The sequence below is a fragment of the Mesorhizobium sp. B2-3-7 genome (assembly GCF_006442695.1).
Taxonomy (GTDB): Bacteria; Pseudomonadota; Alphaproteobacteria; order Rhizobiales; family Rhizobiaceae; genus Mesorhizobium.
This window is the reverse complement of sequence record NZ_VFVV01000003.1, coordinates 386,026-496,815: the sequence shown is the minus strand read 5'-3', so window position 1 is coordinate 496,815 and position 110,790 is coordinate 386,026. Positions and strand designations below refer to the sequence as shown.

General features: G+C 63.2%; 111 protein-coding genes, 1 pseudogene and 1 riboswitch (1 of these 113 only partly in view). Of the genes and pseudogenes, 60 read left to right on the top strand and 52 right to left on the bottom strand.

Annotation, left to right across the window (positions count from 1 at the left end):
* Positions 1-93: 93 nt before the first annotated feature.
* The gene (locus FJ940_RS09280) at positions 94-1,278 is read right to left on the bottom strand and encodes a cystathionine beta-lyase (RefSeq protein WP_140656242.1); all 1,185 of its coding nucleotides are present in this window, start codon (positions 1,276-1,278) and stop codon (positions 94-96) included.
* Between the two features lie 591 nt (positions 1,279-1,869).
* Between FJ940_RS09280 and FJ940_RS09275 the strand changes: the two genes are divergently transcribed.
* The 5 genes from FJ940_RS09275 (at position 1,870) to FJ940_RS09255 (ending at position 6,911) form a co-directional block, all read left to right on the top strand.
* A complete protein-coding gene (locus tag FJ940_RS09275) occupies positions 1,870-2,898 on the top strand; it encodes an amino acid ABC transporter substrate-binding protein (RefSeq protein WP_140494320.1) in 1,029 nt (342 codons plus the stop codon).
* Between the two features lie 63 nt (positions 2,899-2,961).
* The gene (locus FJ940_RS09270; RefSeq protein ID WP_140656239.1) at positions 2,962-4,149 is read left to right on the top strand and encodes an amino acid ABC transporter permease; all 1,188 of its coding nucleotides are present in this window, start codon (positions 2,962-2,964) and stop codon (positions 4,147-4,149) included.
* Between the two features lie 4 nt (positions 4,150-4,153).
* Positions 4,154-5,311, top strand: a complete 1,158-nt coding sequence (locus FJ940_RS09265) for an amino acid ABC transporter permease (protein WP_140565096.1) — start codon at positions 4,154-4,156, stop codon at positions 5,309-5,311.
* 15 nt (positions 5,312-5,326) lie between these two features.
* A complete protein-coding gene (locus FJ940_RS09260; RefSeq protein WP_140494315.1) occupies positions 5,327-6,130 on the top strand; it encodes an amino acid ABC transporter ATP-binding protein in 804 nt (267 codons plus the stop codon).
* Between the two features lie 115 nt (positions 6,131-6,245).
* The gene (locus FJ940_RS09255) at positions 6,246-6,911 is read left to right on the top strand and encodes a TIGR02117 family protein (protein WP_140584477.1); all 666 of its coding nucleotides are present in this window, start codon (positions 6,246-6,248) and stop codon (positions 6,909-6,911) included.
* Between the two features lie 30 nt (positions 6,912-6,941).
* Here the strand turns inward: FJ940_RS09255 and FJ940_RS09250 are convergent, their stop codons facing one another.
* Both FJ940_RS09250 and FJ940_RS09245 read right to left on the bottom strand, forming a co-directional pair.
* Positions 6,942-8,165: an FAD-dependent monooxygenase gene (locus tag FJ940_RS09250; protein ID WP_140656237.1), complete on the bottom strand. Its 1,224-nt coding sequence runs from the start codon at positions 8,163-8,165 to the stop codon at positions 6,942-6,944.
* Positions 8,166-8,184: 19 nt separating this feature from the next.
* The gene (locus FJ940_RS09245) at positions 8,185-8,430 is read right to left on the bottom strand and encodes a zinc-finger domain-containing protein (protein ID WP_140494310.1); all 246 of its coding nucleotides are present in this window, start codon (positions 8,428-8,430) and stop codon (positions 8,185-8,187) included.
* Between the two features lie 202 nt (positions 8,431-8,632).
* Between FJ940_RS09245 and FJ940_RS09240 the strand changes: the two genes are divergently transcribed.
* Both FJ940_RS09240 and ppx read left to right on the top strand, forming a co-directional pair.
* On the top strand, positions 8,633-10,825 hold the full coding sequence (locus FJ940_RS09240; RefSeq protein WP_140494308.1) for an RNA degradosome polyphosphate kinase: 2,193 nt from the start codon (positions 8,633-8,635) through the stop codon (positions 10,823-10,825).
* Entirely contained in the window at positions 10,825-12,360 is a 1,536-nt protein-coding gene (gene ppx / locus FJ940_RS09235; RefSeq protein WP_140515513.1) for an exopolyphosphatase, read from the top strand. Before FJ940_RS09240 ends, ppx begins: the two co-directional genes overlap by 1 nt.
* A 280-nt stretch (positions 12,361-12,640) precedes the next feature.
* Here the strand turns inward: ppx and FJ940_RS09225 are convergent, their stop codons facing one another.
* The 5 genes and pseudogenes from FJ940_RS09225 to FJ940_RS09205 form a co-directional block, all read right to left on the bottom strand.
* Complete coding sequence (locus FJ940_RS09225; protein ID WP_140494304.1) at positions 12,641-13,045, bottom strand: DoxX family protein; 405 nt, start codon at positions 13,043-13,045, stop codon at positions 12,641-12,643.
* Positions 13,046-13,216: 171 nt separating this feature from the next.
* Positions 13,217-13,639 carry a DoxX family protein gene (locus tag FJ940_RS09220; RefSeq protein ID WP_140494302.1) on the bottom strand — a complete coding sequence of 141 codons (423 nt, stop codon included), beginning with the start codon at positions 13,637-13,639 and terminating at the stop codon, positions 13,217-13,219.
* A gap of 179 nt (positions 13,640-13,818) precedes the next feature.
* Positions 13,819-15,216, bottom strand: coding sequence for a class II fumarate hydratase (gene fumC / locus FJ940_RS09215; protein WP_140494300.1), 1,398 nt, complete (start codon positions 15,214-15,216; stop codon positions 13,819-13,821).
* A 142-nt stretch (positions 15,217-15,358) separates the two neighbouring features.
* Positions 15,359-15,643: pseudogene (locus FJ940_RS09210) on the bottom strand (SDR family oxidoreductase); the annotation flags it as partial.
* 148 nt (positions 15,644-15,791) lie between these two features.
* Positions 15,792-16,568, bottom strand: a complete 777-nt coding sequence (locus FJ940_RS09205; RefSeq protein WP_348641151.1) for an NIPSNAP family protein — start codon at positions 16,566-16,568, stop codon at positions 15,792-15,794.
* A gap of 121 nt (positions 16,569-16,689) precedes the next feature.
* Here FJ940_RS09205 and FJ940_RS09200 point away from each other — a divergent pair, with 121 nt between their 5' ends.
* The 8 genes from FJ940_RS09200 to FJ940_RS09170 all read left to right on the top strand — a co-directional run bounded on the left by FJ940_RS09200 (position 16,690) and on the right by FJ940_RS09170 (position 21,511).
* Complete coding sequence (locus FJ940_RS09200; protein WP_140650602.1) at positions 16,690-17,355, top strand: TetR/AcrR family transcriptional regulator; 666 nt, start codon at positions 16,690-16,692, stop codon at positions 17,353-17,355.
* 110 nt (positions 17,356-17,465) lie between these two features.
* On the top strand, positions 17,466-18,599 hold the full coding sequence (locus tag FJ940_RS09195) for a metallophosphoesterase (protein WP_140494294.1): 1,134 nt from the start codon (positions 17,466-17,468) through the stop codon (positions 18,597-18,599).
* A gap of 491 nt (positions 18,600-19,090) precedes the next feature.
* Positions 19,091-19,300 carry a cold-shock protein gene (locus tag FJ940_RS09190; RefSeq protein WP_010915421.1) on the top strand — a complete coding sequence of 70 codons (210 nt, stop codon included), beginning with the start codon at positions 19,091-19,093 and terminating at the stop codon, positions 19,298-19,300.
* Between the two features lie 334 nt (positions 19,301-19,634).
* Positions 19,635-19,862 carry a hypothetical protein gene (locus tag FJ940_RS09185; RefSeq protein WP_140494292.1) on the top strand — a complete coding sequence of 76 codons (228 nt, stop codon included), beginning with the start codon at positions 19,635-19,637 and terminating at the stop codon, positions 19,860-19,862.
* Positions 19,862-20,266 carry a hypothetical protein gene (locus FJ940_RS09180; protein ID WP_140494290.1) on the top strand — a complete coding sequence of 135 codons (405 nt, stop codon included), beginning with the start codon at positions 19,862-19,864 and terminating at the stop codon, positions 20,264-20,266. Before FJ940_RS09185 ends, FJ940_RS09180 begins: the two co-directional genes overlap by 1 nt.
* A 1-nt stretch (position 20,267) precedes the next feature.
* The gene (locus FJ940_RS28425) at positions 20,268-20,435 is read left to right on the top strand and encodes a hypothetical protein (RefSeq protein WP_181167560.1); all 168 of its coding nucleotides are present in this window, start codon (positions 20,268-20,270) and stop codon (positions 20,433-20,435) included.
* A 51-nt stretch (positions 20,436-20,486) separates the two neighbouring features.
* Positions 20,487-20,822, top strand: a complete 336-nt coding sequence (locus tag FJ940_RS09175) for a YkgJ family cysteine cluster protein (protein ID WP_140656231.1) — start codon at positions 20,487-20,489, stop codon at positions 20,820-20,822.
* A gap of 77 nt (positions 20,823-20,899) precedes the next feature.
* Positions 20,900-21,511 carry a LysE family translocator gene (locus tag FJ940_RS09170; protein WP_140494286.1) on the top strand — a complete coding sequence of 204 codons (612 nt, stop codon included), beginning with the start codon at positions 20,900-20,902 and terminating at the stop codon, positions 21,509-21,511.
* A gap of 100 nt (positions 21,512-21,611) precedes the next feature.
* On the opposite strand, the gene FJ940_RS09165 is transcribed toward FJ940_RS09170, so the two are convergent.
* From FJ940_RS09165 to FJ940_RS09150, 4 genes are all read right to left on the bottom strand, one after another.
* Complete coding sequence (locus FJ940_RS09165; RefSeq protein ID WP_140494284.1) at positions 21,612-21,890, bottom strand: hypothetical protein; 279 nt, start codon at positions 21,888-21,890, stop codon at positions 21,612-21,614.
* 106 nt (positions 21,891-21,996) lie between these two features.
* Complete coding sequence (locus FJ940_RS09160) at positions 21,997-22,371, bottom strand: nuclear transport factor 2 family protein (RefSeq protein ID WP_140583819.1); 375 nt, start codon at positions 22,369-22,371, stop codon at positions 21,997-21,999.
* Between the two features lie 17 nt (positions 22,372-22,388).
* Entirely contained in the window at positions 22,389-22,835 is a 447-nt protein-coding gene (locus FJ940_RS09155) for an OsmC family protein (RefSeq protein ID WP_140560507.1), read from the bottom strand.
* Between the two features lie 36 nt (positions 22,836-22,871).
* Positions 22,872-23,882: an NAD(P)-dependent alcohol dehydrogenase gene (locus FJ940_RS09150; protein WP_140656229.1), complete on the bottom strand. Its 1,011-nt coding sequence runs from the start codon at positions 23,880-23,882 to the stop codon at positions 22,872-22,874.
* A 97-nt stretch (positions 23,883-23,979) separates the two neighbouring features.
* On the opposite strand from FJ940_RS09150, the gene FJ940_RS09145 reads away from it, so the two are divergent.
* Positions 23,980-24,591 (top strand): TetR/AcrR family transcriptional regulator, encoded by a 612-nt coding sequence (locus tag FJ940_RS09145; RefSeq protein WP_140494276.1) that lies wholly within the window; start codon positions 23,980-23,982, stop codon positions 24,589-24,591.
* A 100-nt stretch (positions 24,592-24,691) separates the two neighbouring features.
* On the opposite strand, the gene groL is transcribed toward FJ940_RS09145, so the two are convergent.
* The 3 genes from groL to FJ940_RS09130 all read right to left on the bottom strand — a co-directional run bounded on the left by groL (position 24,692) and on the right by FJ940_RS09130 (position 27,733).
* A complete protein-coding gene (gene groL, locus FJ940_RS09140; protein ID WP_140494274.1) occupies positions 24,692-26,347 on the bottom strand; it encodes a chaperonin GroEL in 1,656 nt (551 codons plus the stop codon).
* Positions 26,348-26,416: 69 nt separating this feature from the next.
* A complete protein-coding gene (gene groES / locus FJ940_RS09135) occupies positions 26,417-26,713 on the bottom strand; it encodes a co-chaperone GroES (RefSeq protein WP_006203049.1) in 297 nt (98 codons plus the stop codon).
* A gap of 393 nt (positions 26,714-27,106) precedes the next feature.
* A complete protein-coding gene (locus tag FJ940_RS09130; protein ID WP_181165128.1) occupies positions 27,107-27,733 on the bottom strand; it encodes a TetR/AcrR family transcriptional regulator in 627 nt (208 codons plus the stop codon).
* A 126-nt stretch (positions 27,734-27,859) separates the two neighbouring features.
* On the opposite strand from FJ940_RS09130, the gene FJ940_RS09125 reads away from it, so the two are divergent.
* From FJ940_RS09125 to FJ940_RS09115, 3 genes are read left to right on the top strand one after another with little or no spacing between them, the layout of a single operon-like run.
* Positions 27,860-29,041, top strand: coding sequence for an MFS transporter (locus FJ940_RS09125; protein ID WP_140656226.1), 1,182 nt, complete (start codon positions 27,860-27,862; stop codon positions 29,039-29,041).
* Positions 29,042-29,053: 12 nt separating this feature from the next.
* Entirely contained in the window at positions 29,054-30,346 is a 1,293-nt protein-coding gene (locus tag FJ940_RS09120; RefSeq protein WP_140656223.1) for a D-arabinono-1,4-lactone oxidase, read from the top strand.
* Positions 30,343-31,482, top strand: a complete 1,140-nt coding sequence (locus FJ940_RS09115; protein ID WP_140656220.1) for an alanine racemase — start codon at positions 30,343-30,345, stop codon at positions 31,480-31,482. Before FJ940_RS09120 ends, FJ940_RS09115 begins: the two co-directional genes overlap by 4 nt.
* A 140-nt stretch (positions 31,483-31,622) precedes the next feature.
* Here the strand turns inward: FJ940_RS09115 and FJ940_RS09110 are convergent, their stop codons facing one another.
* The 7 genes from FJ940_RS09110 to FJ940_RS09080 all read right to left on the bottom strand — a co-directional run bounded on the left by FJ940_RS09110 (position 31,623) and on the right by FJ940_RS09080 (position 37,472).
* Positions 31,623-32,078 (bottom strand): DUF2442 domain-containing protein, encoded by a 456-nt coding sequence (locus FJ940_RS09110; RefSeq protein WP_181169911.1) that lies wholly within the window; start codon positions 32,076-32,078, stop codon positions 31,623-31,625.
* Complete coding sequence (locus tag FJ940_RS09105; protein ID WP_140494264.1) at positions 32,071-32,298, bottom strand: DUF4160 domain-containing protein; 228 nt, start codon at positions 32,296-32,298, stop codon at positions 32,071-32,073. Before FJ940_RS09105 ends, FJ940_RS09110 begins: the two co-directional genes overlap by 8 nt.
* A gap of 218 nt (positions 32,299-32,516) precedes the next feature.
* Positions 32,517-33,560, bottom strand: a complete 1,044-nt coding sequence (locus tag FJ940_RS09100) for an ABC transporter permease (RefSeq protein ID WP_140557115.1) — start codon at positions 33,558-33,560, stop codon at positions 32,517-32,519.
* Complete coding sequence (locus FJ940_RS09095; RefSeq protein WP_140560600.1) at positions 33,557-34,354, bottom strand: ATP-binding cassette domain-containing protein; 798 nt, start codon at positions 34,352-34,354, stop codon at positions 33,557-33,559. Before FJ940_RS09095 ends, FJ940_RS09100 begins: the two co-directional genes overlap by 4 nt.
* Positions 34,355-34,439: 85 nt before the next feature.
* A complete protein-coding gene (locus tag FJ940_RS09090; protein WP_140565111.1) occupies positions 34,440-35,447 on the bottom strand; it encodes a substrate-binding domain-containing protein in 1,008 nt (335 codons plus the stop codon).
* 85 nt (positions 35,448-35,532) lie between these two features.
* A complete protein-coding gene (locus FJ940_RS09085; RefSeq protein WP_181169909.1) occupies positions 35,533-36,438 on the bottom strand; it encodes a sugar phosphate isomerase/epimerase in 906 nt (301 codons plus the stop codon).
* Positions 36,439-36,440: 2 nt separating this feature from the next.
* Positions 36,441-37,472, bottom strand: coding sequence for a Gfo/Idh/MocA family oxidoreductase (locus tag FJ940_RS09080; RefSeq protein ID WP_140494256.1), 1,032 nt, complete (start codon positions 37,470-37,472; stop codon positions 36,441-36,443).
* A 181-nt stretch (positions 37,473-37,653) separates the two neighbouring features.
* Here FJ940_RS09080 and FJ940_RS09075 point away from each other — a divergent pair, with 181 nt between their 5' ends.
* From FJ940_RS09075 to FJ940_RS09045, 7 genes are all read left to right on the top strand, one after another.
* The gene (locus FJ940_RS09075; protein ID WP_140494255.1) at positions 37,654-38,679 is read left to right on the top strand and encodes a LacI family DNA-binding transcriptional regulator; all 1,026 of its coding nucleotides are present in this window, start codon (positions 37,654-37,656) and stop codon (positions 38,677-38,679) included.
* A gap of 62 nt (positions 38,680-38,741) precedes the next feature.
* Positions 38,742-38,951: riboswitch (cobalamin riboswitch) on the top strand.
* A gap of 256 nt (positions 38,952-39,207) precedes the next feature.
* Positions 39,208-40,038, top strand: a complete 831-nt coding sequence (locus FJ940_RS09070) for an ABC transporter ATP-binding protein (RefSeq protein WP_140656216.1) — start codon at positions 39,208-39,210, stop codon at positions 40,036-40,038.
* Entirely contained in the window at positions 40,035-40,982 is a 948-nt protein-coding gene (locus FJ940_RS09065) for an ABC transporter substrate-binding protein (protein ID WP_140494251.1), read from the top strand. Before FJ940_RS09070 ends, FJ940_RS09065 begins: the two co-directional genes overlap by 4 nt.
* Before the next feature lie 8 nt (positions 40,983-40,990).
* Positions 40,991-42,010 carry an iron ABC transporter permease gene (locus tag FJ940_RS09060; protein WP_181171752.1) on the top strand — a complete coding sequence of 340 codons (1,020 nt, stop codon included), beginning with the start codon at positions 40,991-40,993 and terminating at the stop codon, positions 42,008-42,010.
* Positions 42,011-42,139: 129 nt separating this feature from the next.
* Positions 42,140-42,619: a MarR family winged helix-turn-helix transcriptional regulator gene (locus FJ940_RS09055; protein WP_140495025.1), complete on the top strand. Its 480-nt coding sequence runs from the start codon at positions 42,140-42,142 to the stop codon at positions 42,617-42,619.
* Entirely contained in the window at positions 42,616-43,794 is a 1,179-nt protein-coding gene (locus FJ940_RS09050; RefSeq protein ID WP_140494249.1) for an HlyD family secretion protein, read from the top strand. The genes FJ940_RS09055 and FJ940_RS09050 overlap by 4 nt, the downstream gene beginning before the upstream one ends.
* Positions 43,795-44,104: 310 nt before the next feature.
* On the top strand, positions 44,105-45,637 hold the full coding sequence (locus tag FJ940_RS09045) for a DHA2 family efflux MFS transporter permease subunit (RefSeq protein WP_140494247.1): 1,533 nt from the start codon (positions 44,105-44,107) through the stop codon (positions 45,635-45,637).
* A gap of 38 nt (positions 45,638-45,675) precedes the next feature.
* On the opposite strand, the gene FJ940_RS09040 is transcribed toward FJ940_RS09045, so the two are convergent.
* Positions 45,676-46,182, bottom strand: a complete 507-nt coding sequence (locus FJ940_RS09040; RefSeq protein ID WP_140494245.1) for a CAP domain-containing protein — start codon at positions 46,180-46,182, stop codon at positions 45,676-45,678.
* Positions 46,183-46,511: 329 nt separating this feature from the next.
* Here FJ940_RS09040 and FJ940_RS09035 point away from each other — a divergent pair, with 329 nt between their 5' ends.
* Entirely contained in the window at positions 46,512-47,336 is an 825-nt protein-coding gene (locus tag FJ940_RS09035) for a DUF2189 domain-containing protein (RefSeq protein ID WP_140656213.1), read from the top strand.
* A 25-nt stretch (positions 47,337-47,361) separates the two neighbouring features.
* Here FJ940_RS09035 and FJ940_RS09030 read toward each other — a convergent pair whose 3' ends face one another.
* The 3 genes from FJ940_RS09030 to FJ940_RS09020 form a co-directional block, all read right to left on the bottom strand.
* A complete protein-coding gene (locus FJ940_RS09030) occupies positions 47,362-47,994 on the bottom strand; it encodes a LysE family translocator (RefSeq protein ID WP_140583801.1) in 633 nt (210 codons plus the stop codon).
* A gap of 114 nt (positions 47,995-48,108) precedes the next feature.
* Positions 48,109-50,085 (bottom strand): TadE/TadG family type IV pilus assembly protein, encoded by a 1,977-nt coding sequence (locus FJ940_RS09025; protein WP_181171751.1) that lies wholly within the window; start codon positions 50,083-50,085, stop codon positions 48,109-48,111.
* 195 nt (positions 50,086-50,280) lie between these two features.
* On the bottom strand, positions 50,281-52,194 hold the full coding sequence (locus tag FJ940_RS09020) for a pilus assembly protein (protein WP_140656210.1): 1,914 nt from the start codon (positions 52,192-52,194) through the stop codon (positions 50,281-50,283).
* Between the two features lie 249 nt (positions 52,195-52,443).
* On the opposite strand from FJ940_RS09020, the gene FJ940_RS09015 reads away from it, so the two are divergent.
* Both FJ940_RS09015 and FJ940_RS09010 read left to right on the top strand, forming a co-directional pair.
* Positions 52,444-53,304 (top strand): TIGR01459 family HAD-type hydrolase, encoded by an 861-nt coding sequence (locus FJ940_RS09015; protein ID WP_140656312.1) that lies wholly within the window; start codon positions 52,444-52,446, stop codon positions 53,302-53,304.
* Positions 53,305-53,310: 6 nt separating this feature from the next.
* Complete coding sequence (locus tag FJ940_RS09010) at positions 53,311-54,291, top strand: bifunctional riboflavin kinase/FAD synthetase (protein WP_140495019.1); 981 nt, start codon at positions 53,311-53,313, stop codon at positions 54,289-54,291.
* Between the two features lie 116 nt (positions 54,292-54,407).
* Here the strand turns inward: FJ940_RS09010 and FJ940_RS09005 are convergent, their stop codons facing one another.
* The gene (locus FJ940_RS09005; RefSeq protein WP_140656208.1) at positions 54,408-54,962 is read right to left on the bottom strand and encodes an HdeD family acid-resistance protein; all 555 of its coding nucleotides are present in this window, start codon (positions 54,960-54,962) and stop codon (positions 54,408-54,410) included.
* 227 nt (positions 54,963-55,189) lie between these two features.
* On the opposite strand from FJ940_RS09005, the gene FJ940_RS09000 reads away from it, so the two are divergent.
* Positions 55,190-55,960 (top strand): MipA/OmpV family protein, encoded by a 771-nt coding sequence (locus FJ940_RS09000; RefSeq protein WP_224519163.1) that lies wholly within the window; start codon positions 55,190-55,192, stop codon positions 55,958-55,960.
* 12 nt (positions 55,961-55,972) lie between these two features.
* On the opposite strand, the gene FJ940_RS08995 is transcribed toward FJ940_RS09000, so the two are convergent.
* Both FJ940_RS08995 and FJ940_RS08990 read right to left on the bottom strand, forming a co-directional pair.
* Positions 55,973-56,407 carry an RES family NAD+ phosphorylase gene (locus FJ940_RS08995; RefSeq protein ID WP_140494233.1) on the bottom strand — a complete coding sequence of 145 codons (435 nt, stop codon included), beginning with the start codon at positions 56,405-56,407 and terminating at the stop codon, positions 55,973-55,975.
* Between the two features lie 2 nt (positions 56,408-56,409).
* The gene (locus tag FJ940_RS08990) at positions 56,410-56,853 is read right to left on the bottom strand and encodes an antitoxin Xre/MbcA/ParS toxin-binding domain-containing protein (protein WP_140557104.1); all 444 of its coding nucleotides are present in this window, start codon (positions 56,851-56,853) and stop codon (positions 56,410-56,412) included.
* Between the two features lie 296 nt (positions 56,854-57,149).
* Here FJ940_RS08990 and ileS point away from each other — a divergent pair, with 296 nt between their 5' ends.
* A complete protein-coding gene (ileS, locus tag FJ940_RS08985; RefSeq protein ID WP_140656205.1) occupies positions 57,150-60,113 on the top strand; it encodes an isoleucine--tRNA ligase in 2,964 nt (987 codons plus the stop codon).
* A 201-nt stretch (positions 60,114-60,314) separates the two neighbouring features.
* Positions 60,315-60,992 (top strand): hypothetical protein, encoded by a 678-nt coding sequence (locus tag FJ940_RS08980; protein WP_140557101.1) that lies wholly within the window; start codon positions 60,315-60,317, stop codon positions 60,990-60,992.
* Between the two features lie 43 nt (positions 60,993-61,035).
* On the opposite strand, the gene FJ940_RS08975 is transcribed toward FJ940_RS08980, so the two are convergent.
* Positions 61,036-61,485, bottom strand: a complete 450-nt coding sequence (locus FJ940_RS08975) for a nucleoside deaminase (RefSeq protein ID WP_140495017.1) — start codon at positions 61,483-61,485, stop codon at positions 61,036-61,038.
* A gap of 182 nt (positions 61,486-61,667) precedes the next feature.
* Between FJ940_RS08975 and FJ940_RS08970 the strand changes: the two genes are divergently transcribed.
* The 5 genes from FJ940_RS08970 (at position 61,668) to FJ940_RS08950 (ending at position 68,020) form a co-directional block, all read left to right on the top strand.
* Positions 61,668-63,701, top strand: coding sequence for a pseudouridine synthase (locus FJ940_RS08970; RefSeq protein WP_140656202.1), 2,034 nt, complete (start codon positions 61,668-61,670; stop codon positions 63,699-63,701).
* Positions 63,698-64,252, top strand: a complete 555-nt coding sequence (gene rsmD, locus FJ940_RS08965; protein ID WP_140557099.1) for a 16S rRNA (guanine(966)-N(2))-methyltransferase RsmD — start codon at positions 63,698-63,700, stop codon at positions 64,250-64,252. Before FJ940_RS08970 ends, rsmD begins: the two co-directional genes overlap by 4 nt.
* Before the next feature lie 140 nt (positions 64,253-64,392).
* Positions 64,393-65,775, top strand: coding sequence for a pitrilysin family protein (locus FJ940_RS08960; protein WP_140515552.1), 1,383 nt, complete (start codon positions 64,393-64,395; stop codon positions 65,773-65,775).
* A 2-nt stretch (positions 65,776-65,777) separates the two neighbouring features.
* The gene (locus tag FJ940_RS08955) at positions 65,778-67,154 is read left to right on the top strand and encodes a pitrilysin family protein (protein WP_181167395.1); all 1,377 of its coding nucleotides are present in this window, start codon (positions 65,778-65,780) and stop codon (positions 67,152-67,154) included.
* A complete protein-coding gene (locus tag FJ940_RS08950) occupies positions 67,151-68,020 on the top strand; it encodes a patatin-like phospholipase family protein (protein WP_140656200.1) in 870 nt (289 codons plus the stop codon). Before FJ940_RS08955 ends, FJ940_RS08950 begins: the two co-directional genes overlap by 4 nt.
* 97 nt (positions 68,021-68,117) lie before the next feature.
* On the opposite strand, the gene FJ940_RS08945 is transcribed toward FJ940_RS08950, so the two are convergent.
* Positions 68,118-68,660: a dihydrofolate reductase family protein gene (locus tag FJ940_RS08945; RefSeq protein ID WP_140656197.1), complete on the bottom strand. Its 543-nt coding sequence runs from the start codon at positions 68,658-68,660 to the stop codon at positions 68,118-68,120.
* Between the two features lie 190 nt (positions 68,661-68,850).
* Complete coding sequence (gene efp / locus FJ940_RS08940; protein WP_140494213.1) at positions 68,851-69,420, bottom strand: elongation factor P; 570 nt, start codon at positions 69,418-69,420, stop codon at positions 68,851-68,853.
* A gap of 123 nt (positions 69,421-69,543) precedes the next feature.
* On the opposite strand from efp, the gene epmA reads away from it, so the two are divergent.
* A complete protein-coding gene (gene epmA, locus FJ940_RS08935; protein ID WP_140515560.1) occupies positions 69,544-70,590 on the top strand; it encodes an EF-P lysine aminoacylase EpmA in 1,047 nt (348 codons plus the stop codon).
* 26 nt (positions 70,591-70,616) lie between these two features.
* Here the strand turns inward: epmA and FJ940_RS08930 are convergent, their stop codons facing one another.
* Positions 70,617-71,033 (bottom strand): VOC family protein, encoded by a 417-nt coding sequence (locus tag FJ940_RS08930; RefSeq protein WP_140494209.1) that lies wholly within the window; start codon positions 71,031-71,033, stop codon positions 70,617-70,619.
* Between the two features lie 157 nt (positions 71,034-71,190).
* On the opposite strand from FJ940_RS08930, the gene FJ940_RS08925 reads away from it, so the two are divergent.
* The 6 genes from FJ940_RS08925 (at position 71,191) to lpxK (ending at position 76,789) form a co-directional block, all read left to right on the top strand.
* Positions 71,191-72,534: a TldD/PmbA family protein gene (locus tag FJ940_RS08925; RefSeq protein ID WP_140656194.1), complete on the top strand. Its 1,344-nt coding sequence runs from the start codon at positions 71,191-71,193 to the stop codon at positions 72,532-72,534.
* Entirely contained in the window at positions 72,521-73,324 is an 804-nt protein-coding gene (locus FJ940_RS08920) for a 3'(2'),5'-bisphosphate nucleotidase CysQ (RefSeq protein ID WP_140515564.1), read from the top strand. Before FJ940_RS08925 ends, FJ940_RS08920 begins: the two co-directional genes overlap by 14 nt.
* Positions 73,325-73,400: 76 nt before the next feature.
* Positions 73,401-73,646: a DUF4170 domain-containing protein gene (locus FJ940_RS08915; protein ID WP_140494203.1), complete on the top strand. Its 246-nt coding sequence runs from the start codon at positions 73,401-73,403 to the stop codon at positions 73,644-73,646.
* 5 nt (positions 73,647-73,651) lie between these two features.
* A complete protein-coding gene (locus FJ940_RS08910) occupies positions 73,652-74,443 on the top strand; it encodes a lysophospholipid acyltransferase family protein (protein ID WP_140494201.1) in 792 nt (263 codons plus the stop codon).
* Positions 74,440-75,756 (top strand): lipid IV(A) 3-deoxy-D-manno-octulosonic acid transferase, encoded by a 1,317-nt coding sequence (gene waaA, locus FJ940_RS08905; RefSeq protein WP_140494199.1) that lies wholly within the window; start codon positions 74,440-74,442, stop codon positions 75,754-75,756. Before FJ940_RS08910 ends, waaA begins: the two co-directional genes overlap by 4 nt.
* 1 nt (position 75,757) lies before the next feature.
* Positions 75,758-76,789 (top strand): tetraacyldisaccharide 4'-kinase, encoded by a 1,032-nt coding sequence (gene lpxK, locus FJ940_RS08900; RefSeq protein WP_140515566.1) that lies wholly within the window; start codon positions 75,758-75,760, stop codon positions 76,787-76,789.
* Between the two features lie 92 nt (positions 76,790-76,881).
* On the opposite strand, the gene FJ940_RS08895 is transcribed toward lpxK, so the two are convergent.
* Positions 76,882-77,115: a DUF2093 domain-containing protein gene (locus FJ940_RS08895; protein ID WP_140494196.1), complete on the bottom strand. Its 234-nt coding sequence runs from the start codon at positions 77,113-77,115 to the stop codon at positions 76,882-76,884.
* 124 nt (positions 77,116-77,239) lie between these two features.
* On the opposite strand from FJ940_RS08895, the gene FJ940_RS08890 reads away from it, so the two are divergent.
* The gene (locus FJ940_RS08890; RefSeq protein WP_224655788.1) at positions 77,240-77,830 is read left to right on the top strand and encodes a hypothetical protein; all 591 of its coding nucleotides are present in this window, start codon (positions 77,240-77,242) and stop codon (positions 77,828-77,830) included.
* A gap of 116 nt (positions 77,831-77,946) precedes the next feature.
* On the opposite strand, the gene FJ940_RS08885 is transcribed toward FJ940_RS08890, so the two are convergent.
* Positions 77,947-78,873: a LysR substrate-binding domain-containing protein gene (locus tag FJ940_RS08885; protein WP_140656191.1), complete on the bottom strand. Its 927-nt coding sequence runs from the start codon at positions 78,871-78,873 to the stop codon at positions 77,947-77,949.
* 93 nt (positions 78,874-78,966) lie between these two features.
* On the opposite strand from FJ940_RS08885, the gene FJ940_RS08880 reads away from it, so the two are divergent.
* Positions 78,967-79,860 carry a DMT family transporter gene (locus tag FJ940_RS08880; protein ID WP_140656188.1) on the top strand — a complete coding sequence of 298 codons (894 nt, stop codon included), beginning with the start codon at positions 78,967-78,969 and terminating at the stop codon, positions 79,858-79,860.
* Between the two features lie 135 nt (positions 79,861-79,995).
* Positions 79,996-80,739, top strand: coding sequence for a hypothetical protein (locus FJ940_RS08875; RefSeq protein ID WP_140656185.1), 744 nt, complete (start codon positions 79,996-79,998; stop codon positions 80,737-80,739).
* 31 nt (positions 80,740-80,770) lie between these two features.
* Here the strand turns inward: FJ940_RS08875 and mutL are convergent, their stop codons facing one another.
* Both mutL and FJ940_RS08865 read right to left on the bottom strand, forming a co-directional pair.
* Positions 80,771-82,648: a DNA mismatch repair endonuclease MutL gene (mutL, locus tag FJ940_RS08870; RefSeq protein WP_140656306.1), complete on the bottom strand. Its 1,878-nt coding sequence runs from the start codon at positions 82,646-82,648 to the stop codon at positions 80,771-80,773.
* 67 nt (positions 82,649-82,715) lie between these two features.
* Entirely contained in the window at positions 82,716-83,618 is a 903-nt protein-coding gene (locus tag FJ940_RS08865; protein WP_140515572.1) for a LysR substrate-binding domain-containing protein, read from the bottom strand.
* 92 nt (positions 83,619-83,710) lie between these two features.
* Here FJ940_RS08865 and FJ940_RS08860 point away from each other — a divergent pair, with 92 nt between their 5' ends.
* The 5 genes from FJ940_RS08860 to FJ940_RS08840 all read left to right on the top strand — a co-directional run bounded on the left by FJ940_RS08860 (position 83,711) and on the right by FJ940_RS08840 (position 90,276).
* Positions 83,711-85,258, top strand: a complete 1,548-nt coding sequence (locus tag FJ940_RS08860) for a trimethylamine methyltransferase family protein (RefSeq protein WP_140624617.1) — start codon at positions 83,711-83,713, stop codon at positions 85,256-85,258.
* A gap of 40 nt (positions 85,259-85,298) precedes the next feature.
* On the top strand, positions 85,299-86,948 hold the full coding sequence (locus FJ940_RS08855) for an ABC transporter substrate-binding protein (RefSeq protein ID WP_140656182.1): 1,650 nt from the start codon (positions 85,299-85,301) through the stop codon (positions 86,946-86,948).
* Positions 86,949-87,063: 115 nt separating this feature from the next.
* Positions 87,064-89,046: an FAD-dependent oxidoreductase gene (locus tag FJ940_RS08850; protein WP_140656303.1), complete on the top strand. Its 1,983-nt coding sequence runs from the start codon at positions 87,064-87,066 to the stop codon at positions 89,044-89,046.
* A 140-nt stretch (positions 89,047-89,186) separates the two neighbouring features.
* A complete protein-coding gene (locus tag FJ940_RS08845; protein ID WP_140565146.1) occupies positions 89,187-89,666 on the top strand; it encodes a DUF3828 domain-containing protein in 480 nt (159 codons plus the stop codon).
* Between the two features lie 4 nt (positions 89,667-89,670).
* Positions 89,671-90,276: a hypothetical protein gene (locus FJ940_RS08840; protein WP_140656180.1), complete on the top strand. Its 606-nt coding sequence runs from the start codon at positions 89,671-89,673 to the stop codon at positions 90,274-90,276.
* 9 nt (positions 90,277-90,285) lie between these two features.
* On the opposite strand, the gene queF is transcribed toward FJ940_RS08840, so the two are convergent.
* Positions 90,286-90,747, bottom strand: coding sequence for a preQ(1) synthase (gene queF, locus FJ940_RS08835; RefSeq protein WP_140515582.1), 462 nt, complete (start codon positions 90,745-90,747; stop codon positions 90,286-90,288).
* A gap of 141 nt (positions 90,748-90,888) precedes the next feature.
* Between queF and FJ940_RS08830 the strand changes: the two genes are divergently transcribed.
* Positions 90,889-92,934 (top strand): NADH:flavin oxidoreductase, encoded by a 2,046-nt coding sequence (locus tag FJ940_RS08830; protein WP_140656176.1) that lies wholly within the window; start codon positions 90,889-90,891, stop codon positions 92,932-92,934.
* A gap of 128 nt (positions 92,935-93,062) precedes the next feature.
* Here the strand turns inward: FJ940_RS08830 and FJ940_RS08825 are convergent, their stop codons facing one another.
* Positions 93,063-93,470, bottom strand: coding sequence for a hypothetical protein (locus FJ940_RS08825; RefSeq protein WP_140521694.1), 408 nt, complete (start codon positions 93,468-93,470; stop codon positions 93,063-93,065).
* A gap of 146 nt (positions 93,471-93,616) precedes the next feature.
* Between FJ940_RS08825 and FJ940_RS08820 the strand changes: the two genes are divergently transcribed.
* Positions 93,617-94,015 carry a MarR family winged helix-turn-helix transcriptional regulator gene (locus tag FJ940_RS08820; protein ID WP_246670989.1) on the top strand — a complete coding sequence of 133 codons (399 nt, stop codon included), beginning with the start codon at positions 93,617-93,619 and terminating at the stop codon, positions 94,013-94,015.
* Between the two features lie 67 nt (positions 94,016-94,082).
* Here FJ940_RS08820 and FJ940_RS08815 read toward each other — a convergent pair whose 3' ends face one another.
* Together FJ940_RS08815 and FJ940_RS08810 are read right to left on the bottom strand one after the other, a co-directional pair.
* Entirely contained in the window at positions 94,083-94,817 is a 735-nt protein-coding gene (locus tag FJ940_RS08815) for a polysaccharide deacetylase family protein (RefSeq protein ID WP_140521696.1), read from the bottom strand.
* 72 nt (positions 94,818-94,889) lie between these two features.
* Positions 94,890-96,962, bottom strand: coding sequence for an EAL domain-containing protein (locus tag FJ940_RS08810; protein WP_140494180.1), 2,073 nt, complete (start codon positions 96,960-96,962; stop codon positions 94,890-94,892).
* A 306-nt stretch (positions 96,963-97,268) separates the two neighbouring features.
* Between FJ940_RS08810 and FJ940_RS08805 the strand changes: the two genes are divergently transcribed.
* Together FJ940_RS08805 and tdh are read left to right on the top strand one after the other, a co-directional pair.
* Positions 97,269-98,456 (top strand): glycine C-acetyltransferase, encoded by a 1,188-nt coding sequence (locus FJ940_RS08805; protein ID WP_140565147.1) that lies wholly within the window; start codon positions 97,269-97,271, stop codon positions 98,454-98,456.
* Positions 98,457-98,508: 52 nt separating this feature from the next.
* The gene (gene tdh, locus FJ940_RS08800; protein WP_140549151.1) at positions 98,509-99,543 is read left to right on the top strand and encodes an L-threonine 3-dehydrogenase; all 1,035 of its coding nucleotides are present in this window, start codon (positions 98,509-98,511) and stop codon (positions 99,541-99,543) included.
* A gap of 39 nt (positions 99,544-99,582) precedes the next feature.
* Here the strand turns inward: tdh and FJ940_RS08795 are convergent, their stop codons facing one another.
* The 4 genes from FJ940_RS08795 to FJ940_RS08780 form a co-directional block, all read right to left on the bottom strand.
* Complete coding sequence (locus tag FJ940_RS08795) at positions 99,583-100,230, bottom strand: CDP-alcohol phosphatidyltransferase family protein (protein ID WP_181171749.1); 648 nt, start codon at positions 100,228-100,230, stop codon at positions 99,583-99,585.
* A gap of 4 nt (positions 100,231-100,234) precedes the next feature.
* Positions 100,235-101,185, bottom strand: a complete 951-nt coding sequence (locus tag FJ940_RS08790; protein WP_140494172.1) for a phosphatidate cytidylyltransferase — start codon at positions 101,183-101,185, stop codon at positions 100,235-100,237.
* A complete protein-coding gene (locus FJ940_RS08785; protein ID WP_140656167.1) occupies positions 101,182-101,820 on the bottom strand; it encodes a lysophospholipid acyltransferase family protein in 639 nt (212 codons plus the stop codon). Before FJ940_RS08785 ends, FJ940_RS08790 begins: the two co-directional genes overlap by 4 nt.
* A 158-nt stretch (positions 101,821-101,978) precedes the next feature.
* Positions 101,979-102,422: a MarR family transcriptional regulator gene (locus FJ940_RS08780; RefSeq protein ID WP_140494170.1), complete on the bottom strand. Its 444-nt coding sequence runs from the start codon at positions 102,420-102,422 to the stop codon at positions 101,979-101,981.
* Positions 102,423-102,521: 99 nt separating this feature from the next.
* On the opposite strand from FJ940_RS08780, the gene hmgA reads away from it, so the two are divergent.
* From hmgA to FJ940_RS08765, 3 genes are all read left to right on the top strand, one after another.
* A complete protein-coding gene (gene hmgA / locus FJ940_RS08775) occupies positions 102,522-103,835 on the top strand; it encodes a homogentisate 1,2-dioxygenase (protein WP_140656165.1) in 1,314 nt (437 codons plus the stop codon).
* 118 nt (positions 103,836-103,953) lie between these two features.
* Entirely contained in the window at positions 103,954-104,967 is a 1,014-nt protein-coding gene (locus tag FJ940_RS08770) for a fumarylacetoacetate hydrolase family protein (RefSeq protein ID WP_140656162.1), read from the top strand.
* 19 nt (positions 104,968-104,986) lie between these two features.
* The gene (locus FJ940_RS08765) at positions 104,987-105,523 is read left to right on the top strand and encodes a DinB family protein (RefSeq protein ID WP_140494164.1); all 537 of its coding nucleotides are present in this window, start codon (positions 104,987-104,989) and stop codon (positions 105,521-105,523) included.
* A 9-nt stretch (positions 105,524-105,532) separates the two neighbouring features.
* Here FJ940_RS08765 and FJ940_RS08760 read toward each other — a convergent pair whose 3' ends face one another.
* The 3 genes from FJ940_RS08760 to hppD all read right to left on the bottom strand — a co-directional run bounded on the left by FJ940_RS08760 (position 105,533) and on the right by hppD (position 107,314).
* On the bottom strand, positions 105,533-105,910 hold the full coding sequence (locus FJ940_RS08760; protein WP_140494162.1) for a type II toxin-antitoxin system VapC family toxin: 378 nt from the start codon (positions 105,908-105,910) through the stop codon (positions 105,533-105,535).
* Positions 105,907-106,131: a type II toxin-antitoxin system prevent-host-death family antitoxin gene (locus tag FJ940_RS08755; RefSeq protein ID WP_023813589.1), complete on the bottom strand. Its 225-nt coding sequence runs from the start codon at positions 106,129-106,131 to the stop codon at positions 105,907-105,909. The genes FJ940_RS08760 and FJ940_RS08755 overlap by 4 nt, the downstream gene beginning before the upstream one ends.
* A gap of 70 nt (positions 106,132-106,201) precedes the next feature.
* Positions 106,202-107,314, bottom strand: a complete 1,113-nt coding sequence (gene hppD / locus FJ940_RS08750) for a 4-hydroxyphenylpyruvate dioxygenase (RefSeq protein ID WP_140515607.1) — start codon at positions 107,312-107,314, stop codon at positions 106,202-106,204.
* Positions 107,315-107,452: 138 nt separating this feature from the next.
* Here hppD and FJ940_RS08745 point away from each other — a divergent pair, with 138 nt between their 5' ends.
* On the top strand, positions 107,453-107,920 hold the full coding sequence (locus FJ940_RS08745) for an Lrp/AsnC family transcriptional regulator (protein WP_140494158.1): 468 nt from the start codon (positions 107,453-107,455) through the stop codon (positions 107,918-107,920).
* On the opposite strand, the gene FJ940_RS08740 is transcribed toward FJ940_RS08745, so the two are convergent.
* From FJ940_RS08740 to aztA, 4 genes are all read right to left on the bottom strand, one after another.
* A complete protein-coding gene (locus FJ940_RS08740; protein ID WP_140494156.1) occupies positions 107,917-108,255 on the bottom strand; it encodes a TIGR01244 family sulfur transferase in 339 nt (112 codons plus the stop codon). The two genes, FJ940_RS08745 and FJ940_RS08740, sit on opposite strands and share 4 nt — an antisense overlap.
* A 144-nt stretch (positions 108,256-108,399) precedes the next feature.
* On the bottom strand, positions 108,400-109,341 hold the full coding sequence (gene aztC, locus FJ940_RS08735; protein ID WP_140583772.1) for a zinc ABC transporter substrate-binding protein AztC: 942 nt from the start codon (positions 109,339-109,341) through the stop codon (positions 108,400-108,402).
* A 28-nt stretch (positions 109,342-109,369) separates the two neighbouring features.
* Entirely contained in the window at positions 109,370-110,245 is an 876-nt protein-coding gene (gene aztB, locus FJ940_RS08730) for a zinc ABC transporter permease AztB (RefSeq protein WP_140656300.1), read from the bottom strand.
* Positions 110,245-110,790, bottom strand: partial view of a zinc ABC transporter ATP-binding protein AztA gene (gene aztA / locus FJ940_RS08725; protein WP_140494152.1) — the 3' portion only. 288 nt of this gene lie beyond the right edge of the window; only the last 546 of its 834 coding nucleotides appear in the window; its start codon lies beyond the right edge, outside the window — the gene reads right to left on this strand; the stop codon is at positions 110,245-110,247. The genes aztB and aztA overlap by 1 nt, the downstream gene beginning before the upstream one ends.

Here is a 110,790-nt window from a genome sequence, read left to right as displayed (position 1 = left end):
ACATGGCCGGACCGGGGCGCCGCGTGCGGCCCCCGTTTGCTCAATCGCGTCAAGGCCTTGCGGGCGTTGCTGGTATCGGTCCGAGAGGTCGCGTCAGGCCGCTGCGGCGGCGGTGAGCCCGCGAAGAATATCGGTCATGAGGTCCTCGACATCCTCGAGGCCGATCTGGAGACGAATCAACGGCCCTTCATAGGGGCCCTTGGCAACGACGCGGTCGCCGAGCCAGACCGGCACGGCAAGGCTCTCGTAACCGCCCCAGGAGTAGCCGAGACCAAAGATCCGCAATGCTTCGAGGAACGCGTGCTGCTGTTTCTGGCCGCCGCCGGCAAGCACGATGGAGAAGATGCCGCTGGAGCCGGAAAAGTCACGCTTCCACAGCGCGTGGTCGGGATGGCTGGGAAGGCCAGGGTGGAGCACGCGCGCGACGCCCTTCTGGCCCTCCAGCCATGCCGCGATGGCGAGCGCGCTGCGCTGATGGTGATCGAGGCGCACCCCCATGGTGCGCAAGCCGCGCAGCACCTGGTAGACGTCGTCGGGTCCGGCGCAGCAGCCAAGCGTGCAGAAGCTTTCATACAGCTGTTTCCAGCAGGCCTCGGTGGCCGACACCGTACCCAGCAGCACGTCCGAATGACCGGCGGGATATTTCGTCGCCGCATGGATCGAGATGTCGACGCCATGGTCGAGCGGACGGAAATAAAGCGGCGTCGCCCAGGTATTGTCCATCATGACGATGGCACCGGCGGCGTGCGCGGCCTTGGCGATGGCTGGTATGTCCTGCACCTCGAACGTGTTTGAAGCCGGCGATTCCGTGAACACCACCTTGGTGTTCGGCTTGATCAAGGCGGCGATGCCCGCGCCGATGCCGGGAGCATAATACTCGACCTCGACGCCGAGCCGCTTCAGCATCGTGTCGGCGAAGTTGCGCGTCGGATGATAGACGCTGTCGACGATCAGCAGGTGGTCGCCCGCCGAAACGAAGGCAAGCAGCGGCACCGTCACCGCCGCCAGACCCGACGGGACCACGATCGTGCCGGCCGACCCCTCCAGCGCGTCTATGGCCTGGGCCAAGGCGTCGGTGGTCGGTGTGCCGCGCGTGCCGTAGGTGTATTTCTGGTCCCGTCCAACCATCGAGGCGGCGTTGCGGAACAGCACCGTGGAGGCGTGCACGACAGGCGGATTGACGAAGCCGAAATAGTCGTGCGGGTTGTTGCCCGAATGGGCAAGCCGCGTGTTGATGCCCATTTTGCCAGTCACCGGCTCGTTGCCGTCTTTTGCCATTCGTCGTCGCCTTTTTTGGTAAGCCGCTAGCCATAGTGCGGCGACATGGACCGCGCAACAGCCGGCTTTCGCCAGGACCCCGACTTCGAATGTGCCAATTGCCGAGCCGCCGCAGGCCGACTGCAAGCGGTAATGCCGCGGCCAGAAAGCCCGCCGCCGGCAGCGGCATGCGTCGCCTGATAGCGCAAAGCGCACCTCACCATGACCCAGATCCAGCCAGAGGGCGCAGACATCGGCACGCAACCGGCCGGCAGAGCACAGTAACGCAGAGTAATCGGGCGGATGGATTTTTTGCGGACAGAGCGCAGCCTGGCGTAGGGCGAGCTTCGCCGGCTTTATTCGCGCTTGTGACTAAATTGCGGGCGCGTTTGTCTGCTATTCAGGCAATTGCGGCAAACGATTTTCAAACCCATCTGAATTCGGTCATTTTCCTTGACCTCACAGGAATTATCGCCTTCGATGCTGTTCGTGAATGGGAGGCGGCGCGTCGACTGCGATGCGGAGTTCCGGAAATGGGCCGGAACGGAAAGCTGCGTTCACGCGGGAAAAAAAGATCAGGTTTGCCTGAAAACAGAAAAGGGTCTGTGGGTCATGAAACACATTGCAATCGGCATCCTTGGGGCCGCCGCGCTTGGAGCCGTGGCTTCAACGGCTTCAGCCACCACGCTCGACACGGTCAAGCAGAAGGGCTTCATCCAGTGCGGCGTGTCGACGGGCCTGGCCGGCTTCTCGGCGCCGGACGACAAGGGTGACTGGCAAGGCATCGATGCCGATTTCTGCCGCGCCGTGGCGGCCGCCGTCTTCGGTGACGGCTCCAAGGTCAAGTTCACGCCGCTCAGCGCCAAGGAGCGCTTCACCGCGCTGCAGTCGGGCGAGATCGACATCCTGTCGCGCAACACCACCTGGACCATTAACCGCGACACGGCACTTGGCCTGAACTTCATCGGCACCACCTACTATGACGGCCAGGGCTTCATGATCAACGCCAAGAAGCTGCCGGGCGTCAATTCGGCGCTTCAGCTGTCCGGCGCCGCCGTCTGCGTGCAGAGCGGCACCACCACCGAGCTCAACCTCGCCGACTACTTCAAGGCGAACAAGATGGAGTACAATCCGGTCGTTTTCGAGAAGCTCGAAGAGGTCAACGCAGCCTATGACGCCGGCCGCTGCGACGTCTACACCACAGACCAGTCGGGCCTTTACGGCATCCGCCTGACGCTGGGTGCGCCGGCCGATCACGTCGTGCTGCCGGAGATCATCTCCAAGGAGCCGCTCGGACCGGCAGTGCGCCAGGGCGACGACCAGTGGTACCATATCGTCAAGTGGACCTATTTCGCGCTGCTCGATGCCGAGGAACTCGGCATCACCAAGGCCAATGTCGACGAGATGAAGAACTCGGCCAGCCCTGAGATCAAACGCGTGCTCGGCCAGGAAGCCGACACCAAGATCGGCACCGATCTCGGCGTCTCCAACGACTGGGTCGTCAACATCGTCAAGGCGGTCGGCAATTACGGCGAAATGTTCGACCGCAATGTCGGCTCGGGGAGCCCGCTGAAGATCGCTCGCGGCATCAACGCGCTGTGGACCAAGGGCGGCCTGCAATACGCTCCGCCGATCCGCTGATCGAAATGTGATCCGGAAGGCAGAACCATCTGCCTTCCGGTTTCTCTTTCACAGGGGACGGTGATGGCATCGCAGGAAATCCTTCGCGAGGACACAAATCGCGGGTCCTTTATCAACGACCCGAAAGTCCGCAGCCTCTTTTTCCAGACGCTGGTCATCGTCGTTCTGTTCGGCTCCGTCTGGTGGATCGTGCAGAACGTCATCGACAATCTGCAGCGTCTTCACATCGCCTCCGGTTTCGGCTTTCTCAGGGGCCGCGCCGGATTCGACATCTCGGACACGCCGATCGCCTACACGTCCGATTCGACCTACGGTCGTGCCATCATTGTCGGCCTGATCAACACCATCATCGTCGCCGTGGCCGGCATCGTCACCGCGACCATTATCGGTTTCGTCATCGGCATCGGCCGGCTGTCGCAGAATTGGCTGATCCGCAAGATCTGCACGGTCTATGTCGAGATCTTCCGCAACATCCCGCCGCTGCTGGTCATCTTCTTCTGGTATTCGGGCGTGCTGGCCGTGCTGCCGCCGCCGCGCGAGAGCTATAACCTGCCCTTCGGTTCCTTCCTCAACCAGCGCGGCTTCTATTTTCCGCGCGCCGTCTGGGCCGAGGGCTCCTGGCTGATATTCGTGGCGCTCATCGTGGGTATCGCCATGGCCTGGTTCGTCGCCCGCAAGGCGCGCCAGCGGCAGATGGCGACGGGTCAGCAGTTTCCCGTGTTCTGGACATCCGTGGCGCTCATCGTCGGCCTGCCGCTGCTCGCCTACGCGCTGAGCGGCTTTCCGCTGAGCTTCGATTTTCCGAAACAGTCGACCTTCAACCTGACCGGCGGCTTCCAGGTCAAGCCGGAGTTCCTGTCGCTCTATCTGGCGCTGTCCTGCTACACGGCGGCCTTCATCGCCGAGATCGTGCGTGCCGGCATCAGGGGTGTCAGCAAGGGCCAGACCGAGGCCGCCGCGGCACTTGGGCTGCGGTCGGGATCGATCCTGCGGCTGGTCGTGGTGCCGCAGGCCATGCGCATCGTCATCCCGCCGTTGACCAGCCAGTATCTCAACCTGACCAAGAACTCCTCGCTGGCCATCGCCATCGGCTATCCAGACCTGACGGCGACCGCCGGCACGGTGCTCAACCAGACAGGCCAGGCGGTCGAGGGCGTGCTGATCATGATGATCGCCTATCTCATACTCAGCCTGGTGACCTCCGCCGTGATGAACGTGGTCAATGCCAGAATGGCGTTGGTGGAAAGGTAGGGCCATGCAGGAACACGATATGTCCTGGGTGCGCACCGAAATGGCCCTGGCGGAGGCGGCGCCGATCAGCGAGCGTGGCCTGTATGCCTGGGTCCGCAAGAACCTCGTCGGTTCGGTCGGCGACACCATCCTCACCATACTCGGCATCATCATCGTCGCCTGGGTCCTGCCGCAGGTCATCAACTGGGCCTTCATCAATGCCCAGTGGACCGGGCCGGACCGGACCGTCTGCGCGACAGTGGCGCAGGGCGGCATCCAGCCCGATGGCTGGAGCGGCGCCTGCTGGGCCTTCGTCAACGCCAAGTTCGGCCAGTTCATGTTCGGCACCTATCCGGTCGAGGAGCGCTGGCGGCCGATCCTGGTCGCCATCCTGTTCGCGGCGCTGCTGGTGCCGATGCTGGTCCCCAGCGTGCCGCGCAAGGGCCTGAACGCCATCCTGCTTTTCCTCGTGCTGCCGATCGTCGCCTTCTTCCTTCTGGTCGGCGGCGTGTTCGGCCTGCCGCATGTCGAGACGTCGCGGTGGGGCGGACTGCTGATCACGCTCAGCCTCTCCTTCGTCGGCATCGCCGTGTCGCTGCCGCTGGGCACCGTGCTGGCGCTCGGCCGGCGCTCCAAGATGCCGATCGTCAAGATGCTGTGCATCATCTTCATTGAAGCTGTGCGCGGCATCCCGCTGATCACAGTGCTGTTCTTCGTCAGCGTCATGCTGCCGCTTTTCCTGCCCGCCGGCGTCACCTTCGACAAGTACCTGAGGGCTCTGATCGGCGTGTCGCTGTTTGCCGCCGCCTATATGGCGGAAGTGGTGCGCGGCGGCCTGCAGGCGATCCCCAAGGGCCAATATGAGGGCGCCGATTCGCTCGGCCTCGGCTATTGGCAGAAGATGGGACTGATCGTGCTGCCGCAGGCGCTGAAGCTGGTCATTCCCGGCATCGTCAACACGTTCATCGGCATGTTCAAGGACACCAGCCTGGTCCTCATCATTTCGATGTTCGACCTGCTCGGCGTCGTCAAGCAGAACTTCTCGGACGCCAACTGGGCGACGCCGCAGACCGCGAAATCCGGTCTCGTGTTCGCCGCCTTCGTGTTTTGGCTGTTCTGCTTCGGCATGTCGCGCTATTCAATGTATACGGAACGCCGGCTCGACACCGGTTACAAACGATAAAAAGGGGATTGGTTCATGGCCACCGAAAACGCCGTCAGCGCGGAAGAGATCAAGGTCAATGCCGCGAAGATGCACATCTCGACCACCGATGTCGCCATCGACATCATCGCCATGCACAAATGGTATGGCGAGTTCCATGTGCTGAAGGACATCAACCTCAAGGTGATGCGCGGCGAGCGCATCGTCATCTGCGGCCCGTCCGGCTCCGGCAAGTCCACCATGATCCGCTGCATCAACCGGCTCGAAGAACACCAGAAGGGCAAGATCTTCGTCGACGGCAAGGAATTGACCAACGATCTCAAGAAGATCGACGAGGTGCGCCGAGAGGTCGGCATGGTGTTCCAGCACTTCAACCTGTTCCCCCACCTGACCATCCTGGAGAACTGCACGCTGGCGCCGATCTGGGTCCGCAAGACCCCGAAGAAACAGGCCGAGGAGATGGCCATGCATTTCCTCAAGCGCGTCAAGATCCCCGAGCAGGCCAACAAATATCCGGGCCAGCTCTCCGGCGGTCAGCAGCAGCGCGTGGCGATCGCCCGTTCGCTGTGCATGAACCCGCGCATCATGCTGTTCGATGAGCCGACCTCGGCACTCGACCCGGAAATGATCAAGGAAGTGCTGGAGACCATGGTTAGCCTTGCCGAGGAAGGCATGACCATGCTGTGCGTCACCCACGAAATGGGCTTCGCGCGGAAAGTCGCCAACCGGGTGATCTTCATGGATCAGGGCCAGATCGTCGAGCAGAACACGCCGGCCGAGTTCTTCGATCACCCGCGCCACGAGCGCACGAAGCTGTTCCTGTCGCAGATATTGCACTGAGCGCTGCCTCGTCGAAATGGAAGGAGCCCGGCCGCGCCACGGTCGGGCTTTTTCACATTTGGCCGATCGGATCGTTTCGATTGAGACATGATGGAATCGCAAGAACTATGCCCGGATGAGAAAACGCCTTCGTTTCCTGGCCGTGCTGGTGGCCGCGGTGGTGCTGGTCGCGGCACTCGGCACGCTGGTGCCACGACCGCTCTGGCCGGCTGCCGCGGCCGGCGAGGGCGTCAGGCACATTCTGGTGCTGAGCAATCCGATCCACACCGACATCGCCATTCCCGTCGATGATGGCGTGCGCCGGCGTTTTCGCTTCCTCGCGGCTGCCGGCCAGCCTTCCGATGCGCCCGAGGTGCGCTACATCGTCTTCGGCTGGGGCGGCCGCGCCTTCTACCTGGAGACGCCGACCTGGTCGCAGCTGAAGGCGATGCCCGTATTCAAGGCCCTGACGCTTGACGCTTCAGTGATGCATGTCGAGGTCGCCGGCGATATCTCCGGACCCGATGTCGCCGGCTTCGACATCCCGGAAGACCGCTTTGCGGCATTGCTCGACTTCATCGATGCGAGTTTTCAGCAAGGACCAGGCGGGCCGATCGTCATCGCCAGGGCCGCCTATTCCGATTTCGACCGCTTCTATGAGGCGAACGGCCATTTCAATGCGCTGGCCGGCTGCAACACCTGGACGGCCGCCGCCTTGCGAACCGCCGGCCTGCGGACCGGTTGGTGGAACCCGCTGCCGGTCTCGCTTGGGTGGTCGTTGAAGCTGTATAATGGTAGGTAGCGCAGATAACGCCAACGCCTCGTTCGAGTTCTAGGCCCGCCACCCATAAAGCCAGTCCAAATCCGCGGCGAGCTTCTCCGGCGCCCGCATTTTCAGGAAAAGGTTGCGCGCCAACGCCACCGGACCCCAGGCATGCCAGGCAAGGCGGTTGAGGGCGCCGCGACGTGCCACTCTCACGACGCGCGGCCGGCGCAGGCCTTCCCAGATTTGAAGACTTCCGGCCAGGTCGGCAGGGGAGGCGGCCATGACGTCGGCAAGCGTGGCGGCATCCTCGATGGCCATCGCGGCGCCCTGTGCCGCGAACGGCGTCATGGCATGCGCCGCGTCGCCGACCAGCGCGATGCGGCCCGACCTTACCCATGGCTGCTTCTGATCGACCGTATGGACCGGCCAGGCCGCCCAAGGGCCGGCCAACTCCGCAAGCCTTGCCAGCGCCGGCGTGGTGCGGCGCATGGCGCCGGCCAGGATTGCGGGATCGGCATGGCCGGACCAGCCTTCGGCGATACGCTCGCCCCTGGTGAAAGCGACGAGGTTGATGGCGCTGCCCTTGCTGACGGGATAGGCGACCATGTGAAAGCCGGGATGCAGGAAGGTGGTGACGCAGTCCGGCGCACCGATCTCTGCAAAAGCTTGCCCGGCAGGACTGTCTGCGCTGACGGTTGCCCGCCAGGCCAGTTCGCCGGAGAAGTGGCTTTTCGCAAGCCTGTTTTTCCTTCCTTGGTCGGCAAGTCCGCGCACCGACGACGAGACGCCATCGGCGCCGACCAGAAGGAAACCTTCCGCCGCGACGAGCCTACCACCCACATCGGCTGCCGCGGTGATGCCTGAACTGCTGATCGTGACGCTGTCAAGGCGCGCGCCGGTGGTGAGATGAACATCGGGCATGGCAGCCACGCGCGCCATCAGCGCGTTTTGCAGGTCCGCTCGATGCGCCACGAGGTAGGGCGCACCCCAGCGCGCCTCGCCTGCTCGTCCAAGAGGCACGCGCGCCAGTTCGCCCAAGGTTGCCGCATCCTTCAGCACCACGGCTTCCGGCCTGACGGCATTGGGAAGAAGTGCGTCGAGTACGCCGAGCTCACGCAGGATGCGTGTCGCGTTGGGCGAAAGCTGGATGCCGGCGCCCGCCGCTTCGAGGCGCTGCGCCTGTTCGAAGATCCGCACGGTATAGCCGCGCTCGGCGAAAGCCAGTGCCGCGGTCAGCCCGGCAATACCCGCCCCGGCGATGATGACTTGCCGGGACTGTGCGTCTGCCATTGGCCCGGCCCGCTGGAGGTCAGGCGGCCTGATCGATGTAGAGGCAGCCGGCCGGCAGCGTTTCCATCGCCGTCAGCTTCGGCGAATAGCGGTAGAGCGTCGAGCAGTAGGGGCAGACCTTCTCATTGTCGTCGCCCATGTCGAGAAACACATGCGGATGGTCGAAAGGCGGGTTGGCGCCGGTGCACATGAATTCCTTGACTCCGATATCGATCGCCGGATGGCCCGCATCGTTCTGGAAATGGGGAATGGAACCGCCTGCCATCGTCGTCTCCTTTAGCGCAGTCTACTCAGCGTTTGGATCATAACCGGTCTGTTTGCAAGTTCGATGAAATGAAACTGTCGCAAAAGCCTGTCAGAGGATAAGTTAAGCCGGTTAACCGGCTGGAGCATCGCAGCCAGGCGCAACAGCCTGGGCGCCGCCCGAAAAAGCGGCGAAGCAACCAGACGTGGGAAGAGCAGGAACCATGAACGAACTGAAGCCGGTCCAGAGCGAGTTCATCAATGCGGAAGCGGCAAGCCCGGAAGGCAATCCGGATCGTTTCGTCAATCGCGAGTTCTCCTGGTTGCAGTTCAACCGCCGCGTGCTCGAGGAATCGCAGAACACAAACCATCCGCTGCTGGAGAGGGTACGTTTCCTGTCGATCTCCGCGGCCAATCTCGATGAGTTCTTCATGGTGCGCGTCGCCGGCCTGGCCGGCCAGGTTCGCGAAGGCATCGTGTTGAGAAGTCCGGACGGGCGTACCCCCGAACAGCAGCTCGAACAGCTGCTGCGCGAGGTCGAACGGTTGCAGGAAGACCAGCAGAAAAGCCTTTCGGCGCTGACCGTGCTGCTCAACAAGGAAGGCATCGAGAGCATCACCCGCGACGCGCTGACCAAGGACGAGAAGGCCTGGCTGGAGGAGCACTTCCAGGATCAGGTGTTTCCGGTTCTCACGCCATTGTCGATCGACCCGGCGCATCCGTTCCCGTTCATCCCCAATCTCGGCTTCTCGATGGCGCTGCAGCTTCGCCATCGCAAGAACGGCGAGGAGATGAGCGCGCTCTTGCGCCTGCCGGTGGCGCTGAAGCGCTTCATCCGCCTGCCGGACCGCAAGCACCATGTCCGCTTCATCCCGCTGGAAGAGGCGGTCGGCCTTTACATCGGCAAGTTGTTCCCGGGTTACGAGGTCAAGGGCTCCGGCACGTTCCGCATCATTCGCGACAGCGACATCGAGGTCGAGGAGGAATCGGAAGATCTCGTGCGCCTGTTCGAGACTGCGCTAAAGCGCCGCCGCCGCGGCTCCGTCATTCGCATCGAGTTCGACATGCTCATGCCGGCCGAACTGCGCGAATTCGTCGCCGGCGAACTCGGCGTTTCGTCGAGCCGCATCAGCGTCCTGACCGGCCCGCTGGCGCTCAGCCAGATTTCGGAGATCGTCGCCGTTGCCCGCGACGACCTCAAATTCACGCCCTACAATCCGCGTTTCCCCGAGCGCATCCGCGAGCATGGCGGCGATTGCTTCGCCGCCATCCGCGAGAAGGACATCATCGTCCACCACCCCTACGAATCCTTCGACGTCGTGGTGCAGTTCCTGCGCCAGGCGATGGCCGACCCGGAAGTGGTGGCGATCAAGCAGACGCTTTACCGAACCTCCAACGACAGCCCGATCGTGCGTGCGCTGGTCGACGCCGCCGAGGCCGGCAAGTCGGTGACGGCACTGGTCGAGCTCAAGGCTCGCTTCGACGAGGAGGCCAACATCCGCTGGGCGCGCGACCTCGAGCGCGCCGGCGTCCAGGTCGTGTTCGGCTTCCTCGAGCTCAAGACCCACGCCAAGATGTCGCTGGTGGTGCGGCGCGAGGACGGCAAGCTGCGCAATTATGTGCATCTGGGCACCGGCAATTACCATCCGGTGACCGCGCGCATCTACACCGACCTGTCCTTCTTCACCACCGATGCAACGATCGCACGCGATGTCGCCCAGCTTTTCAACTTCATCACCGGCTATGCCGAGCCGACCGCCGAAATGCGGCTGGCGATCTCGCCCTTCACGCTGAGGAACCGTATCCTGCAGCACATTTCCGATGAGGTCGCCCACGCACTCGAGGGACGGCCGGCACGCATCTGGATGAAGATGAACGCCCTTGTCGATCCGATCATCATCGACGCGCTCTACGACGCCAGCCGAGCGGGCGTCGAGATCGACCTGGTCGTGCGCGGCATATGCTGCCTGCGGCCGCAGGTGCCGGGCCTGTCGGAAAACATCAGGGTCAAGTCGATTGTCGGCCGTTTCCTCGAGCACAGCCGCATCTATTGCTTCGGCAATGGCCACGGCCTGCCGTCGGACGAGGCCGTCGTCTACATCTCCTCGGCCGACCTCATGCCGCGCAACCTCGACCGCCGCGTCGAGACCATGGTGCCGATCACCAACCCAACTGTGCATGAACAGGTGCTGGGCCAGATCATGCTCGGCAACATCATGGACAATCAGCAAAGTTTCGACGTATTGGCTGATGGAACCTCCCGGCGCGTCGTGCTCGAGGAGGGCGAGGAGCCGTTCAACGCACAGGAATATTTCATGACCAATCCGAGCCTGTCGGGACGGGGTGATGCGCTGAAATCGCATGCGCCGAAGCGGATCGCGCAATTCAAGCGCCGTAAGAAGAACGCTGCCGCCTGATGCTGTCCGATTCCCAGGGCCGGCTGCAGGATCGCCGACCGCTGTCCATCATCGACATCGGCTCGAATTCGATCCGCCTTGTCGTCTATGAGGGGCTGGCGCGCTCGCCGACCATGCTGTTCAACGAAAAGATGCTGGCGGGCCTCGGCCGCGGCATTGTGTCGACGGGGAAGCTCGACCCCGAGGGCGTGACACGGTCAATGGAGGAGTTCCGCCGCTTCCGCGCGCTCTCCGACCAGGCCGGCGCCGAGCACATGTACGTGCTGGCGACCGCGGCTGCCCGCGAGGCCGTCAACGGCCCCGATTTCATCCACCGCGCCGAAGACGTGCTCAAGACCGAGATCCGCGTGATCAGCGGCCGCGAGGAAGCCTACTATTCCGCGCTCGGCGTCATCTGCGGCTTTCATCCGGCCAACGGTATCGCGGGTGACCTCGGCGGCGGCAGCCTTGAACTGGTCGACGTCAATGGCGAAGCGATCGGCGACGGCATAACGTTGCCGCTGGGCGGCCTGCGCCTCCAGGATATGGCCAAGAACTCCCTCACGCAGGCAGCGAAAATCGTGCGCGACGAGCTGGGGCGGGCGAAGCTGCTCAAAGGCGGGCAAGGCAGGCCTTTCTATGCCGTCGGCGGCACCTGGCGAAATCTCGCCCGGCTGCACATGGAGATGACCAACTATCCGCTTGGCGTCATGCACCACTACGAGATCGGCGTCGAAAGTGCCGCCAATTTCCTGCGGCAAGTGGCGAAAGGCGAGATCGAGAAGATCAAAGGCATCGAGGGCGTTTCGAAGAACCGCCGCTCGCTCCTGCCTTACGGTGCCATCGTGCTGCAGGAGATCATGGCGGCGATGCAGCCGTCGAAGATCATCGTCTCGGCGCTCGGCGTGCGCGAAGGCTTCCTCTATTCGCTGCTCGACCAGGCCGAGCAGAAGGCCGATCCGCTGATCTCGGCATCGGAGGAACTCGCCCGGCTGCGCTCGCGCTCGGTCACCCATGCGCATGAACTCGTCGACTGGACGGCCAAGACCTTTGCCGCTTTCGGCATCGACGAGACCGAGGACGAGGCGCGCTACCGCCACGCGGCGGCATTGCTGGCCGACATCGGTTGGCGCGCGCATCCCGAATATCGCGGCAAGCAATCGCTCAACATCATCGCCCACGCCTCCTTTTTCGGCGTGGACCACCCTGGCCGCGCCTACCTGGCGATGGCCAACGCCTATCGGCACGACGGCATCTTCAACGAAGCCATCGCGCCCGAAATCAAGGCGCTGGCGACACCGCGCTATCTGGAGCGAGCGCGGGTGCTGGCGGCATCGATGCGCGTCGTCTACCTGCTGACCGCCTCGATGCCCGGCGTCATGCCGAGACTGAAATGGGAGCAGCGCGGCAATGGCGTGCTGGCGCTGGTCTTGCCGGCATCGCTGGCAGATCTCTATGGCGAGCGCCCGGCCGGGCGCCTGGCGCAACTGGCGCGAATTACCGGCCGCCGCCTGGTACTGGCGGTCGAAGGTGGGCCGAGCGTTTCGGTGAAATAGGTACGGCCTACCAGAGCGTGAGTTATCTGATCCACGCCGATATTGACCAACTCAATCGCGCCACTTGTTCAGCGGCTTCGTGTTTGAAGACCGGCTTCCCCCACTCCGTCTTGGCTTCGCCAAGCCACCTCTCGCCCGTCGATCGGGGGAGAGGTGTCGAGCGCAGCTCGACGGAGTGGGGGTCGACTTGACACGGGCGTTGGCTTGGCTCGGGCATTGAGAGTCCAACCCGGGGCATTTGTCTGGTTGGTTCCGGGCCTGCCCTTGGATTTAGGCGATATCAAACAGCAGCCCGCCCGTCGACCGACCAGGCGCCGGCGCCGGCCATGGCGAGCGCCAGAAAGCCGCCCGATATCGCGATGTCCTTCATCAGCATCTGCTGGTGCAAGAAGGCAAGCGTCGCATCATCGGCGCCCTGGCCGTAATGGCCGATGAAGCCGGCAACGATGCAGAAGGCGGCCAAAAGCAGAGCCACGATCCTGGTCTGGAAGCCGATGAGTATCAGCAGTCCGGCGATCAGCTCGAACAGGCCCGTGCCCCACGCGGCGAGCCCCGGGAGCGGCAGGCCAAGGCCGGCGAAATAGCCCGATGTGCCGGCAATGTCGGCGAGCGCATGGAAGCCTGACGGTACGAACAGCGCGGCAAGCAGCAGCCGCGAAGCCAGAAGCAGTGCGTTGCGAGGCATGGTCACCTCCGTTGTCGGTTGGCCGGTTTGGGCCTTTACCCACCCGGACCGATCGATCCTACCACCAATGCCCCGGCAAATCCGGGCGCTGAATTGAGGCTTCTGGACCGACAACGAAACAGTGGCGCGGAAAATTCCGCGCCACTGCTGTCAAAGACGGGGGAGGGAAGTTCAGCCGCGCTTGGCGTCGACCGAATAGGCGCCGGCGCCTGAGGAAGCCAGCACGAGGAAGCCGCCGGTGATCGCCAGGTTCTTCATGAAGTTGATCATCTGCATCTGGTCGGCCCAGCCGGTGTGGGCGACCAGGGCCGTGGCGACGGTGAAGATCGCCAGCACCCAGGCGGCAATCCGGGTCTGGAAGCCGACGAGAATGGCCAGACCGCCGAGCAGTTCGATGAGGCCGACGACGATGGCCGTCACGGTCGGCAAGGGCAGGCCGAGGCCGCCGAAATAGGCCGCGGTGCCGGAAAGGGCGCTGAGCTTGCCGAAACCGGAAAGCAGGAAAATGACCGCGAGCAGGATGCGGCCGAGCAGGATCGTGACAGAACTGTTGGACGCGGTGCCGGTGCCGGCGAAGGAAGTGTTGGTGGACATGGTGGCTCTCCGAATGGGGTTGATCGCCCGTCAGATAGACCATGCTGACTGTTCACCAAAGCCGCCTGTCTGGCGACACATTGTTCACAGGACATACGTTTCCGTGAACCGGTGAAAAACGGAAATTCGTGCCGGTCGATGTGGTGGCGGGAGCATATTTTCCCGCCGAAAAAGTGCCTTCACCCCGGATGGGTCATATCTTCCGGCCGCACGATCCGGTCGTAGTCGGCTTCGCTGACCAGCCCGGTGGCCAGCGCTTCCTCGCGCAGCGTGGTGCCGTTCTTGTGCGCGGTCTTGGCGATCTTGGCGGCGCTGTCGTAGCCGATGGTGGGCGCAAGCGCCGTCACCAGCATCAGCGAGCGGTCGAGGGCCGCCTTGATGTTGTCTTCCCGCGCCTCGATGCCGACGACGCAATTGTCGGTGAAGGAGACCGAAGCGTCGGCGAGCAACTGCACCGACTGCAGGAAGTTGTAGGCCATCAGCGGGTTATAGACATTGAGCTCGAAATGGCCCTGGCTGCCGGCGAAGGTGAGGGCTGCATTGTTACCGAACACCTGCACGCAGACCTGGGTCATCGCTTCGCACTGCGTCGGGTTGACCTTGCCCGGCATGATCGAGGAACCCGGCTCATTTTCCGGCAACGACAATTCGCCAAGGCCCGAACGCGGGCCGGAACCGAGGAAGCGGATGTCGTTGGCGATCTTGAACAGCGCTGCGGCAGCGGCGTTGATGGCGCCATGTGAGAACACCATGGAATCATGGGCTGCCAGCGCCTCGAACTTGTTCGGGGCAGTGACGAAGGCGATGCCGGTGATGGCGGCGATGCGGTCGGCCACCCGCTCGGCGAAGCCGACGGGCGCGTTGAGGCCGGTGCCGACGGCGGTGCCGCCCTGCGCCAGTTCCTGCAGGCCGGGCAACGTCAGCTCGATGCGCTTGATCGACGAAGCGACCTGCGCGGCGTAGCCCGAGAATTCCTGGCCCAGCGTAAGCGGGGTGGCGTCTTGCGTGTGGGTGCGGCCGATCTTGATGATATGGTTGAACTCCCTGCTCTTGGCGGCGAGCGCCTTGTGCAGGTGCTTCAGCGCCGGCAACAGGTCATGCACGATGCGCTCGGCGCAGGCGATGTGCATGGCGGTCGGGTAGGTGTCGTTCGACGACTGGCTCATATTGACGTGGTCGTTCGGGTGCACCGGCTTCTTGGAGCCCATGACGCCGCCCAGCATCTCGATCGCCCGGTTGGAGATCACCTCGTTGGCGTTCATGTTGGATTGCGTACCCGAGCCGGTCTGCCAGACCACCAGCGGGAAATGGTCGTTGAGCTTGCCGTCGATGACTTCTTGAGAGGCTTCGACGATCGCCTTGCCGATCGCCGGATCGAGCCGCTTCAGCTCCATATTGGCTTCCGCCGCCGCCCGCTTGACGATGCCGAGCGCGCGCACGACGGAGGCCGGCTGCTTTTCCCAACCGATCTTGAAATTGCCGAGCGAACGCTGCGCCTGCGCGCCCCAATAACGGTCGGCGGCGACCTCGATGGCACCGAACGTGTCGGTTTCGGTTCTGGTCTTGGCAGCGCTCACGGCAAGTCTCCGGTCTGTCGATTTGGGCAACGGCGTATCGCGTTGCACAAAACGCATCAAGCGGAGATTGCGGGCGGTGAAGATGCAAATCGGTTGAAGACAGAGCCAATCTCTCCGCTCGTGGGGAGATCGGCTGTCCCACTCATCCTGCCGTGTACCCGCCATCCACCGCGAAAATCCCGCCGCTGGTCCATGTCGCCTCGTCGCTGGCGAGATAGACCGCGATGCCGGTGAGGTCCTCAGGGCGGCCGATGCGGCCAAGCGGGTAGCTGCGCTCGACATAGGCCTCGAGCTCAACCTTTGCCTGCGCCGGCAGATTGTCGACGGTCCTGCGCCGCATGGCGGTGTCGACGGTGCCGGGCGCAATGGCGTTGACGCGGATGCCGCGCGGGCCGAGCTCGAAGGCGAGTGACTTGGTCAGCGAATTCCGTGCGCCCTTCGGCGGCGGCCGGCGTCGGGGTCAACTGCCGGCGCTTGCATTCGCGAACTGGGCAGGGAGCCAGCGGGAATTTACGCCACGCCTCGATGCCGGGGAGATATAGCTGATCAGACGCCGTCTCCGGGCGGACTGGAGATCAGCAACAAAGCCGCGAGCGCGATGTCGCCGACAGGCGCACGGTTTCGGTTGGTCTGGCCAGGTCATGTCGGACGGCGTGCGAGAAGGCCTGCCATGCAGGCGAGGCGGCAAGCGCGGTTTCATGCTGGGCGTGCGCTTCTTCGCCATCAAAACCCATCACACTGATGAAAACATTCTCACTCGCTCGCACCGGCAGGCGTGGAAAGCTGTTTTCCGCGTGCTCCGTGACGAAAGCGGCGAGCAGCCGCGCACCGGGTGACGCCGTCATCGGCGCGACTTCGGCCTCGAAGCGGCTGGCGAACGCGGCCTCTGCGCCCGGCCGCAAATGATAAATCCGAATCACGACCATGCCTGACAGCGGCGTGCTTCTGCCTGGCTTTTCGTCGGCAGCCAAGCCCGCGCGTAATGCGCCGGAGAGATCGAAGCCAGCGCCGGGCCACGCAGGTTTGAGCAGCAGCACATCGTCGGAATCGATCATCGTGGCGTTGGCGGCATTGCGGTGCGCTGCCCATACCGGACCGTCATAGAAGGCGCTCAGGGCGCCTTTGCGCACCTCCATGTCCTCGAAGCCGCGCAGCCAGACGAACATGTCGGGGCGATCGAGATCCCGGAATTGGCCGATGATGGTCATCCCGGCCTCTTCCTGGCCTTCGATCAGCTTGCCGTCAAAGAGGTCGATAAGGGTATCGCGTTTGCCGGGTTTCAGCGTGTACTGGCGCAGTTCGACGACCGGGGAGGCGAGCGCTGCCGTCTCCGATGTGGCACTCAGGGGCATGCTCATAAGCTCTCCAAAACAGGGTGATCATCCTGTTTTATAAAACAGACCGGTTGTCCTGTTTTGTCAATCTGCTACCTTCTTTTTCTTCCCTGCTTGAGGGAGAAGGTGGAGATTCCCGATGACAGGGCATGCCCAGAAGCGCACCAATGATCCCGAAGGCATGCGCAACAGAGTGCTCGATGCCGCGCAGGAGTCCTTTCAGGTACGCGGCTATCACGCGTCCAGTCTCGGCGATCTGATGGCGGCGGCGGGTGTCAGCGGCGGCGCGTTGCATCATCATTTCCCGACCAAGAAAGCGTTGGCGCTGGCGGTGATCGAAGAGCGTGTGGCCGCGGCGGTCGAAGAAACATGGATGGCGCCTTTGCGGGCGGCCGCTTCGGCGCGCGAAGGCGTGCGTGCAGCCTTCGAAGCCGTGGCGGCGGAACTTGAGCAACAAGGCTTCGTGCGCGGCTGTCCCCTCAACAACCTTGCACATGAACTGTCGCTCGCCGATGCCGAATTGCGCGCCGCCCTTGCCGGCATTTTTGCCGGCTGGCGCCAGGCGATCGCCGACAAGGTCCGGGCTGATCAGCAGGCGGGCAGGGAGCAGGACACCGATCCGCAGCGTTTCGCCGCCCTGGCCGTCGCGGCCTATTCCGGAGCGATGTCGATGGCCAAGACGGCGCAGGATGCCGGCATGTTGCGCGATTGCCTGGCGGGGCTGGAGCAGAATGTCGCCCAAGCTTCGCCCATGGCCGCAACGAGGCGGCGTCGCAGGATATTGCTGCCACCGGGAAACCTTTGATGCCGAGGACGGGAACGATCCCTACAACTCAGTTCCGTTCTGGGGGAGGGCAGCCGTGGACCGGGCGCTGAACTTTACTGCTGACCGGTGTCCGTGCTGAACTTCAACCCATGATGAAGCGCTTCTCACCAAAATCGGTATCACGACGCCGTTTTCTGGCGCGGGCCGCCGGTCTTGCCACGGCCCTTGCGCTTCCACGCCCGGCGCTCGGCCAGACCGGGCAGCGCATTCAGCCTGTCGACGCCACCTTCCTGTTCATCGCCGATGTCCATGCCTGCCGCATGGCCAGCGGCTTGAGTCCCAATTGCCAGCAGGAAGGCAAGACCGACGCTGCCTTGCTGCGCAATGTGGCGGCTCTGAACGGCATTGGCGACAAAACATGGCCCGTCGAGATCGGCGGCGTCCCGACGGGCCTACGCTCCGCCGGCAGCCGAATCGGCACGCCGCTCGGCCTCGTCATCGGCGGCGACATGACCGACGATGGCGGTGGTCAGATCACCCAGCCGAGTGAAGGCACGCAATTGCTGCAATTCAGCCAGCGTTACCAGCAAGGCATGGGGCCTGACCGCGTGCATGTTCCAGTCTATGTCGGGCTCGGCAATCATGACCTCGACCAAAACGGCCCGCGGCATCACGTTGACTGGTACCGGCGCGAAATGCGCGACTATGTCGAAGTCAATCACCGTGCCGGCGTGTTCTTCAAGCCACCGGTTCCAGCCACCGACTACGATGTCGAGACCGACTGCTATGCGTGGGACTGGGGCGGGCTGCATCTCGTCCAGACCCACCGTTTCGCTGGCGACACCGGCCATGGCGCGGACAGCAGCCTGCCCTGGCTGAAGCAGGATCTGGCGACCTATGCGGCGGACGGCCGCCCGGTCATCCTGTTTCAGCATTATGGCTGGGATAATTTTTCGACTGAGCGATGGGATCCCGCCAAAAAGGCGTTCGACGACGACGGCAAGGGGCCGCCGCATTGGTGGAGCGATGCGGACCGTCAGGCACTGCTTGCGGCCCTGAAAGGCTACAACGTGATTGCCATCTTCCATGGCCATCAGCACGAGGTGCCGATGATCTATCAGCGCGACGGCCTTGATCTCTTCAAGCCAAAGGCGGCCTATATGGGCGGGTTCGCACTGGCGCGGGTCACCAATGATGGCATGGATGTCGTGCTGGGCGAAGCCAGCGACGATCACGGCGGGGTCACATTCACCAACGCCTTCAGCAAACCGTTCCAGACATGAAAGCCCGCAGCGGCCTTTTCGTCCCGGACGCTGACTGACGTCGACCTGGCAGTACGCTCGGGCCTCGGCCTCCGCTACGAGATGCCGCCGATGATGACCGCCGCGATGTAGGGGCCGAAAGAAAACGCCCCTCGCACCTTTTATCGTGCGGGGGGCGTCTTTGCCGTTCGCTTTTCCTTCGATTGCTCTCGTGAATTGCTGACGACAACCATGAAACGTGCTTCGACCGAAATGGCTCCCGGCGCGTCCAGATTTTTTTTAGGGCCGCTTTGTTCAGTGCCGATTGGCATGAACCGTCGCGGCGGGTGAGCCAAGAATTGACATGGCCATTTAAATAGCTTACAAGACCTTTGTCGATATTTGTTGACTGACTTTTGTTATCCGCGCTTTGCAGCGCGCCTTTGACGAACTTCCCACATCAAAAATCGAGACAAACGACGTTGTGCATCCGCATGACGGCGAACGAGTATTTGCCATGGAAAGGGTTCGTCATGAGCACCGGCACAGTTAAATGGTTCAACGCCACCAAAGGTTTTGGTTTTATTCAGCCTGACGACGGCTCTGCCGACGTTTTCGTCCACATCTCGGCCGTAGAGCGCGCCGGCATGCGTGACATCGTCGAGGGCCAGAAGCTCGGCTACGAGATGGTCCGCGACAACAAGTCCGGCAAGATGTCGGCCGACCAGTTGAAGGCGGCCTGAAAAAGGATTCAGCCTTCCCGTTGACCACGGATGTACTGGCACTGGTGAATGGCGAATTCGGACGCATGGCGGCGGAAACCTGAGTTTTCGCACGCTGCGTGCCGGAGCGTCCTGTGCATCCACTGGATGCGCGACGCTCTCATGGAAGGTCAGGCGGTGCCTGGCCTTTTTCACTTTGTGGGTCTCGCCGTCGAAAATGCGCTGCGCGTCGGCCTGAACGTGCTAAGGGACGCTCCAGCAAATTGAATCCGCCGCCCCAATGCTTTTGTGCGTGGGTCCTGACTGAAGACCGGTCTTGCCCTATCGGCACGAGACTCCTGACAGGAGAAAGATTTTGACCGCCAATTCGAAAACAGCTGCTGATCAGGCAGTGCCCTTGTTCAGCAAGACGCAAACCCAGTCGATGTCGCTCAACCGCATCATTTCCGAACGCGATGCCCTCACCGAGGCGCGTGAAGCCAAGACCGCGCGTTTGCGCGAACTGCGCCTGGAAAAAGAGGCAGATGAAATGGCTGCGGCGGCCGCACAGGCGGCGTTGCCGAAACGGGCCGGAAGACGCTGATGGCGACGAAGCGTGTGCCGGCGACACCCATCGCCGCTGATGCGACCATCGCCGACATGGTCGAAACATTGGACAAGCCAGTCGAATATGTCCGGCGTGTGCTGGAAAAACTCGAACGCTGCAAGCGCGTCCATGGCGATGCACAGGTGCGCGTCGGCGTGCGGGGCCGCGCCGAGTGCCCGAACTATTTGATCGAATATGTCCGCCAAGACGCCAAGACCCGCGAGCCGGTGACCCATCAAGACGCCGCCTACAGCGGCAGCACGCATCGCGAACTGGCGCCGCATCACATCGCGGAGGCGAGGAACTGGTCGCCTGAGGAAATGAACATAACGGCGGTTTCGGCCCTGATCGGCCGTTTGCGCAGTCCGCGCGCACCATCGCGCTTCGCCGACGAGGACTGAGATGGCCATAAAATTCTCCGCCAAGGACCAACCGCCGGCGCCCGCCGCCGCTGCAAAGCCGGTCAAGCCGGCTGCCGCGCCGAAGGCGGATGCCGCTGCCGAGGCCGCGACCGACCTATTCAAGTCTCCGGCCGAGGCGCCGTCGCGCAAGGCAGGCAAGAAGAAATAGCGCCTTGCCGCAAGACGCCGACCGCAATCTGCTGTGCAGGGACCGTTCTCGTTGGTGACCGCAGCCAGCCTTTCATCGTCGCAACGAGGCACCGTCCCGGCATTTGATTGCCAGAGCTGCGGCGCCTGTTGCTCCTACTCGGCCGAGTGGCCGCGCTTTTCCACCGAGGACGACGCGCAACTCGACCGTATCCCGGACAAGTATGTCGCGACCGATCTGTCGGGTATGCGTTGCGAGGGCGCGCGCTGTTCGGCTCTCTGTGGCGAAGTGGGCAAGGCAACCGCTTGCGGCATCTACGAGCTGCGCCCGGATGTCTGCCGCGCCTGCATGCCCGGCGACAAGGATTGCCTGATGGCGCGTCGGGCGCACGGGCTGCCTGTCCTCTGATCTGACGGCGCCGCGGCTTGTGCGCGGGGATTTCGCTGCTACGCTGCCCGCCGGGCAGCACAGCGGAGGACCAAATCGTGAGCATCGAATTCTTGTTGACGTCGCTGATCGTGGTGGCTTCGCCCGGCACCGGCGTCCTCTACACGCTGAGCGCCGGGCTTTCCCGCGGCGCCCGCGCCTCAATCGTCGCCGCTTTCGGCTGCACGCTCGGCATCATCCCGCATATGGCTGCCGCCATCACCGGCCTCGCCGCGCTCCTGCACACCAGCGCGGTCGCCTTCGAGACGCTGAAATATCTGGGCGTCGCCTACCTCCTTTACATGGCCTGGAACACGCTGAAGGAGAGGGGTGGTCTGAACGTCGAGGACAATGTCGCGCCGCGCTCCACCGGCAAGGTGATTGCGAGAGGCATCCTCGTCAATGTGCTCAACCCGAAGCTGTCGATCTTCTTCTTTGCCTTCCTGCCGCAGTTCGTCAGCACGACCGAGCCGCACGCGCTGTCGAAGATGCTGGAACTGAGCAGCGTCTTCATGCTTTTGACCTTCGTCATCTTCGTCGGCTATGGCATCTTCGCCGCCTCGATCCGCAGCCATGTCGCGTCGCGGCCGAGGGTGCTGACCTGGATGCGCCGCACGTTCGCCGGCGCTTTCGTCATGCTCGGCGCCAAGCTTGCGCTGGCGGACAGGTAGAATTCGTTCGCCTCGCCTTGGCACGAAATCGATGCCGAACAATGAGAAGGCGAGCCTTGGCCCGCCTTCTTTTGTTCTTCAACTCCGGACTAGCCGGCAATCATTTGTTCGCGCCGCCGAGCGCCTTCAATTTTTCGCAGAACGGGGCATACGGCTTGCTCATCGCCGCATCCTGACATTCCTTCATCATCATGGCTTGGTCGTCCTTGGACATTTTTGCCCAGGCGGCTTTCATCTCGGCGTCGGATTTCATCGTCTTCATGCTCGCATCGGTGAAGAACGGTTCCATCATCTTGGGCGAGTCGAGCGCTCCGGCAAGTGCCGTGCCGCTGAGAACGGTCAACGCGAGTGCTCCAAAGCAGGCGGTTCTGATGTTCATGACATTAGTCCTCCCTATGGTCTTTCTCGATCGTCGAATGGCGGTCGGACTCTATTCCTAGCACAAACCGATGTGTATTAGGAGTAACTCATATGGTGAAGCCGGCCTATCCCTTGACGTAGCCCATCGCCTCGACGATCCGCCCGCCCTCGACGCGCATCAGATTGACGCCGCGCAGCGAATTGCCGTCCGCCATCCAGTAGCGCCAGCGGATCGTCGCCCGCTCGCCGGCGACGAAGGTCTCCTCGATGTCGAAGCGCGTGCCGGGCTGGGTCGCGATCGCCGTCCATAGCCCGACGCAGGCCGCCTTGCCGGCATGGCGCGCACCGTCCGGTGCCGGCACGGTGTTTTCAATCACGCAGTCTTCGCCCACCAGCTCGGCGAGCGCCGACGGTTCGTGCAACTGGAACACATCGTTGAAGCGCCGCATGATCTCGGCTGTCCGCCGCGACTCTGGATGGCTGTCCATGATGCTGCTCATCTCGTGCTTCTCCTGATTTATTGTTGCGCGGCGGTACCCACGAGGGTCGCCTTGAGGTTGATCTGGGCCACGCCGGCCAGCGCGCGCGAAACGAGACAGCTCGCCTTGGCGGACTGGGCAAGGCGCTCGAACTGGTCTTCGGCGAGCCCCGCGACGTCCACCGCCGTTTCAAGGTCGATGCGGGTGATGGTCGGCCCGGCCTCCGTCGCTCCGAGGTGCACCCTGGCGATGGTGCGGATGTCCCGGGGAATATGACCTCCCTGGCCAAGGATGAAGGTCAGCGCCATCGAGAAGCAGCCGGCATGCGCGGCCGCAATCAGTTCTTCCGGGTTGGTGCCGGGGCCGTTCTCGAAACGCGACGGAAAGGAATAGGCGCCTTCGAACACACCACTGCCGAGCCGCAGCCGGCCTGAACCTTCCCTCAGCGTGCCTTGCCACTCGGCCGAAGCTTCACGAATTGTCATTGCTGTTCTCCCTTCTGGTTCGATCGATGTGAAAGATCAGGCTCCGTCGATGACGACCTTCCCGAACACGTCGCCTTGCTGGAAATAGCGGTAGGCGTCGCGGGCCTCGGCGAAGGGGAAGACCTTGTCGATGACCGGTCTCAACCGGTGCGCCGAGACGGCGTTGAGCATCGTTTCGAGGTTTGCGCGGCTGCCGACGAACAGACGGCCGATTGTGACGAGGCTGCGCTGATAGACGGCGCCCGGGATCTGCACCGTTGCGCCCTTCGCATCCTGAATGGTGAGCAGCACGATGCGCCCGTAAAGCGCGCTGGCGATCAGCGACTGCGCGAAGGTCGGCGGGCCGCCGGTTTCGACGGTAAGGTCGATACCGCCGGTTTCGCCACGCACCATCGCCCCCCATTCCGGCATGTCGGTCGAGGACACGACGAGGTCGGCCCCCATCGCCCGCAGCTTGCCGACCTTCTCGGCGCGAGAGGTGACGGCGACGACGCGGCAGCCGAGCAGCTTGGCGAACTGCAACGCGAACAGCGAGACGCCGCCCGAGCCTATGACCAGAACCCATTGGCCAGGCTTGGGAATCTCCGCCCCGGTCAGTGCGTTCCAGGCTGTCAGGCCGGCGCAGCTCAGCGTTGCCGCCTCGCGCCAGTCGAGATGCTCGGGAAGTCGCACCGCCCATTGCTCGTCAAGCACGGCGTACTCGCCGAGCATGCCATCCAGCGTGCAGCCGAGCTGGTCGATCAGTCCGGCATTGATGCGGCCATCGATCCAGCGGGCGAAATAGCTGCCGGTGACACGGTCGCCGACGGCAAAGCGTGTGACATCATCGCCGATGGCGACGACCTGGCCGGCGCCGTCGCTGAGCGGAACGATCCCGCGGCGCGGTGTCAGGGGGTAGGTGCCATTGAGGATCATCGTATCGCGTCGGTTGAGCGAGGTGGCGCGCACCCGCACCACGATCTCCTGGGGACTTGGCTCCGGTCGCACCTCTTCCCGCATCACCAGACATTCGGTTCCGCCCAAACCCTCAAGACGATAGCTGCGCATTTCGGCTCTCGATTATATAGACTGATCTACATATTATGTAGACCAGTTGTCATATTTCTGGCAAGGCTTATAAGGATCTCTCCTGACAGAGGTTGACATGGCGAACGATACGAGAGCCCGCATACTCGAAACGACCGGATTGCTGCTCAGGCGGCGCGGCTATCACGGCACTTCGCTCAATGACATACTGAGCGCCAGCGGCGCCCCGCGCGGCTCGCTCTATTTCCACTTTCCCGGTGGCAAGGATCAGCTGGTCGTCGAAGTGACGCGCGCCAGCGTGGCTGAGGTGACTGAGAGGCTTGGCGCCGAGCTGGCGGCGGAAAGCGATCCGGCGGTTGCCGTTCACCACATTTACCAGTCGGTCGCTCGCATGCTGGAGGACAACGAATTCTCGCTCGGCTGCCCGATCGCGCCGGTCGTGCTCGATGCGCCGAACGACGTGCCGGACTTGGAGGAAATCTGCCGCTCCGCTTTCGAGCAGTGGATCGGCCTGCTGCGCCAGGCGTTTGTCAGGGCAGGGGTGGTCGAGCGCCGCGCACGGGCGCTGGCGCTGTTGGTCGAGTCCTCGCTGGAAGGCCTGATGGTGATTGCCCGCGCCACCCGCGATCGCTCATCGATCAACGTCGTGGCCGATGAGGTGGCTACCCTGATCGAGCAGGCAGTCCTCGCCGGCAAGGCGACGCGGCAAGCGGAGAGCACTGCTGTCTGACGCTGGTTCCAACCGACTACGCTGAAGCAAAGCCTGAATGTGCAAAGAAAAGGGCGGCATCGCTGCCGCCCTTTCCGCATGCATAAAGCAGATGGCTGGATTAGAAGTCCATGCCGCCCATACCGCCCATGCCGCCGCCGCCCATGCCGCCAGGCATGCCGCCGCCAGCCGACTCCTTCTTCGGAGCCTCCGCGATCATGGCTTCGGTGGTGACCAGCAGGCCGGCGACCGAGGCCGCGTCCTGGAGAGCCGTACGCACGACCTTGACCGGATCGACGATACCCATGGCGATCATGTCGCCATATTCGCCGGTCTGGGCGTTGTAGCCGAAGGTCGCGCCCTTGTTCTCGAGGATCTTGCCAGCAACGATCGATGCTTCCGCACCGGCGTTGGCAGCGATCTGACGGGCCGGGGCCTGCAGTGCGCGGCGAACGATGTTGATGCCGGCGGCCTGGTCGGAGTTGACGCCGGTGGCCTTGAGGTTGCCCGAAGCGCGCAGCAGGGCCACGCCACCGCCGGCAACGATGCCTTCTTCCACGGCCGCGCGGGTCGCGTTGAGGGCGTCATCGACGCGGTCCTTCTTTTCCTTCACTTCCACTTCGGTCGCACCGCCGACGCGGATAACGGCAACACCGCCGGCGAGCTTGGCCAGACGCTCCTGCAGCTTCTCCTTGTCGTAGTCCGAGGTGGTCTCCTCGATCTGCTGCTTGATCTGGGCAACGCGGCCCTGGATCTCGGCCTTCTTGCCGGCGCCGTCGACGATGGTGGTGTTCTCCTTCGAGATCGACACCTTCTTGGCGCGGCCGAGCATGTTGAGGCCGACATTCTCGAGCTTGATGCCGAGGTCTTCGGAGATGACCTGGCCACCAGTGAGGATGGCGATGTCTTCCAGCATGGCCTTGCGGCGATCACCGAAGCCCGGAGCCTTGACGGCGGCGATCTTCAGGCCACCGCGCAGCTTGTTGACGACCAGCGTGGCCAAGGCCTCGCCTTCGACGTCTTCCGAGATGATGAGCAGCGGCTTGGAGGTCTGCACGACCGCTTCCAGGACCGGCAGCATGGCCTGCAGATTGGAGAGCTTCTTCTCGTGGAGCAGGATGTAGGCGTCCTCGAGATCGGCAACCATCTTGTCGGGGTTGGTGACGAAGTAGGGCGAGAGATAGCCGCGGTCGAACTGCATGCCTTCGACGACTTCCAGCTCGGTCTCGGCGGTCTTGGCTTCCTCGACGGTGATGACGCCTTCGTTGCCGACCTTCTGCATCGCTTCCGCGATCATCTTGCCGACCGACTCGTCGCCATTGGCCGAGATGGTGCCGACCTGGGCGACTTCCTCGGAGGTCTTGATCTTCTTGGCGGCCTTGCCGAGAGCTGCGACCACTTCGGTCACGGCCAGGTCGATGCCGCGCTTCAGGTCCATCGGGTTCATGCCGGCGGCAACCGCCTTGTGGCCTTCCTGGACGATCGACTGCGCCAGAACGGTCGCGGTCGTGGTGCCGTCGCCGGCGATGTCGTTGGTCTTCGAAGCGACTTCGCGGACCATCTGCGCGCCCATGTTCTCGAACTTGTCCTCAAGTTCGATTTCCTTGGCGACGGTGACGCCGTCCTTGGTGATGCGCGGTGCGCCGAACGACTTGTCGATGACGACGTTGCGGCCTTTGGGGCCGAGCGTGACCTTCACCGCGTCGGCGAGGATGTTGACGCCGCGCAGCATGCGCTCACGGGCGTCGCGGGAGAATTTTACGTCTTTGGCAGCCATGTTCAACTCCTGGCAGGGGCTCGGATCGAGCCCGAAGATTTAAGATTCAGTTGATGGGAAGGCCGATATTCAGCCGATGATGCCCATAATGTCGGATTCCTTCATGATCAGAAGGTCTTCGCCATTGAGCTTGACTTCGGTGCCCGACCACTTGCCGAACAGGATGCGGTCGCCAGCCTTGACGTCCAGGGGCACGAGCTTGCCAGCTTCGTCGCGGGCGCCGGAGCCGACGGCGATGATCTCGCCTTCCTGCGGCTTTTCCTTCGCCGTGTCGGGGATGATGATCCCGCCGGCGGTCTTGGATTCGGATTCGACCCGACGTACGACCACGCGGTCATGAAGCGGGCGGAACTTCGACTTTGCCATGTTTTCTTCCTCGATGAGAACGGTGAGAAACAGTTCCTCCGTCCGGCGAAGCCGGACAATCTACAAAGCCCGGCGGTACCGGACCTGTGGTTAGCACTCACCCAGGGCGAGTGCTAACGTGGCGGTGAAATAGGCTGCTGGCTGGCGAGAGTCAAGGCGCGCGCGAGCGGACAGCGGCGCGAAATTTTGTTTTCCGCGAAAGCCCGCTCGCAGAACGTGCCAGTTGCCGCTGGCCTTTCATGCGAAATGCGCCGGTTCCTCCCGCAATCGACGGCAAAACAAGGCGCGGAGGGGTGCTTTGCCGCTATCGGTCAGAGATCCTGCCGCCCGATACTTCGATACGCAAGACGTGTCGATGTCACGGGAGAGGGGCGCGAAAGCCGCCGCCGAAAACTACAGAAACAATCTCAGCTGCGTATGGATGATGGACCTGTAGTCGTCGATCGTGCGGCGGCCTTCCTTCTCGTCCTGCGTCAGCGCTAGCCGCACGACGCCGCCGGCAAGCTGGAAGATCAGGAACACCACGCGCGCGAAGTCTTCGCGCCGGTCGGGCCGCAGCATCGGAGCGACGTGGTCGCAGAACATCTTGGCCTGGTGCCTTGTCTCAGCAATGTCGAGGTTCTGCAGCGCCTTGTCAGCCTGTATCGCGTTCTGCAGATCCTGGATGGCCGGGTCGTCGGCCACGCGCCGGTAATAGTCCTCGATCATGCGGTCCGCGGCAGCCGTCACGTCCTCAAGCCCACTTATTTCGGCGATGATCTCGCCGAAGCGTGCGCGGCTTTCCTCCGAGAAGCGCTCATAGAGCATCGCCAGGATCGCCGATTTGTTGGGGAAATAATGGTAGACGGTGGCGATCGGTCCGCCCGCCAGTGCGCCCACTTCCTTCATCGTCACCGCGTCGATGCCCTTTTCGCCGATCAGCCGCATGGTCGTCGAAAGGATCGCGTCGATGCGTTCGCGGCTCCGCTCCTGCTTGGGCCTGCGCCTCGGCGCCGTCGCCATCCGCCTTGCTTCCGCCATGCGCCCAATCTCTCGCGAGAGCTTCAAAATTCCCGGTTGACAAGAAACATGATCAAGTATCAGTTTCGTAATGCTGACAAGTTGTCAGCTTTTTTATCGCACTGCAAGGACGTTGGGAGGCGCCTCGTGACTGCGACGCAAGCCGTACAAGCGGAAAATGGCGATTGGCTGGTCGGCAACCCGACCGGCGTCGAGCTCGGCTCCGCATTATGGATCGGCTCGGTCGGGCTGCTGATCCTCGGGCTTCAGCCCGTGCTGCTTGGCGCGCTCTACACCGAGGGCCATGTCAGCGGCGATGAACTGGCGCTGGTCGCCACGGCGGAGATGATCGCGATCGCCGTCGGTTCAGCCGTGGTGGCGATGCTGCTTTCCGCGCGCAACATGCGCTGGAAAAGCGCCGTCCTTTTGATCCTGCTGGCCCTGGCGAATGTATGGACCGCCCATGCCGCAAGCGCCAATGCGTTGATCGCCGCCCGCGCCATCGCCGGGCTGGCTGAGGGCGGCCTGGTCGCGATCGCCACTGAACTGATCGCCCGTTCGCGCCGGGCGGAGCGCATCGGCGGCTATTTCGTGACGCTGCAGACCCTGGCGCAATGTGCGCTCGCTCTGCTTTTGGCACTCTATGTCATTCCCGAGGCGGGGTCGTCCGGCGGCTTCATCGTGCTTGCCGTCGTCTGCGTCGTCTCGCTGGCGGCCGCTTTCACCGTACCCGGTGACTACGCCGACCTGCCGAAAGGGGAGAACCTGGCTAATGTGCTGACGGTTCCGTCGATCACCGCGCTATTGTCGGTGTTCTGCTACTTCATGTTCTTCGGCGCGATCTGGGCCTTCCTGGAACCGCTCGGTGCGCAATATGGGATTGATAGCTGGACCGTCGGTCTGATCGTCTCGGCCAGCCTGGCGACGCAGGTCCTGGGCGCGATGACGGCGACCGTGTTCGAGGCGCGCATCGATTACCGCATTGCCATTACGGCCATCGGTGCCGTCGCGCTGGTCTCCTCCCTTGTTCTTGCCAGCGCACCTGGCCTGACGACATTCTGGATCGCCGCCTTGGTCATGGGCTTCATCCTGTTGTTCATCGTACCCTATCAGATCCGGCTGGCGATCACGGCCGACGAGACGCGTACCGCCGTGCTGCTGGTGCCGGCCGCACAGCTCTTCGGCCTGGCGATCGGGCCGGTGGCGGCGTCGCTGCTCATCAATGGCAAGGATTTCCGGCCCGTGCCGGAATTCGCCGCGGCAAGCGCGTTTGCCAGCGTGGCCCTGCTTGGCCTGTTCGTGGCCACTATGCGCCGTCGGCGCGTCTGACGGGACGGCTGGATGTCGACGATCACCGCGCGGAACTGGAGCAACTGGTCGGGCTTCGTGCGCGCCGAGCCGAAGCTGATCGCCACTCCAACCGACGCCGGCGAGCTTGCCGATCTGGTGCGCACGGCACCTGGGCCGCTGCGGGTGGCGGGTGCTGGCCACTCCTTCACAGCGCTGGTGGCATCGCAAGGCTCGATCGTTTCCCTGGAGAAGATCGAGGGGCTGGTCTCGCACGACATACAAAGCCATCGCGCGCGGGTGCGGGCAGGGACCCGGCTCGGCCCGCTAATGCACATGCTGCACGGCATCGGCCAGGGCCTGCCAAATATGGGCGACATCGACCGCCAGGCGATCGGCGGCGCGCTGGGCACCGCCACCCATGGTTCCGGGCTGACGCTGGGCGCTTATCACACCCAGTTGGAGACGGTGCAGATCGTGGACGGGCGGGGCGAGTTGCGCGAATTCGATCGGACCCGCGACCAGGATATGATCCATGCGATGGGGGTCGCTCTCGGCGCCTTCGGCATCTTGAGCGAAGTCACGCTGAACAACATCGCGACCTACCGGCTGCGCCGCCGCAAGTGGGTGCTGCCGATCGCCGACATGCTGCGCGATTTCGAGACGATGATGGCCGCGCACCGGTCGGCCGAATTCTACTACATCCCGTTTTCCGGCTACGCGCAGTTCATCGCCAGCGACCTCAGCGACGCGAACCCGACCACCAGGCCTACCGAGCACGACGAGGCCGGCCTGGCGACGCTACGCAAGCTGAGCAGGGCGCTGCGCCGGCTGCCATGGCTGCGCCGCTCCTTGATCCGCGGCGCCGTGAAGAAAGTGCCGGCCGAGGATTATGTGCAGGACTGGCTCAACGTCTATGCCAGCGACCGGCAGACCAAGTTCAACGAGATGGAGTATCATCTGCCCTTCGAGGAGGGGCCGAAGGTGATCACGCAGATCATCGAGCTGACCGAGAAGCACTTTCCGGAAGTTTATTTTCCGATGGAGGTGCGCTCGGTGGCACCCGACATGTTCTGGCTTTCGCCCTTCTACAAGCGTCTGACCTGCTCGATCGCCATTCACCACGATGCCGCCAACGACCCTGAGCCCTTCATGCGGGCGGCCGAGCCGATCTTCCGCAGGCATGGCGGCCGGCCGCATTGGGGCAAGATGCACAGCCTAAAGGCGGCGGATCTCAAAAAGCTCTATCCGCGCTGGGATGATGCCATGGCCGTTCGGGGAGACATCGATCCCGAGAACCGTTTCGTCTCGCCCTACATGGCCGGCCTGTTCGGCATCGGCCAATGAGCGGCTATTTCACCGCGCTGTCGGATGCGTTGAGGGCGGCCGGCGTCTTTCAGCCTTGTCTCGTGCTCGACCGCGACCGGCTGGACCGCAACATCGACCTGGTGAAGCAGAGACTGGCGCCCGGCCTTGCCGTGCGGCTGGTCGACAAGTCGCTTGCTTGCCTGCCGCTGCTTTCGCACATCGCCGGGGCGCTCGGCACCCATCGCTTCATGACGTTTCATCCGTCGATCACAAGGGCCGTGCTCGACGCTTTTCCCGATGCCGACATGCTCTACGGCAAGCCGATGCCGGTCGGCGCGGCAAAGCAGGCGATTTCAAGCAGTACCGCCGACTGGTCGCGTATCTGCTGGCTGATCGACAGCGAGGAGAGACTGGCGGAATGCGGCGCTCTGGCCGCCGAACTGGACGTCGGGTTGCGCATCGCTTTCGAGATCGATGTCGGGCTGCATCGGGGCGGGTTCCCGGAACCGCGCGCGCTGTCGAAGGCATTGAACGCGCTGCCCGCCCGGCTGCGCTGCGAAGGCGTCATGGCCTACGAGGCGCACGCGCCGCACATTCCCGGTCTGTTCGGCGGTCCCAAAAAGGCGCTGGCAGAGGCGTCGCAGCGGGCCGCGGCGTTCATCGCGGCTCTCGGCGAGGACCAGCGCCGAATACTGAACATCGGCGGCTCGAAGACGGCACTGCTTCACCATGGCGGCATGGCCAACGAAGTGTCGATCGGGTCGGCCTTCGTGCTGCCCGGGGATTTCGACACGCCCGGCCTCGACGGCTTCCAGCCCGCGGCCTTCATCGCCACGCCGATCCTCAAGGTGGTCGAGCCGATGCTGCCAGGCCCGCCGGCGGTCACCCGCCTGCTGCAGACGGTCGGCCGGTTTCCGCGCAAGGGTTGCTATCTCTATGGCGGCAAATGGATGGCCGAACCGGTGTTTCCCGAAGGCATGAAGGCCAATGGCCTGCTTGGCCTTTCTTCGAACCAGCAATTCATGGGCCTGCCCGGCGATGCCACCACCAGGTCCGGCGACTACGTCTTCCTGCGTCCGACGCAAAGCGAGGCGGTGCTGCAGCAGTTCGGATCGATCGCGGTCTTTTCGGGCGACAGCCTCGTGGACCGCTGGCCCGCGCTGCCGATGGGGTAGGGCATGGTGCCTCGTTACGATGAGGCCAAACCAGACGCTTCGATGTAACAGACCGACCGACAACCCAAAGCCACGATGCGCTGGCGGCCAGCAGCCGCATGCTTGGAACAGTCAGCGAGCCTATCCGCCTCCAGACGGGGTCATCGTTGACCGGCCTTCTCGGCGAGATATCGAGTAGCCAACGCGATTGAATTGGGGATCGGTGTCGATCCTCTATAGTTGGCAATTTGGCGCCTGGAGATTTCCAACTGGAGCGCCATCCCCTCAAGCGAGAATTTCAGCAGATCGTCCATGATATGGCGGAATTCCCGGTTCTCCATACCAATTGAGGGCAGGGTATCGATCCATTCGGCTGACAACTCGATTCCCCCGTCCCACTCGATTGCATTGCCGTCTTCGTTAACCCGCATGGTTCCAAACAGCTCGTCATCGTCGCGAAGCGGAATGAAGTGTCGATGGCTATTCAACACTGGATTCAGGTCAACCGTATTGGAGCGGCCGTCTCGCCAGGTGATGCGCACGCGGCGGCCATCAATCATGGTGACCAAGGCGATCCTGGGGAGCGGATTGCCGACTGTTACGATATCGTCAACCATTGAGGCGGGTCCATTCATTGCGCAACTCCTCTTCATGCGAGTTAGCCCAAGCGATTACGGCATCGAGGTCTTTGCGACGCATTTGGCCACGCAACACGTTCCATGAGCCAATCCTGATCAGGACTTCATACTCACCCTTCAACGCGTGAAAGTGAGGCGGGTTATGGTCATCCGCAAAGACCTGAATCTTGATGCCGTCGAGAACCTTCAAAGTGGGCATGTGGCTGTTCCATCGCGCCAAATTTAATGCAGAGGGTGCACTAAATCAAGCGAAAGTGCACTGGGTGCACCAAAGCGTCGCATTTCATCAGTTTGATCGATATTGCGCGTGACGTAAATCGACGACCCCGGCCCTGCGTTCTCGTCCGCGCGGCCGCCGTTGTCGCTACCGGATTGAGCTCGGACGGTCGCGCCGAACGGCCGGCCTTGGGTAGCGTTTCAGCGGTAGCGCGCCTGGTTCCAGCGGTGGCCAAGCAGCGACAGGATGATGATCAGCCCGTTGAAGAACTGCACATAGAAGCCGCTGAGGCCGGCAGCGACGACGCCGGTCTGGATGAACGCCACCGTCAGCGCGCCGATCGCGCCGCCAAGCACGGTACCGATGCCGCCCCAGGTCGGCGTGCCGCCGACGAACACCGAAGCCAGCACCGGCAACAGATAGCCGTCGCCGGCGGTTGGCCACCAGGTGAAGTTGATCATCGTCGAGAAGGTGCCGCCGATCGCGGCCCCGATGCCGACGAAGACGAACACCTTGACCTTCACCCGCTTGACGTCGATGCCCATCTGCTGGGCGCTGTCGGGATTGTCGCCGACCACCTTCACCTGCGCGCCGAAGCGGTGGCGGTTGTAGAGCAGCGCGGCGAACACGACGAAGGCGAGCGCCCACAGGATCTGTACCGGAATCCCGTAAACCTGGCTGGAGAAGATCGTATAGGTCCAGCTTTGCCCGAGCGTCGGCAGCGCGGTCGACTTGCCTTCGTTGATGATCTGGATCAGCCCGCGCAGCAGGAAGTTCATGCCGAGCGTGGCGATCAGCGACGACAGGCTGCCATAGACGACCAGCACGCCGACTAGGAAGCCGAGCAGCATGCCGGTGGCGAGTGCTGCGACGATGCCGAGGAAGGGATCGTAGCCGGCCTGAACGACCAGCGCGAAAACCCAGGAGGCAAAACCCATCGTCGCCGGAAATGACAGGTCGATTTCGCCGGCGGTGACGACAAAGACCAGCGGCACGACCACGAACAGCGCGACCGGCAGCGTGGTCAGCACGGAGCTGTAAAGAAACCAGGTGGTGAACACCGTCGGATTGGCGATGGTGAAGGCGACCATCATCACCACGAAAACGCCGAGCGTGCCCAGCGCCGCGCGATTGTCGAGAACGAAGCCGCGCAGCAAATGATCCGACGGGTGCTTCCACGCCGCTTCGCCCATTTCGGTATGGGGCGAGGGAGCCTGGCGATTGGGCTCGGCGATGTTGCTCATGGCCTTGTGTCCTCCGCGCGCTGGGCTTCGCCCAAGCCGGGCAGTCCGCCGGGATGCGCGAGGTCTTCCATGAAATTGACGAGCGTGTCGGCCGACTTGATGTCGCGCTTGTCGGCCTGCAGCGCCACAGTGCCACGATCGAGCACGACGAAACGGTCGGCGATGTCGAAGACATGGTGGATGTTGTGGCCGATGAACAGGATCGAGCGCCCGCTCGCCCGCACCTGGCGCACGAAGTGGAAGACCTTGGCGGTTTCGGTCAGCGACAGAGCCGTTGTCGGCTCGTCGAGGATGATCAGGTCGGCCTGCTTGTAGATGGCGCGCGCGATCGCCACGCCCTGGCGCTCGCCGCCGGAAAGCTGGCCGACGACGGACTGCGGTGTGAACACTTTCGAAGTGAAGCCGATCTCGCGCATAAGCCGGCTCGCCTCCCTGATTTCGGTGCCGACTTTCAGCCAGCCGAGGAAGCCGGTGAGTTCGCGTCCCATGAAGATATTGCGCACGATGGTCTGCTGCACGGCCAGCGCCCGGTCCTGGAACACGGTCTCGATGCCGGCGTCGCGCGAGCGCGCCGCGTTCCAGCCGGTGACCGGCTTGCCGCGAACGAGGATCTCGCCGTTGGTCGGCTTGACCGCGCCGGCGAGGATCTTGATCAGCGTCGACTTGCCGGCGCCATTGTCGCCGATCAGTCCGACCACCTCGCCGCGGTCGACGCTGAGATTGACCCCGCCAAGCGCGTAAACCTGGCCGTAGGATTTCGTGATGTCGCGCAGTTCGATGATGCGTTCGGCCATCGGGTCCTCGCTTGCTTGTCGCATGCCGGGCCTCGCCGGCGGTCCCGCCGGCCGGGCCTGAGCCCCCGGCCGGCGGCTTGGGAGGTCAGCGCAGTGCCTGCTTGGCCAGTTCGGCGACGATCTTGTAATTCTCAGGCGTGACGAAGCCGGCGCCGGTATCGACATTCATCGGTGCCAGCCCCAGCACCACTTGCTGGCAGAGGCTGAGGATCGGCAGATAGCCCTGCATGAACGGCTGCTGGTCGGCGGTCAGTTGCACCCAGCCGCCCTTGAAGGCTTCCACGATCTGCGGGCTGGTGTCGAAGCCGAAATTGAAGATGTCGCCCGGCTTCCGGCCCGCCGCCGTCATATAGGTCTGGACGTTGCCGAGCATCTGTCCGCCGGGGTAGCCGACGGCCTTCACGCCGGGGTTGTTGAGCAAGGCGGCGGTGATCACCGGGATCGCCAGATTCGGATCGGCTGCCCATTCGGTTGCGGAATTGATTTGAACGACATCGATGCCGGCCTCTTTCAAGGCGGAGACGGTTCCTCGCTCGCGGGCGCCGCGGCTCTCGTTCTCGAACGGGCCGATCATGATCGCCTTGTCACCGGCCTTGAGCTTGGCCAGCTTGAAGGCTTCCGCGCCGAGCGCGCGGCCCTGCTGTTCCTGCTGCGCGCCGACATAGCCGCCGCCGAAGGCCGTCACCACCGTCGGCACCGGCACGTTCTGGTACATCATCTTGATGCCGTCCTTATGCGCCTGTTCGGCCAGCGGCATGATGGCGGCGTCGCCGGGGTGGCCCATCATGGCAATACCGTTGGGCTTGACGGCGACCGCCTCGCGCAGCTGCTGGACCATTTTTTCGATGTCCCAGCCTGAGAAGATGTAATCCACTTTCGGTCCGAGATCGGCCGCAGCCTGCTTGGCGCCATTGTAGACAATGGTGCCGAAAGCGTCGCCCTCGGCGCCGCCGACGAAGAAACGGATGTGGACGTCCTTGCACCATTGCGCGTCGAGCGCCTGTGCCGGCAAGGTGGAGATGGCGGCGGCGAGCGCCGTGGCGGTCGCCACCACGGTCGTGCGCAGAAGTGTCGTTCTCTTGGCGATGCTCATGCACGTTCCTCCCTTTTGTCCTCGCGAGCGAGGGTTTCGACATCTGCTTCGGCAATCCCGTCCGGCTCCTCCCGCCGGCCAATCCTCACGTCGGGTTCGGCAGGTAGCTCAGGCCTCCCCTGCATTGCTGGAGGTATTCCAGCGCGCGGACCTGGCCTGTCATTTCAAGATCGTCGCGATAGACCGGGTCGTGCCAACCTTCGATGTCGATGGCGCCCTTGTATCCGGCCAGCCGCAATTCGCTGATCACCCGCGTCCAGTCGCTGTCGCCGAAGCCGGGCGTGCGCATCTGCACGAAGGGCAGGCGGCCGAAGACGCCGTGCTCGCGTATGACATCCCAGCGCACCGTCGCGTCCTTGCCGTGGACATGGAAGATGCGATGCGCCCATTTGCGGATCTGCGGGATCGGGTCGATCAGATAGACCAACTGATGGCAGGGCTCCCATTCCAGACCCAGATTCTCATCCGGCAATTCGTTGAACATCAGTTCCCAGGCGTCCGGATTATGGGCGATGTTCCAGTCGCCGGCGGCCCAGTTGCCATCCATGGCGCAATTCTCGAAGGCGATGCGCACGCCCTTGTCGGCCGCGCGTTTGGCCAATTCGCCCCAGACTTCGCGGTAGCGCGGCAGGCTGTCGGTCAGCGGCTTGCCGCGGATGCGGCCGGTAAAACCGCTGACCAGATTGGTGCCGAACAGATGCGCGCTGTCGATCGCCGTTTCCCAGGCCTTGAGCACGCCGCGGTCGGTGTCGCCGCTCTCGAGTGGATTGCCGAACACGCCGATCGAGCTGACGCTGACATCGGCATCGCCGATCGCGTCGCGGATCTCGCCGGCGAGCCGCCCCAGGTCCTTGCCGCCCAGCGTCTGCCAGAAGAAGGGCTGGACGCTCTCGAAACCGAGCGGCAGGATCTGCCTGACATAGGCGGCCGGGTCTTCGAGATTGGCCCGCACCATGGTGCCGATCCTGATGTCGAGAAGCGGGTCCGCCATGGTCATCCTTCCTGCCTGGGGATTTCGATCCGGCGCCCGGTCTCGGCGCTTTCGATCGCCGCGAAAACCATGGCCAGGCTCTTGATATTGTCGGCGCCGCGCGTCTCCGGCTCGGTGCCGGTTTCCACGGCGCGGACGAAATCTTCCATGACGCCGAGATGCCCGCCGATGCGGTCGGCAGGGTCGAGCGGCGGCACCGCTACCGACACGACCTTGTCGAGCAGGCCTTCGCGTTCCGGCAGCACGGCTTCGGCCTTCAACTCGTCATGACCATCCCAGGTCAGGCTGCCGCGTTCGCCGACGATGCGCCAACTGCCTTCCCAACTGGTGCGGAAACCGTCGGCGCACCAACTGCCGCGATAGGTGAACATCTTGCCCTGGCCGAGCTCGAAGGTGGCGCTTGCCGACGATCCCTGCCGGTACCAGGAATTGGCCGGCTCCCATTCCCGGCAATACACTTCGGTCGGCTCGCCATCGACCATGTAGCGGGCGGCGTCGAATGTATGGATCGCCATGTCGAGCAGCAGCACATGGCGCATGCCTTCGCGGAAACCGCCGAAATGCGGCGCAATGAAAAAATCGGCATGGATGCTGGTCGCAGCGCCGATGGCGCCGGAGCCGAGGAAGCGCCGGATGCGCCGGACGTTGGCGACGTAGCGGCGGTTCTGCACCACGGCATGGATGCGCCGGGCGCGCCGCGCATCGTCGATGATGGCGCGCGCATTGTCCGGGCTGTCGGCCAGCGGCTTTTCCGTCAACAGATGACAGCCATGGGCAAAGGCCGAATTCGCCACGGCGCGACGGGCGGCAGGCACGACCACGTCGAACACCGCATCGGGTCTGGTCTGGGAGAGAACGACGTCGAGATCGGTCCCGATCGCGACCCCGGCGAGGTCGTATTCGCGTGCCCGCTGGCGCGCCCTGTCGGCGTCGAGGTCGACGAGACCGACGATCTTGACGGCAGGGGATTGGCTGATGGCCTCGAGCCAGGTTTTGCTCATGGCTCCGCACCCGACCAGGACGACGTGCATCATCCAGCGCTCCTCCGGCCAACCCCTCCTGGCTGGCACCCACGGCAGTCCGTAAATGACTTCCGTAAACGTTTACGATGACACACCCGATGGCATATATTGTCAATCGGATTTGTACCGTCGGCTCTGAAACGCCTTGGCCGCACGACCGGCTGGTGCTAGCCAGAAGCAGGAGGGGGAGGTCTTGGCGTCCAGCATTCACGATCTTGCGCGGCACCTGAACATTTCGATCGGTACAGTCTCGCGCGCGCTTAACGGGCGCGCCGACGTGAACGCCGAGACACGCCAGCGCGTGCTCGAGGCGGCCCGGAAGCTCAATTATTCACCGAACCACTCGGGCAGGAACTTACGCCGCGGCACCACCCATGCCGTGGCTTTCATGCTGCAGCCGCATCCGGGCGACCAGCAGTATGGCGAGCCGTTCTTCATTCCGTTCCTCACCGGACTGCAAGCGACATTGGCCGAGTGCGGGCTGGACCTGATCATCGTCATGGGCGCGCCGGCGGATTATCAACAGGAGCGGCTGCGCCGCGTCGTCGAGACGCGTCGTGCCGATGCCGTCGTACTGGCCTGGACGCGGCGCGAGGACGATCGCATCGACTATCTGAGCAAGGCCGGCTTTCCCTTCGCGACGCTCGGCCGAAGCCGGTCCGGCGACGACAGCTATCCCTCTCTGGATCTGGATTTCGAGAAGGCGGGCGCCGATGCGGTCGACCGGCTGGTTGCGCGTGGCCACCGCCGCATCGCCGCCATCCGGCCGTCGCTTGACCTGAATTTCGGTTATCTGTTTCTGGAGGGTTATTGCAAGGCGCTGCGGCGGCACGGCATCGAAGTCGATCCCGGCCTGATTGTGGACGGTTTTATCAACGAAGCCGGTGGCTACGCGGTGACACCGCAAGTCATGCGGTCGAAGGATCCGCCGACCGCGATTATCTTCAACAACGACTCGATGGCGCTCGGCGGCTGCAAAGCGCTCGCCGAAATGGGGATCAAGCCCGGGCAGGATGTCGCGGTGATCGTCATCGTCGACACGCCGCTCTGCCGTTATTTCTCGCCGGCGCTGACCGGCTTTCGTCCGAGCCTTGACCCGATGGGGCGGCGGCTCGGCGAAATCCTGCTCGCCTCGCTCCCGGCTTTCGCCGGCGCGAAAGGGCCAGAGATCATTCGCGAGGTCTGGCCGCTGGAACTGGTGGCGCGCGATAGTGATTGACCACACGTTTGTATCGTTATAACAGAACATGCATCGACCTTGCCTCGACGCTGCCTGCATCCTAGGCTGCGACTCGTGATGGTCCCCGCGCCGCAAGGCGAGGGGTGAAAAGGGAACATGGTGAGGCCCGATTTTCGGGTCGAAGCCATGGCTGCCCCCGCAACTGTAAGCGGCGAGCAAAATCCGAGAAGCCACTGGCCGGCAAGGCTGGGAAGGCAGGATGGCGCAACGACCCGCGAGCCAGGAGACCTGCCATCTGCATGGGTTGACCGGACGGGGTGTGCCGGGAGGAGACGCGGGGTTCGGTCTTGTCGACCGGTTCAAGCCAGCTTCCTTCCGTCGCCATTTTTGAAAGTGACGGAAGTTGGACGGCTCCATCGATCGCATTCACTGCATTCCCATGCATCGCATCATCGTGTGCACGCTTTGCCGCGATATCGCCACCGAGGTGAATTCAGGCCAGCGTCCGGCAGGATTGGCAAGCAAGACGCTGGCCCGTATTCCGGCAGGCCCTGCAAGGAATTGCCCATGACCGCGCCGCTTCTCGAGGCCCGCGACCTGGCCGCGGCGGCGGATGGCCTGCATCTGGTGCATCCGGTCAGCCTTTCGGTGGCGGCGGGCGACCGTCTCGCCATCATCGGTCCCAACGGCGCCGGCAAGACGACATTGCTGCGCATGCTGTCGGGCATGCTGCGGCCGAGTTCGGGCGAAGTGAAGCTCACCGGGCGCCTGCTGGACAGGATTTCGACCGCCGAGCGGGCGCTGCACATCGCCGTCGTCGGCCAGACCGATCAACCGGATCCACGGCTGGCGGTGATCGATTATGTCGAGCTCGGCCGGGTTCCGCATACCGGCCGCAGGCACAGGAGCGAGGAACGCGACATTGTCGTCGAGGCGCTGCGCCGGACCGGGCTGTTGCCGCTGCTTGGCCGCACCATCGGCTCGCTGTCGGGCGGCGAGCGCCAGCGCGCCCAGCTTGCCCGCGCCATCGCACAGGAGCCGAAGATCCTGTTCCTCGACGAGCCGACCAACCATCTCGACCCGCGGGCGCGCAGCGAGTTGCTCGAACTGGTTGCAGGCCTCGGCATGACCGTGATCGCGGTGCTGCACGATCTGGCGCTGGTGACGCCTTTCGCCACCAGGGTCGCGGTGATGGGCCATGGCCGGTTGCATGTGCTGGCGCCGCCACGCGAAGCACTCACTCAGCAGCTGATCCGCGAGATCTTCGGTGTCGACGTCTTTAGGTTGCGCCACCCGACGGAGGACCGCGAGCTGACGGTGTTCGAGGTTCCGAACCGTGCCGCGCATCTTCGTGAGCGCAGATCCAATTCCCGTGCAACGAAGGAGCAACATCCGTGAAACGCCTTGCCGTATCTCTTGCCTTCTCCCTGCTGGCCTCTACGGCCTTCGCCTTTCCGGTGACGGTCGACAGCTGCGGCAAGTCGCTGACCTTCGACGCGCCTCCAAAGCGCGCTGTCATTCACGATCTCAACATGGCCGAGATGGCCTTCGCCCTGAAGCTGCAGCCGTCGATCGTCGGCCTGACCGGCATCACCGGATGGTACAAGGTCGGCCCCGAATTCAAGGCCGAGCAAGGCTCGATCCCGGAACTGGCGCCCAAATATCCGACGCTGGAAAACCTGGTCGCTGTCGAGCCCGACTTCTTCTTCGCCGGCTGGTATTACGGCATGAAGCCGGGCGGCGAGGTGACGCCCGATACGCTGGCGCCACACGGCATCAAGACCCTGGTGCTGACGGAAAGCTGCGTCCATCTCGACAAGAACCGGCCTGCCGCTTCGATGGACCTGCTCTATGGCGATGTCGAGAAGCTGGGCAAGATCTTCGGCAAGGAGGCCGAAGCGGATAAGCTCGTCTCCGGCTGGAAGGCGCAGCTCGCCGAAATCGCCGCAAAGGTCGGCGACCGCAGGGGAACGCGCGTCTTCCTCTATGATTCCGGCGAGGACAAGCCGTTCACATCAGGCAAGTTCGCCATTCCCAACGCCATGATTTCCGCGGCCGGCGGCGACAACATCATGGCCGACATGGACACCAGCTGGGGCAACACGGATTGGGAGACGGTGGCCTCGCGCAATCCGCAATTCCTCATCCTGCTCGACTATCAGGATGGCGGCGGCTACCGGAAGCTGCTCGATTTCCTGAAAGCGCATCCGGCAATGAAGGAGATAGACGCGGTCAAGAACGAACGCTTCGTGGCGCTTCGCTATGCCGAACTGACACCCGGACCGGCCAACATCGAAGCGATCGGCAAGATCGCCAGGGCGATGCATCCGGAAGCATTTTAACCGGGAAGATGACTTTGCGGCACAAGGCATTCGTATTGGCCATGATGGCGGCCGCGTCGGCTATGGCCGCGCTCGCGCTGCTATCGATCGCCTATGGTTCGACGATGATCCCGCTGGGCGACGTCGTTGCAGCACTTGGCCATGCGATCGGATTGAAGGGGCATGACGTGTCCGGCCCGGTCGGCAGGATCGTCGTCGACCTCAGATTGCCGCGCACCATCCTGGCCATCTGTCTCGGCGGCGGCCTGGGCGTGGTCGGCGCGCTGTTGCAGACGGTGACGCGCAACGATCTTGCCGATCCGTTCCTGTTCGGTCTCTCGTCGGGAGCCGCCGCCGGCGCTGTCTCCGTCATCACCGTCTTCGGCGACAGTTTCGGGATCTGGACGCTACCGATCGCCGCGTTCACCGGCGGTATTCTGGCGGCTTGCGTTGTGCTTTTGCTGGTTGCGCGGGTGAGGGGACAAGGCCCCGAACGGCTGATCCTCGCCGGACTTGCGGTCTCCTTCATGTTCACCGCATTGACCAATTACCTGGTCTTTGCCGGTGACCAGCGCGCCGCCCATTCGGTGCTGTTCTGGACGATGGGCGGGCTCGGCCTGGCGCGGTGGGACAATATCTGGCTAGGTGCGCTTGGGGCCGGCACGATTGCGGCGTACGGGCTGTGGAATCATCGCCGGCTGGACGCTTTCCTGGCCGGCGAAAATGCCGCCGAAAGTCTTGGCGTGCCGGTGGCGCGAATGCGACGGACGACGTTTCTGGTCGCCGCGTTTTCGACCGCGATCCTGGTTTCGGTCGCCGGCGTCATCGGCTTCGTCGGCCTCATGATCCCGCATCTGTCGCGGCCGCTGGCTGGTCCGCTGCATCTGCGCCTGATCGTAAGTTGCGCGCTGTTCGGGGCGGTCCTGTTGCTGGCAAGCGACCTTCTGGCACGCACATTGCTGCCGCCGCAGGAACTGCCGATCGGCATCATCACCAGCTCGCTCGGCGCCTTCTTCGTTGTCACCATGCTGATCCGTAACCGCTTGTGATGGGTGTAGCGGCAGCCGAAAATCATCGGACGCAGCCATGATTGTGCTGCACGGCTGCCATGCACGTTTGCTGGCTTCTGGAACAATGCCGGACTTGAATGATAAGCACGCTTATTATATATGCCACTCATGGTTTCCGAAGGCGTAGACAGATTGGGATTTTTGATCCACGACGTGCAGCGGCTGATGCGAAAGCGCTTCGAAGCGCGCGCCAGCGGCCTTGGCCTGTCCTCGGCGCAATGGCGCCTGATGGTTCGCGTCGCCAAGGAAGCGGGCGTTTCGCAGGCGCGGCTTGCTGAACTGCTTGAAATCGAGCCGATCAGCGTCTCGCGGCTGGTTGACCGGATGGAGGAGGGCGGCTGGATCGAGCGCCGCTCCGACGCCGCCGACCGCCGCGTGCGCATGATCTTCCCAACTCCCAAGGCAAGTGCCGCGTATGCGGAGGTCAAGAGCCTCGCCGGCGAAGTCTATGAGGAGTCGCTGACCGGCGTTTCGCCGGACGATCGCCGCGTCCTGATCAGGGCATTGGATGCGATGGCACAGAATCTCGCGGATGGCGATTCACCGTCCTGCGACAAGGTCAAGAATACGGAAGGCGCAGCAGCATGAACGCGGTAGCCAAGGTCGACGAAAACGCCGCCAAAGTGGAAATGGAAGCGCCGCAGCAGCCGGCCGCGGCCCCTGTTACAATGACACCTCCGGCAGAGCCGGCGCCGGTGCCAAAGAAGAAGCGCCGTCTCGGCCGCTTCTTGTTGATGTTCGCACTGCCGGCGGCGTTGGTCATTGGTGGCGGCTATGTCTGGGTCACTGGAGGGCGCTACCAGGAGACGGAGAACGCCAACCTGCAGCAGGCCAAGGTATCGATCGCCTCGGACACGGCGGGCCGCATCGTTCAGGTTGCGATCTCGGACAATCAGAGGGTGAAGCAAGGCGATCTTCTCTTCGCCATTGACCCCGAGCCTTACCGAATCGCACTTGCGCAGGCCGACGCGGCGGTGGCCGCCGCGCGGCTCAACGTCGAACAGCTGCGCGCCGCCTACAGCCAGGCCATGGCGCAGGAGAAATCCGCCAGCAGCGAAGTTGCCTATGCCCAGTCGCAATACGACCGTGCCGCCGATCTCGCCCAGAAAGGCATCAACGCCAAGTCTTCGCTCGATGAGGCCAGGAACGATCTCGATAAGGCAAAGCAGCAGCTTGCCGTCGCCCAACAGGGCATCGTCAGCGCCAAGGCGGCGCTGGGCGGCAATCCCGATATCGAGACCGACAAACATCCGACCGTGATGTCGGCGCTCGCAGCGCGCGACAAGGCTGCCTACGACCTGGCGCAGACCACCGTGAAGGCGCCTGCCGATGGCGTCGTCTACCAGGCCGCGTCCTTCAAGGTCGGCCAGTATGTCGGCTCCGGCACGCCGCTGTTCTCGCTGGTCGAGACCGGCGATACCTGGATCGACGCCAATTTCAAGGAAACACAGCTGACCAATATGAAGCCGGGCCAGAAGGCAGAAATCGTGGTCGACACCTATCCGGGCAGGACCTTCGAAGCGACCGTCAAGGCTATCGGCGCCGGCACCGGAGCGGACTTCTCGCTTCTGCCCGCCCAGAACGCTACCGGCAACTGGGTCAAGGTCACCCAGCGCATTCCGGTCCGCCTGGAGCTGAGCGATCCCGACGCCAAGATGATGCTGCGCACAGGCATGAGCGCGGCCGTTACCGTCGACACGGGCGTGGCGCGCGGCCTGCCTGGCATTTTCGGCCACGCCACGGCTGGCGAGGTCGCGAAGTAAATCAGCGGAAGCCCGCGGGGATCATGCGGGTGGACGCACTGAGCAGGGGGATTGGTCTGATGGGAGGAGTTAAAGGGTCAGCCTTCGGGGCAAACCGCATCGCGGCTTGATCGAAAGCTGAAATCTTCGACACGGACCCGTCGGTCCTCATGTTTCCGGGCGGCAGGCATCCGCTCAATCGAGACTTTCGGTCGATGTAACCCCCACATCGATAATCGCGTCCCACCGCGATGAGGGTCTCTCAACGGAAGGCTTTGCCGCCCGGAAACCCTGTGTACACGTTTTTGTTACCGGCTGGAAGTTCCGCATCATGAGCACGCCAGAACCTTTCAAAGAAGTGCCGCATCGTGGCCTGATCACGGTTGCGCTCATGCTGGCGACGATCATGCAGGCGCTCGACACCACGATCGCCAACGTCGCGCTGCCGACCATGACCGGCGATCTCGGCGCCTCGCCCGACAACATCAACTGGGTGCTGACCTCCTACATCGTGGCGGCGGCGATCATGACGCCGGTCACCGGCTGGCTTGCGGACCGTTTCGGCCGCAAGGAACTGTTCCTGACGGCGGTGGTCGGCTTCACCATCTTCTCGATGCTGTGCGGCCTGGCCTGGAGCCTTGAAACCATTGTGTTGTTCCGGCTCATGCAAGGCGTGTTCGGCGCCGCGATCGTGCCCCTGTCGCAGACCTTCCTGCTCGACATCAACCCGAAGGAACGCCACGGCCAGGCAATGGCCATCTGGGGCGCCGGCATTATGCTGGGGCCGATTCTGGGTCCCACGCTTGGTGGCTGGCTGACCGAGAATTTCAGCTGGCGCTGGGTGTTCTTTATCAACCTGCCGGTCGGCATCGTCGCCTTCCTCGGCATGGCCGCTTATCTGCCGGCCATTGCGCGGCGGGTGCGAAGCTTCGATTTCTTCGGCTTCGCCATGATATCGCTCGGCGTCGGCGCTCTGCAGCTGCTGCTCGATCGTGGTGGCGAGGTCGACTGGTTCTCGTCGGTCGAGATCTGGATCGAGCTTGGCCTTTCGATAACCGGCTTCTGGGTGTTCATCATCCACACGATGACCGCGGAGCATCCCTTCATCGACCCCAAGATCTTCCTCGACCGCAATTTCGTGACCGGGCTGGCGTTCATCTTCGTCATGGGCGTGCTCATCCTGGCGAGCATGTCGCTGCTGCCGCCGATGCTGTCGACCATCTTCGGCTATCCGACCATCACCATCGGCATCGTGATCGGGCCGCGCGGCGTGGGGACGATGATCTCGATGCTCGTCGTCGGCCGGCTCATGAGCAAGGTCGACGCCAGAATCCTCGTCGTCATCGGCTTCCTCCTGACCGCGCAGTCGCTCTACACGATGGCCGGCTTCTCGCCCCAGATGGACAACTGGCTGATCATCACTTCCGGCATCATCCAGGGCCTGGGAATGGGAATGGTATTCGTGCCGCTGTCGACGGTGGCCTTCGCCACGCTTGACGTGCGCTTCCGCACCGATGCCACGGCTTTGTTCAGCCTTGTGCGCAACCTCGGCTCGTCCATCGGCGTATCGGTCGTGACGGTGCTCATGGTGCGCAACACACAGATAAATCACGCCGAGCTTTCCACCTTTATCAATCCGTTCAACCCCAATCTGTGGGCGGTTTCGCCGGCGGCGGCCGGCGGCGACCAGATGGCATTGTCCCAGGTCGACAGGATGGTGAACATCCAGGCGATGATGATCTCCTACGTCAACGACTTCAAAATCCTGATGATAATGACGCTGGCCGCCATTCCGTTCGTGATCCTGCTGCGCAAGCCGAAGACGGCGCCGGCTGGCGGCGCGCCGGCGGCACATATGGATTGATATTCGCCGACGGCTGTCCGCTGCCGGCGATGGCTTTGCTACCTTCCGAGCACCAGGGCCCAGTAGCGGAGGCCGGGGTCGCGGCCGTCGCGGACATAGGCAAGCCCGAAACGACTGAAGTCCGGGTCGAGTATGTTGCGCCGGTGGCCGGTCGAATGCATCCAGATATCGAACAGTTTCTGCTGGTCGAAGCGGCCTTCGGCGATGTTCTCGGCCGCAGCGCCGTGCACGCTATTGTCCTTCATGCGCGAGGCGAAATCCTTGCCCCAGCCGGTGGTGTGACTCATGCGCGTCCGCGACGCCATGTAGCCGGCCTGCTGCAACGCTGCCTGTTCGAGCTGGGTGTCCGCGGTCAGCGGAGTCCGCCCGGCCGCAGCGCGCAAGTTGGCCAGGGTGGCCGTGGCGGAGGAAGAGACACCTGCGCCCTCACCGGTGGGCACGGAAACGGTTGTGCAGGCGGCAAGCCCGGCAATGGCCGCAAGGCCGATCAGCAAGGAGCGCCTTGTCCGGCGCGGTTCTGGAGGGAGGTCGATGACAGTGTTCATTCCTGCCTGCATAGTCGCGATCATGGCTTTTGACGGGCAAGCCGAAAAAACTGTCGAGGAAATTGATGCCTTGGCCTTCGCTGATCGCACCGCGTAGTCTTCAAACGTTGCGTTTGGCCATCCAGCTTCGAATGGCCCATCATCCGAGAAATCCGATGCCGAAGATCGCGCGGCTTCTGCCGGGCAGCGATGACAATCCCGTGATAGCCTGTCCGGAACCATCGATTTGGCGACAGCCCCTGGCAAATCGGGTATGCTGTTACATCTACTAGTGGCAGCTACGGGCGGCCATCGCGGTGGTGACCGCCCCCGACAACGGGAGGAAGCTTATGGCCAGCTTTCATGTCATGGCGGACGCGCGTGGTATGCATGTGCAGCCCACGGTGCGCCACATCACCACATCGGACCTCTGGGATGCGCTGCGGCTCGGTGCCGAGGATTTCTGGGCAAAACCGTCTCACTACGTTTTCCTGTGCCTGATCTATCCCATCGTCGGCCTGATCCTGACGCAGTGGACGTCTGGCTCCAACGCCATTCAGCTCGTCTATCCCTTGATGTCGGGTTTCGCCCTTGTCGGCCCTTTCGCCGCGCTCGGCCTCTACGAGATCAGCCGCCGGCGCGAACTCGGCATGAACACCAACTGGCGACATGCCCTCGATGTCCGCCACTCGCCGGCGGTGCCTTCGATCGCGGTCATCGGCATCATGCTGTTCGTGCTGTTCCTGTTGTGGCTGTTCATCGCGCAGTCGATCTACACCAGTCTGTTCGGCGACCAGCCGCCGGCTTCGATCGGCGCCTTTGTCCGCGACGTGCTGACGACCAGCAAAGGCTGGACGTTGATCCTTCTCGGCAACGCCGCCGGCTTCGTTTTCGCCGTGATCGTGTTGGCCACCACTGTCGTCGCCTTCCCGCTGCTGCTCGACCGTGACGTCGGCGCCGTTTCGGCCATAGAAACCTCGGCGCGGGCGGTGATGGCAAATCCGCTGCAGATGGCTCTTTGGGGCCTGACGGTCGCGGTGCTGCTGGTGATCGGTTCGATCCCGCTGTTTGCCGGGCTCGCGGTCGTTATGCCTATCCTTGGCCATGCCACCTGGCACCTCTACCGCAAGGTGGTGGAACCGGAGCGGACGCAGCAGACAAGACGGCCGATGTAGACCAACGCCGGGGCCGCCGCTGGGCTCAGCGCTGTGCGTCGGTCGCCATCTTCAGCGCCAGCGCCGTCAGCACCCCTCCCATCATCCAGCGCTGGATGACCAGCCACAAAGGCCGCCCGGCGAGAAACGCGGCGATCGAGCCGGCCATCACCGCGATGATGGCATTCACGGTCAGGCTGATCGAAATCTGCGTCGCGCCGAGCACAAGAAGCTGAGACAGGACATGGCCTTTGCCAATGCTGATGAATTGCGGCAGCAGCGACAAATAGAGCACCGCCACCTTCGGATTGAGCAGATTGGTCATCAGGCCCATGGCGAACAGCTTGCGCGGCCCGTCTTTCGGCAGGTCGCGCACCTGGAATGGCGAGCGTCCGCCCGGCTTCACGGCCTGCCAGGCCAGCCACAGGAGATAGAGCACGCCGGCAAAGCGCAGCGCGTCATAGGCGAAGGGCACGGCCAGCAGCAGCGCCGTGATTCCGAATGCCGCCGACAGCACATAGAAGAGAAAACCGACGGCGACCCCGCCAAGCGAGATCAACCCGGCCTTCGGCCCTTGCGACAGGGAGCGCGAGATCAGGTAGATCATGTTTGGACCCGGCGTCAGCACCATGCCCAGGCAGACCAGCGCGAAGGCGAGGTGGTTGGCGGTATCGGGCATTGTTCGTCCCCAGGCGTGCCGCGATGGATGCGATCCAGCGTGCAGCCATTATGTGCCCGTTGCGGCAGGCGCCCACAAGGGCTTGGCGGCGTCGGGCGTTGCGCCAGAGTTCGGTTAACCGACCACGCGCAGGTTCGACAATTCGTTGCCGATTTCCTTGAAATCGTTGGACAGGCTGGCGCCCGTCGCATTCCAGAACAGCTTGGCGGGTTTGCTCGGGTCCGCCGGGTCCTTGCGGAAGCGCGAGACCGACGAGCATGATTTCAGCGCATCGATGGCGTTCTTGTCGGTGGTCTTGGTCGTGGACAGGTCGAGAGCCACTGTCATCACCATGATGTTGGCCGCCTTGGCGTTGTTGCAAAGCGTCGTCATCTGCTCGTTGAGCGCGCTGGTGTAATTGCCGTTCGAATAGTCGAACTGGCCGATGGCGCTCGATGTGCCCATGAACAGACGCCCGACCGAGGTGCCGGCATAGCCGGGCTTGAGATAGCCGTAGGACGCGTAGGTCGACTTCGAATCGGCGGGGTCGGAATAGCTGAGCGAAGACGGCGTGTAATAGGTGTTGGCGCCGTCGGTCAGCACGATCACCACCTTGTCGTTGCCTTTTTCTGTTTCCGGGCGCCCCTGCGTGAACGGCTCGCCGCTCGAGACCACCCGCCAGCCCCAGCCCATGCCCTCGGGAACATTGGTGCCGCCATCCGGCTGCATCAGGTCGATCGCGGCTTTGATCGTGGCGAGCCCATCGGCGACGCTGACGTCGGTCAGCGGCGTGATCGGGTTGGTGGTGCAACTGTAGTTCGGGCCGTTGCCTGCGGGCAATACCGGCGCATCGATCGGCCGCGGCTGGAAATATTTGGTCATGTTGCGCAGCCGGGCTTGGCCGCTGCTGCTCGAAGGATCGTCGTTCCACCAGCTGTTGATGGCGCCGTAGGTCTTTGGTGCGGCTTCGTTGGGATCCTGGGTGATCTTCCAGTGATTGCCGGGTTCATCCGGGGCGAACATCGGCACGAACATCGTCGCCGGATCGCCCACGCCTATCCCGGTGTTGGCCGAGCCGCCGGACGGCGGGGCGTCATTGACATTGTAGGGGTAGGGCCGGGCTTCGACACAGCCTTGCCAGCTGGCGAACGGACCGTAGGAATCGACATAGTCGTATGCGTCGTAACTGCGCTTGCAGGTATTGTTCCAGTTGTATTCAGCACAAACAACGTGCTTGCTGTTTTTAACACGCTCATGGCTGGTGACGACCTTCATGTCGCGGTAGAGCGAAAACCGGGTCAGCATCTGGCCTTCCTCGTCGCCCCAGCCGGTGCCGCGTTTGTACCAGATGCCGTTGGTCTGCTGGGCGTATTTGTTGGCGGCGTTCAGCGTCGACCAGTCGAAATTCTCGTTCGACACCGGTGACAGGCCCTCGGTGTCCATCCAGGACGCATTGCCATTGCCAGGACCGACATTGACCGAGGCGGCAAAGGGTACGAGGCCGAACTGCACCGGCTTGTCGACCTGCTTGATCATCGCGGCCTGTTGGGCAAGCGTGTCGACCAACTGCTTCGCCGCGGTCTTGAGGAGATCGATGCGCTTCTGCCCCGAGCCGGTTCCGGGCGTGACCATCGATCCGGAATTGTCGAGCACCAGCGCTACTTCGAGCGTGTTCTTCAGCCGCACCTCCGAGCACGCGGTGAAGCCGATATTGGTGGCGCCGGTGCCGCCGAGCAGTATCTTCGCCGTCGGCAGGAAGTAAGGATTATAGGTCAAGGTGCCGCAAAGCTTCATTGTTCCGCCGCCAGCGGCGTTGCTGGGCAAAGTGAGGTTGAGCGTCGTGTTGGCGGGATCGACATCGTTCAGATTGGCATTGAAGAAGTCGAGCGCATAGGCCCTCAGCTGGTCGTCGGTGGCGCCTTCCGTCACGCGGCGCGCCGTGGCGAAGTTGGCGGCGTCGAGCGCGTTCAACACCGTCTGCTTTTCGCGGTTCATTTCCGTGAAGTCGACCGCGAGCGCCAGCCCGCCCATCAGCGGGACCATCGCGAAGGCCGTCACGAGAGCATAGTTGCCGCGCCTGTCGCGGCGGAATTGACGCCAGATTTCACGCATGTCTTGCAGCGGCCCCCGCCGGCGGATTCTCGTTCGACGCCAGCTTTCCACAAAACGCTGAAGGACGGGTTTGGGAAACCGCTCGATTGCTTGGTTCGCGCTTCACCAAGCACTAACCAATCTGGAGCGGCCCCCCGGTGCCTCCAAAAAACGACACCCCGCCGGATGCAGGGCGTCGACGTGGAATTCGTCGGATCAGCTGACGATGCGCAGGTTGGACAGCTCGTTGCCGATCGCCTTGAAATCGTCGGACAGCGTTGCGCCCGTCGAATTCCAGAACAGCTTCATCGGCTTGCCCGGATCGGTCTTGTCCTTGCTGAAGCGGGAATCCGAAGAACAGGCCTTCAGCGCATCCATCTGCGTTTTCTCCGCTGTCTTGGTGGCGTCCAGATCAAGCGCGATGGTCATGACCATGATCCCGGCGGCCTTGGCGTTGTTACACAGCGCAGTGAAATGCTCGTTCATCGCTTTGGTGTAGTTGGCGTTGCTGTAATCGTCCTTGGTGACATCCGTTCCGAGGAACATGCGGCCGTAGCTGTAGCCGTTGCTGTAGGGGACGACGTAACCGAGAGCCGAATAGATCGCCTTGCTGCCAGCCAGGTCGTTACCGCCAGAACTCCAATTGGTTCCAGAGTAGGTCTGCGCCGTCACCGAGGTCGGCGTGTAGTAGGTGTTGGCGCCGTCGGTCAGCACGATCAGTACCTTGTCGTTGCCTCTTTCCGTTTCGGGCCGGCCCTCGGTGAAGGGTGCCGTGCTGGAAAGGGTCCGCCAGCCCCAGGCCATGCCTTCCGGCACGTTGGTGGCGCCGTCGTCGGCCATGGCATCGATGGCGTTTTTGATCAAAGTTGCGCCGGCTGTCGTGGAAACATCGGTTAGTGGCGTAATTGCCGTCGTGCTGCAGCTTGTATTCGGCCCGGCGTCCATGCCGTAGGCCGGCGTGACCTTGTTCACCCAGTCGAAATATTTTGGCATGTAGCGCTGGCGTGCGGCGTCGGACGCGCCTGAACTCACTGGGGCGTCGACATCCCAATTGTTATTGGCTGGCCTTGAAGAGCTATCGACGCGGTCGGTTTCGTCGGGCGCGAACATCGGCACGAAAAGCGTTGCAGGCAGTGTTGTCGATGCAGCTGTGTCCTGGATATTGTATGGATATGGACGCGACTCGACGCAGCCACCCCAACTCGCGACCGGCGCATAGGTGAAGGTCGCGTTCGATGCACAAGTACCGTCCCAATTCTTGAGACTGCACGCTGAAATGCGTTTCATCTGTTTGTAGATCGAGAACCGGGTCAGCGGCTGGTCTTTCTGGCTCGCGTCCCAGCCGGTGCCTTTCGCGTACCAGATGCCGGCAATCTTCTGCGCGTATTTGGTGGACGAAAAGGACGAACTCATGGTCGTCCAGTCGAAATTCTCATGATGGATAGGCGATATGCCGGTCGTGTCCATCCACGCCGCCGAAGCGTTGCCCGCACCGACATTCACCGAGGCGGCAAAGGGAACGAGGCTGAACTGGACCGGCTTGGTGACCTGTCTCATCTGCTGGGCCTGGCCGGCCAACTGGTCGACCAACTGCTTGGCGGCGCTCTTGAGAAGGTCGAACCGCACCTTGTTCGAGCCTTTGCCGAGCTCCTTCATCGAACCGGAATTATCAAGCACCAGCGACACTTCCAGCGTGTTCTTCAGGCGCACTTCGGAGCAGGTGCTGAAGCCGATATCGGTGCTGCCGGCGCTGCCGCCCAGCAGTAGTTTAGCCGTCGGCTCGAAATAGGGCTTGTAGACCAAGGTCGCGCAGAGCTTCAGCGTCCCGCCGCCTGTGTTGTTGTTGGGCAGCGTCACGGCCAGCGTGGTGTTGGCCGGATCGATATGCGCGAGATTGGCTTCGAAGAAATTCTTGGCATAGGCCACCGCGTCGGCTTCGCTGGCGCCGGCAACGATCTGCTGGGCCGTGGCGAAGCCGGCCGCGTCCAAGGCATTCAAGGCGTTTTGCCTTTGGCCCACCATTTCCGTATAGTCGACGGCGATAGCCACGGCGCCCATCAGCGGCACCATGGCGAGCACGGTCATCAGCGCATAATTGCCACGCCGGTCGCGTCCGAATCTTCGGATCATTGTCACAGCTGCCCCGCCAAATCGATAGTCAGTGGGGACGGTGTCATAAATCGTTAAATTTCAGGTTTCTGGAATATGTCCAAGGTCAGGCTGCATTTTCAAAGCTCGTTAACCAACCAGTGAACGGTGGTGGATGTCGGTACAGGCGGGCGAAAGCTGGTGACAGGCTGGGCCGGTTCGGATAATTCCAACCGGCTGCGGCGAACCGTCGGCTGCGGCACCGCAACGATCATGACTGAAGGATACGGCATGGCGGCCTCGCCTGACATCATCGGTTCGCTCGAAGACGTGTCGAAGAACTATTCGGCCATTCTCTGCGATGTCTGGGGCGTGGTGCACAATGGCGAAACGCATTTTCCCGCGGCTGCGTCGGCGCTGGCGGCTGCCCGTACGGCCGGCATTCCCGTCGTCCTGATCACCAATTCGCCGCGCCGCAGCGCCGACGTCGTGGCCCAGATGAACGTCATCGGCGTTCCCCCATGGGCCTACGACCGCGTGGTCACCTCGGGCGACGTGACCCGCGACCTGATCGTGGAAGGCCCGCGAAAGATCTTCCATGTCGGCGCCGAGCGAGACTTGACCCTCTATGACGGGCTCGACGTCGATCTCGTCGAGGAGTTCGAGGCATCCGGCGTCGTCTGCACCGGCCTGTTCGATGACGAAGTGGAGAAGCCCGAAGATTATGCGGAGCTGCTGCGGCGGCTGCGCGCCAGGAACCTGCCTTTCATCTGCGCCAACCCGGATATCATGGTCGAGCGCGGCGAACGCATCATCTGGTGCGCCGGCGCCCTGGCGCGCGACTACGCACAGCTCGGCGGCCGCACGCTGATCGCCGGAAAACCTTATGCGCCGGTCTATGATGTGGCGATGAAGGAGGTGGCGGAGATCCTTGGCCGGCCGGTCGAGCGCCGCCAGGTGCTGGCCATCGGCGACGGCATGCTGACCGATATCAAGGGCGCGGCCGACAACGGTTTCGACGTTCTCTATGTCTCAGGCGGCATTCATGCCCGCGACTATGGCGATGCATCGCAACCGGATCCCGCAAGGCTCGCCGCGTTTCTTGACAGGCACGGCTATCATCCAGTGGCCGTCATTCCCAGGCTGCGGTAGATGGCGATGGACGCTTTCCAGCACCTTTCGGCAACCGCTCCGCTGCCCGCCGATTTGCGCGGCGGCGTTGTCGCGATCGGCAATTTCGACGGTGTCCATCGCGGTCATCAGGCGGTGCTCGAACGGGCATTGGCGGAGGCGCGGCGGCGTGGCGTGCCGGCGCTGGTGCTGACTTTCGAACCGCACCCGCGAAAGATATTCAGGCCCGAGATACCGCTGTTCGTGCTGACGCCGCCGCCGATGAAGGCGCGGCTCCTGTCGCTGCTGGGCTTTGCCGCGCTCGTCGAACAGCCTTTCACGCGCGACTTCGCCTCGCTATCGGCGGAAGCCTTCGTGACCGACGTGCTTGAGAGAACGCTTGGCATCACCCATGCCGTGACCGGCTTCGATTTCCATTTCGGCAAGGACCGCCAGGGCGGGCCGGCCTATCTGATGGCGGCTGGCGAGCGCCATGGCTTCGGCGTCACGCTGGTCGATGCATTTCGGGACGAAAGCGCCGAGGTGGTTTCATCGAGCCGCATCCGCGCCTTGCTTTGCGAAGGCGCGGTGGCCGAGGCCGCCGGCCTGCTCGGCTATCGCTTCACGGTGGAGAGCGAAGTCGTGGGCGGCCAGAAACTGGGGCGAACGCTCGGCTTTCCGACCGCCAACATGAGGCTTCCCGCCGAGGCCACCCTCAGGGAAGGCATCTATGCCGTTCGCTTTCGCCGCGCCGACGGAAGGCTGCATGATGGCGTTGCCAGCTTTGGCCGCCGTCCGACCGTCGACGATGATGGCGCGCCGCTTCTGGAAACCTTCGTCTTCGATTTTTCCGGTGACCTCTATGGCGAGATCTGCCAGGTGTCGTTCTTCGGTTACCTGCGCAGCGAGGTCAAGTTCGACGGGCTTGATGCGCTGGTCGCGCAGATGAAGCGCGACGAGGCCGAGGCGAGAGCACTGCTGGCCGGCGTCAAGCCGCTTTCGCAACTCGACGCGGCCATGGCTTTTTGAAGCATGGTCCCGAAAAGTGGAGTGCGGTTTTCGGGCAAGATCATGCTTTAACAAAATGAGCATGATCCCGAAAAGTGTCGCCCGGTTTTCGGGTTAGATCATGCTCGAATCAGACGTTACTTTTTCAGCGCCAGACCGACGGCGATGAAGGTCCAACCCTGGAAGATCAGGTCGATTGCCAGGAACAGGCCGAGCACCCATACGCTGTTGACCGGCCAGCCCATAGCTATGATCAACCCGGCGATCACGCTGATGGCGCCGGCCGCGACGATCCAGCCCCAGCCGCGCTCAGGCCGGTGGCTGTAACCGACCCAGGCGCGCAGCACGCCGGAAGCGACAAGCGCGACGGCCAGCAGGAAGGTCAGCACCGCCGAGGCCAGCAGCGGGTTGTCGAAGGCGAAAAAGCCCGCGACCGCGTAGAGCAATCCGCTGAGCAGCCAGTAGAAGAAGCGGCCCCACGTCTTGACCCCGAAGGCATGCATGATCTCGATGATGCCGGCCACCAGCATCAGCCACCCCACGACATAGACGGAAGCCACCGTGGCGATGAAGAGGTTGCCAAAGGCAATGCCGCCGAGGATCAGCAGCAACACGCCCAGACCAACAAACCACCTCCACTTTCCTCGCGTCTGTCCGATCGCGTTCTTCAGTGCATCGCCGTGCAAGGTCATGTCGCCACCTCCATCGAGGACCGCCAGCAGGGAATGAAGTTACCCTTGGTGCCGACCCGCGTCCAGCCGACGGCGGCCGGATGGTGAGCAATGCGAGCCGGACGTCTCGACCTTAAATCAAATTTTACCAAAGCCTCTTCAAAGCTGTGACCGAAAGACAGTCGTATCGTGTTAATGGGGTAGTCATGAGTCCGGTCGGGAAAATTTCTGCAGCCTTGGCTACCGTCATGCTGGCTACCTCGGGTGCGGCCGATGCCGGCGAGGGCGCCTTCGGCTGGCTGTCCGGCGATTGGTATCTGACGGTCGGCGCCACCGGCATGGTGGCGCCCAATTTCGAGGGCGGCAAGAAGTACCTGCTCAGCGCCTCGCCGATCATCTCCTTGGGCAAGGCTGGCCCGGCGGCCCGCTTCACCTCACGCAACGACAACATTTCGCTGGCGCTGGTCGATGACGGCGGCGTTCGCGCCGGCCTGACCGGCAAGTTCCTGTTCTCGCGCGACGATGGCGATGCCGACGAGTTGAAGGGCCTCGATCCGGTCCGCTGGGGCGGCGAGGTGGGCGGCTTCTTCGAATTCTATCCGACGGACTGGATACGTGCGCGTGCCGAGCTGCGGCACGGCATCCGCGCCCATAACGGCTTCGTCGCCGACATCGCCGCCGACGCCTTCTACGATGTGACGCCAACCGTCAGGATCTCTGGCGGGCCGCGCGTCTCGTTCGCCTCCGCCAAATATTTCGACGCCTATTACGGCGTCGACGCGCAGGAAGCCGTGGCCTCGGGGTTGAACCAGTATAATCCCGGCGGCGGCCTGAAATCGGTCGGCCTTGGCGGTGCGGTGACGTGGAAGGTGACCGACCCGATGACCGCCAGCCTGTTCGGGGAATATTCACGCCTCGAAGGCCCGGCCGCCGATTCCAGCCTGGTCAAGGAGCGCGGCGACCGCAACCAGTTCATGATCGGCGTATCGACGACCTATCGCTTCGATTTCAAGATGTAGCCGGTATCGGCCTTATTCCAGCAATCGCGTATCGATCTGATGACTTGTGGTGCCGACGATGGCGATGCCTTCGCGTTCCAGCAAGGCGGGATTGAGAATATAGTTTCTGGCGAAGGGAACGATCACGCAAGGAACTTCCATGACTGGATGGCTGGCGGCACTGACAAAATCGCTGCCAATCTCGCGTGTCTTGGCCGGATTGTCTTTCCAGCCCTCGGGCAAATCGGGGACGGCAATGGAGACGCCGTCAGGCACTTCGATTTCCAGGAGCTGGAACGTGGGCGGCAAATCTTCCACGTCGACATGAACGAGAATTTCAAGAAGCGCCGTGGCGGGATGATCCGCGCAGTACACAATGGCGGTGCCCTTGATGTTCCAACGGCCGGAGCTAAGCATGCCGCCCCGGCCGGACAGGTCGGCGAAGTTGGAGATACGCCATAGACGCATCGTCAGGCGAAAATGCCATAATCGATGCGATGCAGTTCCTCTTCCACCAGGGAAGCACCGGTTTCCGACTGCAGGAGCGTGATAGGCGCTTCGTTGAGCACCCGGCTGCGTTTGCGCAACCAACGTTGCGCTTTTTCGTGGTCTCCGAAAACACGATCCGCCATTGTGGAAATGCGCTCGATGCGCATGACGCGATCGGACTCGGCAATACTCAGTTTCTCATTGCGTTCTTTCCTGCGCGCCAAAGTGCGCCGCGATCCTACGATCTTGTAGATTTCGTCATTGCTGAACCCACGGTGGCGGAGTTCTTCCACCTTGGTGAAGCTGACCAGGAATTGCCCCGTTGCGGCATCCCGGACCAAGCCATCCTGCGCAAGCTCGACCTTCTCCTTACGGGCGGCCCGTCTGGCAGCCGGCACGTGGACCTTGCGATGCGGATTGGACATGACGCGCCTCCGGTGCCATTTGCCCAAACATATATGCGCAATTGGCACAAGCGGCAAGGCGAGTGCCTTGGAGTTCGGGCTTTCCAAGCTGGCCCACCTCGTTTAAAAGCGCGGCCATGACAGTGGTCTCGCGTTCCGTCGCGATTACGATACGAATTACCAGCCCGGTGTTCCGGACGGCCTGAGAGCTGTCGGAGCCGCCGGGAATCTTGCGCGCGACCCCTCGCGCTTTTTCCAGATCATGATAGTTCAGGCCCGAGCTCCCTTGCCGCCGGGCAATCCACAATGGCAGACCAATGACCGATACAGCTGAAACGATCGACTATTCCAAGACGCTTTACCTGCCGCAGACGGATTTCCCGATGCGTGCCGGTTTGCCCGAGAAGGAGCCGGTGCTGGTCAAGCGCTGGCAGGAGATGGATCTCTACCGCAAGCTGCGCGAGGCCTCCGCCGGTCGCCCGAAATACGTGCTGCATGACGGCCCGCCTTATGCCAACGGCAACATCCATATCGGCCATGCGCTGAACAAGATTCTCAAGGACGTCATCAACCGCTCCTTCCAGATGCGCGGCCGCGACGCCAATTACGTGCCCGGCTGGGACTGCCACGGCCTGCCGATCGAATGGAAGATCGAGGAGCAGTACCGCGCCAAGGGCAAGAACAAGGATGAGGTGCCGGTCAACGAGTTCCGCAAGGAATGCCGGGATTTCGCCGCTCACTGGATCGGCGTTCAGGGGGCGGAATTCCAGCGCCTTGGCGTCATCGGCGACTTCAAGAACCCGTATACGACCATGGCCTTCCACGCCGAGGCGCGTATCGCCGGCGAACTGTTGAAATTCGCCATGTCGGGCCAGCTCTATCGCGGCTCCAAGCCGGTGATGTGGAGTGTCGTCGAGCGCACCGCGCTCGCCGAGGCCGAGATCGAATACCAGGACTACGAGTCGGATACGATCTGGGCGAAGTTCCCGGTCGCCAGTCTGGTGCGCCCCGTGGCTGACGGAGAGGCCGCACTGACCGAGGGCGCTCTCGATCTGCTGCAGGCCCATGTCGTCATCTGGACGACGACGCCTTGGACGATCCCCGGCAACCGTGCCGTCAACTATTCGCCGCGCATCGACTACGGTCTCTACGAGGTCACGGCAGCCGAGAACGCCTTCGGCCCGCAGCCGGGCGAAAAGCTGATCTTTGCCGATACGCTGGCCGAAGAGGCTTCGGTCAAGGCCAAAGTCACCTTGAATCGTCTTCGCAGCGTGTCGGCGCAAGAGCTTGGAAGTCTTACGCTTTCGCATCCCTTCAAGGGTCTTGGCGGCGGTTACGAGTTTCCGGTGCCCATGCTTGCCGGCGACCATGTCACCGATGATGCGGGCACCGGGTTCGTTCACACGGCGCCGGGCCATGGTCGCGAGGATTTCGACGCCTGGATGGACGCGGCCCCGGACCTGCGCGCGCGCGGCGTCGACACCGCGATCCCGTTCACCGTCGACGATGCCGGCTTTTTCACCAAGGACGCGCCGGGCTTCGGTCCGGATCGTGAGGGTGGCGCGGCGCGCGTTCTTGACGACAACGGCAAGAAGGGCAATGCCAACCAAGCGGTCATCGATGAGCTGATCAAGCGCAACGCGTTGTTCGCGCGCGGTCGGCTGAAGCACTCCTATCCGCATTCCTGGCGGTCGAAGAAACCGGTCATCTTCCGCAACACGCCGCAATGGTTCGTCCACATGGACAAGGACCTCGGCGACGGCACGACGCTGCGCAGCCGTGCGCTGAAGGCGATCGACGACACCCGTTTCGTGCCAGGGGCGGGGCAGAACCGCATCCGCGCCATGATCGAGGAACGGCCCGACTGGGTTCTGTCGCGCCAGCGCGCCTGGGGCGTGCCGATCGCGGTCTTCGCCGACGCCGACGGCAATGTGCTCCAGGACGAGGCGGTCAACCAGCGCATCATGGACGCTTTCGAGAAAGAAGGCGCCGATGCCTGGTTCGCCGCCGGTGCCAAGGACCGTTTCCTCGGCAATCACGATGCCTCCAGATGGAAGCAGGTGACGGACATCCTCGACGTCTGGTTCGATTCAGGCTCGACCCACGTTTTCACGCTGGAGGATCGTCCGGACCTCAAATGGCCGGCCGATGTCTATCTCGAAGGCTCCGACCAGCATCGCGGCTGGTTTCACTCCTCGTTGCTCGAAAGCTGCGGCACCAGGGGCAGGGCGCCTTACAACACCGTCGTCACCCATGGTTTCACCATGGACGAGGACGGCCGCAAGATGTCGAAGTCACTCGGCAACACCGTCGTCCCGCAGGACGTGATCAAGCAGTCCGGCGCGGACATCCTGCGCCTGTGGGTGGTGACGACCGACTATTGGGAAGACCAGCGCCTCGGCAAGAACGTGCTGCAAACCAACATCGACGCCTACCGCAAGCTGCGCAACACCATCCGCTGGATGCTGGGCACGCTCGCCCACGACGATGGCGAGGAGGTGCCGCTGGAAGGGATGCCGGAGCTGGAACGGCTGATGCTGCATCGCCTCGCCGAACTCGATGAGGTGGTGCGCCAGGGCTACGATGCCTTCGAGTTCAAGCGCATCACCCGTGCGCTCCTCGATTTCATGGTGGTCGAGTTGTCGGCCTTCTATTTCGATATTCGCAAGGACGCGCTCTACTGCGATGCGCCGTCGAGCGCGAAGCGCAAGGCCTCGGTGCAGGTGGTGCGCCACCTTTTCGACTGCCTGGTAAGATGGCTGGCGCCGATGCTGCCCTTCACCATGGAAGAGGCCTGGCTCGACCGCCATCCCGATGCCGTCTCGGTACATCTCGACCAGTTCCCGGCGATCCCGGAAAACTGGAAGAACGAGGCGCTGGCGGAGAAATGGCGTAAGGTGCGGCAGGTGCGCCGCGTCGTCACCGGTGCGCTGGAAATCGCGCGTGCCCAGAAGGTGATCGGCTCGTCGCTGGAGGCGGTGCCGGTCGTTACCATCGACGATGCGGCGCTCGAAGCCGCGATATCGGATGTCGACATGGCCGAAATGGCGATCACCAGCGATCTCGTCATCGCCCATGGCGAGGCGCAACAAGGCGCCTTCACGCTCGAAGACGTGAAGGGCATCGCCGTGGTGATCGAAAAGGCCGAGGACCGCGGCCTGGTCAAATGCGCGCGCTCGTGGCGTTACACCGCCGATGTCGGGCAGGATCCTGCCTTTCCCGATGTCTCGGCGCGCGACGCCGCCGTGCTGCATGAGCTTAACGCGCTCGGCCGGCTTTGAAGGCCAGGCATATCGGTGCACAAATGCCACGCCGGTCGGTGCAAATCCGTCCGCGCGTTGCCCTTAACGAGTGGTTGAGGTAAACACGCGAAACTCCGGAAGACAAATTGTCGCCGGATTTTCGTCGCAGTGCTTGGACACGGGGACCGGACCTTGGGGCCGGCGGCGATCGAGAGGCTGTCTAGAGTGGGACTTTTTGGCATGACCGAGAGATTTAACGCGCGCCTCGCGCTGTTGGCGCCGCTTGTCGCATCGGGGCTCGCTCTGTCCGGATGTGTCGGTTCTCCGACCTACGGCACCGACAAGACCGCCGGCGAACAATTGGCCGGCGATCTCACGGGCGCTTTTTCGTTCGCGCCGAAGCGCAAGGAACACATCGATTACAAGCCGCGTCCGACCCTGGTGAAGCCGGCGCCTGGTCAGAAGGAAGCGCTGCCGGCGCCACAGGATAGCATCGAGAGCGCAAGCGCCGAATGGCCAGAATCCCCCGAGCAGCGCCGTGCCCGCCTGCGCGCCGACGCCACCGCACACCAGGATGATCCGTCCTACCAGTCGCAGATCGTCGACGACGTGCAGACGGATCCCGCCTCGGTGAAGAAGGCGATGGAGGAATCCGGATCGAGTCACCCGCCGCGTTGGACGCCTGCCGATTCCGACAAGGGCCGCGCCGCCGATATCCAGCGCCGCCTTGCCGAAAGCAAGCAGGGCGATCCGAATACCCGCAAATATCTGAGCGAGCCGCCCCTTGCCTATCGCGTCGCATCCGGCACGGCGCCGCAAAACGAACTCGGCGAAGACGAGTACAAAAAGGAACGCCGCCTGAAGAGAGAGGCGGAAGGCAAGAAGGGCGGCTGGTTCGACTGGCTGCCGTCCCTGTAAAAAGCGGGGCGCATTTGCTTTGCTGACGGGTATCGCACCCCGTTCAGTCGCGGCGTTCCCGAAAGAAATCCTTCAGCAGCAGGGCCGATTCGGCCTCCGCGATGCCCGCATAGATGTCAGGCGTGTGATGGCAGGTCGGCGAAGCGAAGAAGCGCACGCCGTTGACCACCGCGCCGCCCTTTTCGTCCGCGGCGCCAAAGTAGAGCCGGCGCAACCTGGCGAAGGAGATGGCGCCGGCGCACATGGCGCAAGGCTCCAGCGTCACATAGAGATCGTGTCCGGAGAGCCGCTCGCTCGACAGCCTTCGGCAGGCTTCGCGGATGGCCAGCATCTCGGCATGGGCCGTCGGATCGGCAAGCTCCCGGGTGCGGTTGCCGGCACTGGCAATGACCGTGCCGGCGCTGGCGATGACGGCGCCGACCGGCACTTCGCCGCGCGAGGCTGCCGCTTGCGCCTCCTCCAGCGCCAGCGCCATGAAATCGGGCCGCTTCACGCGGGTTTCCATTCCGATTATCTCCTCGCCACTCGACGGTGATCCTGTTATTGAGCGCATAACCTCGAAAATCGGGTACGGTTTTCGGAAATGATCATGCGCCAAATCAAAAATGCTACAGCGTTCGTTGCGCGCCCGAAAGGATGCGCCACGCTGTAGCAGCGCAAACGGACAAAGGCCACATGGACGACAACGACAAGAAATCTCCGCGCCAGAAGGGTCCGGGCAAAAGCGGTCCGAAACCGGCGGCCGCGCGTGGGCGCGATGCCGGCAAAGGCGGCAAGCCGGCCTTCGGCGCCAAGAAACCGTTTGCCAAGCGTGGCGACGGCGGCAAGCCCTTCGAAAAACGCGAAGGGCCGCGCAAGCCCTACGCGCCGCGCGGCGAGCGGCCGATGGCCGCCGATGGCGAACGGCCCCAGAAGCGTGAGTACAAGCCGCGCGAAGGCGGCGAAGGCGGGCGCCCGGAGCGGCCCTTCAACAAGGGTCCGCGTCCGCAAGGCAAGCCTTATGAAAACCGCGAAGGCCCGCGCAAGCCCTACGCACCGCGCGGCGAGCGTCCAATGGCCGCCGATGGCGAACGGCCCCAGAAGCGTGAGTATAAGCCGCGCGAAAACGGGGAAGGCGGGCGCTCGGAGCGACTCTTCAACAAGGGTCCGCGTCCGCAAGGCAAGCCATATGAAAACCGCGAAGGCCCGCGCAAGCCGTATGCACCGCGCGGCGAGCGGCCAATGGCGGCTGAAGGTGCGACGGGTGAAAGACGCTTCGATCGTCCTAAGCGTGATTTTGCCGATCGGCCCAAGCCCGACTTCTCTGACCGTCCGAAGCGCGATTTCGCTGCCGACCGGCCGCAAGGCGGTTTCAAGTCCCGTCCGCGTCCTGCGGAGGCGCCCGAGGAAGCCGGCGAGCGGATCGCCAAGCGGCTGGCTCGCGCCGGGCTTGCCTCGCGCCGTGACGCCGAGGAGTTGATCGCGGCCGGCCGCGTCAAGGTCAACGGCCGGGTTCTGTCTTCGCCGGCTTTCAATGTGATGCCGGGCGACATCATCCATCTCGACGGCATGGAGATCCCGCCGATCGAGCGCACTCGGCTGTTCCTGTTCCACAAGCCTGCCGGTGTCGTGACCACCAACCGCGACCCCGAGGGCCGCAAGACCGTCTTCGACGTGCTGCCGGCTGAATTGCCCCGGCTGATGACCATCGGCCGCCTCGACATCAACACCGAAGGCCTGCTGCTGCTGACCAATGATGGCGGCCTGTCTCGCGTGCTCGAACTGCCGGCCACCGGCTGGCTGCGCCGTTACCGGGTGCGCGTCCATGGCAAGGTCGAGGAAAGTGCGCTTGCGGGTTTGCGCGAAGGCATTGCCGTGGACGGCGTCTTCTATGGCGCCATCGAGGCGAGCCTCGATCGCGAGCAAGGCTCGAACGCCTGGCTGACGATCGGCTTGCGCGAGGGCAAAAACCGCGAGGTCAAGAACATTCTCGGCGCGCTCGGCCTCGACGTGACGCGGCTGATCCGCATCTCCTACGGCCCGTTCCAGCTCGACGAACTCCCCGAAGGCCATGTGCTGGAGATCAAGGGCAAGGTGTTGCGCGATCAGCTCGGCGAACGCCTGATAGAGGAATCCGGCGCCAATTTCGATGCGGAGATAACAAAGCCGTTTTCCAACCTGCCGGTGCGGCGGGTCGAGCCGCGCCGCGAGGAGGCCGAGCGGCCGAGATTTTCGCGCGAGGGTGACCACCGGCCGATCGGCGAGGGCGGCCTGATCAAGAACCGCAAGCGCCGCGAAGGCAGCCGTGATGAAGCCCTGGGCAAACTGTCGACCAGCCCCGACAGAGGCGCGAGGCCGGAAAAAAGCTTTGGCGACCGCGGCCCGAGACCCGAACGCGGTAGCTTCGGCGACAAGCCGCGCGGTGGTTTTGGCGGCAAACCGGGCGGCAAGAAATCCGAGCGCGAGCAGCGGCCGATCGAGCCGCCCGGCCAGCGCAAGGCCAATGTCTGGATGGCGCCGGGCGCGCGGCCGATCGGCAAGGGCAGGGCGGAGGCGGATGCTGCCAAAGCCGCTGAAGCCAAGGCCCGCAAGGCGTCTTTCAAGCCGGCCTATGGCAAGCCCGGCGGCAAGCCGGGCGGCCCAAAGCCGTTCGGCAAGCCGCGTGGCGAACGTCCGGGTGGCGGCGGCGAGCGGCCGCGCGGCGGTTTCAAGGGTCCAAGGGCGAAATGAGGATCGTCGGCGGCGAGTTTCGCGGGCGCCCGCTGGCGACGCCCCGCGGCAGCGCCATCCGCCCCACCACCGACCGCACCCGCGAGGCTGTTTTCAATGTGCTGGCGCATCGCTTTGCCGATCGGCTGCAGGGCGCGCGCGTGCTCGACCTGTTCGCAGGCACAGGCGCGCTCGGGCTCGAGGCGCTGTCGCGCGGCGCGTCCTATGGCGTCTTCATCGAGGAGTCGGCCGAAGGCCGCGGCCTGATCCGCGACAATGTCGAGGCCTTCGGCCTGACCGGCCGCACCAAGATATTCCGGCGCGATGCGACGGCTCTGGGCGAGGCCGGCACGCTGGCGCCGTTCGAGCTCGTTTTCGCCGATCCACCTTACGGCAAGGGTCTTGGCGAACGCGCGCTGAGGTCGGCCAAGCAAGGCGGCTGGCTGCGTCCCGGCGCGCTGTGCGTGGTCGAGGAGGCAGCGGCGGCGCCTTTCGAGCCGGGACCGGGATTTTCAGTTGTCGACGAGCGCCACTATGGCGAGACGCTGATCCGGCTTGTCGAGGCCGCCTGAGTTAAGCTTCATTTGCGGGCGAAGATGGAACGCGAGCCCTCTTCCCAGGGGAGCAGGTCGTGCCATGCCGGTAATCAACAATTCACTTTCACAACATCGGCTCGCCGCCTATCGTCCGTCATGAGAAACCGGAGCCATTGATGACATTTCAGGCTGAATGGCTGCGCAAGACGCTCTTGGCCACATCGCTGGCTTTGGTCATTGCCGGACTGGCCCCGGCGACCTTCGCCGCCGACAAGCGGCCGGCCGAGTTCAAGGTAACGGATTTTCTGCTCGACAATGGCATGGAAGTGGTCGTCATTCCCGACCATCGCTCACCGATCGTCACCCATATGGTGTGGTATAAGGTGGGCAGCGCCGACGAGCCGCCAGGCAAATCCGGCATCGCCCATTTCTTCGAGCATCTGATGTTCAAGGCGACGGCCAATCACGCCGCCGGCGAGTTCGACCGCGCCGTCTCCGACATAGGCGGCTCCAACAATGCCTTCACCTCCTACGACTACACCGCCTTCCACGAGACGGTGGCGCCGTCGGCGCTCGAGCTGATGATGAGCTTCGAGGCCGACCGCATGCGCAACCTCATCCTCACCGACGATGTCATCAAGACCGAGCGCGACGTCATCCTGGAGGAGCGCCGTTCGCGCATCGACAACAGTCCCGAGGCGGTGCTCGAAGAGGAACTCGACGCCACGCTGTGGCAGAACCAGCCCTACCGAATTCCGGTCATTGGCTGGATGCAGGAGATGGAGCAGTTGAACCGCACCGACGCCATCGCCTTCTACAACAAATACTACCAGCCCAACAACGCGGTGCTGATCGTGGCCGGTGACGTCGAGCCCGACACGGTCAAGGCTCTGGCCGAGAAAACCTACGGCAAGATCGCGCGCGGGCCCGACCTGCCGCCGCGCGTCCGCCCGGTCGAGCCGGAGCAGAATACCAGGCGCACGGTGACGCTGTCCGACGCCCGCGTCAGCGTGCCGAATTTCTCCACCCAATGGGTGGTGCCATCCTACCACACGGCCGAGCCCGGCGAAGCCGAGGCGCTCGACCTGCTGGCGGAAATACTGGGCGGCGGCAACCGCAGCCGGCTCTATCAGGCGCTGGTGGTCAGGCAAGGCATCGCTTCCAACGCCGGGGCCTATTTCCAGGGCACCATGCTGGACGACACCAACTTCACCGTTTATGGCACGCCGCGCGGCGACGCCAGGCTCGTCGATGTCGAGGCGGCCGTCGACGCGGAGGTCGTGCGCATCGCCAGGGAAGGCGTCACCGTCAAGGAGCTGGACAAGGCCAAGGACCGCTATGTCCGCTCGATGGTTTTCGCCCGCGACAAACAGGATTCGATGGCCAATATCTATGGCGCCGAGCTTGCCACCGGCGGCAATGTGCAGGACATCGAGCAATGGCCGGAGCGCATCCGCAACATCACTCCCGGCGAGATCAAGGCCGTCGCCGCGCGCTATCTGGTGCTGGCCCGGTCGACGACCGGCTATCTCTTGCCGCAGCAACAGGCGGGGAATTGATGATGAAAAGCGAGCAACACGGCTCTTTCCCGTCTCCCAAACGGGGAGAAGGGAGGGCACGCGCAGCGCTTGTCACTTTGCTCCTTTCCATCTTCTTCCTGGTCCTGCCGGCGCTTGCCGCCCGCGCCATGGACATCCAGCAGGTCACCTCGCCCAAGGGCGTCACCGCCTGGCTGGTCGAAGACTATTCGGTGCCGATGGTGGCCATCCGTTTCGTCTTTGGGGGCGGCTCGACGCAGGATCCGCCGGGCAAGGAAGGGCTGGCCAATCTGATGACCGGTCTGTTCGACGAAGGCGCAGGCCCTCTGGACAGCGACGCCTTCCAGGTGAAGCTCGACGACGCCGGCGCCGAGATGAGCTTCGAGGAGACCCGCGACGGCATCTACGGTTCCATGCGCATGTTGGCCGAGCAGCGCGACGAGGCGTTCGACCTGCTGCGGCTGGCGGTCAACGAGCCGCGTTTCGACCAGGCGCCGATCGATCGCATCGGCGCTCAGATCCTGTCCGGCATCATCGCCGGAGAGAACGACCCCGACACGATCGCGCAGGACAGATGGGCGCGCGCGCTCTATGGCGATCATCCTTATTCGCGCTCCGATCAGGGCACCAGGCAGAGCATCGCCGCCATCACGCGGGACGATCTGAAGGCGCTGCACAAGGCGGTCTTCGCGCGGAGCGGGCTGCATGTCGCGGTGGTCGGCGCCATCGACCCGGAAACGCTGAAGAAGAAACTGGACATGGTGTTCGGCGGGCTGCCGCAGAACCAGGCGCTCGCGCCGGTTGCCGACGTCGAGCCGAATCTGGCGCGGCATATCGAGGTCGACTACGACCTGCCGCAGACCTCGCTTCAGCTTGCCTGGCCTGGCGTGAAGCGCAAGGCGGCGGATTTCTTCCCCGCGGTTCTGATGAACGAGATTCTCGGCGGCGGCACCTTCACCTCGCGCCTGTTCCAGGAGGTGCGCGAGAAGCGCGGGCTGGCCTACAGCGTCAATTCCTCGCTGATCAACCAGGACCATGCCGACGCTCTGATCGTCACCACCGGCACACGATCGGACCGGGCCGCCGAAACCCTTGGCATCGTGCGGGACGTGGTCAAGCGGCTTGCCGAGGACGGCCCGACCGACGCGGAACTGGCGGCGACCAAGAAATACATGATCGGCGCCTACGCCATCAACAACCTGGATTCCTCCAGCGCCATCGCCGCGACCCTGGTCGAGCTGCAGCTCGACGACCTCGGCGTCGATTACATTCAGCGCCGCACCGGCCTCATCAACGCGGTGACACTCGACCAGGTCAAGGCCGCGGCGAAGAAGCTTTTGTCGGCCGAGCCGACCATCATGGTCGTCGGACCGCCCTTGGCCGGAGCCAATAAGGGATGAACCTCACCTTCGGCATCGCCTTTGGCGGCGGCGGCGCGCGCGGTCTGGTGCATATCCATGTCATCGAGGCGCTGGACGAGCTGGGCATCAGGCCGGTCGCAATCGCCGGCTCGTCCATCGGCGCCATCATGGGCGCCGGCATGGCCTCCGGCATGACCGGCAAGGACATCCATGATTATGCCCGCTCGATCCTCGGCCGCCGCGCCGAGGTGGCGAGCCGCATGTGGCGGGCGCGGCCCGGCACCATCGCCGAGGCCATGCAGGCCGGCATCCGCGTCAGCCAGTTCAATGTCGAGCGCATCCTCAAGGCCTTCCTGCCCGAAGCCATTCCCGAAACCTTCGCCGAGCTGAAAATCCCGCTGAAGGTGACGGCGACGGACTATTTCGGCCACAAGCTGGCCGTGTTCGCCGAAGGCGACCTGCATTCGGCGCTAGCGGCTTCAGCGGCCATTCCTGCCGTGTTCCGCCCGGTGATGCGCGACGGCCGGCTGCTGATCGACGGCGGCATCTACAACCCTGTGCCCTTCGACCTGATCGAGGATGATGCCGACATCATCATCGGCGTCGACGTGGTCGGCGCGCCGGAAGAGGCCGACCACAGGCGGCCGACCTCCGTCGACCTGATGTTCGGCGCCACTCAATTGATGATGCAGTCGATCATCGCCAACAAGCTGAAGCAGTGCCAGCCCGACATCCTGATCCGCCCGGCGGTGTCCAAATACCGCGTGCTCGACTTCCTCAAGATCGAGGTCCTGATGACCGAGACGGCGGATATCAAGGACCAGCTGAAGCGCGAGGTGGAGAGGGTTGTGGAGGCTAGGGAAAGTGCTGCTGTCGAGCAAAGACGGGGAAAGCAGACCGGGTGACGCGAGGTCCACACGTTGCCTCACGTCACCGCTATAGTTTTGATCCCGAAAGCCAGGCGCCCTCCAGTCCTCTCTGGAAGAAGGGCACTCTAACCGATTACGATTTCGCCAGCACCGGCGCATACTCCAGCGCCACCACCCCATTGCTGAATGGCTTGGCGGAAATCAACTCAAACGACACCGGATCGCCGGCCGGAAACAGCTTTTTGCCTTGGCCAACGGTGCCGGGGTAGCTCAGCAGCCTGACGCGGTCGACCAGACCATGGCGCAACAGTTCCTGCGCGACGTTGAGGCTGCCATGCACATAGATGTTGCCGCCGCTACCTAGCTTCAGTGTCCTGACCGCCTCCGGCAGCGGCCCCCTGAGCAGCTCGGCCGGTTTCCAGTCGAGCACCTTCAAATTGCTGGACGCGACGTATTTCGGCAGCGCGTTGAACCGGTCGGCGAAGTCTCCGGTTTCGCTCGGCCACGAGCCGGCGAAAATCTCGTAGGTTGTGCGTCCCAAAAGCATGGCGCCGCTGTCAGCCAGCTCGTCCTCCTTGAACCTGTTCATCTCGTCGTTCCAGGTCACGCCAGGCAGTTTCTCGACTTCGGCGATGCCATCGACGCTGATGAATTCGGTGACGATAAGCTTTCTCATTGGCGTTCTCCTTTCCACAAGGACGAACGATGATGGCTTTGTGCGACACGCTTCTGGAAATAACGCTGCGCTTGTTGTTTGCCCGGGCAGCGCCGGCCTCGGCCGGCGCCAATTGGCGATGCCGCCGATCATCGTCAGCGGCTAAAAATAGGGTCCGGCTGAGAAGCTGGCGACGCCTGGCGCAGTGCTCTCAGTCCTTCGCGCGCTCCACATAGGACCCATCGGCCGTCATCACCACCACGCGGGTGCCTGGCGCGATATGCGGCGGCACGGCGGTGCGCACGCCGTTGGAGAGTAGGGCGGGCTTGTAGGAAGAGGACGCCGTCTGGCCCTTGGTCGTCGGCTCGGTCTCGACCACTTCGAAGGTGGCCCGCTGCGGCAGTACCAGGGAGATGGCGATGCCGTTGAACTGCGAGACCTGAACCGGCATGCCTTCCTGCAAATAGGGGGCGGCATCGCCGACCACGGCTTCCGACACCGCCACCTGGTCGTAGGTCTCGGGGTTCATGAAGTGATAGCCTTCGCCGTCGGCGTAGAGGAAGGTGTGCTCGCGCTCCTCGACATAGGCGCGCTCCACCTGTTCGGTGGTGCGGTAGCGCTCCGAAACCTTCACCCCGTCGCCAATGCGGCGCATGTCGAGCTGCGTCACGGGCGTGCCCTTGCCTGGGTGGATGTTTTCGGCAAAGAGGATCACATAAAGCTTGCCGTCCTTGTCGACGACATTGCCTTTGCGGAGCGAACTGGCGATGACTTTCACCACGGTTTTTTATCCTGCGAGAGTTGACGGGCGTTTGCCGGCTTGCGCGGCGCTGGATGGGGGCCTAGCGCATCTCGGCGCGAACCGCCAGCCCCCAACGCGAACCAGCGCGCCTTCAAACCGCCCATGACCGCCGCTTCGCCCTGGTGGACGCCGCATGTGCATGCCGATCGCCGTTCGCGCCTGATGCTGCGCAACGGCCTTGCCGCCGCCTTGCGCGACTGGTTCGCCCGTCGCGATTTCATCGAGGTGCAGGCATCGGCCCTGCAGATATCGCCCGGCAACGAGGCGCATCTGGCGGCCTTCGCAACCGAGGCGGTCGCGCCGGACGGGCAGCGCAAGCCGCTCTATCTGCACACCTCGCCGGAATTCGCCTGCAAGAAGCTGCTCGCCGCCGGCGAGACCAGGATCTTCAGCTTCGGCCCGGTCTATCGCAACCGCGAGCGTGGCCCTTTGCACCATCCCGAATTCACCATGCTCGAATGGTACAGGGTCGGCGAAACCTATGAGAGCCTGATGCGGGATTGCGCGGATCTGCTGGCGCTGGCCGCGACAAGGGCAGGGGCCACGCGCTTCAGCTTTCGCGGCCGCGACTGCGATCCTTTCGCGGAGCCGGAGCGGCTGACGGTGGCGGACGCCTTCGCGCGCCATGCCGGGATCGATCTGCTTGCGACGGTCAGCGCCGACGGCATCACCGACCGCGATTCGCTCCATCAGGCCCTGACCGGTGCCGGCCTGCGTACCGCGCCCGACGACGGCTGGGCCGACCTGTTCAGCCGGGTGATGGTGGAGAAGATCGAGCCCAATCTCGGTATCGGCCGCGCGACCATCCTTTGCGAGTACCCGGTCGCCGAGGCGGCTCTGGCGCGACCGAGCCCACGCGACCCCCGCGTCGCCGAGCGCTTCGAGCTCTATTGCTGCGGCGTCGAACTTGCCAACGGCTTCGGCGAGTTGACGGACGCCGAGGAGCAGCGCCGGCGCTTCATCATGGAAATGGACGAGAAAGAGCGCGTCTATGGCGAGCGCTATCCGCTGGACGAGGATTTTCTCGCGGCACTCGCGGTCATGCCACAGGCCAGCGGCATCGCGCTCGGCTTCGACAGGCTGGCGATGCTGGCCACCGGCGCGCAAAAGATCGAGGATGTGATCTGGACGCCTGTTGCCGGGTCCTGAGTCCGCGCGCCACGGCTTGCACCATGTCAATGCGCGAAAATCTGCTCCAGCGAACGAAAGCCCTTGAATTCCAGCGCGTTGCCCGAGGGATCGCGGATGAACAGCGTCGCCTGTTCGCCGGGCTCTCCCTTGAAGCGGATCATCGGCCGCTCCAGCCAGTCTATGTCGGCGCGTGCTTCCAGCCGCGCGGCAAGCCGCTGCCAGTCATCCATCAAAAGCACGGCGCCGAAATGCGGGATCGGCACCGCCATGCCGTCGACCTTGCCGTCGCTGGCAGCCGGCGCGGCCGGTGGCCGCAGATGCGCCGACATCTGGTGGCCGAACAGGTCGAAATCGACCCAGGTCTCCGAAGAGCGGCCGATGGCGCAACCCAGCACCTCGCCATAGAAAGCGCGTGTTTCATCGAGATCACGGACCGGGAAGGCAAGATGGAAAGGCGTCATTGGAAATGCTCCGTGCTGGCGATGCGGTGCCGCGCTTCGCGATGGGCGGCTGAACCGATGCATTTTGATTGAAGCTTGTGCCATTGCACAAGCCGGACCGGAACAATAGATGGGGGACGGCGGCTCTCGGGCCAGCCGCAACAGCAGGATCACGCGCATGAGCGATATATCGGACGCATCAAGATTGACCGACCGCGTCGCGGCCCTGGTCGAGGCTGCCAAAAAAGCTGGCGCCGATGCCGCGGATGCCGTCGCGGTGCGTGGCCGCTCGACCGGTGTGTCGGTGCGGCTGGGCAAGATCGAAAACACCGAGGCCTCGGAAGGCGACGACGTTTCGCTGCGTGTCTTTGTCGGCCAGCGGGTGGCAAGTGTTTCCGCGACTGCCGCGTCCGACCCGAAGGCGCTTGCCGAACGTGCCGTCGCCATGGCCAGGGTCTCTCCCGAAGATCCCAACCATGGCCTCGCGGATCCGGCGCTGCTGGCCAGGCAGACGCGCGATCTCGACCTGTTCGATGCAACAGAAGTATCGGCCGACCAGTTGAAGGAAGCGGCACTGGCCGCGGAAGCGGCGGCTCTGGCCGTCAAAGGCGTGACCAATTCGGCGGGCAGCAATGCCAGCGCCGGGCTCGGAGGGCTGGTATTGGCCACCTCGCACGGCTTCCTCGGCCATTATGTCGCCTCGCGCTTCTCGCGCTCCACGAGCGTCATCGCCGGCGAGGGTACCGGCATGGAGCGCGATTATGAATTCTCCTCGCGCCAGCATTTTGCCGACCTGGATGCGCCGGAAGACATAGGCCGCAAGGCCGGGGAACGCGCCGTGCGCCGGCTCGGCGCGCGCAAGGCCGCGACCGGACCGGTCGACGTGGTGTTCGATCCGCGCGTGGCGCGCGGCATTGCCGGCCATCTCGCGGGCGCCATCAACGGCGCTGCCGTCGCGCGCAAGACGTCGTTCCTGCGCGACATGATGGGCAAAAAGGTGGCTGCATCGGCCATTACCGTCACCGACGAGCCGCTGAGGCGGCGCGGCCAGGCCTCGCGTCCGTTCGACGGCGAAGGCGTCGAAGGCGACAAGCTTTTGATGATCGAGAACGGTGTGCTCAACCACTGGTTCCTGTCGACCTCGGCGGCGCGGGAACTGGGTCTCGTTACCAATGGACGCGGTTCGCGCAGCGGCTCCTCCGTCTCGCCGTCTTCGACCAATCTTGCCATCGAGCCGGGCGAGCGCTCGCCGGAAGAACTGATCGCCTCGCTCAAGACGGGCTTCTACGTCACCGAGGTGTTCGGGCAAGGTGTCGACATGGTGACCGGCGAATACAGCCGCGGCGCTTCCGGGTTCTGGATCGACAACGGCCAGCTTGCCTACCCCGTCGCCGAAGTCACGATCGCCTCCAACCTGAAGACGATGTTCCTCAACATGGTGCCGGCAAGCGATCTCGATCGCAATTTCGGCACCGCCGCCCCCACGTTGCTGATCGAAGGCATGACCCTTGCCGGAGCATGATCTGACCACGACTGGCGCCACGGAGGATCTGCCGCTGCTGCGCGACGCTGCCCGCAAGGCCGGCGTCATCGCCATGCGTTACTTCGGGAACAGCCCGCAGGTCTGGATGAAAGGCGGCACGTCGCCGGTCAGCGAGGCCGATCACGCCGCCGATGCGTATTTGCGCCAGACCCTGCTTGCGGCGCGACCGGATTATGGCTGGCTGTCCGAGGAGACGGTCGACGATCCAGTGCGGCTTTCGGCGCGCCGAACCTTTGTCGTCGATCCGATCGACGGCACCCGCGGCTTCCTGGAAGGCCAGCGCACCTGGTGCGTCAGCGTCGCCGTCGTGGAGCATGGCCGTTCGCTTGCCGGCGTGCTCGAGTGTCCGGCGCTTAACGAGACTTACTGGGCGCTGCCTGGTCAGGGCGCCTTCCGTAACGGCAGGCGCATCGCGGTGCGCCAGCCCGGCGACAAGGCCGAAATTTCCGGATTGAAGCAGTTGCTCGACAGGATACCGGCCGGCTGGCAGGAACGGCTGAAGCGGGCGCCCTACAGCCCTTCGCTTGCCTATCGCCTGGCAATGATCGCCAACGGCACGCTCGATGCCACTTTCGTAAAGCCGAACGCGCACGACTGGGATATCGCCGCCGCCGACCTTATCCTGCGCGAGGCGGGCGGCCAGTTGCTCGACCCGCATGGCCGCGCGCCGCTCTATGCCGGCGAGGTGACCCGCCACGGCGCGCTCGCCGCCGGCAGCGGTGAACTGCTGGCGGTGCTCGTGAGCGTCATTGCCGGACTGGATGATTGAAAGCATTATCGAAGGTTCCAAAGTCGGCGGCTTTGGTCTAGACCTGTCACAAACTCACAATATGTGAAGGACCGAAATGGCCGCGGAAGACGGAAAGAAACAGCTTTTGCACCTGGTGTTCGGCGGCGAACTGAAGAAGCTTGGCGGCACCGAATTCCGCGATCTTGACGCGCTCGACATCGTCGGCATCTATCCCGACTATCAATCCGCCCATACGGCATGGAAAGCCAAGGCACAGGCCAGCGTCGACAATGCCCATATGCGTTATTTCGTCGTGCACCTGCATCGGCTCCTCGACCCCGACCACAAGGCCGTCGGTTGACTTCGATGGACAATGATCTGGCGAAAGCGCCGCCCGGCCAGGCAACGCCAACGGGCAGGGGCCGCAGCCGCGCCACCAAGGCCTTCTGGCGCAGGATCCGCAAGCCGCTGGCGCAGTCGCGATTCGTCAAGAACATCATTGTCAGCCTGCTGGCGCAGTTCGTCCGGCTTGTGCGCCTGACCAACCGCATCGTCGACGGCTCGGCGAAGTTGACCGGCGGTGCCTATGCCCAGTTCGAGCCCGGCATCATTGCGCTCTGGCACGGCCAGCATCTGTTGACGCCGGCCTACTACCCCAAGGGCAGGCCGTTGGTCGCCATGGTGTCGCGCAGTGCGGATGCCGAACTCAACGCCCTGATGATCGAGAAATTCGGCATTGAGGCCGTGCGCGGCTCCGGCGGGCGCGATAATGCCAAACATCTCGACAAGGGCGGCGCCAAGGCGCTGATCGCCCTGAAAAAGTCGCTCGTCGCCGGCAAGAACGTCGCCATGATCGCTGACATCCCCCATGGCACGCCGCGCGATGCGGGGCTTGGCATCGTTCTCCTGGCGCGGCTCTCCGGCCGGCCGATCCTGCCGGCGGCCATAGCCACCAGCCGCCGCAAGGTGCTGGAGAAGAGCTGGGACAAGACGACCATCAACCTGCCGTTCGGCCGCTCGTCCATCATCATCGGTACACCGGTTTTCGTGCCGGCCAATGCCGATGACGCCGAGATGGAGCGCAAGCGCCTCGAAGTGACGGCCTCGCTCAATGCCGCGACCGCCGAGGCCTACCGTCTCGTGGATGCCCCGCGATGAGCGGTCGCTGGGCGCGTACCATGCTGACGGCATATCGTTTGGCGGGCGCTGTCGCCTATCCGCTGGTCGGACCCTATGTTGCCTGGCGCACCTCGCGCGGCAAGGAAGACCGCAACCGCCGCCGCGAACGCTACGGCGTCGCCGGCCGGCCTCGCCCCGATGGGCCTGTTATCTGGATCCACGCCGCGAGCGTCGGCGAAACCATAGCTGTCGTTCCCCTGGTCGAGAGCATACTCGACTACGGCGTCAATATCGTGCTGACGACCGGCACCGTAACGTCGGCCAAGGTCGCCGACGAGAGATTGGGCGACCGCATCATCCACCAGTATGTGCCGCTCGACCTCAAGCCGGCGGTCAGCCGTTTCCTCGACCACTGGAAGCCGGATCTGGCGATCATCGCCGAATCGGAGATCTGGCCGATGACGATTCTCGAGCTTGGCGCCCGCCACGTGCCGCAGGTTCTGGTCAATGGCAGGCTGTCCGACCGCTCCTTCACGTCCTGGAAGAAGCGCCCCAACATCGCCGAGGCGCTGTTCGAGAACCTTGCCCATGTCGTTGCCCAGTCCGATGTCGACGGCGAGCGTTTCCGCGCGCTCGGCGCCCGGCCGGTAACCGTTTCCGGCAATCTCAAGGTCGACACCAACCCGCCGCCCGTCGACGAACGGGCGCTGGCCACCTTGCAGCGGCAGATTGGCGGCCGTCCGACCTGGGCGGCGATCTCGACCCATGACGGCGAGGAAGTTGTTGCCGCCGAGGTTCATGCGATGCTGCACAAGCGTCACCACGGCCTGCTGACGATCGTCGTCCCGCGCCATCCCGACCGCGCCGGGGCCCTGGCCGAGCAGATTTCCGGCATGGGCCTCAAGGTCGCGCGGCGCAGCAAGGCCGACAGGATCGGGCCCGACGTTGACATCTTGCTCGGCGATACGATCGGCGAGATGGGGCTCTATCTCAGGATGACCGAGATCGCCTTTGTCGGCCGTTCGCTCACCTCCGAAGGCGGCCAGAACCCGCTCGAGCCAGCGATGCTCGAGACGGCGGTCCTTGCCGGACGCAACGTGCAGAATTTCCGCGAGGCCTACCAGCGCCTGCTCGACAGCGGCGGCGCCAAGCTGGTGCGCGACCGCGACATGCTGGCCGGTGCGGTCAACTTCCTGCTCACCAACGAAGTCGCACGCCATGAGATGATGGCGGCCGGCGCCGCGACCGTCGATGAGATGCGCGGCGCGCTGGCGCGCACGCTGAAGTCGCTTGAGCCCTACATCCAGCCACTGGTCGTCAAGGCGCGCCTGAAGGGCGCGAACGGGCGCTAAAATGGCCTCCGAAGCACCGCCATTCTGGTGGGAGGAGCCGGACTGGCGCGTTTTCGCGCTGTCGCCGCTGTCGGCAGCCTATGCATTTGTCGCCGGACGTGGCATGCGGCGGGCCAGGCGCGAGAAGATCGAAGCGCCGGTTCTGTGCATCGGCAATTTCACCGTCGGCGGAACGGGCAAGACGCCGGTGGCGATCGCCATGGCCGAACACGCCAGGCGCATGCGGCTCAAACCCGGTTTCCTCTCGCGCGGCCATGGGGGCTCCTTCGCCGAGCCGCATGTCGTCGACATCAAACACGACAGCGCCAGGCATGTCGGTGACGAGCCGCTGCTGCTGGCCGAACACGCGCCCGTGGCAGTGACGCCGCACCGCGCTGCCGGAGCACGGCTGCTCATGGAAAACCATGGCTGCGATTTCCTGATCATGGATGACGGTTTCCAGAGCGCGCGCATCCATATCGACTATGCGCTGGTCGTCGTCGACGCGCGCTACGGCATTGGCAACGGCCGTGTCATCCCGGGCGGACCGCTCAGGGCCAGGGTCGTCGATCAGCTGGTCTTCACCAGCGGGTTGCTGAAGATGGGTGACGGCACCGCCGCCGACGCGGTGGTGCGCCAGGCGGCGCGCGCCGGCCGGCCGATCTTCGAGGCTCACACCGAGCCGAGCGGCAAGGAGCGCCTCGCCGGCAAACGTTATCTTGCCTTCGCCGGCATCGGCCACCCCGAGAAATTCTTCGACACGGTAGAGGAGGCCGGCGGCGAGGTGGCTTTGAAGCGGCCGTTTCCGGATCATCATTTCTACGCCGAGGATGAGCTTGCTGAACTGGCGGCCACCGCGCGCGCCGAAGGGCTCGGCCTCATCACCACCGCCAAGGATGCCGCCCGGCTGCGCCACGGCGCTTCGAAGGACTTTCTCGATCGTCTCGACGTGCTGGAAATCGACGCGGTCTTCGAACTCGACCACGTTCCCGAACGTATCATCGAGGAGACGCTCGATGCCTGGCGCCAGCGTAAGCTTAAGCTTAAGGGCTAAGGCGTTCAGCCTTCGATGGAATCGCCGACCCGCTCTGCTTCTTGGTTTTTACGCAACGGCGGACAGAAACGGCTGCGCATTCCGGGATTTGCTCAGCTTCGCTTGCGCAATTCCGGATGCGCCTCGATCTCGCGGCGCAATGAGGCCGCGGCGTTGATGTAGGGCTCCTGCCTCTCAACGCTCCAGTACTTCAGCTCGTCGAGCGGAATGCTTTCGCCGGTCACCGCGCAGCGCACGAACGCGCCCGGGCTCGTCACCTGGAAGTCGCCGTCGAGATAGCGAATACGGGCTTCCTTGCCGCCGGGGCCTTCGAAACGGTTCATCATGCTTTGGTGCCGAGCTTCATGCCGAGTTCATCGCCACAAATTGCCGGCAAGGTCAAGCATGGGACAAGCTCGAGGCAATGCTGATATCCTATTTGATGAGCCGAAGGGTACCATTGGTGGGGACATGATAGACATTTCTTCCGCTCGGCTGGCTTCCTTGCTCAAGGAGGCGATGACGCCGCAGGCGGTGCCGTCGGCGAAACCCGATGCGCTCAAGGCAGCGCTGGTCAAGATGGCCATGCAACCGCCGCTGCCGGCCTTGCGCCCGCAACCGCCCTTGGAAGCGCTGGCGGCCCTGCCGCCCGCGTCGGCCGAGACGTCGCAGCAATTGGCCGCACCGCAGATCGTACGGGCCTATCAGGCGGCGATGGAGCCGGATATGGACACCGCCGGAAAGGCCGTTTCCGAGATTGCGGCGCGCAAGCAGACGTCGCCAGGCGACGAGGCTCAGCGCGGCGTGCCAGTGGCCGTCACAAGAGCCGAAGACGGCGGCGCTGCCCGGCCCGCGCCGCTCTCGTGGCCGGCGTTCGTCTCGCCGCGGGTATCCGTCGTGCAAAAGGCGTCAGCCGACAATGTGGTGCCGGGGGGCATGACCGGCCAGCCAAAGGGAGCCGCACCGGGGAATCGCGAACAAGGCGCGGTCGGCATCGGCCCCATCGCAACGGGCCTGCTGGTTGCCGCGCTCATTGCATTTGTCTGGTTGGCCATTCGCTAAAGCAAGTGTGTACGGTTTTCCCGGGAAAAGCGCGTAGCGCTTTCCCTATGGAATTGCGCAAAACGAAGACATAGAGCGGTTCGCCGTTTCCGTGAAACGGTGAACTGCTCTGAAACCTACGTGTCGGCTTCGATGAAGTGTTCGATCTTTTCCGCCGACACACCGGCCTGCGCCGCGATGCGGCGCGACAGGTCGGCGGCAGCGGCGCGGGGCCTTCCGGCGGGACGATCGAGCCAGTAGGAAACGGGATTGAGCACAACACGATCGTCGACGGCCACGACGCGCCCCGACCGTATCTGGTGTTCGGTGAGCGGCGGGCGCGCCAAGGCGATGCCCAGGCCGTGTGCGGCGGCATCGAGCACCAGATTGTAGTCTTCGAAGCGTCGGTCCTGCGGGCGCGGCCGGTAATCCGTGTCCTGCGCGGCGAACCATGCGCGCCAGCCGGATGCGTCGGAATCGTTGATCAGCGGGAATTTGAGCAGCCGGGCCGGGTCGCCGCAGCCGATCTCCGGCGCGAGGCTCGGCGAGGCGATCGGAAACAGATACTCCTCGAACAACTGCATCGAAACGCGGCCCGGGATGCGGCCGCGTCCGCAGCGCACCGACAGATCGATGCCTTCATCGGCGAGATCGGCCTGGCGGTTATCGACATCCAGCACGATGCGCAGGCGGGTGGGATCATTCTCAAGCGCCGTCATGCGTGGCATCAGCCATAGGCCGCTTACCGAGGGGATCGAGGCCAGCCGCACCACTGCGGTGCCGCGCGGTTCAACCCAGCGGTCCGAATTGACCGAGATCAACGCGAAGGCTTCGGTGGTCCTGAGATGCAGGCGATTGCCTTCGTTCGTCAGCGTCACGCCGCGCGCCCCGCGTTCGAAAACCTTCAGGCCAAGCCAGCCCTCCAGCTTGGCGATCTGCCGGCTGATAGCGCCATGGGTGAGATTGAGCCTCTGCGCGGCTGCCGAAAAACTCCCCGTGCGTGCCGCTGCATCGAAGGCGCGCAGTGTCTCGAGCGGCAAGATGTCGTCTAAGCTGTGATCCATAGTCACAGCTGACCCTCGATTTGGTCGTTTGTCAATTGGTCCGAAAAAGCGTTTTCTCCCCATCGAGAGGCGAAAGAACGGGAGGACGATGAGATGAGGGCGATGACGAGCACGTTGAATCCAGCACAGCGGATGGACACCACCGCGGCCGTAGCGGTGGCGCTGACGGTGATTGGCTGGGCCTCGGCCTTTCCGGCGATCCGGGCTGGTCTCGCCGCGTTCGGGCCGCTCGAACTCGGCGCCCTGCGCTTTGCCATCGCCGCGGTACCTGCGGCGATCTTCCTTGCCGTCAGGCGGCCGACGCTGCCGCGCATAGGCGAGTTGTGGCGCCTGGCCTTTGGCGGCGCCGTTTTCGTCGCGCTCTACACCGCCATGCTCAATTTTGGCGAACTGACGGTTTCGGCCGGCGCCGCCGGCTTCATCATCAATGTCAGCCCGATCTTCACCGCCATCATGGCGATGGCGCTGCTCGGTGAACGATTTTCGACCATGGCCTGGGTCGGCACCGCCATTTCCTTCAGCGGCATCGGCATTATCGCCATGGCCGACGGACAGGGCCTGCATTTCGACACGGGTGCGCTTCTGGTGCTGGGATCGGCGCTCTGTTCGGCCGTCAACACCATCGTCCAGAAGCCGCTGTTCGCCAGCCACCATCCACTGACCATCGCGGCCTCGAACATGGTGCTCGGCGCGCTCTGCCTGGCTCCGTTCCTGCCGGCAGCTTTCTCGCAGGCGGCGGTCGCCGATATGGCGGGGCTGGGCGCGGTCATCTATCTCGGCGTCGTGCCGAGCCTGATCGCCTATGCCGCCTGGGCGACGGCGCTTTCGCGCTTGCCTGCGGCGCGTGCCTCGAACTTCCTTTATCTGGTCTCTCCCATGTCCGCCCTGATCGGCTTCTTCTGGCTGGGCGAAGTCCCGACGCTGCTCGGCCTGCTTGGCGGCGCGCTGGCGCTAGGGGGCGTGATCGTAGTGAATTTGAAACGATAAATCAGAGAGTTGCGGCTGTTTTCCGACTCAAATCCACAAGTCGCGCTGCTTCAACCGGCAACCCCTGTGATACGGGCATAAGGCGCGCTATCCTGATTTGCGCTGATGGAGGGGATCGGGATGGGAAGAGCGTTCGTGGCCGCGTTTTTCTGCTTGCTGCTGCTGAGCCGAAAGGCCGTCGCCGGCTGGTATCACGTGGAGAACTACGAAGGGTCGGTAGGGCCCGATCCCGTTCATTTATCGCTTCAGACATATGACAGCTTCGGCAGCGGCATAACGGTCGAGGGGAGCTACTTCTACGACGCCGGGCAGAGTCCGATCGCGCTCTACGGCACGGTCAGCGGCACCAGGCTCTCGCTGTGCGCGATTTCGGACGACCAGGAATTTGAACGCATCATGGTGATGGGATCGAAGACACCAGTCGATACCACGAATTGCCCGCTTTCCCTCGACATCGGCGAAAGCGGTGCGACAGGGACCTGGCGCAAAGGCGCGGACAAATTTCCGGTCACGCTGAAGAAGGTTGCAAGCCTCGACGACACGGGCGAGGCGAAACTCGACGGAACTGTCGAAATTCCCTTTTGGGCTGAAACCGCTGCCGACCGGTTTGCCGGACTTTACACAAACACCGGTTCAGGGATTTGCATGACGAAAATGCAGGTCATCAAGAAGACCAGCGGCAAGGTCGTCCAGCAAATCTCTTTCGATGACGATGGTTGCGATGCGGGCATGCTGATGACGCCTATCTACATGAACGTCCAAAAATGGGTGGAGCACCGTAAGGACATCATCTCCGTGAATTTTCGTGGCGGCGGCAACGGACACACGATGGACTACGTCTTCAATCGTGCCGCTAGAAAATTTCAGCAAAAGAACTGACCGAGGGCATCCGGCCTTGGAGGGCAACACTTTATCGCCGCCCGAACAATCTCTCGATGTCCGCCAGCTTGAGTTCGATATAGGTCGGGCGGCCGTGGTTGCAGGTGCCGGAGCCGGGCGTGGCCTCCATCTGGCGCAGCAGCGCGTTCATCTCCTCGGCCTTGAGCAGGCGGCCGGAACGCACTGAACCATGGCAGGCCATGGTCGCCGCGATTTTGTCCAGCCTTTCCTTCAGCGTGTCGACGGTGTCGTTGTCGGCGATCTCGTCGGCGAGGTCGCGCACCAATTGCTGGACGTTGGTCTCGCCCAGCATCGACGGTGTCTCGCGCACGGCCACGGCGCCCGGCCCGAAACGCTCGATGCCGAGCCCGAAGCGGGCGAGCGTTTCGGAATGCGTGGCGAGCCGTTCGGCATCCTCTTCAGGCAGGTCGACGATCTCCGGCAGAAGCAGCATCTGCGACGGCACGGCGCGCGCGTGCAGCGCGTTCTTCAACGCCTCGTAGACCAGCCGCTCATGCGCGGCATGCTGGTCGACGATGACAAGTGAGTCCCTGGTCTGGGCGACGATGTAGTTCTCATGCACCTGCGCCCGTGCCGCACCGAGTACCGTGCCAAGCAGCGTCTCCGCCGCTTCGCCCTGTCCCGCCCGGGCGTCGGCGCTGGCGATCGGGCCGGCATCGAACGCCGCCTGCTCGTTTTCGCCGAACCCGCCGTTTCGCTCGAATCCTGAACCCTGGAACTCCATGTCGAGTGGCCGTTGCGGCGAGCGTGCGCGGTCGAAACCGGCAGAGCCCGAGGCGCGGTAGGCCGCTTCGTAGCTGCGGTGACCATTGGCCGGGCCGCCATGGGCGTATGACGCCGCTCCCGGCCGGAACGCCGCCATCATGCCGGCGGCACCGGAAGTGGCGGCGCGGATGCCGGCTTCGGCAAGCGCCTGACGGATGGCGCCGACGATCAGCCCGCGCACCAGGCCGGGGTCGCGGAAGCGGACATCCGCCTTGGCTGGGTGGACATTGACGTCGACGATCGCCGGGTCGAGTGTCAGGAAAAGCACCGTGACCGCATGGCGGTCGCGTGGCAGGACGTCGGCGAAGGCGCCTCTGATAGCGCCGGCGATCAGCTTGTCGCGCACCGGCCGGCCATTGACATAGGCATATTGCTGCAGCGCGTTGGCGCGGGTGAAGGACGGGATCGACACATGACCGGTCAGGTGCACGCCTTCGCGCATCGCATCGATGGCAATGGAATTGTCGGGAAACTCGACCCCCATCACCTGGGCGATGCGGCGCAGGCTGCCTTCCGCGCTGTCATCGGTCGCCGGCAATTCCAGCGTCGCGCGGTCGGAACCGGTGAGCGTGAAGCGAACGGTCGGAAAGGCGATCGCGATGCGCTTGACCACGTCGCTGGTCGCCGAGCTTTCGGCGCGCTCGCCTTTCATGAATTTCAGCCTTGCCGGGGTGGCGAAGAAAAGGTCGCGCACCTCCACGGTGGTGCCGCGATTGGCCGCCGCCGGCCTGACGGGCGAGATCCTGCCGCCCTCGATGCCGATCTCGGCGGCGCTGTCGCTTGCCGCCGTGCGCGAGCGGATCGACAGCCGCGACACCGAGCCGATCGACGGCAGCGCCTCGCCGCGAAAGCCGAGCGAGCGGATGTCGTGGATGTCTTCGGCAAGCTTGGAGGTGCAATGGCGTGCGATCGCCAGCGATAGCTCCTGTTCGGGGATGCCGAAGCCGTCGTCGGTGACACGGATCAGGTTCAATCCGCCGCCTAATGTGACGACCTCGACCTTTCCTGCACCGGCATCAAGCGCGTTCTCGACCAGTTCCTTCACCACGCTTGCCGGACGCTCGATGACTTCGCCGGCGGCGATCTGGTTGATCATCGTTTCGGAAAGCTGGCGTATGGGCATGGTGACAGTATAGGCGGATTCGTGCCGAGCGGGCGAGGGTGAAGTACGGTGAAAACAGTGAACGACCTCACGCTTGCGCTGCCAGCCAATCCCGTACCTTGCGGGCATTCTCGCTAAGCTCCCGGTTCCTCGGCCAGATGACATAGAACGCCTTGCCGGTCCTGAGCACATGGTCCGTCACCGGCACCAGCAGTCCCGTCGCGAGCATCCGCTCGGCAAGGTGGCGCCAGCCGAGCGCGATGCCTTGCCCTTCCATGACGCCCTGGATTACCAGCCCGTAATCGTTGATGCGCAGGCCGCGTGCGGTATCGCCGAGACGGGCGCCGGCCGATTCGAACCACTCATTCCAGCTCGCCGCCTCGCGATAGGGCTCCTCGAGATGGATGAGACGGTGCGTGGCCAGTTCCGCGACCGATTTGGGCAGGCCGAACTTCGCCGCGTAGCTGGTGCCGGCGACGGGAAAGATCTCTTCGTCGGCAAGCGGCAGCGAATGATAGTCCTGCCAGTCCCTCGGTTCGCCGCCGCGCACGGCAAGCGGGATGCCCTCTGCGATGATGTCAAGGTCGCGGTCGGCGGTCTGGATGCGCAGATCAATGCCCGGCAGTTCGTCGCGAAACTGCTGCAGCCGCGGCATCATCCAGAAGGAGCCGAACGCAGTTGAGGCGGCAAGCGTCACGTGGCCGCCGGTCGCCTGCAGGCGCAGATCCTCCGCCGACTTGCGGATGTGGGACAGGCCCAGCGAGACGTCGGCGTGGAAACGCTCGCCGGCCTCCGTCAGGCTGACCTGCCGGTGACGGCGCTGGAACAGCTTGGCGCCGAGCTGTTCCTCCAGCCCGCGCACCGCGTAGGAAACGGCGGCCTGGGTCATGCCGAGCTCTCGCCCGGCGGCGGTGAAGCTCGACAGGCGGCCCGCCGCCTCGAAGACGATCAGGCTGCCGGCCGAGGGCAGGAGGTGGCGCAGGTTTCGCATAAGCAGAGCTTATACAAGAGATCAGGATTTTCCAGCGTCACATTCCTGTTTTGTGCGTCTAGGCTGCGAGGTATAAGAGGAATGGAGTTGCCATGAACGCACCGGCCGCTGTGACCGAACACTCCAATCGTCGAGCCGGCGGCCGCCTGGGGCGCAAGGCGCTGCGGGGAGCTCCGGTAACGTCGTTTCCGACACTGGTCCGCCAAATCCCCGTCTATCAGATGGTGCCGGACGAGGCAGTGGAACTCATACACCAGGAATCGCTCGCCATCCTGGAGGACGTTGGATGCGAGTTCCGCGACGATGAGGCCATCGAAATGTGGAAGGCCGCCGGCGCGGACGTCTCCGAGACAAGAGTGCGGATCGACCGCGCCTTGCTGATGGAGCTCGTCTCGAAGGTGCCGTCGGAGTTCACGCTCAACGCGCGCAACCCTGAGCGTACGGTGCGCGTGGGCGGAAAGAATTCCATCTTCGTGCCGATGTATGGCGCGCCTTATGTGCGTGACCTCGACAATGTCAGGCGCTACGGCACGCTCGCCGACCTCAACAATTTCCACAAGCTCGCCTACATGGCGCCGGCCCTGCATTCCTCGAGCTCGATCATCTGCGAGCCGATGGAAATAGCGGTGCCCAAGCGTCACCTCCACATCATCCATTCGGCGCTGAAGCATTCCGACAAGCCGTTCATGGGCATCGTGACTTCCAAGGATCGGGCGGAAGACACGATGGCGATGGCGGGCATCGTGTTCGGTGAGGATTACGTGCGCGACAACCCTGTGCTGGTGTCGATCACCAACTGCAATTCACCGCTGGTATGGGATGCCACCATGCTGGATGCGATGAAGGTCTATGCCCGTCACAATCAGCCGCTGATCCTGGCGCCCTTCGCGCTGTGCGGCGCCTCGACCTCGGCCTCGGCCGTGGGCGCGGTGGCGCAGGTCAATGCCGAGGCGCTTGCCGGTGTAGCGTTCACCCAGCTCCTGCGTCCGGGCTCGCCTCAAATCTACGGCCAGTTCATGGTCACGGTCGACATGAAGACCGGCGCTCCGATGGGCGGCACGCCGGAGGCCGCGCAGATGATGTACCTGATGGGCGCGCTGGCACGGAAATACGGCCTGCCGTGGCGCACGTCCGGCTTCCATGTCGGCTCGAAGCTGAACGATGCCCAGGCCGGCTACGAGGCGAACATGCTTATGCATGCCGCCATCCTTGCCGGCGCCAACTACATCTGGCACTCGGCCGGATGGCTCGAGGCGGGTCTCACCTGCGGCTATTCGAAATTCGCGACCGACTGCGAACAGCTCGTCGGCTGGTACAAATATGCCGGCGGGCTGCCGTTCGACGATTTCAAGGAAGCGATGGCCGCCATCCGCGAGGTGGGGCCGCAGGGCCATTTCCTCGGCACACAGCACACGCTCGAGCATTTCGAGCGAGCCTTCTTCATGCCCAGCATCATGGATTTCAACTCCTACGAACAGTGGAAGGCCGAAGGGGCGAAGGACCATGACACGCGCGGCCGCGAGAAAGCGCGCAACATGCTGGCCGATTATGAGGAGCCGAAGCTCGATGAGGGCATCGCAGACGGTCTCAGGGATTTTATCGCGCTGCGCGAGGAGAAACTGCCGGACAGCGTTAGCTGACAGGACGAAGATCTGACGGGAACCACAAGGGAGGAAAAAAATGACGCTTTTCAAAAGCAATGGTGATCGTGTTCCAAGCGCCATAGAGGAGATGGCCAACGAGGCGCGTGCGGGTCGGATCGATCGGCGCGAATTCCTGGCGTTGGCAAGCGCCTTCGGGGCATCGACGGCTCTGGCCTATGGCATGATCGGCCTTGCCGCGCCGACGGACGCCTTGGCCGAGGAGCCGAAGAAGGGCGGAAAGCTGCGTGTCTCGATGTCGGTCAAGGCGCAGAAGGATCCGCGCACCTACGACTGGGTTGAGCTTGCCAACATCTCGCGCACCTGGCTGGAGCCGCTTGTGCGCTATACCAGGCAGTTCACCTTCGAGCCGGTGCTGCTCGAAAGCTGGGACATCAACGACGACGCCACCGAATATACGCTGCACGTGCGCAAGGGCATCACCTGGAACAATGGCGATACCTTCAACGCCGATGATGTGGTGCACAATGTGACGCGCTGGTGCGAGAAGGGCGTCGCCGGCAACTCCATGGCCGCGCGTGTCGGCGCGCTGATCGACGCCAAGACCGGCAAGGCAAGGGACGGCGCGATCACCAAGATCGACGACAACACGGTCAAGCTGAAGCTCTCCGAGCCCGACATTTCGCTGATCCCGAACTTCACCGACTATCCGGCGCTCGTCGTCCACCGCAATTTCGATGCCGATGGCGCCGATCCGATCAAGAAGCCGATCGGCACCGGACCCTTCGAGCTGGTCTCTTACGATGTTGGCCAGAAGGCTGTCGTCAAGCGCCGCGAGAACGGCAAATGGTGGGGCGGCGAAGCTCCGCTCGACGGCGTCGAATTCATCGACTACGGCACCGACTTCAACGCCACGGTGAATGCCTTCGATTCCGGCGAAATCGACCTCAATTTCGAGTCGCCCGCCGATTTTATCGACATCCTCGACAAGATGGGGCTGGAGAAATCGGAGGTGGCGACCGCGACCACCCTGGTTGCGCGCACCAACGTCACGCACAAACCCTACGACGACAAGCGTGTTCGCAACGCGCTCCAGATGGCGGTCGACAACAACGCGGTGCTGCAGCTTGGCTACAGCGGTCGCGGCACGGTCGGCGAAAACCACCATGTCAGCCCCATCCATCCGGAATATTACCCGCTGCCCAAGAAGGAGCGTGATGCCGCTGGCGCCAAGAAGCTGATGGCGGAGGCGGGTCAGGCCGACTTCGAGCATGAGCTGATCACCATCGAGGACGATTGGCAGAAGAACACCGGCGATGCCATCGCGGGCCAGTTGCGCGAGGCCGGCATCAAGGTGAAACGGACGGTGCTGCCGGGCTCGACGTTCTGGAACGACTGGACGAAATATCCCTATTCGATGACGATCTGGTACATGCGCCCGCTCGGCGTCCAGGTGCTGGCGCTCGGCTATCGCACCGGCGAGGCCTGGAATGAATCGGCGTATTCGAATCCCGATTTCGACGCCAAGCTCAAGCAGGCGCTATCGCTGATCGACGTCGCCAAGCGCAAGGAGGTGATGAAGGATGTCGAGCAGATCCTGCAGGATTCCGGCGTCATCATCCAGCCGTTCTGGCAGAAGCTCTACAGTCATACGAGCAAGAAGGTGAAGAACTACGGCGTCCACCAGACTTTTGAAATGGACCTCCAGAACGTCTGGCTGGACGCCTAGCTGCAATGGTTGGCGAATGCCGGCACCCTTTCAGGTGCCGGCTGTCCGGCAAATCGATTATGGCTGCGGGCGCTGGCGCTCGGGTGCTGCCGCTAGGGCTTTTGAGGAGCGGTACATGTCTGGGCAGGTCTTCAACCGGTTGTTCACGCCGATTGCTCTGCGCGGCAAGACCTTACGCAACAGGATCGTGTTCGGAGCCCATACCGCGAACATGGCGGTAGAGGGACTGCCGACAGAACGGCATGTCGGCTATTATGCCGAACGCGCTATCGGCGGCGCGGGCATGATCGTCGTCGAGCCGATGCCGGTGCACCGGGCCGCGATTCTTACCCGCGGCAACTTCCGTCCTTCCGACGACAGCGTGATCCCCCATTTCCGCAAAGTGACGGAAGCGATCCGCGGCAATGGCGCCGTCGCCATCCAGCAGCTCTATCATGTCGGTCAGCACGCGGACGCGGACAACTCGTTCCATGCCGGCTGGTCCCCTTCCGGACTGCCGAGTTATCACGACTCTGACGGTTCGCATCGAATGTCCGAAGCCGAGATCGAAGAAACGATCGACGGTTTCGTGCAGGCGGCGCGCCGTTGCCGCGAGGCCGGTTTCGACGGCGTCGAGGTCTGGGCGGCGTATCATTCGATGCTGGACCAGTTCTGGACGCCCTGGTCGAATCGCCGCGACGACCGGTGGGGCGGCAGCCTTCAAAATCGCACCCGGATGAGCCGTGAGGTGATGAGCAGAATTCGCCGGGAATGCGGCGATGATTTCATCATCGGCCTTGCGGTCAACGACGAACCGGAAGTGGAGGTGGCGCTGAAGCGCGAAGCATTGGCCGAGATAATCGACCTCCACGACCGCGATTCTTTGATGGATTATGTGACTTGTGGAACGGGCTCCTACTTCGATTTCTACAAAATCATCCCGACCTTTGTTTATCCGGAAAAGCTCGGCGCCGACCTGGCGTCCGTGCTCAAATCCACCGTGCGCCACGCGTTGGTCACCGCCGAGAGTCACATCCGTACGCCGCAGAATGCCGAAAGTGTGCTGAGCGAAGGCCACGCTGATCTGGTTTCCATCGTGCGGGGGCAGATCGCCGATCCGCACCTGGCCGCAAAGGCCGCCGCCGGACGGCCGGAAGACATTCGCGGGTGCCTGTCCTGCAACCAGATGTGTTGGGGCCGACGCAGCCGCGACTACTGGATCAGCTGCGTCATCAATCCCTCGGCGGGGCGGGAATGGGAATGGGGCGGAGATCGCTTCGCCCCGGCTAGCCAACCCAAGCGCGTACTGGTCGTCGGCGGCGGTCCCGCCGGCCTCGAAGCGGCGCGTGTAGCAGCCGAACGCGGTCACCGTGTCACGCTGGCCGAGGCTTCCGACCGTCTTGGGGGGCAGTTCCGCCTTGCGGGGCTGCAACCGCGCCGCGCCCAGATTCTGGATCTGATCGACTGGTACCAGCGCCAGCTCAGCCAGCTTCAGGTCGACGTCCGGTACGGACAATATGTCGAGGCGGAGGATGTCGAGCGCGAAGGCGCGGACCACGTCATCATCGCAACCGGCTCGATGCCTTCAGACGGCGCTTTCCAACGGGCATTGCCGCAGTGGGAAAGCATCCCGGGCGGCGGGCTGGTTCTCTCGGCCGAAGCCGTGATGGCCCGTGAGGCGAGACCAGGCAAAAATGTTATCTTGCTCGACGATGGCGGCAATTGGAAAGGGTGCGGCACCGCCTGGAAACTCGCCGAGGACGGTCACAATGTGACGCTTGTGACACCTGACGCCCTGGTTGGCAAAGAGCTTCAGCGAATGGCCGTCGACGCGCCGCTGCGCCGCGCACTCGCCAGGCTGGGGGTGCGGTTTCTGACCGAGAGCGCCATCGTTCATTGGGAGGGGAAGGCCGCCAGGGTCGCTTCCCTGCTCGACGAAACCGAGCAGGACGTCGAAGCCGATGCGCTGGTCTTCGCCACGACGAGTATGGCAGCCGACATGCTTTCCATCGAACTCGACAGGCGCAAAATTGCCCACACGTCGATTGGTGATTGCACCGCCTCAAGGCAGGCGGCTTTTGCCATCCATGATGGCCGCAAGGTGGCGCTTGGTCTCTGATCGCAGTCTTGGCACGCACGACTGTCGGATGACCTGCATCGGCCGCGACGCGGCCGCGGGCTTCATGAGCCGCAAAAAAGCCGATATGCAGGATGCGTGCTACTGGATTGCGCCAAGCCATCAAAAGCCGGAGATTCTGCATGAGACTGACAGTGCTCCTTGCCGCCCTTGCGACGGCCTTTCCCGCTGTCGCCCTGGCCGGTCCGGCGTCGGACGCCGTGAAGTTCTTCTATGTTCCGGATGTCAAGTTCGAGGCCGACGCAAAATACCGGGATCGCTTCACCGAGCCGGTGACGAGACTGTTCGACCTCAACGATCAGGCAACGAGGAAGAATCCGGACCAGGTCGCCTGCATCGATTTCGATCCGGGCCTCGATGCGCAGGATTTCGACCAGAAGACCGTCTCCAAGACCCTGAAAGTGTCCGAGATGGTGGATGGCGATACTGCCCAGGTGGTGGCGAGCTTCAGCCTCTTTCCGGAAGGAGACGATGCACAACGCGAAATGCATTGGTCGCTGAAGAAGATCGACGGCAAGTGGAGGATATCGGACATCGCATCGAAGACCAGCGACTGGACGCTGAGCCAGCTCGAATGCCTGGCGGGCCAAGATCCGGAGTGATCCGATGGCCCGCCGCCGGTTTCTGGCGCTGTCGGCCGTGTGCATGATGGCGGCGGACTTGGGTGGCGCCGCCGCGCAGGGGCTGCTCGGCGCGCCGCCGGCAAACGCTCCGGCGGCCACCGCGCCCGACGACAACGGGTCGCCGCCAGCGCCTGCACCTCGCGCAGCCGCCGAGCCGGCAACACCACCGGCTGCCTCGCCGAGCGAACCTGCCGCCCCAATTCAGCCGGGCTCGCCGACAGCGGTGGTCCGGCCATTCTACGACCAGGTCGGCTTGGAGGTCGATCCGTCGCAGCGCCGCCATTTCGTCGATCCGGCGAAAACGGTGCTCGACAAGAGCGATGCGCTGCGCAAATCCGGGCAGGGCGAGTGCCTCGACCCCAACATGGCGCTCGACAATGCCGACTATGACAAGGGCGAGATCGACAAGAGCCTGAAGACGCTCGAGGCGATCAATGGCGACCAGGCCAAGGTCATCGTCGCCTTCGTCGTCGCCGGCAACCCGCACCGCCTTGAGTGGAAGTTCAAAAGGGTCGACGGCGAATGGAAGATATCGGACCTGCTATCGGTGACCGGCGAATGGGCGCTCAGCCAGTACCAATGCGAATGATGGTTCGAGCTAGCCTCGCCCGCGATAGGGCGCCACTCCGGTCTCGGGCAGCCAGGCGCCTTCCGGCGGCGCGCCCGTCTGCCAGAACACGTCGATCGGAATGCCGCCGCGTGGATACCAATAGCCGCCGATGCGCAACCATAGCGGGCTCGTTGCCGCCACGATGCGGCGGCCGATCATGACGGTGCAATCCTCATGGAAAGCACCATGATTGCGAAACGAGGTCATGAACAGCTTGAGCGACTTCGATTCCACCAGAGCCGCGTCGGGTGCGTAGTCGATGACGATATGGGCGAAATCAGGCTGGCCGGTGACCGGGCACAGCGAGGTGAATTCCGGGCAGGTGAAGCGCACGATGGCCGGCGGGCCGTCGCCGCGCGAAAACGGCACGGTTTCCAGGACCGCCGCTTCCGGGCTCTGTGGCGTCTCGACATGCGCGCCGAGCTGGGTGAGGGTTTTGGTATCGATCATGGACGGCTCCTTGTCTGCCTGTCGCCGGAAGCACGCTTCCATGGCGGTCGGCGCGAACGAAGATTGGAATAAACGCCGCAATCCACTCAGGGGCGGCGCATCTGGCCGCTCAATAACACAATTTGAAACCGCAGGAAGACGATGACCAGCAACGATCCGCTTCTCCAGCCCTATCAGCTCAAGCATCTGACGTTGAAGAACCGGGTGATGTCGACCAGCCACGAGCCTGCCTATTCGGAAGACGGCATGCCCAAGGCGCGGTACCGGCTCTACCACACGGAGAAGGCCAAGGGCGGCATGGCGCTGACAATGACCGCCGGCTCGGCCATCGTTTCACGCGACAGCCCGGCCGCTTTCGGCAATTTGCATCTCTATGATGACGGGATCGTGCCATGGCTCGCGGAACTGACCGACGCCTGCCACGAGCATGAATGCAAGGTGATGATCCAGATCACCCATCTCGGCCGTCGAACCGGTTGGAACAAGGCCGACTGGCTGCCCGTCCTGTCGGCTTCGCCGGTGCGGGAGCCGGCGCATCGCGCCTTTCCCAAGACCATCGAGGATTGGGATATCGAACGCATCGTTTCCGACTATGCTTCCGCGGCCCAGCGCTGCCAGGCCGCCGGTCTCGACGGCATCGAATTCGAGGCTTACGGCCATCTGATGGACGGCTTCTGGTCTCCGTCCACCAACCATCGGGAGGACGAGTTCGGCGGCTCGCTCGACAACCGGCTGCGGTTCACCGACATGGTGCTCGACGCCGTGCGGGCGGCCGTCGGCGAAAAATTCGTCGTCGGCATACGCATGGTCGCCGACGAGGATTTTTCGCAAGGCCTGTCGAAAGAGGAGGGCGTCGAGATCGCCAGGCGGCTTGCCTCATCAGGCAAGGTCGATTTCCTCAACATCATCCGGGGCTCGATCGAGACCGACGCGGCACTGACCAAGGTCATTCCGGTGACCGGCATGCGCTCATCGCCGCATCTCGACTTCGCCGGCGAGGTGAGGGCGGCGACGAAATTCCCGACCTTCCACGCGGCGCGAATTTCCGACGTCGCAACTGCGCGCCACGCCATCGCCGCCGGCAAGCTCGACATGGTCGGCATGACCCGCGCCCACATCGCCGATCCGCACATCGTCCGCAAAGTGATGGAAGGGCGCGAGCACGAAATCCGCCCGTGTGTCGGAGCCACCTACTGCCTCGACCGCATCTACGAAGGCGGCGAGGCGCTCTGCGTCCACAATGCGGCGACCGGCCGCGAGGCGGACATTCCGCATATCATCACCAAGGCCGAGGGACCAAAGCGAAAAGTCGTCGTCATCGGCGCTGGTGCAGGCGGACTGGAAATAGCGCGCGTGGCCGCGGAGCGCGGCCATCAGGTGACGGTGCTGGAGGCATCGGGCCAGGCCGGCGGGCAGGTCAGGCTGGCGACGCAGAACCCGCGCCGCAAGGAATTGATCGGCATCGTCGACTGGCGGTTGGCCGAACTCGACCGGCTCGGCGTCGAGATCCGCTACGACAGTTGGGCCGAGAAGGACGACGTTCTGGCGTTGTCGCCCGATGTCGTGGTGATCGCCACCGGCGGACTGCCGCAGAATCCGCCGCTGATGGCGGGCGACACTCTTGTCACATCGAGCTGGGACATCATGGCTGGCAGCGTCAAGCCGGCTGAAAACGTGCTGCTCTATGACGACAATGGCGGCCATCAGGGAATGGGCGCTGCGGAACTCGTCGCGGCCGCCGGTTCGAAGCTGGAACTGGTTTCGCCGGAGCGATTCTTCGCGCCGGAAATGGGCGGCATGAACCACGTACCCTACATGCGCGCCTTCCAGGAGAAGGGGGTCACCATCACTATCAACACAAGGCTGCGCTCGGTGCGCCGCGAGGGCAATCAACTGGTTGCCGAGCTTGCCTCCGATTTCGCCGACGGCTGGCGCGGCGAGCGGCGGGTCGACCAGGTGGTGGTCGAGCATGGCACGGCGCCGCTAGACGACCTTTATCTCTCGCTGAAGCCATTGGCGACGAACGGCGGCGCCATAGACTATGAGCGGCTGGTGAGTGGCGGCGACATTTTTCCCGAGCGCAATCCGCAAGGATCTTTCGTGCTGTTCCGCATCGGCGATGCCGTCGCCTCGCGCAACATCCACGCCGCCATCTATGACGGCATCCGGTTCGGGCTAAGGATTTGAAAGGCTGCTGTCGCTAACAATTTCGAGGAGGCGCGCAACGGAACCTCCGCAAGGAGAGCCATCTGCTGCCTTGGTTCGTTGCGCGCCGCGTACGCCGCCTGCTTGCGCCGGCACCGTACGATCCGTGATCAGAACATTCTGGCGGTGGCCATGCAGAGCACGGTGAGAACCAGCAGCCAGGCGGCGATTCGCTCGCCTTGGGCCATCTTCGCGCGCAGGGCAGGTTCGGTGGCCGCGTCGGCGCCAGCAAGCTGCGTGCTGGTGCGGCGGACCATGGTGCTGAGCACTCCAGCCGCGGCGAAAGCGGCAACGATGCCGAGGGCCAGCACCATTTCCATCGAGCCGAAATAGGCACCATGGAAAAAATACCAGAGCAGCGCACCGGTGAGAAACACCATGCCGGCCGCGCCCATTTGCGGTCCAATGAAGCGTTCAGCCCGGATCTCGGGGTCGCGCGCCAGCGTGATGGTGGTGCCGGCCCAGAACACCCCCGCCATGACGTGAAGACCGATGGTGATGATGTAGACATATTGCATACCAGCTCTCCTCTCTTGCCCGCCGTCGCCTAAATAGTTAGATATCTAACTGTTAGATGTCAATGTATAAATGAGTGCCAGTTCCATCCGTGGAAAACACCGTCTAGTGTCTTGCCATGACGCCCTTTGAACGCCCGCCGGTCGGCATGAATCTCGGCCGCACCGCCAAGCTTGTTGCACAGGCCTTCGACACCGCGTTGGTTGAAGCGGGCGGCACGTTGCCCGTCTGGCTTACTCTGCTGTCGGTCAAATCGAGCGAGCTAGCCAACCAGCGCGAGCTCGCCGGAATGATCGGCATACAGGGAGCGACGCTCACCCATCATCTAAACGCGATGGAGGCGCAAGGATTGCTGACGCGCCGCCGCGATCCCGTCAACCGCCGGGTCCATCTGGTCGAATTGACAGGGGCCGGAGAAGCGATGTTCGAGACACTGCGCAAGGCGGCGCTTGCCTTCGACAAGCGGCTGCGCGTGGGCCTGTCAGACGACAGGCTGGCGGAGTTTGCGCAAGTGCTGGCGACCTTGCGGGCCAACGTGGAAAGCTGACGATGTCCAAGGCGCGCCGCGTGAATCTCTTCGACACTACGCGCTGTAGGAAAGCCGGATCACCGCCTCAGTCGTCATAACTCTGGATTGTCCCAAAGGCATAGCCGCGCTGCTTCAGCGCGGTAATCAGCATGGCCAGTTTCGTCTTGCCGTCGAAGCCGTCCTGGAACATCTCGTCATGCATGAGCAGGATCATCTTTCCGTGCTTGACGAAGCGGCCATAGCCGAACAGGTGATCGATCTCGCTGACCAAGTGGTCGACGCTCTGCACCGGCTTGCCTGTGTCGTCATGCACCCACTCATGGTCCCAGCCATAGAGATAGAAGCGGGAAGCGGCGACGAATTCATAGTCCGGCTCCTCACGGCCTTCCTGCGCAAGGCCGAGCGAGGTGTCGTTCTTCGACATTGAGGGCAGTCTGAACACGTCGCGCCCAGGCAGCCTCGCATGAACCTCCGGAGCGAGCCCGAGCACGGCGTTGGCCCGCAGCATGTCTGCCACCACGCCTTCCGTATCGGCATAGAAATGTTGGTAGCGGTTGTTGGCGTGGCTGTAGCTGTGATTGCCGACCGTCACCAGCGGCAGAGCTTTTGCGCGTCTGACTAATGCCTTGTTGCCCGCGCTCGCCTGCGCATGCATGCCGACCATGAACAACGTCGCCGGCACCTGCTGCGCTTCCAGCACGTCGAGGATGTTGCTGGTGCCGTTCAGCGGTCCGTCATCGAAAGTCAGATAGATGGTGCGATCCACTGCATAAGCGGGAAATGCGGCGAGCATGGTCAGCAAAGCAAGCAGAAGCGGCATCGGGACTACCCGTTTGCGATCGTCACAGGGCGCCATCTCGGTGATGAGTTGTCAAGCGCGGGTGAGGGCTGCCTACGCCAGGCTTCCCTGCAGCACCGTTAGCCTGGCCTTCTTCGGCATGCGGGCGCTCAGCCAGTCACGGGCTTTGTCCTGCGGCATCGGGAAGGCGATGGAGTAGCCCTGCACCTGGTCGCATCCGATGGCCATCAGTGAATCGAGTTCGGCTTCGGTCTCGGCGCCCTCCGCGACGATCGAGATACCAAGGCCGCGCGCGAGTTCGGTGATGGCGCGCACGATCTTGGAGTTGTCACCGTTCTCATGGATGTTCTGGACGAAGCGGCGATCGATCTTCAGCCGGTCGATCTCGTTGGGATTGACGTGGCTGAGCGACGCGTAGCCAGTGCCGAAATCGTCGAGCTCAAGATGGACGCCGGCGGCCCTGATATGGCGTAGCTTTGCCGCGATGCCTGTCTTCTCGTCATCGAGAATGACGGATTCGACGATTTCCAGCGACAGTTTCTGCGGCGGCAGGCCAGCCTTCTCAAGCGTCTCGAACAGGAAAGCATCGAAGTCGTGCTCGCGCAATTCGGTTCCGGATACGTTGACCGCAAGTCGTCCGAAAGCAATGCCGTCGCGGTTCCATTCGGCGGCTTCGTTGATCGCCTTGCTGATGACGATGCGGCCGATATCAGGCATGAAACCGCATTTCTCGGCGACGGGAATGAATTCGCCAGGCGAGATCATGCCGCGCTCGGCATGGTTCCAGCGCACCAGCGCCTCGATGCCACTGATCGTGCCGTCGCTCAGTGAAACCTGCGGCTGGAAATAGACCTGGAATGCCTGCTGTGAAATGGCAACCTTGATGTCGTGCTCGAGTTGCTTGCGATAATCGAGTTCGCGACGCAATTCCTCGGAGAAGAACGAGAAATTGCCGCCGCCCATCTTCTTGGCGGAGTAAAGCGCCAGATCGGCGTGAACCAGCAGGTCCTGGGCGTTGTCGGCGTCGATCGGATAGACGGCGATGCCGCCGCTGGCGCCCGGTAGAATGGTCGTGCCCTGGAAGACGATCGGCTCGTTGATGTGCGCAAGAATGCGCCGTGCCAGCATGTTGATGTCTTCGCTGCCGCCGGCGCCGTTGAGGATCATCACGAACTCGTCGCCACCGAGGCGCACGCACAGATCCGACGCCCGACAGGAATCGCGCATGCGCTGGGCCGTGATGACCAGCACATAGTCGCCGGCGGCGTGGCCGAGCGTGTCGTTGATCTGCTTGAACCGGTCGAGATCAAGCTGCACCACCGCAAGACGTTCGCGCCGACGATGCGCGCTCTTGATCAGCGTGTCGAAATGGTCGGTCAGGAATGTGCGGTTGTGCAGACCTGTCAGCCCGTCATGAACGGCGATGAAGGCCATCGAATTGCGCGCATCGACGAGTTCGCGCGTCTTGCGCAGGATCGCGTTTGACATGGGCCGGAAGATGAACAGCGCCACCAGAACGATGACGCCGATCGTGGCGTAAAACAGCGTGCGGTGCAGATCGAGCATCTTTTCGGATCGTTCGTCGGCGAAAGCGCTGATGCGCTGGCCCAGCGCCGAATAGCCCGACAATGTTGCGTTGGCGACCGAGGCGTCGAGGGTGACGCGCTCGTAACCGCCCTTGTAGCCGCCATTGTCGCCGAGTGCGAGTTGGGACGAGAAGGCCGATACCAGGCGTTCGCCATTGGCGACCAGCCCGACGGAAAAATAGTCGAGATGGAAAGGCTTGCCGAAAAGGACGTTCTCGATCGTCTTCGGATCGAGCCTGGCCGGCGACTTTGGATCGGCGGCCGTCTGCTTGAGCAGCAGGTCATAGTTGGTTTCGAACTCCGCCGTCGCCTGCTTGAGCGCGTTGACGAGCGCCGGCTGCTTGTCGCGCGAAGCAGCACCGGTCGCACCGGCGAGGAAGACGATGCGCTGCGACAGCGTCTTTTGCGTGCTGACGATATCGAGCAGCGTATGGTTGTGCCGTTGGGTGGCCATCACCTGCTGCAGCAGGATGAAGGAAGCCACCACCATGGCGGCGATGATCAGCAGCGCCAGCCAATAACCAGCCTTGATCAGCAGTATGAGCTTGCCTGAAACGGTTTGCACCGGCTGCTGCGACATCTTGGGGGGCGGCCCTCTCGCCAACGGATTCCTGTATGAGCATCATTGAACTGCAAACATTAACAGGACTGGAAATCGACAGCTGGCCGACAAGGGGAAAGGCTTAAAGGTCGCGAAATGGTTATCGGCCTCTTTCGCGGCCGGTCCGCATTTGAACATTCGCCGGCCCATGTGATCCGGATCGTCCCTCGAGCCATGCCTGCGGCATCCGTTCGACATTACCCAGCCACCTGATCCGGTCGCTTTTGCGGTGGATTTTTTGTGCGTGCGGGACGACAGTCGGCCCACGTCAAACGAGGCACGATCATGACCGCAGCATTTCTCTCCCATATCGACGGCGAACTTGAGGGGCTCAGATCGGCCGGACTGTACAAGTCCGAGCGGGTAATTTCCTCCACGCAGTCGGCTGAGATCGAGGTCGGCGGCGAGAAGGTGCTGAATTTCTGCGCCAACAACTATCTCGGCCTCGCCGACAGCCCCGACCTGCGCGAGGCGGCAAAGCACGCGCTCGACCGCTACGGCTACGGCATGGCTTCGGTGCGTTTCATCTGCGGCACGCAGGAGGAGCACAAGCAGTTGGAAGCGACGATATCGTCCTTCCTCGGGATGGACGACACCGTCCTCTACGGCTCCTGCTTCGATGCCAATGGTGGACTGTTCGAGACGCTTCTGGGCGAGGAGGACGCGATCATCTCCGATGCGCTGAACCACGCTTCCATCATCGACGGGGTCAGGCTGTCCAAGACCAAGCGCTTCCGCTACGCCAACAACGATATGGCGGATCTCGAGGCGCGGCTGAAGGAGGCGAAGGATTGCCGGTTCCGGCTGATCGCCACCGACGGCGTGTTCTCGATGGATGGCATCATCGCCAATCTCGCGGGTGTGTGCGATCTGGCCGAAAAATACGATGCCATGGTCATGGTCGACGACAGTCACGCGGTCGGCTTCGTCGGCAGGAACGGCCGCGGCTCGGCTGAGCATTGCGGCGTCGAGGGCAGGGTCGACATCATCACCGGTACGCTCGGCAAGGCGCTGGGCGGCGCTTCCGGCGGCTACACGTCCGGCAAGAAACAGGTGGTCGACTGGCTGCGCCAGCGCTCGCGGCCCTATCTGTTTTCCAACACGCTGATGCCGGCGATCGCCGGCGCCTCGATCAGAGTGTTCGACATGATCCGCAATGGCGATGCCCTGCGCGAGCGCCTATATGCCAATGCGGAACGGTTTCGGACACAGATGGGGAAGCTCGGCTTCACGCTGGCAGGCGCCGGCCATCCGATCATCCCGGTCATGCTGGGCGATGCGAGCTTGGCGCAGGAGATGGCGGCGCGCATGCTGCAACGCGGCATCTATGTCATCGGCTTCTCCTTCCCGGTGGTGCCCAAGGGCCAGGCGCGCATCCGCACGCAGATGTCGGCTGCGCATTCCAGCGCCGACATTGATCGGGCGGTCGAGGCTTTCGGTGCGGTTGGCAAGGAACTAGGTGTGATTTCCTGAGCGACCGGCGCCGCAAACCGCTTCCGGATCAAGAGATTCAAGGGACAAAAGAATGTCGAACATGATGAAGGCGCTGGTGAAGGCCAAGGCCGAGCCGGGCATCTGGATGGAAGAGGTGCCGGTGCCGGAAATCGGCCCCAACGACGTCCTGATCAAGGTGAAGAAGACTGCGATCTGCGGCACCGACGTCCACATCTACAATTGGGACCAGTGGGCGCAGAAGACGGTGCCCGTGCCGATGGTGACCGGCCATGAATTCGTCGGCACCGTCGCGGATTTCGGCGCCGCGGTCACCGAATACAAGGTCGGCCAACGCGTGTCGGGCGAAGGCCACATCGTCTGCGGACATTGCCGCAACTGCCGCGCGGGCAGGGGGCATCTGTGCCGCAACACGCTCGGCGTCGGCGTCAATCGCCCGGGCGCCTTCGGCGAGTACCTGGCGATCCCACAGCACAATGTCGTGCCGATCCCCGACGATGTGCCGGACGAGATCGCCGCGATCTTCGATCCCCTGGGCAATGCGGTTCACACCGCATTGTCATTCGATCTGGTCGGCGAGGACGTGCTGGTCACCGGCGCCGGACCGATCGGCATCATGGGCGCGCTGGTGGCGCAATGCGTCGGCGCCAGGAAGGTCGTTATCACCGATATCAATCCGGTTCGGCTGGATCTTGCGCGCAAGCTTGGCGTCCAGCACGTCGTCGACGCCTCCAAGGAAAAACTGCGCGACGTGATGCCGGCGCTCGGCATGACGGAGGGTTTTGATGTCGGCCTGGAAATGTCGGGGGCAGCCCCCGCCTTCCGCGACATGATCGACACCATGAACAATGGCGGCAAGATCGCCATCCTCGGCATTGCGCCGACCGGGTTCGAGATCGACTGGAACAAGGTCATCTTCAAGATGCTGCATCTCAAGGGCATCTATGGCCGCGAGATGTTCGAGACCTGGTACAAGATGATCGCGCTGGTCCAGGGCCCGCTCGACGTCTCAGGCCTGATCACGCACCGCATCGGCATCGATGATTTCCAGGTTGGATTCGACGCGATGCGCAGCGGCAGTTCGGGCAAGGTGGTGATGGACTGGTGATCGATGCGCCGGGAGTCTCAGGCTTCGAGGCTGGCGATGCTAGGGTCGCCTGGTTTTCAGCCATCGCACCTGTCGCCATGCGCGCCGCAACGCAGTTGCGGCGGCGCCGATGGCAATGGCGGCGAGCGCAAGCGTCAAGACTTCGTTGTGGCCATTCCAAAGGAATTCTCCGGTAGATAGCAGTGCCGCGACGGTTGCGACTGCCATGCGATGTGGCTTGGCCATCGGTCCGGTGAAATCGCTCCGCGTCTCGTTGGCCCGCCCCAATTCCCGCACATAGGCGGTGAGAACCGAAAAACAGGCCGCTGCCCAGCCAAGGCCAGGCATGCCGATGCCGTAACCTATGCCGGCCATGATGGCGATATCGGCGAGCCTGTCCGGGAACTCGTTCCAGAACGGCCCGTCGGCCGACGCCTTGCCGCCCTCGACGGCGACCATGCCATCGAACAGATTGCACAGCAGCCGCAGTTGGCAAAACAGCGCCGCGCCCAGCAACAGCAGCAAACGAGAAGTGCCGCCGCTCTGCCCGCCAAGCCAGAAAGCCGTGCCTGCCAGCGCGCCGGCGAGGATACTGGCCTGCGAAATCTGGTTGGGGGTCACGGAGAGTGCGGCGAGACGTCTGGCCGTCGCTTGTGCCCAGCGCGTGTCGCGGCTTGCAAGTGGTCTGCGATCGCCCGTGTTCATCACTGCCTCATCCCGGTGACCAGAAATAACGAGTGAGATGGAAGAAGATCGGAGCGGAGAAAACCACCGAATCCAGCCGATCTATCAGGCCGCCATGGCCGTCGATCAGATGGCCCCAATCCTTCACGCCGCGGTCACGTTTGATGGCGGACATCACAAGGCCGCCGAAAAAACCCATCAGCGTGATCAGGAAGGCCATCGCGCCCGCCTGAAGCGGAGAGAACGGCGTGATCCACCACAGGCCAGCGCCGATGAGGCTGGCGCTTGCAACGCCGCCGAGGAAACCTTCAAGCGTCTTGGACGGCGAAAGCTTTGGTGCGATCTTCGTATGCCCGATCGCCTTTCCCCAGATGTATTGCAGTACGTCGCTCAATTGCACGACGATGACAAGGAAGGCTATCAGAAGCACATTGCGACCCTCGTAGCCGGGAATATGCAACGTCAGAAGAGCCGGGACGTGGGAGGCGCAGAAAACGCAGATCATCAACGCCCATTGCACCTCGGCAATTCGAACGAGGAAGTGCTGGGTGTCGCCCCGTGTGGCTGAGATGATTGGCATCAACAGGAAGGCGTAGACCGGGATGAAAACAGAAAAGATCCCGTAGTCCTCGATCCAGAGCAGCACATACTGTACCGGCAGCACGACGAAAAACGCCGTGGCCAGCGCCCAGTGGTCGGCACGCCGGGTATTGGTCAGCGTCACGAATTCGCGAAGTGCGGCGAAGGAACAGAAGCCGAAGAGAAGCAGGACGCCGATCCGCCCGGCGATGAATGCTATGGCGATGAGGATCGCCATTACCCACCACGCATTGATACGGGCGTTGAGGTTCTCGATGGCTGGGTTGGAGCCTTCCGGCGACAGCCGTCGCTCCAGGATATGCCCCACGAAAGAGGCCACGAGCAGGATCCCGCAGACGCCGAGCACGAGAACCATCATATCGAATTGGGTTGAGCTCATTCCGCTGCCTTTTTCGGTGCCAGCGCCAGCAGCGCCCTACGTGCCCGCTCGAGGAACATATCCTTGCTCTCGCCGTCAGCCAGGTGCATTGCCTCGCCGAACGTCACCGTGCAGATCAGCGGGATAGGCACGAATTCCCCTTTCGGCATCACCCGGTTGAGATTGGCGATCCATACCGGCACCAACTCGAAATCCGGGTGCGATGCCGCCAAATGGAACAGCCCGGACTTGAATGGCTGCAAGGACGCGTCGGATTGGTTGCGCGTGCCTTCCGGGAAGAGAATGAGCGAAGAGCCTTCTCTCATCGCCTCCCCCATGCTCTCGACGGGATCCATCGTGCGTCCATTGCGATTGCGCTCGATCAGGACGGCATTGAAAACGTCGCGGCCGATGAAGGCTCGGACTTTTGATTTCAGCCAGTAGTCGGCACCCGCTACGGGACGCACCCGCCGACGCAGGCGCGGCGGCAGAACAGCCCAGATCAGGATGAAATCGCCATGGCTGGAATGATTGGCAAAGAAGATCGAGCGACGCCGAGGCAATCTGCCTTCATGCCAAAACGGCCGCACAGCGGTGATGACTCTGGCAAACAGCAAGACGACCACGGCCACCGGCCTCGCGAGCAGCGACTTCATCCTTCCCCCCAATTCGCCCGTCGATGATCACCGGCTTACATACAGCGCTGAAAATCCGCCACCGAGCAAGCAGCGATCGAAAATGACCGCCAGACAGTCTCTGCTTCAAGGCGCTGTCGCGTCGAGCCACCGTCTCATATTCTATCTGCCGATAGCCGCTATCTCAGACCCAACGCGCTTTCCAATGACGCAACGCCTTTGACGATGGAGGCTTGCTGGTCGGCGCTCAGCTGGGCCAGCAGCTCCCGTTCGAAAGCCTTTGCCAGTGGCACCATCTCGCTATAGGCCGCAAGTCCGGCTCTGGTCAGCGCCAGGTGCTCGACGCGGCGATCGTTCTCGTCAGTGGTTCGGATGAGCCAGCGGCGACGCTCAAGCTCCGCCACGGCACGCGAAACCTTTGTCTTGTGCATCGCCGACTGCGCGCCGAGTTCCGTCGCGGTCATTGTGCCGCGCTGGCCAAGCCCCGAAAGCGTACGCCATTCCGGCCGTGTGAGGCCGTGACGCTCCTTGTAGATCCGAGAGAATTCGCGGCTCAGCGCATCGGCCAGCCGATACAGCCGGTAGGGCAGAAAGCTTTCGAGTTCCAGGATTTCGGATTCCATGGCCAGCCATCGAGAAATGCCCGCGCACGGCATTGATAGTTACATTTTGGATGGTTACAAATGAAACCAATTTGGTCAAGCATTCGCGAGGAGGAAGCGATGGCCTTTTCCTACATGCCGGGTTTCGGTAACGATTTCGAAACCGAAAGCCTGCCGGGTTCGCTGCCGCACGGGCGTAATTCACCGCAGCGGCCGGCCTACGGCCTCTATGCCGAGCAGCTCTCCGGTTCGCCCTTCACCGCGCCGCGCGGCACCAATGAGCGCTCCTGGCTTTACCGCATCAGGCCGAGCGTCAGACATACCGGGCGCTTCAAGTCGGTGAGCTATCCCTTCTGGAAAAGTGCGCCCAATGTCGGCGATCATGAGCTGGCGCTCGGCCAGTATCGCTGGAGCCCGGTGCCGATGCCGAAGGAGCCGACTGACTTCATCGCCGGCATGCGCTCGATCACCACCGCCGGCGACGTGCTTGGGCAGACCGGCATGGCGGCGCATGTCTATGTCGCCAACAGGTCGATGGTCGACGACCATTTCTTCAACGCCGACGGCGAGTTGCTGGTGGTGCCGCAGGTGGGCGCCTTGCGCTTCGTCACCGAGATGGGAGTCATCGAGCTCAGGCCCGGCGAGATCGCGGTCCTGCCGCGCGGCCTCGTCTTCAAGGTCGAACTGGTCGATGCCGAAGTGCGCGGCTATGTCTGCGAGAACTACGGCGCCAAGCTGACGATGCCCGACCGCGGCCCGATCGGCGCCAACTGCCTGGCCAATCCGCGCGATTTCAAGACGCCCTGCGCCTGGTTTGAGGAGAAGGAGACGCCCTGCCGGCTGATCGTCAAATGGTGCGGACATTTTCATGTCACGGAAATCGGCCATTCGCCCCTCGATGTGGTGGCGTGGCACGGCAACTATGCACCCTATAAATATGATCTGGCGGCGTTTTCGCCGGTTGGTGCGATCCTCTTTGACCACCCCGATCCGTCGATTTTCACGGTGCTGACGGCGCCGAGCGGCGAGGAGGGCACCGCCAACATCGATTTCGTCATCTTTCCGCCGCGCTGGCTGGTGGCGGAGGATACGTTCCGCCCGCCCTGGTATCACCGCAACATCATGAGCGAGTTCATGGGGCTGATTCACGGCCAGTACGACGCCAAGGAAGAAGGGTTCGTTCCCGGCGGCATCAGTCTGCACAATCTGATGCTGGCCCATGGCCCGGATGCACCTGGCTTCGAAAAGGCCGCGCGCGCGGATCTGAAACCGGTCAAGCTCGACAACACCATGGCCTTCATGTTCGAGACCCGGTTCCCGCAGATGCTGACCCGCTACGCCGCCGAACTCGACACCAGGCAGGACAATTACATCGACTGCTGGGCCGATCTGAAGAAGCGCTTCAATGGCACGCCCGAGGGCGATTGGTCCTGAAGGATCGCTGCCGCCGGAAAACTGCCTTCAGGAAAGTTGAGCCGGCGGCTTGACGATTGCCCATAACAGCCTTGTTGTGGGCCTTGCGGCGCAAGGCCGCGTCAGGAGAGGAAACCGCATGAAGCTTGCCACATTGAAGAACGGGACGCGCGACGGAAAGCTCGTCGTCGTCTCGCGCGATCTTACACGCTTCACTGATGCCTCCTTCCTGGTGCCGACGCTGCAGGCGGCGCTCGACGATTGGCGGCGGATTTCGCCGCATTTGGCCGCAATGGCAGAGTCGCTCGAGAGCAATGCGGTGCCGTCGGCGCGCTTTCACGAACATAATGCCCATTCGCCGCTGCCGCGCGCCTATCAATGGGCTGACGGTTCGGCCTATGTGAACCATGTCGAGCTGGTGCGAAAAGCACGCGGCGCCGAAATGCCGGCAAGCTTCTGGACCGACCCGCTGATCTATCAGGGCGGCTCCGACAGCTTCATCCCGCCGCGAGACCCGATCCGCATGGCCGACGAGGCCTTTGGCATCGACATGGAGGCGGAAGTCGCGGTCGTTGTCGATGATGTGCCGATGGGCGCCAGCCTCGAAAAAGCGCAGGAGGCGATTCGCCTGGTGATGCTGGTCAACGACGTGACGCTGCGTGCCATTACCGGACCGGAACTCGCCAAGGGGTTCGGCTTCTTCCAGTCCAAGCCGTCCTCGGCCTTCTCGCCGGTCGCGGTGACGCCGGACGAGTTGGGCGAGGCCTGGGACGGCGGCAAGGTCAGCCTGCCGCTGCTTGCCGACCTCAACGGCAAACCTTTCGGCCGGGCGAATGCCGGCGTCGACATGATCTTCGATTTCCCCGCGCTCATCGTGCACGCGGCGAGAACACGGCCGCTGGCGGCCGGCACCATCATCGGATCCGGCACCGTCTCCAACAAGCTCGGCGGCGGGCCTGGCAAGCCTGTCGCGGTCGGCGGCGCGGGCTATTCCTGCATCGCCGAACTGCGCATGATCGAGACCATCGAGACAGGCGAGCCGAAGACGCCGTTCCTGCGTTTCGGCGACACGGTGCGCATTGAGATGAAGGACAAGGCCGGGCATTCGATCTTCGGCGCCATCGAGCAGACGGTCGAGAAATATGAAGGGTGAGAGCGCAAGAAGTTGAAGGATGAACCTGCTTGATCATCTGCGCCGAATGGCCCGCAACAACCGCTGGTCGAACGACCGGCTCTACCGCGCCGTGCTTATGCTGGGGCCTGGTGAATTCGAAGCCAATCGCATCAGCTTCTTCCCGTCGATAAGGGCGACGCTCAACCACATCCTTGCGGTCGATCTTCTCTATCTCGATTTTCTGGAGCAGGGCGGTATCGGCGCCGCGGTGTACGATGATTTCGTGCCGTTCGATAACGCAGCCGATTTGTCAGTGGCCCAGATCAAGTTCGACCGCAGGCTGATCACCTTCTGCGATGCCTTGTTGGAAGCCGACCTCGACCGCCATGTCATCACTGACCGGCGTGGAGACGGCATGATCCCGGAAAAGATCGGCGATATCCTCGCCCATGTTTTCCTGCATGACATCCACCATCGCGGCCAGGTGCACGCGATGCTGTCCGGCACGTCGGTCGCGCCGCCGCAACTCGACGAGTTCCTGCTCGATTATGATTTGAAGCTGAGGCAGGAGGAGGTTGGACGGCTGGGTTTGTGAGACCACTGCTTATGTCAGGGCGACGTCGTAGCGGGCGAAATGCGGGTCGGATGTCATGATGGTTAGTTTGTCCATTTGCGCCTGCGCAATCAGTAGTCTGTCGAATGGATCGCCATGGTGGTGGGGTAGGCCAGCGACAGCGTTCGCATGCTGGAAGGTGACGGCGAGCGGCTGAAATTGCATCCTTGGAAGCAGTGTTGGCAGATCATCCGGCGCATCGAGTTTTCTGATTGAGCGCTTGATGGCAATTTCCCAGACGCTTGCCGCGCTGGCGAACACCACCGCTTCCGAAGCCAGGATGGCGCGGTAGTGCTTGCTGAGACGTCGATCGTCCGAAATCGACCAAAGGATGATATGTGTATCGGCGAGAAACGGGCCGATCATCATTTGACGTACTCGTCCCATTCGGGGCCGAGTTCGTCAAAATCGTCCGCAATCCAGATCTTGCCTTTCAACGCGCCGATACGCGGCAAGGGTTCCGCCGCTGCCGGAGGCACGATACGCGCAGCCACCTTGCCGTGGCGCGTGAGTACAATCTCTTCACCGGCTTCCGCGCGGCTGACGAGTTCCGACAATTTGGCCTTGGCCTCGGCGATGGAAACATTCATGGCTCGATCCTTTGTGACCATAATTTAGGTCATAATTTATCGAACCGCAAGCCACCTGGTCGGGATCGATCTACTCCGCGGCCTGCACCTTGATCACGCCGCGCTTGATCTGGTCCTGCTCGATCGATTCGAACAGTGCGCGGAAATTGCCTTCGCCAAAGCCTTCGTCGCCTTTGCGCTGGATGAATTCGAAGAAGATCGGTCCGATCACGGTCTTGGAGAAGATCTGCAAGAGGATCTTCGTCGTGCCGCCGTCGACCACGCCTTCACCGTCGATCAAAATGCCATGCTTCTTCATGCGCTCGATCGGCTCGTCATGGCCGTTCACGCGTGCATGCGACATCTCGTAATAGGTCTCCGGCGGGCCGGGCATGAATTTCAGCCCATTGGCGGCAAGCTTGTCGGTGGCCTCGTAGATCGCGTCGGTGCCCACCGCTATGTGCTGGATGCCCTCGCCATTGTACTTCTTCAGATATTCGGCGATCTGGCTGGTGTCGTCCTTGGACTCGTTGAGCGGAATGCGGATCTTGCCGCAGGGCGAGGTGATCGCCCGGCTGACCAACCCGGTGATCTTGCCGTCGATGTCGAAGAAATGGATCTGCTTGAAGCCAAACAGGTCGCGGTAGAAATCCCACCATTTGTCCATGTTGCCGCGGTAGACATTATGCGTGAGGTGGTCGAGGAAATAGAAGCCGACGCCTTCCGGCCTGGGGTCGCGTTTGCCCAGCCATTCGAATTCGGCATCATAGGCCGAACCCCTCTCGCCATAGGTTTCGATGAAGTAGAGCAGCGAGCCGCCGATGCCAACGATCGCCGGCACGTCAAGCGTCTTGTCGGCGCCTTCGTAAGGCGTGGCTCCTTTCGATACCGCGTGTTCGAAGGCATGCTTGGCGTCCACGACCCGCCACGCCATCGAGGAGGCGCATGGGCCATGCTTGTCGACGAACTTCATCGCATGCGAGCTGGGCTCGGCGTTGACGACATAGTTGATGTCGCCTTGCCGCCAGACGGTGATGTCCTTCGTGCGATGCCTGGCCACGGCTACGTAGCCCATGCGGGTGAACAACTCGGCCAGCTTCCGCGGCTCCGGATGCGCGAATTCGACGAACTCGAAACCGTCGGTGCCGGCAGGGTTGGTCTTGCTGATCTTGGCGGGCGGGGCGTCGTGCGGGAAGGGACCCATGATAATCCTCCGGAAGCTGGCTTGGCCTGGATGGGCCATCTCAACTCATCATAGCGCGGGCAGGTCGCACGGTGCTTGCATTCAAACGCTTGAAATGTTTATCTGATGCATGAAATGTGCATGGTTTTTGGAAGTATCATGAATGATACGCGTCTTGATCAGTTTGATCGCAAGATATTGGCGCTGTTGCAGTGTGACGCACGGCTCACCAACAACGACCTTTCGGAGCGGGTGAACCTCTCGGCCTCGCAATGCTCGCGCCGCCGCCAGCGGCTTGAGGAGGACGGCTATATCAAGGGCTATCGCGCCGTGCTTGACCGCGACCGGCTGGGCTTTTCGCTGGTCAACGTCATCTCGGTGACCTTGGCCACTCACAACCGCGACAATGCGCGGCGCTTCGGCGAACTGGTGGCGCGGCTGCCCGAAGTGCAGGAGGCGCACGCGCTGACCGGCGAAATGGATTATATCCTGAAGGTGGTTACGCCCGACCTGAAATCATTGTCGGAGTTCGTCAATGGCGTGCTCTTGCCCCACGAATCCGTGCAGCACGTCAAGACGGCGATTGTGCTCGAGACGCTCAAGGAGACGGGCGCGCTGCCAATCTAACCCTTCGACTGCTGAATCAGCCCATAGAGATTGGTGCAGCGGGCGCCGGAACGGCAGTAGGCGAACACCGGGCCTTCCAGCTCGTCGAGCGCTTGTCCCTGGTCCTCGACATTCTCCGCGGTGATCTGGCCGCTGATGACGGGAATGTAGCGGAAGGCAAGCCCGGCAGCCTCGACTGCGGCCTTGAGCGTGTCGGCCGAAGGCTGGCCGGGCTGCTCGTCGTCCGGCCGGTTGCAGATCACGCTCTTGAAGCCTGCTGCCTTGATGGCGGCGACGTCCTCGGGCTGGATCTGGCCCGAGACCGAATAGTCCTCGCTGATCTCGCGGTATTCCATTGTGGTGTCCTCGCAATCTGGTTGGGCAGTCTTGCCACTCCCCGACACGGCCGGCAATCCACGCCGAGGGATTTCTCTGCCAAATAGCGAGTGCTGACCGGAAAATCCAACCGGGCCGCGAGGGCCCGGTTGGGTCGGAGCGGCTCAACTGCCGAGGATCGCGCCTTTGATCTGCGTGATGTTGTTGTGCATCATGTCGACATAGGTCGAGGCCGGGCCGTCGGGCTGCGACAGCGCGTCGGAATAGAGCGTGCCGCCGACCTTGATGCCGGTCTCGCTGGCGATCTGCTCGATCAGGCGCGGATTGGTGATGTTCTCGACGAAGATCGCCGCCGCTTTGTCCTGCTTGACCTGCTCGACCAGCTTGGCGACGTCGGCGGCCGACGGTTCGGAGTCCGTCGAGACGCCCTCCGGCGCTAGGAAGGTCAGGCCGTATTCGTGCTCGAAATAGCCGAACGCGTCATGCGAGGTGATGACAACGCGTTTTGCCTCGGGGATGGACTGGATCGCCGCCTTCACTTCACCTTCGAGCGCGTCGAGCTTCTTTGTGTAAGCCGCGGCGTTGGTCTGGTAGCTGACGCAGCCATCATTGTCGGCCGCGCAGAACGCTTCGGCAATGTTCTTCACATAGATCTTGGCGTTGGCGATCGACTGGAAGGCATGTGGGTCGGCGACCGTCTTGCCGCCGCCTGTACCCGCGCCCTCCGCCGCGTCCGCATCGGCGAATTCCGGTTTGAAGTCGATCGCCGCCACGCCCTTGGTCAGGGTGACGATCGAGGCCTTGGTGGCGCTGGCATCGACCAGCCGCTGTAGAAAGCCCTCGAAATGCAGGCCGTTGACCAGCACCAGATCGGCGCCCGCCATGGCTACCGCATCAGCCGGGCTCGGCTCGTAGACATGCGCATCGCCGTCGGGTCCCACGATGGTGGTGATGTTGACGCGGTCGCCGCCAACATTCCTGGCGAAATCGGCAATGACGGTAAAACTTGCGACCACTTTCAAGGGCGCCGCAAAGGCCGACGACGCGTCGAGAGCAGTTAATGTTATAACGCTCATCGTAAGGGCGGCGCGGATCGATTTCAACATGGGCGGTCTCCTTGGAGGCTGGGGTGGATCAGGCCGTCCGATGACGGTGATGGACGATGCGGGCGCGCAGCGCGCCGCGCGTGCCGAACAGGATCGAGGCGAAATAGACGACGCCTGCCGACAGGATGATCGCCGGGCCTGAGGGCAGCGAGGCGTGGTAGGACAGAAGCAGTCCGGCGATGCAGGAGGCAAAGCCGATCAGCACGGCCAGCACGCACATCGGTTCGACGCGCACGGTCCAGAAACGGGCCGCGGCGGCCGGCAGCATCATCAGTCCGACCGACAGAAGCGTGCCCAGCGCCTGGAAGCCGCTAACGAGGTTGAGCACGACGAGGCCGAGGAAAATGAAATGCACCGGACTGCCCCACCGGCTGACCGAGCGCAGGAACAGCGGGTCGAGGCATTCGGCGACCAAGGCCCGCCAGAAGACGGCGAGACTGGCAAGCGTCACCAGCACGATGCCGCCGATCAGCGTCAGCGCTTCATCGTTGAGCGCCAGCACCGTACCGAACAGCACATGCATGAGGTCGACGCTGGAGCCACGGACCGAAACCATCAGCACGCCGACGGCGAGCGAAATCAGGTAGAAGGCGGCCATCGAGGCGTCTTCGCGCTGGATGGTGAATCGCGAGACGGCGCCCGCGCCGAGTGCAACGACGATGCCGGCGATCAGGCCGCCAATGGTCATCGGCAGGATTTCCAGCCCGTAAAGCAGGAAGCCGGCGGCGGCGCCCGGCAGGATCGCGTGCGCCATGGCGTCGCCCGAGAGGCTCATGCGCCGCAACATCAGGAACACGCCGACCGGACAGGCGCCGAGCGACAGCATCAGCGAGCCGAACAGCGCCCGCTGCATGAAGGCGAAATCGGCGAAAGGCGCGATGAAGAGTTCGTAGAAGACGTTCATCATGCAGCCCTTGGTCCGGCGCCATGATGGTGGTGACGATCCTGTGCATGGGCAGGCTCATCATGATTGTGATCATGTCCGTCATGGTCATGATCGGGTCCGCCCGGCTCGCACCATGGCGCGTTCTCTTCCCACGCTTCATGGAAGCGCCTGGCCCGCAGGAGATTCTCAGGCCGCAGCGTCTCCTTCGTCTCGCCCCAGGCGACAGGCTGGCGGGCCAGCAGCAGCGTTTCGGGAAAATTCTGCCGGACAAGGTCGAGGTCGTGGACGACGACCATGATTGTGCGTTCCTCGCCATGCCAGCGCTTGATCAGCGCAATAAGATCGCCCATCGTCTTTGCATCGACGGCGTTGAACGGCTCGTCGAGCAGGATTAGATCCGCATCCTGCAACAGCACGCGGGCAAACAAGGTGCGCTGCAACTGGCCGCCCGACAGCGTGTCGATCGGGCGGGTCTCGAAGCCGCCAAGGCCGACCGCCATCAACGCCTCGCTGACGGATTGGCGATCCTCCTTGGTATGGCGGCCGAGCAGCCCGCGTTTCGG

What these genes read in the sequence shown, in the direction of transcription:
- ppx (WP_140515513.1), top strand. Translation starts at nt 10,825, where the DNA reads ATGCTGTCCGATTCCCAGGGCCGGCTGCAGGATCGCCGACCGCTGTCC.
- FJ940_RS08815 (WP_140521696.1), bottom strand. Translation starts at nt 94,817, where the DNA reads ATGCCGCTTCTGCTTGCTTTGCTGACCATGCTCGCCGCATTTCCCGCT.
- FJ940_RS09040 (WP_140494245.1), bottom strand. Translation starts at nt 46,182, where the DNA reads ATGAACACTGTCATCGACCTCCCTCCAGAACCGCGCCGGACAAGGCGC.
- FJ940_RS09245 (WP_140494310.1), bottom strand. Translation starts at nt 8,430, where the DNA reads ATGGCAGGCGGTTCCATTCCCCATTTCCAGAACGATGCGGGCCATCCG.
- FJ940_RS09010 (WP_140495019.1), top strand. Translation starts at nt 53,311, where the DNA reads ATGGACGCTTTCCAGCACCTTTCGGCAACCGCTCCGCTGCCCGCCGAT.
- FJ940_RS08915 (WP_140494203.1), top strand. Translation starts at nt 73,401, where the DNA reads ATGGCCGCGGAAGACGGAAAGAAACAGCTTTTGCACCTGGTGTTCGGC.
- FJ940_RS09045 (WP_140494247.1), top strand. Translation starts at nt 44,105, where the DNA reads ATGAGCACGCCAGAACCTTTCAAAGAAGTGCCGCATCGTGGCCTGATC.
- FJ940_RS09250 (WP_140656237.1), bottom strand. Translation starts at nt 8,165, where the DNA reads ATGGCAGACGCACAGTCCCGGCAAGTCATCATCGCCGGGGCGGGTATT.
- FJ940_RS08955 (WP_181167395.1), top strand. Translation starts at nt 65,778, where the DNA reads ATGAAAAGCGAGCAACACGGCTCTTTCCCGTCTCCCAAACGGGGAGAA.
- FJ940_RS09260 (WP_140494315.1), top strand. Translation starts at nt 5,327, where the DNA reads ATGGCCACCGAAAACGCCGTCAGCGCGGAAGAGATCAAGGTCAATGCC.
- FJ940_RS08980 (WP_140557101.1), top strand. Translation starts at nt 60,315, where the DNA reads ATGACCGAGAGATTTAACGCGCGCCTCGCGCTGTTGGCGCCGCTTGTC.
- FJ940_RS08760 (WP_140494162.1), bottom strand. Translation starts at nt 105,910, where the DNA reads ATGATGATCGGCCCGTTTCTCGCCGATACACATATCATCCTTTGGTCG.
- FJ940_RS08860 (WP_140624617.1), top strand. Translation starts at nt 83,711, where the DNA reads ATGAACGCACCGGCCGCTGTGACCGAACACTCCAATCGTCGAGCCGGC.
- FJ940_RS08765 (WP_140494164.1), top strand. Translation starts at nt 104,987, where the DNA reads ATGAACCTGCTTGATCATCTGCGCCGAATGGCCCGCAACAACCGCTGG.
- FJ940_RS08825 (WP_140521694.1), bottom strand. Translation starts at nt 93,470, where the DNA reads ATGCAATATGTCTACATCATCACCATCGGTCTTCACGTCATGGCGGGG.
- FJ940_RS09030 (WP_140583801.1), bottom strand. Translation starts at nt 47,994, where the DNA reads ATGCCCGATACCGCCAACCACCTCGCCTTCGCGCTGGTCTGCCTGGGC.
- FJ940_RS09105 (WP_140494264.1), bottom strand. Translation starts at nt 32,298, where the DNA reads ATGCCCACTTTGAAGGTTCTCGACGGCATCAAGATTCAGGTCTTTGCG.
- FJ940_RS08910 (WP_140494201.1), top strand. Translation starts at nt 73,652, where the DNA reads ATGGACAATGATCTGGCGAAAGCGCCGCCCGGCCAGGCAACGCCAACG.
- FJ940_RS08845 (WP_140565146.1), top strand. Translation starts at nt 89,187, where the DNA reads ATGAGACTGACAGTGCTCCTTGCCGCCCTTGCGACGGCCTTTCCCGCT.
- FJ940_RS09195 (WP_140494294.1), top strand. Translation starts at nt 17,466, where the DNA reads ATGATGAAGCGCTTCTCACCAAAATCGGTATCACGACGCCGTTTTCTG.
- FJ940_RS09080 (WP_140494256.1), bottom strand. Translation starts at nt 37,472, where the DNA reads ATGATGCACGTCGTCCTGGTCGGGTGCGGAGCCATGAGCAAAACCTGG.
- FJ940_RS08890 (WP_224655788.1), top strand. Translation starts at nt 77,240, where the DNA reads ATGATAGACATTTCTTCCGCTCGGCTGGCTTCCTTGCTCAAGGAGGCG.
- FJ940_RS09155 (WP_140560507.1), bottom strand. Translation starts at nt 22,835, where the DNA reads ATGACAATTCGTGAAGCTTCGGCCGAGTGGCAAGGCACGCTGAGGGAA.
- aztC (WP_140583772.1), bottom strand. Translation starts at nt 109,341, where the DNA reads ATGTTGAAATCGATCCGCGCCGCCCTTACGATGAGCGTTATAACATTA.
- FJ940_RS08930 (WP_140494209.1), bottom strand. Translation starts at nt 71,033, where the DNA reads ATGACGCCTTTCCATCTTGCCTTCCCGGTCCGTGATCTCGATGAAACA.
- FJ940_RS08770 (WP_140656162.1), top strand. Translation starts at nt 103,954, where the DNA reads ATGAAGCTTGCCACATTGAAGAACGGGACGCGCGACGGAAAGCTCGTC.
- mutL (WP_140656306.1), bottom strand. Translation starts at nt 82,648, where the DNA reads ATGCCCATACGCCAGCTTTCCGAAACGATGATCAACCAGATCGCCGCC.
- FJ940_RS09225 (WP_140494304.1), bottom strand. Translation starts at nt 13,045, where the DNA reads ATGCCTCGCAACGCACTGCTTCTGGCTTCGCGGCTGCTGCTTGCCGCG.
- rsmD (WP_140557099.1), top strand. Translation starts at nt 63,698, where the DNA reads ATGAGGATCGTCGGCGGCGAGTTTCGCGGGCGCCCGCTGGCGACGCCC.
- FJ940_RS09055 (WP_140495025.1), top strand. Translation starts at nt 42,140, where the DNA reads ATGGTTTCCGAAGGCGTAGACAGATTGGGATTTTTGATCCACGACGTG.
- FJ940_RS08810 (WP_140494180.1), bottom strand. Translation starts at nt 96,962, where the DNA reads ATGTCGCAGCAGCCGGTGCAAACCGTTTCAGGCAAGCTCATACTGCTG.
- FJ940_RS09115 (WP_140656220.1), top strand. Translation starts at nt 30,343, where the DNA reads ATGAGCGGCTATTTCACCGCGCTGTCGGATGCGTTGAGGGCGGCCGGC.
- groL (WP_140494274.1), bottom strand. Translation starts at nt 26,347, where the DNA reads ATGGCTGCCAAAGACGTAAAATTCTCCCGCGACGCCCGTGAGCGCATG.
- hmgA (WP_140656165.1), top strand. Translation starts at nt 102,522, where the DNA reads ATGGCCTTTTCCTACATGCCGGGTTTCGGTAACGATTTCGAAACCGAA.
- FJ940_RS08840 (WP_140656180.1), top strand. Translation starts at nt 89,671, where the DNA reads ATGGCCCGCCGCCGGTTTCTGGCGCTGTCGGCCGTGTGCATGATGGCG.
- FJ940_RS09015 (WP_140656312.1), top strand. Translation starts at nt 52,444, where the DNA reads ATGGCGGCCTCGCCTGACATCATCGGTTCGCTCGAAGACGTGTCGAAG.
- groES (WP_006203049.1), bottom strand. Translation starts at nt 26,713, where the DNA reads ATGGCAAAGTCGAAGTTCCGCCCGCTTCATGACCGCGTGGTCGTACGT.
- waaA (WP_140494199.1), top strand. Translation starts at nt 74,440, where the DNA reads ATGAGCGGTCGCTGGGCGCGTACCATGCTGACGGCATATCGTTTGGCG.
- FJ940_RS09180 (WP_140494290.1), top strand. Translation starts at nt 19,862, where the DNA reads ATGGCGACGAAGCGTGTGCCGGCGACACCCATCGCCGCTGATGCGACC.
- FJ940_RS09070 (WP_140656216.1), top strand. Translation starts at nt 39,208, where the DNA reads ATGACCGCGCCGCTTCTCGAGGCCCGCGACCTGGCCGCGGCGGCGGAT.
- aztB (WP_140656300.1), bottom strand. Translation starts at nt 110,245, where the DNA reads ATGAACGTCTTCTACGAACTCTTCATCGCGCCTTTCGCCGATTTCGCC.
- lpxK (WP_140515566.1), top strand. Translation starts at nt 75,758, where the DNA reads ATGGCCTCCGAAGCACCGCCATTCTGGTGGGAGGAGCCGGACTGGCGC.
- FJ940_RS08950 (WP_140656200.1), top strand. Translation starts at nt 67,151, where the DNA reads ATGAACCTCACCTTCGGCATCGCCTTTGGCGGCGGCGGCGCGCGCGGT.
- FJ940_RS09165 (WP_140494284.1), bottom strand. Translation starts at nt 21,890, where the DNA reads ATGAACATCAGAACCGCCTGCTTTGGAGCACTCGCGTTGACCGTTCTC.
- FJ940_RS09000 (WP_224519163.1), top strand. Translation starts at nt 55,190, where the DNA reads ATGCTGGCTACCTCGGGTGCGGCCGATGCCGGCGAGGGCGCCTTCGGC.
- FJ940_RS09190 (WP_010915421.1), top strand. Translation starts at nt 19,091, where the DNA reads ATGAGCACCGGCACAGTTAAATGGTTCAACGCCACCAAAGGTTTTGGT.
- FJ940_RS08850 (WP_140656303.1), top strand. Translation starts at nt 87,064, where the DNA reads ATGTCTGGGCAGGTCTTCAACCGGTTGTTCACGCCGATTGCTCTGCGC.
- FJ940_RS08885 (WP_140656191.1), bottom strand. Translation starts at nt 78,873, where the DNA reads ATGGATCACAGCTTAGACGACATCTTGCCGCTCGAGACACTGCGCGCC.
- queF (WP_140515582.1), bottom strand. Translation starts at nt 90,747, where the DNA reads ATGATCGATACCAAAACCCTCACCCAGCTCGGCGCGCATGTCGAGACG.
- FJ940_RS09200 (WP_140650602.1), top strand. Translation starts at nt 16,690, where the DNA reads ATGACAGGGCATGCCCAGAAGCGCACCAATGATCCCGAAGGCATGCGC.
- tdh (WP_140549151.1), top strand. Translation starts at nt 98,509, where the DNA reads ATGTCGAACATGATGAAGGCGCTGGTGAAGGCCAAGGCCGAGCCGGGC.
- FJ940_RS09160 (WP_140583819.1), bottom strand. Translation starts at nt 22,371, where the DNA reads ATGAGCAGCATCATGGACAGCCATCCAGAGTCGCGGCGGACAGCCGAG.
- FJ940_RS09275 (WP_140494320.1), top strand. Translation starts at nt 1,870, where the DNA reads ATGAAACACATTGCAATCGGCATCCTTGGGGCCGCCGCGCTTGGAGCC.
- FJ940_RS09150 (WP_140656229.1), bottom strand. Translation starts at nt 23,882, where the DNA reads ATGCGCAGCTATCGTCTTGAGGGTTTGGGCGGAACCGAATGTCTGGTG.
- FJ940_RS08740 (WP_140494156.1), bottom strand. Translation starts at nt 108,255, where the DNA reads ATGGAATACCGCGAGATCAGCGAGGACTATTCGGTCTCGGGCCAGATC.
- FJ940_RS09020 (WP_140656210.1), bottom strand. Translation starts at nt 52,194, where the DNA reads ATGATCCGAAGATTCGGACGCGACCGGCGTGGCAATTATGCGCTGATG.
- FJ940_RS09145 (WP_140494276.1), top strand. Translation starts at nt 23,980, where the DNA reads ATGGCGAACGATACGAGAGCCCGCATACTCGAAACGACCGGATTGCTG.
- ileS (WP_140656205.1), top strand. Translation starts at nt 57,150, where the DNA reads ATGACCGATACAGCTGAAACGATCGACTATTCCAAGACGCTTTACCTG.
- FJ940_RS09240 (WP_140494308.1), top strand. Translation starts at nt 8,633, where the DNA reads ATGAACGAACTGAAGCCGGTCCAGAGCGAGTTCATCAATGCGGAAGCG.
- FJ940_RS09120 (WP_140656223.1), top strand. Translation starts at nt 29,054, where the DNA reads ATGTCGACGATCACCGCGCGGAACTGGAGCAACTGGTCGGGCTTCGTG.
- epmA (WP_140515560.1), top strand. Translation starts at nt 69,544, where the DNA reads ATGACCGCCGCTTCGCCCTGGTGGACGCCGCATGTGCATGCCGATCGC.
- FJ940_RS09050 (WP_140494249.1), top strand. Translation starts at nt 42,616, where the DNA reads ATGAACGCGGTAGCCAAGGTCGACGAAAACGCCGCCAAAGTGGAAATG.
- FJ940_RS08805 (WP_140565147.1), top strand. Translation starts at nt 97,269, where the DNA reads ATGACCGCAGCATTTCTCTCCCATATCGACGGCGAACTTGAGGGGCTC.
- FJ940_RS08895 (WP_140494196.1), bottom strand. Translation starts at nt 77,115, where the DNA reads ATGATGAACCGTTTCGAAGGCCCCGGCGGCAAGGAAGCCCGTATTCGC.
- FJ940_RS09005 (WP_140656208.1), bottom strand. Translation starts at nt 54,962, where the DNA reads ATGACCTTGCACGGCGATGCACTGAAGAACGCGATCGGACAGACGCGA.
- FJ940_RS09085 (WP_181169909.1), bottom strand. Translation starts at nt 36,438, where the DNA reads ATGGCGGACCCGCTTCTCGACATCAGGATCGGCACCATGGTGCGGGCC.
- FJ940_RS08970 (WP_140656202.1), top strand. Translation starts at nt 61,668, where the DNA reads ATGGACGACAACGACAAGAAATCTCCGCGCCAGAAGGGTCCGGGCAAA.
- FJ940_RS08925 (WP_140656194.1), top strand. Translation starts at nt 71,191, where the DNA reads ATGAGCGATATATCGGACGCATCAAGATTGACCGACCGCGTCGCGGCC.
- FJ940_RS09255 (WP_140584477.1), top strand. Translation starts at nt 6,246, where the DNA reads ATGAGAAAACGCCTTCGTTTCCTGGCCGTGCTGGTGGCCGCGGTGGTG.
- FJ940_RS09060 (WP_181171752.1), top strand. Translation starts at nt 40,991, where the DNA reads ATGACTTTGCGGCACAAGGCATTCGTATTGGCCATGATGGCGGCCGCG.
- FJ940_RS08820 (WP_246670989.1), top strand. Translation starts at nt 93,617, where the DNA reads ATGAATCTCGGCCGCACCGCCAAGCTTGTTGCACAGGCCTTCGACACC.
- FJ940_RS08745 (WP_140494158.1), top strand. Translation starts at nt 107,453, where the DNA reads ATGAATGATACGCGTCTTGATCAGTTTGATCGCAAGATATTGGCGCTG.
- FJ940_RS08755 (WP_023813589.1), bottom strand. Translation starts at nt 106,131, where the DNA reads ATGAATGTTTCCATCGCCGAGGCCAAGGCCAAATTGTCGGAACTCGTC.
- FJ940_RS08990 (WP_140557104.1), bottom strand. Translation starts at nt 56,853, where the DNA reads ATGTCCAATCCGCATCGCAAGGTCCACGTGCCGGCTGCCAGACGGGCC.
- FJ940_RS09025 (WP_181171751.1), bottom strand. Translation starts at nt 50,085, where the DNA reads ATGCGTGAAATCTGGCGTCAATTCCGCCGCGACAGGCGCGGCAACTAT.
- FJ940_RS28425 (WP_181167560.1), top strand. Translation starts at nt 20,268, where the DNA reads ATGGCCATAAAATTCTCCGCCAAGGACCAACCGCCGGCGCCCGCCGCC.
- FJ940_RS08865 (WP_140515572.1), bottom strand. Translation starts at nt 83,618, where the DNA reads ATGCGAAACCTGCGCCACCTCCTGCCCTCGGCCGGCAGCCTGATCGTC.
- FJ940_RS08995 (WP_140494233.1), bottom strand. Translation starts at nt 56,407, where the DNA reads ATGCGTCTATGGCGTATCTCCAACTTCGCCGACCTGTCCGGCCGGGGC.
- FJ940_RS09220 (WP_140494302.1), bottom strand. Translation starts at nt 13,639, where the DNA reads ATGTCCACCAACACTTCCTTCGCCGGCACCGGCACCGCGTCCAACAGT.
- FJ940_RS09095 (WP_140560600.1), bottom strand. Translation starts at nt 34,354, where the DNA reads ATGGCCGAACGCATCATCGAACTGCGCGACATCACGAAATCCTACGGC.
- FJ940_RS09110 (WP_181169911.1), bottom strand. Translation starts at nt 32,078, where the DNA reads ATGGTTGACGATATCGTAACAGTCGGCAATCCGCTCCCCAGGATCGCC.
- FJ940_RS09280 (WP_140656242.1), bottom strand. Translation starts at nt 1,278, where the DNA reads ATGGCAAAAGACGGCAACGAGCCGGTGACTGGCAAAATGGGCATCAAC.
- FJ940_RS09205 (WP_348641151.1), bottom strand. Translation starts at nt 16,568, where the DNA reads ATGCCCCTGAGTGCCACATCGGAGACGGCAGCGCTCGCCTCCCCGGTC.
- hppD (WP_140515607.1), bottom strand. Translation starts at nt 107,314, where the DNA reads ATGGGTCCCTTCCCGCACGACGCCCCGCCCGCCAAGATCAGCAAGACC.
- FJ940_RS08945 (WP_140656197.1), bottom strand. Translation starts at nt 68,660, where the DNA reads ATGAGAAAGCTTATCGTCACCGAATTCATCAGCGTCGATGGCATCGCC.
- FJ940_RS08855 (WP_140656182.1), top strand. Translation starts at nt 85,299, where the DNA reads ATGACGCTTTTCAAAAGCAATGGTGATCGTGTTCCAAGCGCCATAGAG.
- FJ940_RS08780 (WP_140494170.1), bottom strand. Translation starts at nt 102,422, where the DNA reads ATGGAATCCGAAATCCTGGAACTCGAAAGCTTTCTGCCCTACCGGCTG.
- FJ940_RS09130 (WP_181165128.1), bottom strand. Translation starts at nt 27,733, where the DNA reads ATGGCGGAAGCAAGGCGGATGGCGACGGCGCCGAGGCGCAGGCCCAAG.
- FJ940_RS09265 (WP_140565096.1), top strand. Translation starts at nt 4,154, where the DNA reads ATGCAGGAACACGATATGTCCTGGGTGCGCACCGAAATGGCCCTGGCG.
- FJ940_RS09035 (WP_140656213.1), top strand. Translation starts at nt 46,512, where the DNA reads ATGGCCAGCTTTCATGTCATGGCGGACGCGCGTGGTATGCATGTGCAG.
- FJ940_RS09270 (WP_140656239.1), top strand. Translation starts at nt 2,962, where the DNA reads ATGGCATCGCAGGAAATCCTTCGCGAGGACACAAATCGCGGGTCCTTT.
- FJ940_RS08830 (WP_140656176.1), top strand. Translation starts at nt 90,889, where the DNA reads ATGACCAGCAACGATCCGCTTCTCCAGCCCTATCAGCTCAAGCATCTG.
- FJ940_RS09100 (WP_140557115.1), bottom strand. Translation starts at nt 33,560, where the DNA reads ATGAGCAACATCGCCGAGCCCAATCGCCAGGCTCCCTCGCCCCATACC.
- FJ940_RS08960 (WP_140515552.1), top strand. Translation starts at nt 64,393, where the DNA reads ATGACATTTCAGGCTGAATGGCTGCGCAAGACGCTCTTGGCCACATCG.
- FJ940_RS08790 (WP_140494172.1), bottom strand. Translation starts at nt 101,185, where the DNA reads ATGAGCTCAACCCAATTCGATATGATGGTTCTCGTGCTCGGCGTCTGC.
- FJ940_RS09090 (WP_140565111.1), bottom strand. Translation starts at nt 35,447, where the DNA reads ATGAGCATCGCCAAGAGAACGACACTTCTGCGCACGACCGTGGTGGCG.
- FJ940_RS08880 (WP_140656188.1), top strand. Translation starts at nt 78,967, where the DNA reads ATGAGGGCGATGACGAGCACGTTGAATCCAGCACAGCGGATGGACACC.
- FJ940_RS08785 (WP_140656167.1), bottom strand. Translation starts at nt 101,820, where the DNA reads ATGAAGTCGCTGCTCGCGAGGCCGGTGGCCGTGGTCGTCTTGCTGTTT.